At 69.5% G+C, this 115,343-nt stretch carries 94 protein-coding genes and 5 pseudogenes (2 of these 99 only partly in view); 51 read left to right on the top strand and 48 right to left on the bottom strand.

Going from position 1 to position 115,343, the window contains the following annotated elements:
- From CRYAR_RS45300 to CRYAR_RS15585, 13 genes are all read right to left on the bottom strand, one after another.
- On the bottom strand, window positions 1-1,302 hold the 5' portion of the coding sequence (locus tag CRYAR_RS45300; protein WP_084700527.1) for a zinc-ribbon domain-containing protein. Its footprint begins 291 nt before the window's first position; only the first 1,302 of its 1,593 coding nucleotides appear in the window; it begins with the start codon at window positions 1,300-1,302; its stop codon lies off the left edge, out of view.
- A 45-nt stretch (window positions 1,303-1,347) separates the two neighbouring features.
- The gene (locus tag CRYAR_RS15535) at window positions 1,348-2,739 is read right to left on the bottom strand and encodes a ScoMcrA-related endonuclease (RefSeq protein ID WP_157017721.1); all 1,392 of its coding nucleotides are present in this window, start codon (window positions 2,737-2,739) and stop codon (window positions 1,348-1,350) included.
- Window positions 2,740-2,960: 221 nt separating this feature from the next.
- Window positions 2,961-4,121 (bottom strand): hypothetical protein, encoded by a 1,161-nt coding sequence (locus CRYAR_RS15545; RefSeq protein WP_157017723.1) that lies wholly within the window; start codon window positions 4,119-4,121, stop codon window positions 2,961-2,963.
- Between the two features lie 279 nt (window positions 4,122-4,400).
- Entirely contained in the window at window positions 4,401-4,907 is a 507-nt protein-coding gene (locus tag CRYAR_RS47050) for a hypothetical protein (RefSeq protein WP_157017725.1), read from the bottom strand.
- Window positions 4,908-5,709: 802 nt separating this feature from the next.
- Window positions 5,710-6,531: a hypothetical protein gene (locus CRYAR_RS15550; protein ID WP_035851555.1), complete on the bottom strand. Its 822-nt coding sequence runs from the start codon at window positions 6,529-6,531 to the stop codon at window positions 5,710-5,712.
- 1,300 nt (window positions 6,532-7,831) lie between these two features.
- A complete protein-coding gene (locus tag CRYAR_RS45305) occupies window positions 7,832-11,194 on the bottom strand; it encodes a CHAT domain-containing protein (RefSeq protein WP_084701900.1) in 3,363 nt (1,120 codons plus the stop codon).
- Window positions 11,195-12,588: 1,394 nt separating this feature from the next.
- A complete protein-coding gene (locus tag CRYAR_RS15555) occupies window positions 12,589-13,245 on the bottom strand; it encodes a hypothetical protein (protein WP_035851557.1) in 657 nt (218 codons plus the stop codon).
- Window positions 13,246-13,632: 387 nt separating this feature from the next.
- Window positions 13,633-14,382 (bottom strand): nucleotidyltransferase domain-containing protein, encoded by a 750-nt coding sequence (locus CRYAR_RS51270; RefSeq protein ID WP_425389367.1) that lies wholly within the window; start codon window positions 14,380-14,382, stop codon window positions 13,633-13,635.
- Between the two features lie 130 nt (window positions 14,383-14,512).
- A complete protein-coding gene (locus tag CRYAR_RS15565; protein ID WP_157017727.1) occupies window positions 14,513-15,271 on the bottom strand; it encodes an SDR family NAD(P)-dependent oxidoreductase in 759 nt (252 codons plus the stop codon).
- 14 nt (window positions 15,272-15,285) lie between these two features.
- Window positions 15,286-15,873, bottom strand: coding sequence for a class I SAM-dependent methyltransferase (locus tag CRYAR_RS15570; RefSeq protein WP_035851566.1), 588 nt, complete (start codon window positions 15,871-15,873; stop codon window positions 15,286-15,288).
- The gene (locus CRYAR_RS15575) at window positions 15,870-16,811 is read right to left on the bottom strand and encodes an alpha/beta hydrolase (protein ID WP_035851569.1); all 942 of its coding nucleotides are present in this window, start codon (window positions 16,809-16,811) and stop codon (window positions 15,870-15,872) included. The genes CRYAR_RS15570 and CRYAR_RS15575 overlap by 4 nt, the downstream gene beginning before the upstream one ends.
- A complete protein-coding gene (locus CRYAR_RS15580; protein ID WP_051570292.1) occupies window positions 16,808-17,164 on the bottom strand; it encodes a putative quinol monooxygenase in 357 nt (118 codons plus the stop codon). The genes CRYAR_RS15575 and CRYAR_RS15580 overlap by 4 nt, the downstream gene beginning before the upstream one ends.
- A 58-nt stretch (window positions 17,165-17,222) precedes the next feature.
- Window positions 17,223-19,952, bottom strand: a complete 2,730-nt coding sequence (locus tag CRYAR_RS15585; protein ID WP_211247464.1) for an ATP-binding protein — start codon at window positions 19,950-19,952, stop codon at window positions 17,223-17,225.
- 115 nt (window positions 19,953-20,067) lie between these two features.
- Between CRYAR_RS15585 and CRYAR_RS15590 the strand changes: the two genes are divergently transcribed.
- On the top strand, window positions 20,068-20,955 hold the full coding sequence (locus CRYAR_RS15590; RefSeq protein WP_035851572.1) for an AraC family transcriptional regulator: 888 nt from the start codon (window positions 20,068-20,070) through the stop codon (window positions 20,953-20,955).
- A 407-nt stretch (window positions 20,956-21,362) separates the two neighbouring features.
- On the opposite strand, the gene CRYAR_RS15595 is transcribed toward CRYAR_RS15590, so the two are convergent.
- Complete coding sequence (locus tag CRYAR_RS15595) at window positions 21,363-22,124, bottom strand: nuclear transport factor 2 family protein (protein WP_035851574.1); 762 nt, start codon at window positions 22,122-22,124, stop codon at window positions 21,363-21,365.
- A 76-nt stretch (window positions 22,125-22,200) separates the two neighbouring features.
- Between CRYAR_RS15595 and CRYAR_RS15600 the strand changes: the two genes are divergently transcribed.
- Window positions 22,201-23,055: a helix-turn-helix domain-containing protein gene (locus CRYAR_RS15600; protein WP_035851578.1), complete on the top strand. Its 855-nt coding sequence runs from the start codon at window positions 22,201-22,203 to the stop codon at window positions 23,053-23,055.
- A 148-nt stretch (window positions 23,056-23,203) separates the two neighbouring features.
- Here CRYAR_RS15600 and CRYAR_RS15605 read toward each other — a convergent pair whose 3' ends face one another.
- Window positions 23,204-25,420 (bottom strand): recombinase family protein, encoded by a 2,217-nt coding sequence (locus tag CRYAR_RS15605; RefSeq protein ID WP_063725716.1) that lies wholly within the window; start codon window positions 25,418-25,420, stop codon window positions 23,204-23,206.
- Between the two features lie 92 nt (window positions 25,421-25,512).
- On the opposite strand from CRYAR_RS15605, the gene CRYAR_RS50715 reads away from it, so the two are divergent.
- The 7 genes from CRYAR_RS50715 to CRYAR_RS15635 all read left to right on the top strand — a co-directional run bounded on the left by CRYAR_RS50715 (window position 25,513) and on the right by CRYAR_RS15635 (window position 32,472).
- Window positions 25,513-25,749: a universal stress protein gene (locus CRYAR_RS50715; RefSeq protein WP_342673866.1), complete on the top strand. Its 237-nt coding sequence runs from the start codon at window positions 25,513-25,515 to the stop codon at window positions 25,747-25,749.
- A 130-nt stretch (window positions 25,750-25,879) separates the two neighbouring features.
- On the top strand, window positions 25,880-28,693 hold the full coding sequence (locus CRYAR_RS15610; RefSeq protein WP_063725717.1) for an AfsR/SARP family transcriptional regulator: 2,814 nt from the start codon (window positions 25,880-25,882) through the stop codon (window positions 28,691-28,693).
- A gap of 36 nt (window positions 28,694-28,729) precedes the next feature.
- Entirely contained in the window at window positions 28,730-29,680 is a 951-nt protein-coding gene (locus tag CRYAR_RS15615) for an alpha/beta hydrolase (protein ID WP_035851582.1), read from the top strand.
- A gap of 1 nt (window position 29,681) precedes the next feature.
- The gene (locus tag CRYAR_RS15620; RefSeq protein WP_035851586.1) at window positions 29,682-30,392 is read left to right on the top strand and encodes an alpha/beta fold hydrolase; all 711 of its coding nucleotides are present in this window, start codon (window positions 29,682-29,684) and stop codon (window positions 30,390-30,392) included.
- A 51-nt stretch (window positions 30,393-30,443) separates the two neighbouring features.
- Window positions 30,444-30,737, top strand: a complete 294-nt coding sequence (locus CRYAR_RS15625; protein WP_035851589.1) for a sigma factor-like helix-turn-helix DNA-binding protein — start codon at window positions 30,444-30,446, stop codon at window positions 30,735-30,737.
- 10 nt (window positions 30,738-30,747) lie between these two features.
- Entirely contained in the window at window positions 30,748-31,557 is an 810-nt protein-coding gene (locus CRYAR_RS15630; protein ID WP_051570298.1) for a SigB/SigF/SigG family RNA polymerase sigma factor, read from the top strand.
- A 15-nt stretch (window positions 31,558-31,572) separates the two neighbouring features.
- On the top strand, window positions 31,573-32,472 hold the full coding sequence (locus CRYAR_RS15635; RefSeq protein WP_035851592.1) for a DUF4331 family protein: 900 nt from the start codon (window positions 31,573-31,575) through the stop codon (window positions 32,470-32,472).
- A gap of 221 nt (window positions 32,473-32,693) precedes the next feature.
- Here the strand turns inward: CRYAR_RS15635 and CRYAR_RS48590 are convergent, their stop codons facing one another.
- The 3 genes and pseudogenes from CRYAR_RS48590 to CRYAR_RS50720 form a co-directional block, all read right to left on the bottom strand.
- Window positions 32,694-32,849: a hypothetical protein gene (locus CRYAR_RS48590; protein ID WP_211247468.1), complete on the bottom strand. Its 156-nt coding sequence runs from the start codon at window positions 32,847-32,849 to the stop codon at window positions 32,694-32,696.
- A gap of 6 nt (window positions 32,850-32,855) precedes the next feature.
- Window positions 32,856-33,572 carry an NAD(P)/FAD-dependent oxidoreductase gene (locus CRYAR_RS48595; protein WP_211247469.1) on the bottom strand — a complete coding sequence of 239 codons (717 nt, stop codon included), beginning with the start codon at window positions 33,570-33,572 and terminating at the stop codon, window positions 32,856-32,858.
- Window positions 33,573-33,585: 13 nt separating this feature from the next.
- Window positions 33,586-33,903, bottom strand: a pseudogene (locus tag CRYAR_RS50720) (FAD-dependent oxidoreductase); the annotation flags it as partial.
- A 95-nt stretch (window positions 33,904-33,998) separates the two neighbouring features.
- On the opposite strand from CRYAR_RS50720, the gene CRYAR_RS15645 reads away from it, so the two are divergent.
- From CRYAR_RS15645 to CRYAR_RS15660, 5 genes and pseudogenes are all read left to right on the top strand, one after another.
- Complete coding sequence (locus tag CRYAR_RS15645; RefSeq protein WP_035851594.1) at window positions 33,999-34,391, top strand: cupin domain-containing protein; 393 nt, start codon at window positions 33,999-34,001, stop codon at window positions 34,389-34,391.
- A pseudogene (locus CRYAR_RS50725) lies at window positions 34,388-34,483 on the top strand (cupin domain-containing protein); the annotation flags it as partial. The gene CRYAR_RS15645 and the pseudogene CRYAR_RS50725, both read left to right, overlap by 4 nt.
- 33 nt (window positions 34,484-34,516) lie before the next feature.
- The gene (locus CRYAR_RS15650) at window positions 34,517-34,939 is read left to right on the top strand and encodes a MerR family transcriptional regulator (protein ID WP_035851596.1); all 423 of its coding nucleotides are present in this window, start codon (window positions 34,517-34,519) and stop codon (window positions 34,937-34,939) included.
- Between the two features lie 5 nt (window positions 34,940-34,944).
- The gene (locus CRYAR_RS15655) at window positions 34,945-35,910 is read left to right on the top strand and encodes an NAD-dependent epimerase/dehydratase family protein (protein ID WP_035862961.1); all 966 of its coding nucleotides are present in this window, start codon (window positions 34,945-34,947) and stop codon (window positions 35,908-35,910) included.
- 123 nt (window positions 35,911-36,033) lie between these two features.
- Window positions 36,034-38,766, top strand: a complete 2,733-nt coding sequence (locus CRYAR_RS15660) for an ATP-binding protein (RefSeq protein WP_211247470.1) — start codon at window positions 36,034-36,036, stop codon at window positions 38,764-38,766.
- Here CRYAR_RS15660 and CRYAR_RS15665 read toward each other — a convergent pair.
- The 6 genes from CRYAR_RS15665 to CRYAR_RS15690 form a co-directional block, all read right to left on the bottom strand.
- Entirely contained in the window at window positions 38,746-39,744 is a 999-nt protein-coding gene (locus tag CRYAR_RS15665; RefSeq protein WP_169745036.1) for a helix-turn-helix domain-containing protein, read from the bottom strand. The genes CRYAR_RS15660 and CRYAR_RS15665 overlap by 21 nt on opposite strands.
- A gap of 197 nt (window positions 39,745-39,941) precedes the next feature.
- Window positions 39,942-42,467, bottom strand: coding sequence for a helix-turn-helix transcriptional regulator (locus CRYAR_RS15670; RefSeq protein WP_157017731.1), 2,526 nt, complete (start codon window positions 42,465-42,467; stop codon window positions 39,942-39,944).
- Window positions 42,464-44,884: a helix-turn-helix transcriptional regulator gene (locus tag CRYAR_RS47060; RefSeq protein WP_169745037.1), complete on the bottom strand. Its 2,421-nt coding sequence runs from the start codon at window positions 44,882-44,884 to the stop codon at window positions 42,464-42,466. The genes CRYAR_RS15670 and CRYAR_RS47060 overlap by 4 nt, the downstream gene beginning before the upstream one ends.
- Window positions 44,881-45,177: an SDR family NAD(P)-dependent oxidoreductase gene (locus tag CRYAR_RS43120; protein ID WP_051570304.1), complete on the bottom strand. Its 297-nt coding sequence runs from the start codon at window positions 45,175-45,177 to the stop codon at window positions 44,881-44,883. The genes CRYAR_RS47060 and CRYAR_RS43120 overlap by 4 nt, the downstream gene beginning before the upstream one ends.
- 614 nt (window positions 45,178-45,791) lie before the next feature.
- Entirely contained in the window at window positions 45,792-46,247 is a 456-nt protein-coding gene (locus CRYAR_RS15685) for a carboxymuconolactone decarboxylase family protein (protein WP_035851605.1), read from the bottom strand.
- On the bottom strand, window positions 46,244-46,948 hold the full coding sequence (locus CRYAR_RS15690; RefSeq protein ID WP_211247471.1) for an SDR family oxidoreductase: 705 nt from the start codon (window positions 46,946-46,948) through the stop codon (window positions 46,244-46,246). The genes CRYAR_RS15685 and CRYAR_RS15690 overlap by 4 nt, the downstream gene beginning before the upstream one ends.
- Before the next feature lie 129 nt (window positions 46,949-47,077).
- Between CRYAR_RS15690 and CRYAR_RS15695 the strand changes: the two genes are divergently transcribed.
- Window positions 47,078-47,545, top strand: coding sequence for an RrF2 family transcriptional regulator (locus CRYAR_RS15695; protein WP_035862985.1), 468 nt, complete (start codon window positions 47,078-47,080; stop codon window positions 47,543-47,545).
- Window positions 47,546-48,351: 806 nt separating this feature from the next.
- Here CRYAR_RS15695 and CRYAR_RS15705 read toward each other — a convergent pair.
- Entirely contained in the window at window positions 48,352-48,720 is a 369-nt protein-coding gene (locus CRYAR_RS15705) for an ArsR/SmtB family transcription factor (RefSeq protein ID WP_035851609.1), read from the bottom strand.
- A gap of 87 nt (window positions 48,721-48,807) precedes the next feature.
- On the opposite strand from CRYAR_RS15705, the gene CRYAR_RS15710 reads away from it, so the two are divergent.
- Both CRYAR_RS15710 and CRYAR_RS15715 read left to right on the top strand, forming a co-directional pair.
- Window positions 48,808-50,133, top strand: a complete 1,326-nt coding sequence (locus CRYAR_RS15710; RefSeq protein ID WP_035851612.1) for an NAD(P)-binding domain-containing protein — start codon at window positions 48,808-48,810, stop codon at window positions 50,131-50,133.
- A 3-nt stretch (window positions 50,134-50,136) separates the two neighbouring features.
- A complete protein-coding gene (locus CRYAR_RS15715) occupies window positions 50,137-51,375 on the top strand; it encodes an MFS transporter (protein WP_084700533.1) in 1,239 nt (412 codons plus the stop codon).
- Window positions 51,376-51,384: 9 nt separating this feature from the next.
- Here the strand turns inward: CRYAR_RS15715 and CRYAR_RS43125 are convergent, their stop codons facing one another.
- Both CRYAR_RS43125 and CRYAR_RS15725 read right to left on the bottom strand, forming a co-directional pair.
- Complete coding sequence (locus CRYAR_RS43125) at window positions 51,385-51,780, bottom strand: hypothetical protein (protein ID WP_157017737.1); 396 nt, start codon at window positions 51,778-51,780, stop codon at window positions 51,385-51,387.
- Between the two features lie 604 nt (window positions 51,781-52,384).
- Window positions 52,385-53,065: an SDR family NAD(P)-dependent oxidoreductase gene (locus tag CRYAR_RS15725; protein WP_035862999.1), complete on the bottom strand. Its 681-nt coding sequence runs from the start codon at window positions 53,063-53,065 to the stop codon at window positions 52,385-52,387.
- A 184-nt stretch (window positions 53,066-53,249) separates the two neighbouring features.
- Here CRYAR_RS15725 and CRYAR_RS15730 point away from each other — a divergent pair, with 184 nt between their 5' ends.
- Window positions 53,250-53,915, top strand: a complete 666-nt coding sequence (locus CRYAR_RS15730) for a TetR/AcrR family transcriptional regulator (RefSeq protein WP_035851614.1) — start codon at window positions 53,250-53,252, stop codon at window positions 53,913-53,915.
- Window positions 53,916-53,966: 51 nt separating this feature from the next.
- Here the strand turns inward: CRYAR_RS15730 and CRYAR_RS47065 are convergent, their stop codons facing one another.
- Window positions 53,967-54,338: a 2Fe-2S iron-sulfur cluster-binding protein gene (locus CRYAR_RS47065; RefSeq protein WP_051570308.1), complete on the bottom strand. Its 372-nt coding sequence runs from the start codon at window positions 54,336-54,338 to the stop codon at window positions 53,967-53,969.
- Window positions 54,339-54,404: 66 nt separating this feature from the next.
- Between CRYAR_RS47065 and CRYAR_RS51275 the strand changes: the two are divergent.
- From CRYAR_RS51275 to CRYAR_RS51280, 5 genes and pseudogenes are all read left to right on the top strand, one after another.
- Window positions 54,405-54,484, top strand: a pseudogene (locus CRYAR_RS51275) (transcriptional regulator); the annotation flags it as partial.
- Window positions 54,485-54,759: 275 nt separating this feature from the next.
- Window positions 54,760-55,119, top strand: a complete 360-nt coding sequence (locus tag CRYAR_RS43130) for a hypothetical protein (protein ID WP_157017739.1) — start codon at window positions 54,760-54,762, stop codon at window positions 55,117-55,119.
- Window positions 55,120-55,232: 113 nt separating this feature from the next.
- Window positions 55,233-55,922: a hypothetical protein gene (locus CRYAR_RS15745; protein ID WP_157017741.1), complete on the top strand. Its 690-nt coding sequence runs from the start codon at window positions 55,233-55,235 to the stop codon at window positions 55,920-55,922.
- A 92-nt stretch (window positions 55,923-56,014) separates the two neighbouring features.
- Window positions 56,015-56,253, top strand: a pseudogene (locus tag CRYAR_RS45330) (IS3-like element ISAar45 family transposase); the annotation flags it as partial.
- 31 nt (window positions 56,254-56,284) lie between these two features.
- Window positions 56,285-56,410, top strand: a pseudogene (locus CRYAR_RS51280) (DUF2637 domain-containing protein); the annotation flags it as partial.
- Between the two features lie 75 nt (window positions 56,411-56,485).
- On the opposite strand, the gene CRYAR_RS15755 reads toward CRYAR_RS51280, so the two are convergent.
- Window positions 56,486-57,373: a helix-turn-helix transcriptional regulator gene (locus CRYAR_RS15755; RefSeq protein ID WP_051570313.1), complete on the bottom strand. Its 888-nt coding sequence runs from the start codon at window positions 57,371-57,373 to the stop codon at window positions 56,486-56,488.
- A 144-nt stretch (window positions 57,374-57,517) separates the two neighbouring features.
- Between CRYAR_RS15755 and CRYAR_RS15760 the strand changes: the two genes are divergently transcribed.
- Window positions 57,518-58,450, top strand: coding sequence for an NADP-dependent oxidoreductase (locus tag CRYAR_RS15760; protein WP_035851621.1), 933 nt, complete (start codon window positions 57,518-57,520; stop codon window positions 58,448-58,450).
- Window positions 58,451-58,495: 45 nt separating this feature from the next.
- On the opposite strand, the gene CRYAR_RS15765 is transcribed toward CRYAR_RS15760, so the two are convergent.
- A complete protein-coding gene (locus CRYAR_RS15765; protein WP_169745038.1) occupies window positions 58,496-59,272 on the bottom strand; it encodes a hypothetical protein in 777 nt (258 codons plus the stop codon).
- Between CRYAR_RS15765 and CRYAR_RS43135 the strand changes: the two genes are divergently transcribed.
- The 4 genes from CRYAR_RS43135 (at window position 59,271) to CRYAR_RS15785 (ending at window position 63,201) form a co-directional block, all read left to right on the top strand.
- The gene (locus CRYAR_RS43135) at window positions 59,271-61,157 is read left to right on the top strand and encodes a sensor histidine kinase (RefSeq protein ID WP_169745039.1); all 1,887 of its coding nucleotides are present in this window, start codon (window positions 59,271-59,273) and stop codon (window positions 61,155-61,157) included. The genes CRYAR_RS15765 and CRYAR_RS43135 overlap by 2 nt on opposite strands.
- A complete protein-coding gene (locus tag CRYAR_RS15775) occupies window positions 61,145-61,780 on the top strand; it encodes a response regulator transcription factor (protein ID WP_035851628.1) in 636 nt (211 codons plus the stop codon). The genes CRYAR_RS43135 and CRYAR_RS15775 overlap by 13 nt, the downstream gene beginning before the upstream one ends.
- A 167-nt stretch (window positions 61,781-61,947) precedes the next feature.
- Window positions 61,948-62,394 (top strand): FAD-binding oxidoreductase, encoded by a 447-nt coding sequence (locus tag CRYAR_RS15780; RefSeq protein WP_051570317.1) that lies wholly within the window; start codon window positions 61,948-61,950, stop codon window positions 62,392-62,394.
- A 45-nt stretch (window positions 62,395-62,439) separates the two neighbouring features.
- A complete protein-coding gene (locus CRYAR_RS15785; RefSeq protein WP_035851631.1) occupies window positions 62,440-63,201 on the top strand; it encodes an SDR family NAD(P)-dependent oxidoreductase in 762 nt (253 codons plus the stop codon).
- Window positions 63,202-63,206: 5 nt separating this feature from the next.
- On the opposite strand, the gene CRYAR_RS15790 is transcribed toward CRYAR_RS15785, so the two are convergent.
- From CRYAR_RS15790 to CRYAR_RS15815, 6 genes are all read right to left on the bottom strand, one after another.
- Window positions 63,207-63,752 carry a CGNR zinc finger domain-containing protein gene (locus tag CRYAR_RS15790; protein WP_084700543.1) on the bottom strand — a complete coding sequence of 182 codons (546 nt, stop codon included), beginning with the start codon at window positions 63,750-63,752 and terminating at the stop codon, window positions 63,207-63,209.
- Between the two features lie 237 nt (window positions 63,753-63,989).
- Window positions 63,990-65,498: an AMP-binding protein gene (locus CRYAR_RS15795; protein ID WP_035851636.1), complete on the bottom strand. Its 1,509-nt coding sequence runs from the start codon at window positions 65,496-65,498 to the stop codon at window positions 63,990-63,992.
- The gene (locus CRYAR_RS15800) at window positions 65,495-66,391 is read right to left on the bottom strand and encodes a fumarylacetoacetate hydrolase family protein (RefSeq protein ID WP_035851640.1); all 897 of its coding nucleotides are present in this window, start codon (window positions 66,389-66,391) and stop codon (window positions 65,495-65,497) included. Before CRYAR_RS15800 ends, CRYAR_RS15795 begins: the two co-directional genes overlap by 4 nt.
- A 1-nt stretch (window position 66,392) precedes the next feature.
- Window positions 66,393-67,307 carry an MBL fold metallo-hydrolase gene (locus CRYAR_RS15805; RefSeq protein WP_035851644.1) on the bottom strand — a complete coding sequence of 305 codons (915 nt, stop codon included), beginning with the start codon at window positions 67,305-67,307 and terminating at the stop codon, window positions 66,393-66,395.
- On the bottom strand, window positions 67,304-68,737 hold the full coding sequence (locus tag CRYAR_RS15810) for an amidohydrolase family protein (protein WP_035851649.1): 1,434 nt from the start codon (window positions 68,735-68,737) through the stop codon (window positions 67,304-67,306). Before CRYAR_RS15810 ends, CRYAR_RS15805 begins: the two co-directional genes overlap by 4 nt.
- A gap of 79 nt (window positions 68,738-68,816) precedes the next feature.
- Window positions 68,817-69,698 (bottom strand): LysR family transcriptional regulator, encoded by an 882-nt coding sequence (locus tag CRYAR_RS15815; protein ID WP_051570319.1) that lies wholly within the window; start codon window positions 69,696-69,698, stop codon window positions 68,817-68,819.
- A gap of 320 nt (window positions 69,699-70,018) precedes the next feature.
- On the opposite strand from CRYAR_RS15815, the gene CRYAR_RS15820 reads away from it, so the two are divergent.
- From CRYAR_RS15820 to CRYAR_RS15875, 12 genes are all read left to right on the top strand, one after another.
- Entirely contained in the window at window positions 70,019-70,972 is a 954-nt protein-coding gene (locus tag CRYAR_RS15820) for an alpha/beta hydrolase (RefSeq protein WP_051570321.1), read from the top strand.
- A gap of 13 nt (window positions 70,973-70,985) precedes the next feature.
- Window positions 70,986-72,026 (top strand): ABC transporter permease, encoded by a 1,041-nt coding sequence (locus CRYAR_RS15825; protein WP_035851652.1) that lies wholly within the window; start codon window positions 70,986-70,988, stop codon window positions 72,024-72,026.
- 95 nt (window positions 72,027-72,121) lie between these two features.
- The gene (locus CRYAR_RS15830) at window positions 72,122-73,405 is read left to right on the top strand and encodes a substrate-binding domain-containing protein (RefSeq protein WP_035851653.1); all 1,284 of its coding nucleotides are present in this window, start codon (window positions 72,122-72,124) and stop codon (window positions 73,403-73,405) included.
- 30 nt (window positions 73,406-73,435) lie between these two features.
- Window positions 73,436-76,024 (top strand): ATP-binding cassette domain-containing protein, encoded by a 2,589-nt coding sequence (locus tag CRYAR_RS15835; protein WP_157017745.1) that lies wholly within the window; start codon window positions 73,436-73,438, stop codon window positions 76,022-76,024.
- 5 nt (window positions 76,025-76,029) lie between these two features.
- Window positions 76,030-76,890, top strand: a complete 861-nt coding sequence (locus CRYAR_RS15840) for a mycofactocin-coupled SDR family oxidoreductase (RefSeq protein WP_035851658.1) — start codon at window positions 76,030-76,032, stop codon at window positions 76,888-76,890.
- Window positions 76,891-76,897: 7 nt separating this feature from the next.
- A complete protein-coding gene (locus CRYAR_RS15845; protein WP_035851659.1) occupies window positions 76,898-78,439 on the top strand; it encodes an AMP-binding protein in 1,542 nt (513 codons plus the stop codon).
- Window positions 78,440-78,471: 32 nt separating this feature from the next.
- The gene (locus tag CRYAR_RS15850; protein ID WP_084701906.1) at window positions 78,472-80,373 is read left to right on the top strand and encodes a pyruvate dehydrogenase complex E1 component subunit beta; all 1,902 of its coding nucleotides are present in this window, start codon (window positions 78,472-78,474) and stop codon (window positions 80,371-80,373) included.
- A gap of 25 nt (window positions 80,374-80,398) precedes the next feature.
- Window positions 80,399-81,154: an SDR family NAD(P)-dependent oxidoreductase gene (locus CRYAR_RS15855; RefSeq protein ID WP_084700547.1), complete on the top strand. Its 756-nt coding sequence runs from the start codon at window positions 80,399-80,401 to the stop codon at window positions 81,152-81,154.
- 42 nt (window positions 81,155-81,196) lie between these two features.
- Window positions 81,197-81,910 (top strand): helix-turn-helix domain-containing protein, encoded by a 714-nt coding sequence (locus CRYAR_RS15860; protein WP_035851664.1) that lies wholly within the window; start codon window positions 81,197-81,199, stop codon window positions 81,908-81,910.
- Between the two features lie 31 nt (window positions 81,911-81,941).
- Window positions 81,942-82,772, top strand: coding sequence for a mycofactocin-coupled SDR family oxidoreductase (locus tag CRYAR_RS15865; protein ID WP_035851666.1), 831 nt, complete (start codon window positions 81,942-81,944; stop codon window positions 82,770-82,772).
- Window positions 82,769-83,596, top strand: coding sequence for a mycofactocin-coupled SDR family oxidoreductase (locus CRYAR_RS15870; RefSeq protein ID WP_035851669.1), 828 nt, complete (start codon window positions 82,769-82,771; stop codon window positions 83,594-83,596). Before CRYAR_RS15865 ends, CRYAR_RS15870 begins: the two co-directional genes overlap by 4 nt.
- On the top strand, window positions 83,593-84,354 hold the full coding sequence (locus CRYAR_RS15875; protein WP_035851670.1) for an SDR family NAD(P)-dependent oxidoreductase: 762 nt from the start codon (window positions 83,593-83,595) through the stop codon (window positions 84,352-84,354). Before CRYAR_RS15870 ends, CRYAR_RS15875 begins: the two co-directional genes overlap by 4 nt.
- A 133-nt stretch (window positions 84,355-84,487) precedes the next feature.
- On the opposite strand, the gene CRYAR_RS43140 is transcribed toward CRYAR_RS15875, so the two are convergent.
- From CRYAR_RS43140 to CRYAR_RS48045, 3 genes are all read right to left on the bottom strand, one after another.
- Complete coding sequence (locus tag CRYAR_RS43140) at window positions 84,488-85,210, bottom strand: DUF4184 family protein (protein ID WP_084700549.1); 723 nt, start codon at window positions 85,208-85,210, stop codon at window positions 84,488-84,490.
- A 7-nt stretch (window positions 85,211-85,217) separates the two neighbouring features.
- Window positions 85,218-85,874, bottom strand: a complete 657-nt coding sequence (locus CRYAR_RS15885; protein ID WP_035851672.1) for a TetR/AcrR family transcriptional regulator — start codon at window positions 85,872-85,874, stop codon at window positions 85,218-85,220.
- A 68-nt stretch (window positions 85,875-85,942) separates the two neighbouring features.
- Window positions 85,943-86,449 (bottom strand): hypothetical protein, encoded by a 507-nt coding sequence (locus CRYAR_RS48045; protein ID WP_051570327.1) that lies wholly within the window; start codon window positions 86,447-86,449, stop codon window positions 85,943-85,945.
- Window positions 86,450-86,549: 100 nt separating this feature from the next.
- Between CRYAR_RS48045 and CRYAR_RS50170 the strand changes: the two genes are divergently transcribed.
- Window positions 86,550-88,832: an ATP-binding protein gene (locus CRYAR_RS50170; protein WP_169745040.1), complete on the top strand. Its 2,283-nt coding sequence runs from the start codon at window positions 86,550-86,552 to the stop codon at window positions 88,830-88,832.
- An 11-nt stretch (window positions 88,833-88,843) separates the two neighbouring features.
- Here the strand turns inward: CRYAR_RS50170 and CRYAR_RS15900 are convergent, their stop codons facing one another.
- Both CRYAR_RS15900 and CRYAR_RS15905 read right to left on the bottom strand, forming a co-directional pair.
- Window positions 88,844-90,106 carry an ABC transporter substrate-binding protein gene (locus CRYAR_RS15900; RefSeq protein ID WP_157017747.1) on the bottom strand — a complete coding sequence of 421 codons (1,263 nt, stop codon included), beginning with the start codon at window positions 90,104-90,106 and terminating at the stop codon, window positions 88,844-88,846.
- Window positions 90,107-90,163: 57 nt separating this feature from the next.
- Window positions 90,164-91,894, bottom strand: a complete 1,731-nt coding sequence (locus CRYAR_RS15905; RefSeq protein ID WP_035851678.1) for an L-aspartate oxidase — start codon at window positions 91,892-91,894, stop codon at window positions 90,164-90,166.
- Window positions 91,895-92,142: 248 nt separating this feature from the next.
- On the opposite strand from CRYAR_RS15905, the gene CRYAR_RS15910 reads away from it, so the two are divergent.
- From CRYAR_RS15910 to CRYAR_RS15920, 3 genes are all read left to right on the top strand, one after another.
- The gene (locus tag CRYAR_RS15910; RefSeq protein WP_035851680.1) at window positions 92,143-92,985 is read left to right on the top strand and encodes a universal stress protein; all 843 of its coding nucleotides are present in this window, start codon (window positions 92,143-92,145) and stop codon (window positions 92,983-92,985) included.
- A gap of 47 nt (window positions 92,986-93,032) precedes the next feature.
- Entirely contained in the window at window positions 93,033-95,738 is a 2,706-nt protein-coding gene (locus CRYAR_RS15915; RefSeq protein WP_035851682.1) for an ATP-binding protein, read from the top strand.
- Window positions 95,739-95,907: 169 nt separating this feature from the next.
- The gene (locus CRYAR_RS15920) at window positions 95,908-98,703 is read left to right on the top strand and encodes an AfsR/SARP family transcriptional regulator (protein ID WP_051570328.1); all 2,796 of its coding nucleotides are present in this window, start codon (window positions 95,908-95,910) and stop codon (window positions 98,701-98,703) included.
- On the opposite strand, the gene CRYAR_RS15925 is transcribed toward CRYAR_RS15920, so the two are convergent.
- Window positions 98,704-99,573 carry an alpha/beta fold hydrolase gene (locus CRYAR_RS15925; protein WP_035851684.1) on the bottom strand — a complete coding sequence of 290 codons (870 nt, stop codon included), beginning with the start codon at window positions 99,571-99,573 and terminating at the stop codon, window positions 98,704-98,706.
- A gap of 113 nt (window positions 99,574-99,686) precedes the next feature.
- On the opposite strand from CRYAR_RS15925, the gene CRYAR_RS15930 reads away from it, so the two are divergent.
- From CRYAR_RS15930 to CRYAR_RS15950, 6 genes are all read left to right on the top strand, one after another.
- On the top strand, window positions 99,687-100,640 hold the full coding sequence (locus tag CRYAR_RS15930; RefSeq protein ID WP_035851687.1) for an alpha/beta hydrolase: 954 nt from the start codon (window positions 99,687-99,689) through the stop codon (window positions 100,638-100,640).
- On the top strand, window positions 100,637-101,344 hold the full coding sequence (locus tag CRYAR_RS15935; protein ID WP_035851689.1) for an alpha/beta fold hydrolase: 708 nt from the start codon (window positions 100,637-100,639) through the stop codon (window positions 101,342-101,344). Before CRYAR_RS15930 ends, CRYAR_RS15935 begins: the two co-directional genes overlap by 4 nt.
- Before the next feature lie 123 nt (window positions 101,345-101,467).
- On the top strand, window positions 101,468-102,211 hold the full coding sequence (locus CRYAR_RS15940) for an alpha/beta fold hydrolase (protein ID WP_211247969.1): 744 nt from the start codon (window positions 101,468-101,470) through the stop codon (window positions 102,209-102,211).
- A 56-nt stretch (window positions 102,212-102,267) separates the two neighbouring features.
- A complete protein-coding gene (locus tag CRYAR_RS49600) occupies window positions 102,268-102,489 on the top strand; it encodes a hypothetical protein (RefSeq protein ID WP_051570332.1) in 222 nt (73 codons plus the stop codon).
- A 40-nt stretch (window positions 102,490-102,529) separates the two neighbouring features.
- Window positions 102,530-102,958 (top strand): sigma-70 family RNA polymerase sigma factor, encoded by a 429-nt coding sequence (locus tag CRYAR_RS44560; RefSeq protein ID WP_245620698.1) that lies wholly within the window; start codon window positions 102,530-102,532, stop codon window positions 102,956-102,958.
- 23 nt (window positions 102,959-102,981) lie between these two features.
- Window positions 102,982-104,004 (top strand): DUF4331 family protein, encoded by a 1,023-nt coding sequence (locus CRYAR_RS15950; protein WP_035851693.1) that lies wholly within the window; start codon window positions 102,982-102,984, stop codon window positions 104,002-104,004.
- On the opposite strand, the gene CRYAR_RS15955 is transcribed toward CRYAR_RS15950, so the two are convergent.
- Entirely contained in the window at window positions 104,001-106,781 is a 2,781-nt protein-coding gene (locus tag CRYAR_RS15955; RefSeq protein ID WP_342673867.1) for an AAA family ATPase, read from the bottom strand. The two genes, CRYAR_RS15950 and CRYAR_RS15955, sit on opposite strands and share 4 nt — an antisense overlap.
- On the opposite strand from CRYAR_RS15955, the gene CRYAR_RS15960 reads away from it, so the two are divergent.
- Complete coding sequence (locus CRYAR_RS15960; RefSeq protein WP_157017749.1) at window positions 106,667-109,693, top strand: AAA family ATPase; 3,027 nt, start codon at window positions 106,667-106,669, stop codon at window positions 109,691-109,693. The two genes, CRYAR_RS15955 and CRYAR_RS15960, sit on opposite strands and share 115 nt — an antisense overlap.
- On the opposite strand, the gene CRYAR_RS15965 is transcribed toward CRYAR_RS15960, so the two are convergent.
- From CRYAR_RS15965 to CRYAR_RS15985, 5 genes are all read right to left on the bottom strand, one after another.
- Complete coding sequence (locus tag CRYAR_RS15965) at window positions 109,685-110,845, bottom strand: FAD-dependent monooxygenase (protein ID WP_035863117.1); 1,161 nt, start codon at window positions 110,843-110,845, stop codon at window positions 109,685-109,687. The genes CRYAR_RS15960 and CRYAR_RS15965 overlap by 9 nt on opposite strands.
- Complete coding sequence (locus CRYAR_RS15970) at window positions 110,842-111,585, bottom strand: SDR family oxidoreductase (protein WP_035851699.1); 744 nt, start codon at window positions 111,583-111,585, stop codon at window positions 110,842-110,844. The genes CRYAR_RS15965 and CRYAR_RS15970 overlap by 4 nt, the downstream gene beginning before the upstream one ends.
- Window positions 111,582-114,068 (bottom strand): AAA family ATPase, encoded by a 2,487-nt coding sequence (locus CRYAR_RS15975; RefSeq protein ID WP_084700559.1) that lies wholly within the window; start codon window positions 114,066-114,068, stop codon window positions 111,582-111,584. The genes CRYAR_RS15970 and CRYAR_RS15975 overlap by 4 nt, the downstream gene beginning before the upstream one ends.
- Window positions 114,069-114,167: 99 nt before the next feature.
- Window positions 114,168-114,764 carry a sigma-70 family RNA polymerase sigma factor gene (locus tag CRYAR_RS15980; RefSeq protein WP_035863132.1) on the bottom strand — a complete coding sequence of 199 codons (597 nt, stop codon included), beginning with the start codon at window positions 114,762-114,764 and terminating at the stop codon, window positions 114,168-114,170.
- Between the two features lie 38 nt (window positions 114,765-114,802).
- Window positions 114,803-115,343, bottom strand: partial view of an NAD(P)/FAD-dependent oxidoreductase gene (locus CRYAR_RS15985; protein WP_035851700.1) — the 3' portion only. The gene runs 779 nt beyond the window's last position; only the last 541 of its 1,320 coding nucleotides appear in the window; its start codon lies beyond the right edge, outside the window; its stop codon occupies window positions 114,803-114,805.

Raw genomic sequence — 115,343 nt, forward strand, 5'->3', positions numbered from 1 at the left:
CCGATCTCGGGCGACCGTGTCTTGATGCCAGTACCAGCCGTCGTACTCGATGACGATGTTGAGGTCGGGAAGGACTATGTCGGCCCGAACTGGTCGGGCGGTGCCCTCGATCGGTATCGCTACCTGCGTTTGCACAGTCAGTGTTTCCGCGAGTGAGGCTGCGAGTGCCTGTTCGATGCGTGAGATGTTGCCGATTGAGCAGGTTGGGCATCCGGCGCCGCGGGATCGGTGCGCTATGCGCGCTGACCAGACGTGGCCGGCAGTGCAGCGCCAGACAGCGTGAATGTCGGAGAAGGCCGTGACGGTGTGTGGGGTGCGGTCACCGTTGAGTTCGGGGTGCCATTCGGCGGTGAGTGCGGGCATCAGGGTGGCGAGGCAGTTGTCGGCGCCTGCGCGTTTTCCGGCGCACTCGGGACACCCGGTGCCGTCGTTTGCGCGGTCTCGGACTGTCGCGGACCATCGGTGGCCCCGGCGGCAGCGCCAGGCGGCTCGGCGGCCTGAGCCGGCGCTGACCTTGTCGAGGAAGAACTCTTCGTTGATGTCGTTGTCGAATTCCGTGACGAGATGGGGGTGGGTCACGATCACGGTGTCGGTCGGGGTAGGTCGTCGACCGGAGCAATAGGGACAGCCTGATCCGGGCGGATTGACGCGGGTGCGGTTCGCCACCGTCGCCGCATAGGAGTGCCCGATCGGGCACAGCCACCAGCGCTCCTGGCCGGATCGAGGAGCCACCTCAGTGGGGTGGTCGAAGTTTTTCTCGGGGTGCCATTCGACGGCGATGTCGGGTCGCTGGCCGGCGAGAGAGCGGCAGGTCGGGCAGCCGAGCCGCCGCGCGGGAGTCATCCGGTCGGGGCGTGTGTGTCGTCGGACGCGGGCGCCGATCGTCGCGGAGTAGGTGTGCCCCTCCGGGCAAGTCCACCAGGCCAGGAACTCTGACGTTGGCGCCCGGTCGAACGGGGTGAGGTTTCCGTTGAAGTCGGGGTGCCACTCCGCCGCGAGATCAGGATGGTGGACGGCGAGCGACCGCTCGGGCGTTGCCCGTCGACGAGAACACCACGGGCATCCGAGTAAACGGTTGCCTTGCCAGCGAGCGTTGGGTTGCGCGCGCCATTCGTGCGTTGGGTCTGCTTGGCACTGCCACCAGCACTCGTAAGTCGATCCGAAGGACACATCGGTCGGGCCCACGGTGCCGTTGCGCGTGGGATGCCATTCGGCGGCCATCGCCGGATGCGTGTCGGTGATGCTGTGGCCGGGCCGAGGTGCCCTCGGACGAGGAGGGACGCGATTGCGGCCGTCGGTCATATTTGAACCTTCGTTCAAGCGGCTGTAAAAGGCGACGTCGCCCGGTCACTTCGGGTGGTTGAGGACCATCGTCCACAGAGGCCGCATGATCTCGCGGGTGGTGTCTGATGCGGGTTCGCGAGTGAAGGTGGTGTCGCGGTTCCAATACAGGCAGTCGATGCCGTAGCAGTGCAGCAGCTGGATGTCGGCTGACAAGGGCGAGGCCGGGAAGAGCGCGGTAAGCCGGTGGACGGGCTGGTCGGTGTTGACGGCGTAGTCCAGGAGTTGCCCGAGGGCTTGGCGGACGTAGCGGTGATCGGCTCCGCGTTTGGCTTCGATGATGTCGCCGTCGTCGAGGAGGTAGAGGTCGGTGTGGCCGACGGCTGTCCGGAGGCGGTGGTCGCCGCTGTGTCCGGGCAGGGTGTCGCGGAAGAGGTTGACCAGTTCGGCTTCGGCCCGATGGATGGTGATGGTGCGGGCGGGCTGGTTGTAGCTGCTTGTGGTGGTCTGATTGTTTTCGGCTGCTGACAGTTGGGAGGCGGGGGTGCGTGCGGAGTCGAGGGCGGCCAGCAGCTGGGCCTCGGCCTGGGCGTCCTGGGTGTCCTCGTCGGGGTGGATGGTCAGCCCGAGGCCGGTGATGACTGCGGCGGATTTCTCTGGTGATAGTCCGCGGGTGGCTTGGAAGATGTCGTTGTCGCTGGAGCCGACCCAGTCGCGCAGCTGGGGGTAGCCGACGCCGTGGACGAGTTGGAAGCCGACGAGGGTGTAGACGTTCAGCCATCCCTCGTGCCCGGAGGCGGGCGGCCAGAGGAGGTCGGCTAGCTGCCGGTTGCGCAGTTTGCATCCCAGTGCGGCGACGGCGACCACATGGTTTTGGCCGGTGAAGACCACGACGTCGCCTTGGCGGAGGCGGTCGATCGTGGTGTTGAAACGGGGCAGTGCCCCCCAGAATCGGGCGCGACCGTCGGGGTGCAGTCGTTCCAGTGACGCTCGTTCGCTGTCGCTCAGCGCGTTGCGCAGCCGGTCGTCGGTGTAGTCGACGGGTTGGGCGAGGGTGTCGGAAAATCGGCTCCGGGCGGCCTTGTTGCCGGTGGAGGGGGCAATCAGTACCAGTGGTGGCCGGCTGGCGTCGAGGCTCTCGGGGGCTGGGCGGTTAGGCCCGGTGGTGGCATCGGGCTTCGCGTCAACGTCGTCGATGGTGAATCCCAGCTGTTCGAGCCGTCGTACCACGGTGGCTTCGCCTCCGCTGAATTGCGCCGCGGCTAGCGGCGCGCCGGTCGCGTACTGATGGGCGACGCCCAGGATCGCCTTCGAGTCGTAGCGGCGGCCGTCATGCAGCACCTGGTAGCGCAGCGCGGGCCGGAATCCGTGGCGGCGCAGGAATTCCGTCTGTCCGATCTCGTCATGCTCGGCTATCGCCTTCCGGACCGCGGCACCATCCACATCAGCCAGACTCATGGCGGTGACCCTACGAGGCAGGTATGACAATCCGGCAAGGAGGAGGCGGCGGGGGCAGATAGAGTGGGCTTCTGCGGCGATGTCCGATTCCTGCACCACCCCTATCCGCACCGGCAAGGCCTGCTCGAGCGAAGGCTGGCGGCTTCGCCCGGCGAGCAGTGTCGGCGGACTCGCCCTTGGGTGTTACTCGACGTAATCGGACGAACTTGCCGAGGCCCTCTCTACTCACCGTCGATTTCGCCGCCTGGGTGCAGGACGGCGTCGAACGCGGAGAGGAGGCCGTCGATCGCGGCCGACCGTGCCGCTAACGGTCGCAGCGCGACCGTCGGGTATCGGCGGAGCAGGGCTTCATCTGGCTCGCTCAGGGCGGCGTCCAACTCAAGGGTGCGGCGGGCAGTCGTGAGGAATCGGCGTGCGACCTTCTCGTCAACCCAGAGCAGCGAGCCGATGCTGAGCGCGATCGACGGTTTGGCGGGTGTCAGGTATAGCGACCACAGCGACCGGCGCTCTTTGCTGATGTTCGGGTAATGCAGCCCGGCCGACGGGTCGGGGCCGGTGCCACCCTTGAAGCTCGCCCCGTGGGCGTCAGCATGCTCGAGGAGCCGGCGCACGGCCTCGGCCACGGCGGCGTCCCGCGTGGCGAGTTCGGCGACCGCGCTGTCCACGTCATGTCTGGTCCACACCCGTTTCCCCAGCTCCCGGGTCAGGTTGACACCCGGTCGGCGGAGGGCCGGTGCCTCGGGGGTCGGCCCGAGCACGTCCTCCAGCGAGGTGACCACCCGCAATAAGAAGTCGATCACATCGGTCACCTGGTCGGCGCTCATCGGAAGCCGCTGACCAGGGTTGCCCGGATCCCGGTCGGCCTCGTGGGCGATGTGGCTCCGCCGGTCCACGATCGAGCCGAGCCGGGCCTGAAGGTCCTGAGTCGTCGTGCCGAGCAGCTCGGCGACCGGTCCCCAGACCTTCGTAGGCCCGACGTGAGCCAGTGCCTCCTCGATCTTGCGGTAATTTTGAAAGGACTGATATCCGAACTTCCCGAGCAGGAAGTCGGTGAAGCGGTCCGACAGGTAGGCGCCGTTGTGCAGGACGTCCTCGAACAGGTCCATCGGGATCTGTAGCTTGAGGAACGCCTTGGGCCGCTGGGCCTTGGGCGCGACAGCGATCGCCACCGCCCGTTCGTACAGCTCGCGGTGTACCCAGCGGTCGACGGCGGTCATCGCCTGCATCCACGCTGCCCGGTAGAGCGCGGTGACCTCGAAGCCGCCGACCTTTCCTTTCTCCAGCCACTGCCCGCCCTGGACGATCTCGCGAGCGTAGGCGAGGTTCTCTTCGAACTCTCGAAAGGCAGCGGTCTTGGCGGTTTCAGTGGCGTCGTCGACCATGCGACGCATTCTGCCCAGCGCCGCGCCGCGATGAGGCGCCGATGACCGAACGGTTGGCGGGAGCTGACCGGTGCGAACGAAAGGTCATTGCCGGGGCGAGCGTCGCGGTGGGTGTCCTTCGGCGTTCTCGTCGGTGCGGCGCTGGCTAGCTGGGCCATGCGTGCTGAGTCCTCTACCTAATCTGTGGCTGTTCAATCGTCGACCCGATGTGCCAGCGTCCATGGCTGTAAGTTGTCCCAGCGCGAGGGCGGTCAAGGTTGCCTCGACGAACCCATGTGGTCATGGGGAGGGAATCCGGCTGGGCTCATACCGGTCTGGCCGGGGAAATGAAACGACATAAGCGACGTCCCACTCCTCGTCACCGACGAGGCAAGTAAGCCGAATCCGCGTCGACCCAGTCCAGCCGTGCTCATCAACGGCGACATGCCAGATGCGTTCGTCGCCGACCCTCACAGGCCCAGGCACCTCGCCACCAATGTCCGACACCGCTAGAGCACAGTTGGGTTTCGTCGAGCGCGGCACTAACCGAAGACCTTCGCGGCGAAGGATGGTCAGTGTGTACCCGTCAAGCTTCCGGGCGGAATCGAGCCGGACATGTAGGTAGTCAGTGCGCTCATACTCCACCTCTTCGACGAAGACCGTAAAGCGTGGAGTGCGAGCGTCGTAGAGCGCGGCCTGGGCGATGCTTGCCGCATCTCGCGCCGCCCGGTTAGAAGTAAAAGCCACAGCAAGACTCCCGATGGCCGCCGCACCCGAAATTCCTGCAATCACGTCACCCACATCCACGCTCGCAGCGTACGGCCGACTGGACGTATGGGCGGCGACTTCGGCAGCAGCCTTGCAGAGCGCGAGTCTCGCAGCCGGCTGGACCGACGAACGGCAGCCTCTGGGGAGCTCCGGTGGTGCTGCAGCACCACCATTTTCATCTGAGTTGTCGCCCGGCCGAACGGACTTGACTACTCGTCGCCCCGGGGTAAGTCCACGTCCCCGATGAGCGGTAACGCGTAGTGTTGGGGTTGAAGTCGGTCCTCTGAGTTGGAGCCCCACGAACTCTCGTGAGAACTCGCGGGGGAATTCGCCGGATCCTCGGTCTGCGGCCGGCAAGACGGTGCCTCGTTGAGGGTGTCCTTCTCTTCTGCTCACGCTGTTGGGTGTCTCTGGCGCGGGTGGCTCCGGAGCAGCCATCCTCGCACCGATAGAAAGCGTTGACGGGTGGGGCGTCCTCCCCGTCTGCTCCGGAGCGGATGCCAAGGATAGGAAGCCACGGCTCTCCCTCGCGATAGTCTCGCGCGGGGGAGCGTTCGAGCGGTGCTTGGGGCGGACCACCGAGAGTCCTCTGTCCCGGCGGGAGGTGCGGCGGGCAGTCGTGAGGAATCGGCGTGCGAGCGTCTCGTCGACCCAAGCGCGGAGCACAGAGCACGACTGAGTGTGATCGACGGCCTGGGGGTGTCAGGTACATCGACGACAGCGATCGGCATTCTTTGCTGATGTTCGTGTTTGTGCCGCGCCGCGTCCAGGATCACGGGGCAAGGCCCCACGTGGGCATGAGCGAGCGTCTGCATGTCGCTGTCGGGGAGCGACTCGGCGTTCAGCGAGCGATCACGTCGATTCTGATGCTGTCGTCAGGCGCCAGCATTACCACCGCGTCGATACCCCGGCGCCATCCCCAGGGCACGAGCAGAAGGCCATCCGGCCCGCGCACGATCAGTCGCAAGCCCTCATACCGATAGTGGAACGCACTGTTTGCTACCACATCAGCGCTCGCCCCGGCGTCTAGGTTTGTTGCGACCACGCCCGGGCCGCGGATCGACAGTCGCTTCTCGCTCCAGACGGTGACCTCGCTCTTGCCGGAGAGGTCGGCGGCATAGCTGCGGGCCGCGCTCCAGCCGCTCTGCACACCGTATAACGCCAGTGCCCACACCAATCCGGTCACGGCAAGCAGCGCCAGGAGCGACGGCACGATGTCGGCCTCATAAGAGAATCTTTCATCTTCCATCGCAGCAACGGCCCGGCCGTACGCCACGACGCCAGCGGAGGCCGCGAGGGACAGCGGAAGGCCGTACCCGAGCCGTCCGTCGAGCCACGCAGGCGCGATCAGCCAAAGTGCCGACGGGAAGAGTAGAAGTCCTCCGATGCCCCACAGGCCCCAGGACAGTCGAGTTCGCTGCGCGGCTGTCCAGCGGCTCAGCCATGGTGCGGCGAACAGCCGGTGGACTGTAATGCTGCACACCGCCAGGACCGCCGAGACGACGATCGCTGGGACTACGGTGGAGACGCCACGCAGGATGTAGTCCGTGGTGGAGAAACCGAGCGTGCCGACGTCTATGCCGTAGTACTGAAACGCCTGGTTGGCGCGGGCCCAGCCGAAGTAGTACAACAGGGCCGCAATCGCTACCGCCTCTGACGCCAACGCGCCGAGCAGACCCCACGGCTTTGCCGGGCGCCGATCGGTTCGCGCGGAGGGCGCCGGCTGGGATGACGGTCGCTGAACGACCTGGGCCGCGCTCGGGGTACGCCGCCGCACGCGGGTTGCTTGCCGACTCATTCGCTCAGCAACTCGGGCTCGGCGAGGGCGCCTGCTGCGAAGGAGTACACACCGGTGCGGGCTTCGGCTCCGTGACAGGCGACGGGGGCTTCGTTAGCGTCGGGCCTGGTAGCGCATTACGCTCAGTGTTCGAAGGTACGGGACTAATCTTGGGGCCCGGTAGGGCGTCGGTGGGCTCGCGCGGGGTTGTGCGCGCGGAGGCGGAAGTCGTCGCGCTTGGCGCGCGGGAGTTCGTCAAAACCGGTCTCGATCTGCCGGCGCTTGGTTTACCGCTTGGCTTTGTGTCGCCCGATCGTGGCGTCGGTGACCGCTTCTGGCTCGGGTCTCTCGGCGTGCTCTTCGCGCTCGTAGACTGCCCGGGCGACTCAGACGGCGGAGGCAACGAGTCACCACCTATTAGCGGGGCCGGGGTCGCATCAGGTGTGCCCACCGATACGTCGCCGCTACCGCACCCGCTGATTATGACCGCCAACAGGGCAGCCATCCCCCACATCACCCAGCGCCTCATGCCACCCCGGCTTTCGTCCCCACCAGGCCCCACGACAGCGCGAGCCCCCCAATGGCATGCGATTCTTCCGACGCCAGCAGCTCCCGCGACAGCCCTGTTCGGGTGTCGCAGTCGGGCGGAACGCTCTGAATCTCCACACGATCCGGTAGCCGCCGTACGAGTGCAGTATGGACGAACAGGCGAGTTCCGAGTGGTCAGTGGGGCTGCGGCCAACTACAACAAGGCGTTCGGAAGCCGCGCTCGGCGGCATGAGCGGATGTTGCTCAGCGGTGAGCGCGGCGGGCTTCGATGAGGGTTCGGGTGGAGTGGGCGACGAACGGCCCGCGCTCGCGAATGTTGGTATCGAGCGCCTCGGACGACAGCTCGAAATTCCCCGCGCGTCTTCGGGCTGCGCCGGCCTGATCGGCAGAGCATCAACCAGAGCCCGCTGTGACCAGCCGGGGCGCTACTGGGCACCGGGACGGCGTCAATGCGGCAGAAGAGGTCTTTCGCGAGCCGGTGTGAACGCGGTGGCTGGAGCGGTTAGTTTGTGTTCGATATGCAGGCCGAATTCGGTGACGCCGCCGTACACGAGCAGCGTCATAGCAGCAACGGGTGCGGCGATTGCCAATCTCATAGCAGCTCTGCATATTACCTGTGGCCTCATCGGCCGTACAGTCAGGGCTCTGAATCCTCAGCAAGGATGTACTCCAGTATTGATCGTACGCGTGTGACCTGGTCAGAGGCCTGATCTTGTAGTTCGAGTGCGGCTTGCGCCAGATCTCGAGCGTGGGCCACACGTCCTTTACGAAAGAGCGCTATGGCCGCATTTGTGCGAGCAAGGGCCAACGTTCCAAGTTCACCAAGCATCTCAAGAAGTGCGCAAGCCTGAAGAAACCGTGCGGCACCTAGATCGCCCATCTCCAGGTCAAGGTAGATTGTCCCTACGTTATTGTGCGCCGACGCCGCTATATTGGGCACCGCACCCTCGGATGCAAGGTCAAGATAGTAAACCGCCTCTTCGACGCGTTGAGCGTTATTGGCATCAGGCGAAGATTTGATCGACTCCCAGATCGCCGATCCGACACTTAGACAGCAAGAGGAAAGGAGGTCCCCAGCAATATTCCCCATCGGGAGCGCGGCCGCGAGGGCGGATCGCGCATACTTTTCATACAAGACCGAGTTGCGAAGCGCGGGCACATTAAAATATGCGCGAGCGATTCCCAAGTAAGCATCAGCGGACCTCAAAGGGTCTCCTTCAGCCAATTGGAGAGCCTTATGGTACCAAGTTAGACATTCCGGTGAGCCTACACCTCTGAGTTCATCCCCTCTCCTCATATTCGCGGTTATGAAGCGATTATTCCGCATTCTTGGATTATCATCGACGGCTATGGTCTGCCCCTCGGCGGAGAATGTTCGCGCTAGAGCCTTGTTGTTCCATTGAGCCTCTGCAGCGAAGTCCTTACGTCTATGTGCTTCGTCTGCTTGGAGTCGAAAGTACAAGACATGGGGATCTTCAACGCCCGGCCGAAGCGCATCCTCGGGAGTAGACTTGAAGTTCAAATCAGCCTCTTGAAAGGCCGACTCCCACTCGCTCAGACGACTTTGGTCGAGGAGTCGCCTTCTCAGAGCGCGGAGAAGGGGAAAAGCATGCTCCCACCAATACCCCGCAATAGAGATATCGAGCGCGCGCCACACATTCTCTGCAGCACCTAGTACAACTTCTTCGTTCTCCGAGCCAGTCTGTGATCTAACTCTCTCTGCAACAGATATGGTCATGGTAAATGTAGCCCAGTGATTCCTAAGTAGATCCGGAAAGTCTAGAGAAGTGCCCTCGGCTATGAAGTCAAGAACCGCGTCATGCGCGTCTCGAGCAGCAATTGATGCGAGCGGATGTAGAGCAGCACTCCCATCCTCCTGAACGGAAACGAGGCCCAAACTCGAAAAGAGGTCGATCTGCGAAGGAAATAGATTACCTAGATCGTCCGCAAGGCCTGCGAACCCATTCCTTTCTTGCAATTGCCGAAATAGGTCCCACTCGAATTCGGTCAAGTGCGATTGGAACAAAGCCGCCGCAATGGGAACAGCAGCTGAGGTTATAGTCGCCGGCTCGATTCGCTTCAAGCTAAACTGTTTTAGGATGGTCGCCGCGTCGTCGGTAGAGGCTGGCCCGCCGGCGCGGATCTGCGCTAGAGACCGCGTCTCGCTCGAATTTGCGTCCGCCAGCGAGCGCGTGCTGAGGAAGTCAGGTAGTGCATTAATCACGGCAGGCAGCCCGCGACTCCAATCTAGCCATTTCTCAAAATCGGGAACAGACCGATCTATCCATCCAGAACGAACGGCTACGTCTCGCGCAGAAATGGGATCTAGTCCATTCAAGGCGATCACGTTCTCTGCCCTACTGTTGACCGTTGCTCGTCCCGATAATATTACATACACTACGCCGCGTTCAATCCCGAAGAACTCCTCCACATTCTCTACGAAGTTAGTTACCCGTCGGTGGCCTTGCTCGTCATTTATGCCGTCTATGGCAATTAGTACTCGGCTCACTTCTTTCTGGTGGAGATGCGCGCGCATGATGCGCATGGACTCCATTAGGCCTTGTTCTAGTTCTACAACATGAGCCTCTTGTGCCAAATCAGTAGCTACTGCCCAATTTGAGAACTCGCGGACGAAGGACGACTTCCCCGAACCGGCCAATCCGGTAATTCGAGCACGAGCTGTACGAGTTAGTGCTCGATCGACCGATAGGAATTCTCCGTCATATCCAATGAAGTCCAGATCTGCATCGATAGCTCTACTTTGCCCATGCTCGCCGAGATTTTTGATCTGTCTGTTGTTGTGGGTGGTTTCGAGATCCGAAGCGGACTGACCTCCGAGCGTCAACCCCTGATATATGATTGGGACCGCCCAACCCAAGGGTTGCGTCTCATGCGTGGGATTGCGCTGGAATTCTAAACGCCGAGCGATCTGGGTAGCGCCGACTAGGGTTTCGCCCGCGGCAAGTCTGTCGTAAACATCTGCGATTATTCTTGCCGCGGTACTAACATAGATGCTAAGTGACATTGCCATTACGTCGCGAACACCAGCAGTGAGAAGTTCCGCTGCGAAGGAGTCGGCAGTACGATTTTCTAGTGCTGACGAATCTTGTTCCCTATACGCGGATCGGCACGCATTGAGTAGGACCGATTGAATTCCGTATTTGGTGAGCAATTCCCCCATGGTTCGTCCATCGACTCGATCCGCGCCACCTTCGGCGGTTTCCGATTCAAACAGAACATATCCACGCGAGGAACTATCGTCAGATTTGCTTTCATCGAAAAGCCCGTGACCATCGAAATGAACTGCATCATACTTTATACCGTTGCGGGCGGCGGCTTCCAGTTCGCTTTTTAGTGCCGACCAAGTCGGCGGCCTAAGCATTCGGACGTTGACTTCGGTACCAGGTTTTCCGATAGTTCGAACGACTCTGCTAGCGATAGATCGGAATGGAACGTCCTGTCTTCCTTCTGGCCTGGAAACAACCATAAGGACTTCCAATTTGCCGCTTGCAGGATTCGCGTTCTTTGAAACTTGACTTTGTGCCGAGGTGTGAACGAACGAAGCCGCCTGAATAGATAGAGGTATTTCGCTCCCTGGGCCTGGGATTATTTCCCAAGGTACCCAGGGGTCTCGGTCATCGGTTCGAACTTCAACCCGCAAAGCCGCAATACTGGCAGGGTGGCTAATCGCCGCGCGAATCGATGTTAGGCCTGGACCATTAAAAATAGCGCGGCTTAGTTCGATAGCCAGTCGATCTATTCGGGCTTTTTCTCGTTCGGCTATTCGGTCAGCAGATGGTCCACGCAGTTGCAAGTAGTCCTCGGCTAACCATCGAAACGCATCCCTATCCAGATCGGTAATAGGGGAGGGGAATGGATTCTCGACAACTGCGGGGCAGGGGCCCGAGAGTTCAACGCGAATCCTTGTTCCCACCGGGTGGTGGACAAGTGCGAGGGATAGAATCGCCTGGTCCTCAAGACCTTCTTTCATGTTATCCATGTCTCCTTCAATAAATTTTAGGGTGGGCAATCGACGCCGTGCACCGGTCGAAGACCAATGCGGTCGACGTGAGCCAGTTCCAGGGCTTAGAACGCGAATGCCGTATTCGCAGGCGTCTCGACCCGCACGGTGGTCGGTGCGGCGTCAACGACTTCCTGGCTGAGCGTGACCGAGTACAAGGAATACTCCCGTTTAGGCACCGATCCGGTCGAGAATTTGGGCCTCGCTCGATCCGCCCATCAAGGCTGCGTGGTAGCAGAGGCGACCGTGAAGGTCGATGAACGCAACTGCGCCGGCGTCGCGAATCAGGACGTAAGTCCGCGTGATCGGCCAGCACAGCGCCGCTGGACTTGTGGACGATTAGCCCCCGCCACCGCCGTGGGGCCTCGACGTCGACCGCCTGCCGCACCAAGCCCATCGACACCCCCGCTCGCCGCCAACCGCAGGCGCACACGGTAACGGGGCCTTACAGCCGATGCAGTCCCCCAATCAGTGGCCACCTCGAACAAGGCGTGGTCACGATGAAGGCTGCTGCCGTAGGCCGACCGTCTACTCTGCCTTGTGTGGACTCACGAGATCGGATGGCCGGCGACAGGCCGCGGAGACGGTGTCCGCTGTGCAAGGCAGCCTCGGGTGACCGGCACGAGACGGGCGCGGAGTGCTCGCCGGGCTACTGGACCGACACCGCCTCGGAACGCTTGCGAGTGCTGGAAATCATGATGCAGCAGAATCCTGATTCGTCCCCGGCGTGAACCGCTGGCCGTAGAGCCAGCGACTGGCCCAATCGAGGCGCTACCCAGGAACGGTCGGGCCGCGGAGGATAAGCATGTCGAGGCGGACTCCGCCAGCCCTCCGATGCTGGTGAGTGCCGCTGCGAGCCACCGCCAGCTTGCCTCCTGGACGTCGTTCTTGGGAATGGCGGCGACGGCAAGCGAGGCTCACATCAGGAGCACGTCGAGCCTGAAGGCGATCGTGCCCCTGCCAGCCCAGACCCGCTGGCGCTCGGCGTAGATTTCTGGTCCTGGAGAATCGCCACCTCCCGGGCTGGATTGGGATTCGGCCACCACTGGCGGATGTCCGCGGGCGCAACTGCGTTCTGGCGGGCCCACATGCCGCACTGCACTGCGGTCACGAGCATCAGTTTGCGCCGGTCAACGCCAGAAGAGTGACGCCGGGGTTCGCTCGACGAGGTCACCCGCGGCCGTCTCACCGGCGGCGGTCGAGCGTCTACCTGCCGTGCGTGGACTCGGACTCGCGCGGTCGGATGGCCACACCCGGCCCAGGCGACGCTGCCCGCTCAAATCGGGCTGCGCACAGCCACCGCACGAGGCGAACTCTGCCTGCGCCGGGATATCGGCTGGATTCCGTCGCCGGGCGACTTCGTGCGGAGGAAATCATGAAACGTCAGAACCCGGACCCGCCGGCGGCGGAGTGACAGGCTTGCCGTAAAGCCACCGGCTGGCCCAACCCAGGCACTGCCCGGGAACGACCGGGCCGCGAGCGACCAGGGCGATCCAGGCAGCCTCGGCTAGCACGCCGAGTGCAGCGAGCGTTGCGGCGCCCCACCGCCACGCCGGTTCATGGACGTCGCTCTTAGGAGCGACGGCGACGGCCAGCGCTATCCATAGCAGCAAGACCCCGAGGTTGAACGTGAGCGTGACCCGGACGGCCCAAACTCGATGCCGGTGAGCATGGAATTTCTGGTCCCGGAGGATCGCTGCCTTACGGGTTAGGTTGGGATCAGGCCACCACTGTTGGATGTCGGTGGGCGCGACGGCGTACTGGCGTGCCCACATGCCGCACTGCACGGAGGCGACGAGCATTAGTATGGCGCCGACCAAGACCAGCAGGACGACGCCGGGGTAGCGCAGCGCGTCCTCCTGTTGCACCACGACGCCCGCCAGCGCCAACGCGCCGCCGGCAAGGAGCGGCGCCGCGACTCCGGAAGCCGAGGCGCTGCCTTCGGTCTGTCCGTAGGGGTCGGGTATCTCGAATGGCGACCCGCTGGCGGGCTCCGGGCGGCTGCCGCTTTGGTCGTGTCGGTGGGCCATGCGGGCAGCGTAGAGCCGATTATCATGTCGAGTGCATCCTGACCGCCTGGGAAGCGGCCAGGATAATTTCAACCCTCAGCACTCGTCCGTCACTGGGAGGCTTGGGGGCCAGTCAGTGTTGACGCTGCGACTGAACGAGCATCCAATCGGCAACGACTGCTGGCGTGTCGAGGTCGCGCTGGCAGGCGACGGCGCAGGCCAGGCCATGAACATTGAGTTTCACATTCGCTGTGGCAGAACATCCGCTCATCGGCATGACAGTGAGTTCCCGCGCCGGGGGAGTGGCCGTCGTTACCTGGGCCGACTACGAGGCTCTACAGGCTTGACTACTCGGCGTCTACGGGTACGTCGACGTCCCCAAACAGCGTCAGAATGTAGGGTTGGGGTTCAAGTCGGTCCTCGGACACAACTCATAAGCACATGGCCTTCGGGCCTGGCTTCGGCCGTGACGGTTCGCCGGCTGGGATGGTGAGTCAAATCCAGATTCAGGCTCCGGTAGACCTGTGCCCGATCGATCGGGTCGGGGTCGATCAGGATTCGGCGGCTGCCGCCTAGCGCGCTGACCAGCGCGTATATTTCCTCGCTGGTCATCCTCGTTCGGCCGGTCAGCTCACGGACCTGCGCATCGCCTGCACACGCTCGGCCTGGATCTCGGCAGTACCGGGTCGGTGCCGGCCTCCAGCGCGGCGCGGTAGCGCAGGAGGCGCTGTCCACAGGACTGGATGGCCTTCTTTTGCCGCGGCGAGCGCGGCGTCGTCGGTGTTGTCCTCGGCTTCGCTCATCGCAGTGAGCGTCTCGGTTAGCTTGGCCGGCGCGAATGCCTGGGTGAGCCACTCGTCGACCGGACCGGCCAGCACGGTATATGCCGGTTTCCCGCTCTCTGAGCCAGGTCTGGTACGTGTGCTCGAACGCGGGGTCGTCGATCGGCCGGGCGCGTCCGTCGCCGATCGCCTCGAACCGGTACGTGGAACGCATCCCGGACTGCCGGGAACCGTCGGAGGGAACGGCGATCTCCAAGTCCTCGTGTTCGTGCGGCTGGCCGCCGGGGAACAGGTCCACCGCCCAGCCGCCCGCGACGTACCAGGGAACGCCCGGGCGGCCCGACTGTGAGGTCGGCCGCCGACCTCTGGCGCCCATGCCGCTCCTTACCTACGGTGCGACTCCCACGGAGGTGCGGGGTCCGCCGCGCGTCGGGCAGCGCGCGGCGGACCCCTGCCCCCGCTGCCTCACTCGAGGCGTTCGGGGCGGCCGAGTGAAGCAACGTCCCTCAGAGGCTGAATCCCCCCGAGACCTCGATGTCCTGCGCTGTGATCCAGCGGCATTCCTCGCCGAGGAGCATCGCGACGACCATTCCGATGTCGTCGGGCTCACCCAGCCGACCGAGAGCCGTCCTGGCCACGATCGGTGGGATCACCTCCGGAAAACGCTCGAAGGAATCATCGGCGATTCGGGTCCGCGTTGCTCCCGGAGAGACCGAGTTCACCCGGATCCCACGAGCGCTCAGCTCTTTCGCGAGGTAACGCGTCAGAACCATCAGGCCGCCCTTCATCGAGCCGTATGCGGAATATCCCGCCTCCAGGCCGGAACTCCGGGCCGCGTTGCTCGTGGTGTTGATGATCGCCCCACCATCGGTCATCAACGGCAGCAACGTCTGCGTCAAGAAGTAGGGCCCTTTCAACAGGACCCGCATCAGCGAGTCGAACATTTCCTCGGTGGTGTCCTCGAAGAGCGCCATCCGGCCGAATCCGGCGTTGTTGACCAGGAAATCGATCCGGTCGCGCTGCCAGACGACACGGGCGGCCTCCGCCACGGAATCGCGAAAGGCAGCGAAGGTCTCGGACTCGCCGACGTTCAGCGGCAGCGCCACGGCGGTGCCGCCCGCGTCCGAGATCGTCGAGACCGTCTCGCGGGCACCATTTTCATTGCCGTGATAGGTCAGGATCACGCCCGTCCCGCGGCTCGCGATCTGAATGGCGGCGCTCTGCCCGATTCCGGAACTGGCGCCGGTGACGACAGCGATCTGCATGGTGGATCTCCCCATCAGTGTGGCTGGCGGCAGTGGTAGACGAAGGCGGGCGGCAGGTTGGCCCACACCGTCCGGCTGAGCACGACCTCCTCGAACCGGTCACCGAGCAGACGCCGTAGCCGACGGGCAGATGGAGCCCACTGCGCGTGTGTGTACGCGAACGTGGTGAAGGTGCCGTGCGGAGCGAGCACCGCGGTGACGGCGTCGAGCAGGTCGTCCTGCTGGTCCGGCGTGAACGCCGCCCACGGCAGGCCGCTCACGATGACGTCACCGGAGCCTTGGTCTGCGACGTCGGGCAAGCGGCGTGCATCAGCCACCGCCACCTCGATCTGGGGATAGCCGGCCGCCAGCCGCTTGGCGAACCGGGGGTTGATCTCCACGGCGAGGTGCCGTCCGCGTCCGGCGAGCCGGCGTTGGATCGCCGCGGTGAACGAACCTGTGCCGGGGCCGAGTTCCACGATCACCGGATCGCCGGTCGACGGTACGGGCGCGGTCACGACCTCGCTCAGCATCGAGCCGCTGGGCGTCACCGATGCGACCGTGAACGGGGCACGGAGGAACTCGCGCAGGAAGGTCGTGCGCTCGAGGGCGGCGGCGGTCACGGGGCGAGCACCCGCTGCAGCCAGTTGTTGCGGGTGCGACGTGCGGCGGCCGCGATCCGTGCGTGTGGGTAGAGGGCATCGAAGCCGTGGAACCCGCCGGCCCAGACGTGTAGTTCGGCCTGGCCTCCGGCGGCCCAGATACGGGTGGCGTAGGCGACGTCCTCGTCGCGGAAGACCTCGGCCGTCCCGGCGTCGACATACGTCGTCGGTAGGCCGGAGAGGTCCTCGGCGACGGCCGGGGAGACGTAGCCGGGTACGTCGTCGGGGGCGAGGTCACCGAGAACCGATCGCCAGCCGAATTCGTTCATCTCCCGCGTCCAGACGCCCGGATCCCCGGAGAACTGGTGACTCGACGTGGTGCCGTTCCGGTGATCGAGCATGGGACAGATGAGCACCTGAGCTGCGATCGACGGCGTACCGCGGTCGCGTGCCAGTAGCGTGAGACCGGCGGCCAGCCCGCCACCAGCACTGATTCCGGCAACGATGATGCGGGCGGGATCGATGCCGAGCTCGGCGGCGTGCTCCACCGTCCAGGTCAGTGCGCGGTAACAGTCCTCGACCGGCGTCATGCCGGTGGCTTCCGGCGCCAGCCGATAACCCACCGTGGCCACGACTGCGCCGAAACGGTCGAGCCATTCGAGCGGGATGTCGATCTGGGAGTATCGGTCTCCCATGACCATCCCGCCGCCGTGCAGCCACAGCACGCACGGCGCGGCTTCGGACTCCGGAGGGCTGAAGATCGACACGGGGATCGCCGCCCCGTCCGCGGCGGTGACGGTGACGTCGCGCAGGCCCGCGGCCCGGCCCCGCAGATACGTCTCGACCGGCGGCGAGGGGTAGGCACGGAACTGAGCGAGCAACTCCGCGTCGAGCACGGACGAGAGGGGCACGTCGGCGAGGAGCGCGCCCAGCTCCGGGTCGAGGCCGGGCCGGTTCATTTGCCGCTCGTCTCGAACGCGGGCTTGCCACCGACGGGAACCGCGTCGGAATAGGATGATTCGCCGTCCAGCAGCGGCTGGAGCTTCGCGACGAAGGTCTGCGCCGCATCGCCGGCGAAGAAGGCGGCGTGCGCCTGTTCGCTGCTCCAGCCCTCCGCGACGGAAACGACGTCCGGGTTGCCCGCCGAGCGGCTCACCAGGAACACGAGACAGTCCTCGTCAGGGAGAGAGGGTGCGTCGAGCAGCAACGCGACCAACTCGTCGCCCCGTCCGGGCTGTGCGGTCATGACGGCGTGGAAGCCGTGGGTGATGGTCACGGCAACGACTCTCAGGTCTGCGGCGGCTGCGCTCATCAGTCATCCTTCTCCGAGCTCACCGCGTGCCGTGCCGCCTACCGAGGCCGACGACGACTTAGGAAGAGAGGGCGTCCCGGAGCCCGGCACGGGACGCGATGCCGAGCTTGGGATAAACGCGGTAGAGATGTGCGCCGACCGTGCGGTGGGAGAGGCGGAGCCGCTCGGCGATCTGCCGGTTGGTGAGCCCCGTGGCCGCCAACTGCGCGATCTGGAACTCCTGCGGTGTCAGCACCGCCGGGCCGCCCGCCGGGATGTCAGCGACGCGGTATTTCGTGGCCCGTAGCTCACCGTTGGCGCGCTCGACCCATGGCTCGGCGCCCATGGCCGCGAACCCGTCCCGCGCGGCGAGCAGATGGCGGCGGGCGCGAGCCGACGACCGGGTCCGGCGCCACCGTTCACCGAGGGCGAGCCGGAGTCGCGAGGCTTCGAACAGCCACCGGTCAGCGGCCGGGCTCGCCAGCAAATCCTCCAGCCGGGTGGCCGGTCGTTCCTCGTCGACCAGGAACTCGGCACCGGCCTGGAGGAGTTCCATCCGGGGCGACAGCGAACCGATCTTGGCGGTGCGCAGGGCGTCGACGTGTGCTCGGGCTTCGGCCGTGCGTCCGGTCCGCAGGGCAGCCTCGACCAGATCGAGTATCACCCATGTGCAGTGCGGCACGTGCGAGGCGAGCGCGCCGGGTGGGCTCAAAGCACTGGCGTGCAGGAACGCGCCTTCCCAGTCGCCGCGGCCGACGGCGGCGAGCGCCCGCGGATGGTGCGCGAACAGAACCGCGGCCCGCACGCCGCGGGGGAGCGCCCAGTGCGTCATGTCGTCGGCGAGAGCACCCGCCTCGTCGAATCGTCCGCGTCCCGCTGCGACGATCGCCCGGTTGTACTGGAAGTACCACGCGAAGAACGAGAAGCCACCGGCGGCGCAGACCCGCTGCCCCTCGGCCGCGAGCCGTTCGGCCTCGTCCCACCGGCCGACGAGATAGTCGTCCAGGCAGAGGTGCATGAGGGCACCGAGGTGGCGGCGAGCCGGACCACCCTCACGCCCGTGCCGGACGAGCCGCCAGGAGGACTCGCGACAGTCACCGAGCCGGTCGACGTACACCGAGGCCGTACCGATTCTGACGGTGCGACTTAAGTCGGCCTCGTCGGACAGCCCGTCGAGGAACGCATCGACGTCCGGCAGCGCTCGTGCTGCCGTGCGGACCGGATCGGGGAAGGTCCGGCTCGTCAGCGCGAGGAGTTCCGGCGGACCGGGCCGCAACCGTCCCAGCGCCTGGTAGTAAGGCTCCCAGTACTCCGGTGCGCCGCCGTACCAGGACAACAGCAGCAGGGTGTGCATCGCCTCGATCAGCGCGGGATCGTCGGCCCGGTAGCCGTGGCCGCCGGTCTCGATCGCGCCGACCAGCAAACGGTGGGCGGTACTGACGTCGCCGTCGCCGTTGAGTAGTAAGAAGGCGGCGGCGTTGGCCGCGTGGAGTGAACCGGCGGAGTCCGGTGCCGCCCGGCGTGCGTCGAGCAGCAGGCTCTGCGCGTGGTCGACGGTACCGCTCGCTTCGGCTCCGATGTAGGCGGCTTCGGCGAGCCGGCGGCCGCGTTCGGTGCTCGCCGGGCTCAGTTCGGCGGCGCGGACGAGCGCGGCCACGGCACCGAGTGCGTCCCCGCGCACCATGACCCGGCGCGCCACCCGTTCGAGCAGGTCCGAAACCGCCTCGTCCGGCCCGGCCGCAGCCGACGCCAGGTGCCACGCCCGCCGCTCCTCGTCGTCGGGCAGCGCCGCCGCGAGATCGATGTGCGCGCGGCGGCGCTCCTCGTGGGCGGAGACCGCCACGACCGCGGAGCGGATCAGCGGATGCCGGAAGACGACGCGGGCCGTGGAGTCGTCGACCCGGACCAGTCCCGCTTGTTCCGCCGGGGCGAGATCGACCAGACCCTGATCGAGCACCAGACGCAGGACACCGGTGTCGCCGGTTCCTTCGAAGGACGCCAGCAGCAGTACCCGGCGGGTCGGCTCGGGAAGATCACCGATCCGCGTGGTGAACATCGCCTGGAGACGCTCGCTGAGTGGCACCACGTCGACCGGGTAGCGAGCGTCCCCCAGCGTGGACGGCAATTCCACCAGCGCCAGCGGATTGCCGCGGGCGAGGTCGAGCAGCCGCCGCCGGGACCTGGGCGGGAGCTGGGGGAGACGGGCGTCGACCAACTGGCCGGCCGCGGCCAGGTCGAGCGGTGCGACCGTGATCTCGGCCGTTCCCCGCGGATCCAGGAAGGTCGCCGCTCCGGTCCTGGCCGACGCCAGCAGCCCGGCGCGGCACCCGACCAACCGGCGCGCGATGAACCCCAGCGCGACGGCGCTCGCCCGGTCGACCCACTGGACGTCGTCGATGAGGAGGAGCACCGGCGTATCCACGGCGACGGCCGTGACCAGCAACAACGCTGCGTTGCAGACGAGCAATGCGTCCGGTGCCGGGCCGACGCCGAAACCGAGCGCGACCGACAGTGCTTCCCGCGGGCCGGGTGTGAGCCGGTCGAGATCCGCGTGCAGGGGCAGGAGCAGCTGGTTGAGCGCGGAGTAGCTGACGTCCGCTTCGAACTCCGACCCGGATGCCCGCAGCACCCGGACCCCCGCCGGACCGGCGAGCTCCGCCGTGGCGGCCAGCAGTACCGATTTGCCGACGCCGGGCTCGCCCCGGATCAGGCGCGCGCCCCCGCTGGGCCGATCCGGGCCGGTCAGGCCGGTCACGAATTCTGAGAGCCGCTCGAGCTCCGCTTTCCGCCCGAACAGTTCGATATCCACCAGGGCCTCTCCGGTCGCCGTCTGACCCATCGAAACAGGCAGTGAGCGACGTGTGCTTGCCCAAAAATCGCGATCTTCGGCCGGATCCTGCCGAAGTCGCGCTATTAATCGGATCATGGCCCTCGACGAGCTGTCCGTCCTGCTTGCCCGGCACGCCCGGCCGGATTTCACCACCGGTATCGACGACCTCCTGATCGTTCGGGCGGACCGGCCGTACGCGCCGAAGGCCGTCACCTACGGCCGGATCCTCGCGGTGACCGTTCAAGGCACCAAGCGGTTGGCGATCGGCGATCGCGTCTACGACTATCGCGCCGGGCAGTACGTCGTCGCCTCGGCGGAGTTACCGGTCGGCAGTAACTTCACCGAGGCGGGTCCGGAATCCCCCGGTCTAGGCCTGGGCCTGAAGCTCGACCCGGCCGACGTCGCGGACCTCCTGTTGCAGATCTCCCCGCACGATCAGCCTGATCCCGGCGTCGCAGCGGGTCTCGCCGTCAGTGATGCCTCGCCCGAACTGCTCGACGCCCTCCTACGGCTGGTGCGTCTGCTCGACCATCCGGAGGACGTTCCGGTTCTGGCGCCGCTGATCAAGCGGGAGATCCTCTGGCGGCTCCTCACCGGTGAGCAAGGTGCGATGGTGCGCCAGCTCGGCCTGCCCGACAGTAACCTCAGCCACATCGCGCGGGCCGTCCGATGGCTGCGGGCCAACTACACCGAGCGTGTTCTCGTCGAGGACCTGGCCAGGATCGCCAACATGAGCGTCTCGGCGTTCCACCGCAACTTCCACGCGGTCACCGCGATGAGTCCGATCCAGTACCAGAAGCAGATCCGGCTCCAAGAGGCTCGGCTCCAGCTCTCCGCCCGGGCCGGTGACGTCGGGGCCGTCAGCCGGCGCGTCGGCTATGACAGTCCCTCGCAGTTCAGCCGTGAGTACCGTCGGCAGTTCGGCACGCCCCCCAGCCGCGATACCACACACCTGCTCACCGCCGAGCCGTCCGCCCACTGAGGGTCGGCGTCGCGCGGCCGGGACCCGGAGAGCAAGACTCTCAGCCATCCGGTCGCCACTACGGGTCATCCCGTGCCGGGCGACCTGTGGGGATTGCCCCCTACGCACCCTTCGAGCTGCGCAAGGCTGAACTCGTTTGCCGCTCCGCGAGGTGCATGAGCATCGCGACCGACAGGACGCCCATCACGGCGGACGGTAACAACGGCGAGGAGTCGAACAGCAACGGCCGCACTCTGCCGTCCGGTTGCCGAATCATCGCGACGGTGTTCGATGTCCGTAATCGATCCCCACCCAGGAGCCCATCACGGGGCGTGAGCATAGGGCCCACCCGTCATCACGCCGCGCGGGCCCGCCGGTACGGCTGATCGACCGACCTCGATCAGCCGCCGACACTTCGTCGAAGCCGATCAGAACAAGCCGTTCCCGTGGGGCAGGGTGGCCGGGATCTCGGGGGTGACGTCCCAGTGCTCGACGATCCTCCCGGCGTCGACGCGGAAGAGGTCGTAGAACGCGGTCCGGGTCGGACCGAAGGTGCCCTCCGACACCGTGAGCACGAAGTTGCCCTCGGCGATCACCCGGTGGACGGTGTCGTAGACCATCGCGATGCCCTGGTCGGCCAGCGCTTGGAGCGCCGATCCGAGCCCGTCGAGGTCGTCGCCGATGCCGACGTTGTGCTGGGCGTAGCTCTCGGTGCTCAGGTACTCGGTGAGCAGGTCGACCTTGCCGCCCTTGAGCACGTTCTCGACGAAGCCGGCCACCAGTTCCCGGTTGGCGTCGGTCTGGTCCAGGTCGGTGACCTCGGTGGGGCCATCGGTCTGCGAGCGGCCGGACACCGTCTCGGCGACGACCGGAGTGAGCGCGTCCCAGTGCTCGGCGAGCTTGCCGTCGACCACCCGGAAGATGTCGAACGCGACGAGCGGGTCGGGACCGAAACCGTGGTAGGTGCCGTGCAGGGCGACCAGGTCACCGTCGGCGACGACCCGGTGCAGGTCGTAGCGGAAGCCGTCGGGCAGGTTCTCGACGAGCCCGCGGATGCCCGCGGGGCCGTCGGCGGCGAGGCTGCTGTGCTGGACGTAACCGGGGGAGACCCAGCGGTCGACGGCGGTCGCGTCCTTGTCGCCGAACAGCTCTCCGGCGGCGGTCAGAACGACGTTCTTGGTGGTGGTCATGATTTCACTCTCCTGTTCCGTTGGTCCCAACATAGGAGAGGGACAGTGATGTGACCGGGTACGGTGGTGACTTGTGATGGTCAAAAACCGACAGGCTATCCGGGAACTCGGTTTCGCCGCGCCGGCTGGGATCCCCCGTGGCGTCGAGGTCCTGAGCTTGGCGCAGTTCCGGTCCCGGGTCGTGTCCGGTCCGCCGCAGCGGCCGACCTTCCATCACCTGCTGACGATCGAGCGCGGTTCGTTGCGGCACACGGTCGACTTCACCGGCTACACCGTGGCATCGGGAGGCTGGCTGTGGGTGCGGCCGGGGCAGGTGCAGCAGTGGGGCGAGCTCGGTGACGTCGGCGGCACGCTCATCCTGTTCGAACCCGATTTTCTCGACTCCGGCACGGTGACGGCGGCGCGGCTCCGGGACGCCCACGCCCCGGTCGTCTACCAGCCGGCCGAGGACGACCGGCAGCGGCTCACCGACGCGATCGTGCACCTCACTCGGGCGTTCGAGGCGCCGGGCAGTCTGCCGCTCGACATCCGTCAGATCGTCCTGCGGCACCTGCTCGCGGTACTGCTGCTGCGGCTGGCGTTCGTCCCGGGCGACAGCGCGCCGGAGCCGAGCGACACGTTCCTGCGCTTCCGCGACGCGGTCGAGCACGCGTTCGTGCGCACCCGGCGGCTGGAGGACTACGCGCGCCTGCTCGGTTACTCCAGCCGCACGCTGTCCCGCGCCACCCGGGCGGCAGTGGGAATCAACGCGAAGGACTTCATCGACCAGCGCGCGGTGCTGGAAGCCAAGCGTCTGCTCGCGCACAGCGATCAGACCGCCGCGCAGGTCGCGGCTCGGCTCGGCTTCAGCAGTGCCACGAACTTCACCAAGTACTTCCACCAGCGAACGGGGACCACGCCGATCGCCTTCCGTGCCGCGCTGCGCGGCTAGGACCTGGTGGGAAAGCTGGTCGGCATAGGCGTTCGTTCGCCCACGCCACGGTAACCGGCGGTCCCCGTGTCGCCGACCCGAAGGGCGTCGTGGTTCCCGCCCCGGCGACGGGCGCAGTCGGTGAGGTCTCCTGGGTGGCGGCCCGGGGTCAGGAACCGGCCACGTTCGTGGGCGCGGTCCAACCCGTAGCTCGGATCCGCTGGGCCATGTCCAGGGCGGCCGGCTCGATCGGGCGCACCACCGCGAGGTCTGAAGGGTGTTCCGGCAGTGACGCGAACTGGCGGAACATTGCCCGGTCGAGCTCCGGAACGCCTACCGTCGCGCCGTCCCAGACCTGAGCAGCCGGCCCAAGCCGGGAAACGTGTCGAACGGCGTGCCGACGATCTCGCCGCGCGCGAATAGCCCGACGTCGAAGCTGGTAAGGAGTAGACCGTCGCTCAACTCGCTGCCGGAGTAGTACAGCCCGTACGCGTGAGCGGCCCGACGTGATGCCCTCCGCGAGGGTCAGGCCCAACCGTCGAGGTAGCCCGCCGGTTTCCGGGTCGACGCCGAGCGCAGCCTGAACGGCGTCCTGGTGCACGCACGTTTCGAGCAGGGCAGTTCCCCACGTGGTCTCGCGGTCGTGGGCTCTGGCCGACTGGATGCGTACCCGGGGTGACCGCGCGGGACCGAGCGAGAGGTCTCTGGTCAGGAGCAGCGGCGGTGTGCCCATGGTTCGGCTCGGACCTCGGACACAACCCATAAGCACATGGCCTTCGGGCCTGGCTTCGGCCGTGACGGTTCGCCGGCTGGGATGGTAAGTCAAATCCAGATTCAGGCTCCGGTAGACCTGTGCCCGGTCGGCCGGGTCGGAGTCGATCAGGATGCGGCGGATGCCGCCTAGTGCACTGACCAGCGCGTTTATGTCCTCGCTGTTCATCCTCGTTCGGCCGGTCAGCTCTCGGATCCGCGCCTCGGCTCGCACACGCTCGGCCTGGACTTCGGCGGTCCACTGCTGGATGAGTACCGGGTCGGTGCCGGCTTCCAGAGCGGCGCGGTAACGCTGGAGGCGCTGTCCGCACGACTGGATGGCTTCCTTCGCCGCGGCGAGCGCAGCGTCGTCGGTAGTGTCCTCGGCTTCGCTCATCGCGGTGAGCGTCTCGGTTAGCTTGGCCGGTGCGAATGCCTGGCTGAGCCACTCGTCGACCGGGCCGGCGAGGACGTCCTCCCGGAGGTAGACCGTCTTCGGGTGCTCAACGTGGTTGGCGGCGGCGTAGTCGGCCGGGTAGCGACACCGGTAGTGGTTGCGGCCGTTGTTGAAGTTGCCCTGCATCAGCCGGCCGCATAGCCCGCACCGAACTCGGCCGGAGAACAGGTAGTGCCGCTGCATGGTGCGTGTCTTGCGAACGTTGGGCCGGCGGGCTCCCGCGGCCGTAAGCGTTTGGACGCCTTCGAAGTCCTCGGGCGTGACGATCGCGGGATGCGTCGGCTTGGTCGACCAAATCCAGGTGTCCTTGTCATTCCAGCGCATCTTGGTCTCGTGGCCGAGTGCGACGTCTTCGACATCGATGAGGACCTCGTCTTTGCGCTGCTTGTTCCAGACCTCACGGCCTGTATACCGAGGATTCAGCAGGATCGCGCGGACGGCGGATTTGCTCCACGCGACTCCGGTTCGGTGGCTGTTGCGCTTCCGGTCGTGGGCGGAGGGGCACGGGATGCCGTCTCGGGCGAGTCCCTGGGCGATGGCGAAGAACCCGCGGCCGTCGAGGTACTCCGCGAATATGCGGATGACGACGGGCGCGGCGACCGGGTCGATCTCCAGCACGTGTAGACGCTTGCCGTCGGCAGCCTTCGCGGGATTCGGGTGCGGGCCGGCGTCGCCGAGCCGGTAGCCGTAGGGCGGGCGACCCGCGAGATAGCGGCCTTCGGTCGCTGCCTGCGCAGCCATCGTCGAACGAACGCGAATCTTGATCCGGTTGCGCTCGCCTTTGCTCATGCCGCCGTAGATCTGCATGACGAGGTCGTGCGCGTCGCTTCCTGGGTCGATCGCTCCGCCGACCTCGGGCACCCACAGCTCGACGCCGTAGTGCACGAAGAGCGGAAACGTCAGCCCGAACTGGTTGCCGTAGAACGCGCACTGCGGTTCGCCGATGACGACGGCCTCGAAGCCTCGTTTCGGGTCCCGGATCGCCGCCAGCAGCTCGGCGGCACGGGGCCGGCGCGACCATGGCAGCGACCGGGACATCCCGATGTCGAGGAACTCGGCCACGATCTCGCCACCGACCGGAGCGATCAGCGCCTCTGACCGCGACCGCTGCCAGAGTCGAGACGCTTCCGGGTCTTGCTGGTCCTCGGTCGAGACTCGGCCGGCGAATGCGAACCTCACGCGGACTCCTCGGGTCGGCCGCGCCGTGCGGCGGCTGAGCGGATGAGGCGAAGGAGTGCTGCGGCGGCCCGGGGCGACAGCACGGGAGGCTGATCGGGCATCGTCACCCGGATCAGCATCCCCAGGTCGAGGCGAGCTACGTGGCCGATTCACGTTTGCCGGTGGACGCTCTCGTCGCGCAGTCCGGCCACGCCGACCTGCTCGTGCTCGGTACCCACGGGTGGGGAGGGCTGGCCGGCCTGGTTCATGGCTCAGTCACTCAGGACGCGTTCGCACGCGCGAATTGCCCGATTGTGGTCATCCGCGAACCGCACGACAGAGTCGTCTGACGTATTACTGCGGAAATCCGCTGCGGACAGGATCGGTTGCGGGGCACCTGCCCAGCGAACGGAGGCTCCGATGGCGAATGCCGAGAACGAAGACAACCTGTTCAGCTCGCCCCCCGTGTGGTGACAGGCGATGCTGCGATTCACGATTCTTGGACCGGTGAGTATCCGGCACGGGGATGCCGAGGCGGAGATCGGCGGGCGGCAGCCCCGGGTGGTGCTCGCGCTGCTGCTGTCGGCGGCCGGTTCCAGCGTGAGCGTGTCCGAGATCGTCGATACGCTCTGGGAGGAGGATCCGCCCCTCAGTGCGGTGAACGTCGTCCACCGGTTCATCGGGATGTTGCGACGCGTGATCGAGCCGGACCTACCGGTGCGGACGGCCGGCAACTACATCGTGCGCAGTGCGGCGGGATACCGGCTCCGGGCCGATGCACAAACGCTGGATCTGCTTCGCTTCCGGGCGCTGGCCGGCCAAGCGAGACAAACCGTCGAGCCGGATGGGGCGATCCGTCTCTACGCTGAAGCGCTCAGATTGTGGCAGGGACCGTCGGCCGCCGGGCTCGAGACGGTCTCCCGAATCCATCCAGCCTTTCTCGCGATCGATGCCGAATGCTCACTGGTCGCGCGCGAAGCCGCCGACCTCGCGCTGCGCCACGGTCTGCTGACCCCGGTGATCCCGGCGTTGCGCCGGGCCGCGCGGCTCAGCCCGTTGGACGAGGCGCTACAGGCGCGACTCGTCCTCGCGTTGGCGGCCGACGGCAGGCAGTCGGAGGCCATGGCGACGTTTCACGCGGTGCGTCGACGATTGGACGACGAACTGGGCATCGACCCGTCGCCGGAATTGCTGGACGCGTACGAGCGCCTCCTGCACCAACGAGCCCTACCGCCGTCAGCGCCGGCGGACCGCCCGTCCGTCCCCATGCAGCTGCCGGCCGATCATCCGTTTTTCAGCGGCCGGGCAGCGGAACTGGTCCGGGCCAGGGCACTCCTCGGAGAGGATCAGCGACAGGCCCGGCCCATCGTCGCGCTGGCGATCGATGGGATGCCCGGCGTCGGGAAGACCACCTTCGCTGTGCATCTCGGGCACCAATTGACAGCGGACTACCCGGACGGTCAGCTCTATGCCGACCTCCGCGGCTTCAGCGACGAGGGTGCGGCGATGGCGCCGGCCGAGGCGCTCCGGGGCTTCCTGGCTTCGCTCGGTGTCCCCCTGTCGGACCTGCCGCCGGAACTGCACGCGCTGGCAGGGCTCTACCGCAGCATCCTAGCCAATCGGAGAATGCTCATTCTTCTGGACAACTGCCGTGATTACGATCAGGTACGCCATCTGCTGCCGTCCACGCCCGGGAGTTTGGCGATCGTCACCAGTCGGACTCGGCTGACCGGCCTCATCAGCAGTGGAAGCGGTCAGCCGCTGCCGTTGGACCTGCCGGACAGGGACGAGGCCAGGACGTTCCTCGCTCGCCGGCTGGGCGGTGAGCGGGTAACCATCGATCACGTCGCGGTGGACACGATCGTCGATCGCAGCGGTCGGTTGCCGCTCGCCCTGGCGCTCGTGGCGGCGCGGGCCGCGATGGCGCCCGGCACCCCGCTGGCGGAGATCGCGGCCGAGCTCGCCCCGGCCCAGGATTTCGTCGGGTTCGGTCCCGCTTCGGCAACCCATCTGCGGGCCGTCTTCTCGTGGTCGTACCGCGCGCTGACCGCGGAGGCGGCGCGCCTGTTCCGCCTGCTGCCCCTCCATCCCGGACCGGACCTGACCGTGCTCTCGGCCGGTGCCCTCGCCGGCGTCGATACGCGCACCGGGGCCCATCTGCTGGGCGAGTTGACGTCCCACCTGATGGTTCAGGACAGCGACGGGCGATACCAGGTACACGGTCTGCTGCGCGCCTATGCCGAGTACCTGAGCGAACGACACGACGCTCCGGCGCAGCGCCGGGCGGCGACGCTTCGAGTGTTCGCGTATTACCAGCACTCGGCGCACGCCGCTCACCTGCGACTGGACCCGCAACTACCGGAGCCGGTTCCGGCCCCGGCCGACGTGACACCGCTCCAGTTCCGTACTCAGGACGAAGCGATGGCGTGGTTCACTGCTGAGCGGCAGGCGTTGACGGACGTCGTGCGGACGCGAATGGACGACGCCCGCGGGCTCGCCTGGCGAACCGCCTTGACCATGCAGGACTTTCTGCACTCCAGCGGGCGCACGCCGGACTGGGTCGACATCGCCCACGCCGGTCTGGACGCAGCGACCCTCGACGGTGACGTCGGGGGTCAGGCCCGTCTACTGCGCAGCCGGGCGGGGGCGCTGTTCATGCTCCGTGACTTCGGGGGTGCCCTGAGGCACCTTCGCCGGGCCCGTCGTATCGTCGAGTCGGTAGGGGACGACGCCCAGCTGGCCGCCATCGATATCAATGCTGCCTACGTGCGCGGCGCGCAGCGCCGCTACGCCGATGCGGTCGGGCACGGCGAGCACGCGCTGGCCGCCTATCGGCGTCTCGGTGACGTCCGGAATCAGGCTGCCGCGCTGCGTGTCATCGCCGCGAACATCGCCGGCGAGGGGCGGCGGGACGAGGCGGTCCGGCTGCTGCGTGAAGCGCTGACGCTGTCGAACAGTGTCGACGACACCAGAGGCGCCGGCCACTGCTGGGATCTGCTCGGCACGATTCACCGGCAGGTCGGCGACCGTCGGAGCGCCGTCGTTCACTGGCATCGCGCGGCAGCGAACTACCGCCGGGCGGGGGCTCCCGCAGCCCGGGCCGCGGTGCTGCTGGCGATCGGTGACCTGCACGAACAGAGCGGCGATCGTGGGGCCGGCCGGGCGGCCTGGATCGAGGCACGCGCCGCGCTCGGCGATTCGGCTGGCCCTTTGGCCCGCGTCGTGCAGTCGCGGCTCGTCGTCAACGCCCCGCTCACACTGGACCCACACTGGTTCGGCACTGCACCTTCCTAGCGTCGTTCTCGACAGCCACTAGGTCGGGAGGCACCAGTGTCCGAAGTCGTTCTGGAAGCGGCCGCACAGGAGTTCGCGGATGCCACGTCCAAGCCGCCGTTCATCTATCAACTCTCGCCGGTCGAGGCCCGCAAAGTTCTCGACGACGTTCAAGCGGGCCCGGTCGACGCGCCGCCCGTGGACGACGAGTGGGTTCTCGTGCCCGCGTCGGTGGGTGACGTCCGCGTGCGCATCGTGAAGCCGCAGGGCGCCAGCGGTGCACTCCCGGTCGTCCTCTACATCCACGGGGGTGGCTGGGTGCTCGGCAATGCCGGTACCCACGACCGGCTCGTCCGGGAGTTCGCGGTCGGGAGCGACGCCGCCGTCGTCTTCGTCGAGTACACGCCGTCGCCGGACGCGCACTACCCGGTGGCGATCGAACAGGCCTACGCGACGGCCCGCTGGGTGGTCGCCGAGGGCGCCGCCCACGGCCTGGACGCCACCCGGATGGCTGTCGCCGGTGACTCGGTCGGCGGCAACATGACCGCGGCGGTCGCGATCCTCGCGAAGCAGCGGGGCGACGTCACGTTCGTCCACCAGTCGATGTACTACCCGGTCACCGATGCCCGGCAGAACACCGAGAGCTACCGCACGTTCGCCGACGGGCCGTTCCTCACCGCCGCCGGAATGGCGTGGTTCTGGGACAACTACGCCCCTGACCACTCGGTGCGCTCCGAGATCACCGCGTCGCCCAACCTGGCCTCGCCGGAGGACCTCGCCGGTCTGCCCCCGGCGTTCCTTCTCGTCGACGAGGCCGACGTGCTCCGCGACGAGGGAGAGGCGTACGCCGGCAAGCTGCGCGCCGCCGGCGTGCCGGTCACGACGGTCCGCTACGACGGCATCAGCCACGACTTCATGATGCTCAATCCGCTGAAGGACACGCACGCCGCGAAGGGCGCCACCGCCCAGGCGATCGCGGTGTTGCGGCAGGCACTGGGGCGGGCCTGACATGGCTTCGAAGCCCACCGTCGTGCTGGTCCACGGTGCGTTTGCCGACTCCAGCGGATGGGGCGGCACGATCGTGCGGTTGCTGGAGACCGGCTATTCGGTCGTCGCCGCGTCGAACCCGCTGCGTAGCGCCGCTACTGACGCCGCGCAGGTGCGGGCACTCGTCGACAGCATCGACGGACCGGTCGTGCTGGTCGGGCACTCGTACGGCGGTGTCGTCGTCTCGGCTGCCTCGGTCGGGGCACGGAACGTCCGGGCGCTGGTCTTCGTGGCGGCGTTCGCTCCCGCGAACGACGAAAGCGCAGCGACACTGTCGTCGCTGTACCCGGGCAGCACGCTCGGCGACGCGCTACGACCGGTGCAACTTCCGGACGGCGATCAGGATCTGTATATCGACCAGGAGCGCTTCCACGCGCAATTCTGTGCGGACGTCCCAGACGACCTGGCGACACTGATGGCCGCGACCCAGCGTCCGATCACGGCCGGCGCGTTGAACGAGGCCGTCACTGGGCCGCAGGGGTGGGAATCGCTTTCGAGCTACTTCCTGATCGCCGGCGCCGACCGGAACATCCCTGCGCCGGCGCAGCACTTCATGGCCGAGCGCGCGAAAGGCGTCGTCCGTGAGGTGGCGAACGGCTCGCACGCGGTGTTCGTCGCGCACCCCGACGTGACCGCATCGCTCATCGACCGGGCCGCGGGCGAGTCGGCCTAGCGATCCCAGGGGTGGCGGGCGATGCCTCCCGCCACCCCTCGGTGGGTAACTGTGGACGAACTAGATGCATCGCTGCTACCGCTACTCGACCGCCTGACGCCGCACGAGCAGGTCGCGTATGTCCTCCGCGAGGCGTTCGCCTGGCCCTACCAGCACATCGGCGTAGGGCTGGGACTCCCGGAGTGGACCGTCAGGCAGGTCGTTCGCCGCGCGAGGGCGCGGCTCGAGGACCTGCCCTGGGTCCGTCCTCCGGTGACCGCGACGAGCGTGCTCCACGCGGCCCTCGCCGAGGCCGACCGGACCGGCGACCCCTCGGTGCTCATTGCTCTCGCCCATGCGTCGTGAAAGGACGGACATGACCATCGCGCCGATCGCCCCCTCGGAGGGCGACACCGAGGACCCCGACTACTCAGACCATTCCGCGGTCGCACCGCTGTTTCGTCGCTTCGCGGCGCTGACCGACGTTTCATCAGAGAAAGCCCTGCTCCGCGAGCGGCTGATCCTCATCCACCTACCCTTGGCCGAGCACCTCGCGCAGCGATTCTCCCGGCGTGGCGAACCGGTCGACGACCTGGTCCAGGTAGCTCGGCTGGGCCTGCTGAAAGCTGTGGATCGCTTCGATCCTCGCCGCGACGTACCGTTTCTGGGCTTCGCCGTACCGACGATCGCCGGAGAGATCCGGCGCTACTTCCGCGATCACGCGTGGTACGTCCGGCCGCCCAGACGGCTCCAGGAGCTGCACCTTCGCCTCAACACGGCGTCCACGGAAATGTTCCAACGCGATCACCGCGCACCGACAGCTCGCACGCTCGCCGAGCACCTCGGCCTGCCCACCGACGAGGTGCACGAGGGACTACAGCTGACGAATTCCTACGCGCCGCTGCCGCTGGACGCTCCCTCGTCGGCGGGATCCGACGGCCCGTCGGTGATCGAGTCGCTCGGTGCACTCGACGAAGCGCTGGCCCTGGTCGACAACCGTGAGGCGTTGAAGCGGCTCATCGCCGACCTGCCCGAGCGGGAGCGCCGAATCCTCGGCCTGCGGTTCTTCGACGAGCGGACCCAATCCCAGATTGCTTCCGACATTGGCGTCTCCCAGATGCAGGTCTCCCGTCTGCTCTCGGCAACGCTCACCCGCCTCCGCCGGCAAATCCTGGCCGACGCCTGACCACCCGGAGAAGAAATGTCGCACCACCTCGACTCACCCCTGTCCCGGCGCGATCCGCGGCTCAACATCACCGACCAGTACCTTTTCGATGACCGCGACGGGACGGTCTTCGTCCTCAACACCCGCACATCGCTGGCCGGCGACACGGCACCAACGGGATTTCACGAGGAAGGCCGCTACGAGTTCCGAATCCACCTGGACGGTGCCGAAATCGAGAATCTGACCTTCCGCTTCGCCTTCGACGAGGAAGGGAATGGACTGCAACCGTACCGCCTGTGCCGTCTGGAGGGCGATGACGCGGCGGACGACGGTGCGACCGGCACCGAGATCCTCTACGGGCACACGGACCGGACGAGCGACTCGCCCGACGGCATACAGGCCTGGGCCGGGCGTGCACTCGACCCGTTCTACCTCGACCTCGGTCAACTCGACCTGGTCAACCGGTTGATCCTGCGAGGCGCGGATTCGGATCCGACGGAATACAAAGCGGTCAACACCTTCGCCGGGGCGACCGTGCAGAGCATCGTCCTGCGTGTTCCTCACCGGGACCGGGCGCTCTTCGCCGAGCGCGACATCCGGGTGTGGAGCACCACCCGGCTCGCGACCGACGCCGGGGGATGGCGGCAGATCGGTCGGGCCGGTCTGCCGACCCGCCCAGAGGCATACGCGGACCGCGTCGTCGACCGGATCATGCCGGACACGCTGCCCTATCGGGTCGGCAGCCCGGCCACGTTCGGCTTCTCGGTATTCAATGGCCGCCACCTCGCCGACAATGCCCCCGAGGTGATGTTCTCCCTGGCCATGAATTCCGCGATCAGTACCGGCCTGGCACCCGCGTCGGCGGTTGAGACGCGATCCCCGCGCTTCCCCTTCGTGGTGCCGGCGGGGGACGCCAGCCGACGGCGAGATGGGTAACGCGAGCTTGTCGAGCGCCCTCCGGAGCCCACCTCGTCGAGCGGAGCGCGCCAGTCGGCGCGCTCCGCCCAGGACGGTTCGAGTGGCCGGAACACGTCACGCTGACTGGCGTTGTACGGCGGTCGACGGCCAGCAGCCGTCCGCGGACTTCGAGGAAGTCGACGAGACCCGTATCCGTGCTCATGCCGCGGACGCTAGGAAGCGGCAGTGCCGAACGAGTGTCAGTCGCCGGCGGCCCGTTGCCGCAGGGCATTGCGCGCGGTGACCTGCTGTGTGGTTACGACGGCTTCCGAGCGGGTCCGGCCCAGAAAGCTGATAGCCCAGCGCAGCAGGACGGTCACCTTGTTGCGTAAGCCGTACAGGTACCAGATGTGCACGCCCGACTAGATGAACCAGCCAATGGCGCCGCTGAGCCGGACCCGACCGAGATCGGCGATGGCGGAGAATCGCGACACTGCCGCCAGGTTGCCCTTGTCGAAGTAGGAAAACGGTTTGCCCAGACGCTTACCGGCCAGCCGTCGGGCGATGACGCGACCCGCTACCGCCCGCCTTGAATCGCGACCTGAGCCACCCCGGGTAGCCGGTCCAGGCTCATGGCCTCGCCGAGGACGAAGATCTCGGGATGACCCGGCACCGTGAGGTCGGGGTCGACCAGGATCCGCCCGGCCCGGTCGATCGGGGCCGCCAGTAGTTGCGGCGAGGCGGACGTCCACGCCGATCCGGAGCAGCCGTCGTTCCGCTTCGGCGGACAGCCGTGGGTCGAAGGTGGGCAGGACCCGATCGACCGCGTCGAGCAGGACGATGCGCGCCCGGCGCGGGTCGATGTGCCGGTACTGACCGGGGAGCGTGCGGTGGGCGATCTCGGCGATCTGTCCGGCCATCTCCACGCCGGTAGGGCCGCCACCGACGATCGCAGACGTCAGCCGGTGGTCCCGCTCGGCGAGGTCGGTACTGAGCTCGGCCATCTCGAACGCGCTGAACACCCGTCCGCGGATCTCGAGCGCGTCGTCGACCGTCTTCAGGCCCGGGGCGTAGGTTGGCGTACTCGTCGTGCCCGAAGTACGACTGCGTGGCGCCGGCGGCGACGATGAGCGTGTCATAGTCGACCTGGTAAGTGGACGCGCCGTCGGACGCGGGCATCGTGACGTTCCTGGCCGCCGGGTCCACGTCGGTGACGGTGCCGAGCACGAACTCGGTGTTCTTCTGGCGCCGGACGACTTCCCGCACCGGAACGGCGACCTCGCCGGGGGACAGGATGCCGGCGGCCACCTGGTAGATGAGCGGCTCGAAGACATGGGGATTGGTCCCGTTTATCATGGTGACGTCCGCCGGAGCCCGCTTGAGTGTCCGGGCGGCATACAGGCCGCCGAAACCGGCGCCGACGATCACGACGCGGTGCCGTACCTGCTCTGCCATGGTGGTGCTCCGCATCCGTCGGCGCTGGTGACCCTGTGGGTTAGACGCCGAAGGAGTTCCCGATGTGACGCGTCACTGGATTCGCACTGGGCGCTCCTAGCGTTGTCGTCATGACTGATGAGGCAGCCCAGAACCCCCTGACCGTCCTGCAGAAGGTGCAGCCGCCCTTCGTGCCGGCCGACGCGGAAGGCGTCACCTTCACCATCGAGTATCCGCCGGGCCACCCTGGTGCCGCGCCCCACCGCCACCCCGGACCTGCCTTCGGTTACGTACTCGAGGGCGAGATGCGTTTCGAGCTCGAAGGCGAACCCGAGCGCGTGATCCGCGCCGGTGAGGCCTTCTTCGAGCCCGGCGGAGACGTCATCCACTACCAGGACGGCAACCACAGCGACAGCACTCGGCTGCGGTTCCTGGTGACGTTGCTCTGTCCGCCGGGTGCACCGATGCTGACGTTCGTCGAGGAGTCGGAACTCGCGGCCCGCCGGGCACGCCGGATCTTCTAACTGCCGGCGAGTTCGCGGTCATCACCCAGGAGCGGCACGAGCTGGTCGCCCTGGAGGATTCCGTGGTGCTGCTCACCGTGGCCGTGCCTTGACCTGAAGCGCTTCAACTTCTGCAGACTCAGGGCATGGTTCCGATCCAGGAAGTCGCGCGCCGGAGCGGGCTGTCCGAGGCGACCCTCCGTTACTACGAGCGCATCGGGCTGATCGCGCCGGTGCCGCGGGACGAGAGCAGCGGGCATCGCCGCTACGACGAGGACACCGCGCAGGCGATCGAAGCGCTGGCCTGCCTCCGCACTGCCGGTATGGGCATCGCCGACATGCGCGCCTACCTGCGAGGAATGTCGGATGGTCCGGATGCCGCACGGCAGCAGGCCGAGCTGTTCGAGAAACACGCCGCCCAGCTGGCCGAGCAGATCGAGACGCTGCGCAGCCGACAGCGGTACCTCGACGCGAAGGTGCTGCTGTGGCGGGCCCGCGAACACGGTGACCGCGGAGCCGAAGAACAGGCGATCGACGCGGTCACCCGGGCCGCGTCCGAGTTGAGGTGAGATCGATGGCACAAGTATTGGTCACCGGCGGTAGCGGTTTCGTCGGCGCGCACACGGTGGTCCGGCTAATCGACGCCGGGCACAGCGTGCGGACTACGGTGCGGTCGCTGCGCCGGGTCGACGACGTCCGGGCGATGGTGGCCCGGCCTGGCGCTGCGCTGACGTTCGTCGAGGCCGATCTGGCCGCTGATACCGGGTGGGCGAGGGCCGTCGACGGCTGCGAGTACGTGCTGCACGTGGCGTCTCCGTTCCCGGCCGGGGAGCCGTCGGACGCGGACGAGGTCATCGCTCCGGCGCGCGACGGCGCGCTCCGGGTGTTGCGCGCCGCCCACGCGGCCGGTACCCGCCGAACCGTGCTGACCTCGTCGTTCGCCGCGATCGGGTACGGCACCACGCTGACCCGGCCGTACGACGAGTCGGACTGGACGGATCCCACCGACGACTTGCCGGCCTACATCCGCTCGAAGGCAATCGCGGAGCGTGCGGCCTGGGACTACGCGGCTGCGGCCGGCGTCGAACTCGCCGTGATCAATCCGACCGGCATCTTCGGCCCGATCCTCGGACCGGACTACTCCACGTCGATCGGCCTGGTCCAAGCCATGCTGAACGGCGCAATGCCGACCGTGCCCCGCGCGTCGTTCGGCGTCGTCGACGTGCGCGACGTCGCGGATGCGCACATCCGGGCCATGACCGCACCGGACGCCGCGGGAAAACGGTTCCTGTGCACCTCGGAGGCCACCGACGACCCGTTCGCCGGAGCGCAGTGCAGCTACCTCGAAATCGCTCACATCCTCCGTCGTCGATTCCCGGAGCGCGCGGACCGGCTCCCGGCCGGGGAGGCGCCCGGGCCGGAGGCGCCCGCGAAGGCGTACCGCATCGAGCGGATCCGGACCGTGCTCGGCTGGAAGCCGCGGTCGGCGGAGGAAGCGGTCGTGGCGACGGCGAAGAGCCTTCTCGCGCTCGCCGTTTGACCCACACTGCACAGGTCTTTCCCCAGGCTGCGGAGAAATCCGGCTCAAGAGGCAAATCCGGCGCGGCGTGCGGTCGGCTCTGCGAACGTCGTGATCGTGTACGGAAACGCGGTTTCACATCGGGTGGACGCCCCAGCCCGTGGCCATCGGATCTTCGGGCGAGACGCCGAGCTGAACGTCCTGCGCGTCATGCTGTCCGAGGCGGCCGAGGGTCGGGGCGCTGCCCTGCTGATCCGCGGTGCGGCCGGGGTGGGCAAGTCGGAACTGTTGCGGTCCGTCGGTGCGACCGCCGCCGCCGAGCAGAACCTCACCGTCTTGTCGGCCGCCGGCGCCGAGCCCGAACGATGGTTTCCGTTCGCCACGCTGCAACTGCTGCTGCAACCGATGGCCGACCGGATCAACACCGTGCCGGGAACGCACCGGATGGTGCTACGCGGCCTGTTCGGTGGTGCTGAGGCCATGCCCGACGTCTACCGCGTCGGGCTGGCCGTGCTCGAACTGCTCGCCGAGGCCGCCGAGCGTCAGCCCGTTCTGCTGCTGATCGACGACATGCATTGGGTCGACTCGTCCAGCCGGGACGTGCTGGGTTTCGTGGCCCGCCGGGTCAGCGCCCACGCCGTCGTGGTGCTCGCCGCATCGCGATCGACGGAGCCCGCTTTCCCCGAAATGCACCTCGAGCCGCTCGCGCCAACCGCGGCCGCCGACCTCCTCGACGCGAGCGGACGTGACCTGGCCGCACCGCTGCGGACACTCATCTTGGAACGGGCCGCGGGCAATCCGCTCGCACTCGTGGAGCTTCCCAAGGCGGCACCGGATGCGCCGCTCGGACCGGACGACCTGCCGCTGACCCGGCGGCTGGAGACGGCATTCGCTGATCGCACCACCACCATGAGCCCGACCGGCCGGACGTTTCTGCGGGTGCTGGCGGCCGCGCCCACTGCCCCGACCGATCGGCTGCTGGAAGCCACCGGCCAGCTGACCGGTGAGCCCGTGGGTATCGACGCCATTCAAGAGGCCCTCGATGCGGACTTGGTCAGCGTGGACAGGAACACGATCGAATTCCGGCATCCGTTGATGCGCTCGGCAATCTACGAGCAGGCGTCAGCCGCCGAGCGGCACGCCATCCACCGGACTCTCGCCGCTGTGCTGAGTGACGACATCGAGAGTCGACTCGTGCACGAGGCGGCAGCGACCATCGGATGCGACGACGAGCTGGCCGACCGCTTGGTGGACTTCGCGGAGCAGTCGCGATCCCTCGGGCGTCTCGCGGCGTCCGTTCAGGCGCTGCGGCGGGCGGCCGAGCTCATGCGTGACGCGCAGCGCCGGACCACCGCCCTGGTGCTGGCCGCGGAGCTCTCGAGTCAGCTCAGCGACCGGCACCGGACTCAGGCCCTGCTGGCCCGTGCCAATCTGTCCGTGGTCGGTCCGGTGGAGCGCGCCCGCCTGCTGATCATGTCCGACAGCGCGGCGTTCGAGCCGGACGAGCCGCATCGCCGCATCTCCGACATGACGATCGCGGCCGGTGGGGCATTCGACGCCGGGGCTCGGGAAGTCGCGGAGGACCTGCTCTGGAGAGCAGCGGCCCGCTGTTTCTTCCAGGATGCCGATCGGTCCACCCGGGCGAAGATCACCGCGGAACTGGCGAGATGGCGGCCGGACCCGGCGTCGCCGCACGCGGTGATCATTCGTGCGTACGCCGAGCCGTACCTCCACGGCTCGGAAGTGATCCGCGGGTTGAACACGGTCAGCCCGGGCTCGGCCGACGGTCGCCTGACGCATTTCCTCGGGTCCGGCGCGATGGTCATCGGCGAGTTCACCGGCAGCACCCGCTACCTGGCCCGGGCTGCGGCGGCGCTTCGTTCACAAGGCCGGCTCGGATTGCTGGCTCGCACCTTGGCGGGTGCCTGGCCTCGGTTCTACCTCGGTCAGCTCGACCGTGCCCGCGCTGACGCCGAGGAGGGCCTGCAGTTGGCCCGCGAGACCGGGGAAACCATCGCCTCACTGGGCCTGGGGGCGTCCGCCGGGCTGATCGCGGCCATGCGAGGCGACCATGAAACCGCCACCCAGCGGGCTCAGGAGGTCCGCGCGAGCAGCATGTTCGACGGGATGCCGTTCGCGGCGGCGATCGTGCGACAGACCGACGGGCTGCTCGCGCTCCAGGACGGACGCGCTACGGAGGCTTACGCGATTCTCGCCAGCGTGTTCGACCCCACCGATCCGCATCACCACTCGGTGAGTCGTTGGCTGCTCGTCCCCGACTTGGCCGACGCCGCGGTTCTCGCCGGAACCGTGGAGCACGCGCGGGAGTTGCTCGGCGAACTGCCACGCCTGACCGGACTGCTGCCCTCGGAGATGATGCGGACGGCGCACGCTTACGCCACCGCGGTACTCGCCTCGGACGAGTCAGCCGAGCAGGCGTACTCCGACGGAATCGCCGCGCTGCCGTCCGGAGTCGCGCTGATCCGAGCACGACTGCAGCTGCACCACGGCCGGTGGCTTCGCCGCCAACGACGCTATACGGCCGCCCGTGAACCCCTGCGTGCTGCTCGTGACGCGTTCGACCGGCTCGGCGCGCGGCCGTGGGCGGAGACGGCGAGCAGCCAGCTGAGGGCCAGCGGGGAAGTGGGCAACCGCCGCCGCCCGAGCCCCGGTGAGCAGCTCTCACCGCAGGAGCTACAGATCGCGGTGCTGGCCTCGCAGGGGTTGACCAACCGGCAGATCGGCGAACGCCTGTTCATCTCGCATCGCACGGTCGGCGCACACCTGTACCGGATCTTTCCGCGGCTCGGTCTGACCGATCGGCGGCAGCTCGCCGCGGCCTTGGCCGCCGGTGGCCTAGAACTCACTGACGCCTGACGCCGACTGGTTCTCGGCCCGCCAGTGGTTCTCGGCTCGCCACTGGGACGGCGTGACGCCGTATTCGGTCCTAAACCGCCGACTGAAGTGCGCGGGATTGCGGAATCCGAAGGATTGGGCGAGCGCCGCGATCGGCTCCCGGCGCCGCCCCGGGTCGGCCAAGGCCGTCCGCGCGGCGCGCAGCCGCGACCGGATGATCAGTTGCTCGATACTCACCGACTCCCGCGCACACGTCTGATGGAGGTGGCGGACCGAGACGTTGAGCGCGGCCGCGATCCGCGCCGGCCCGATGCCCGGGTCGGTGAAATGGTGCGAGACGTACGCCCGTACCTGCACCACCAGCGAGGAAGGCTCGTCCGCGCGGTCCGCGGCCGACATCAGCAGTGCCCGCGTCAGCGCGATCGTCGACCGTCCGACCGCAGCTGAAACCTCGGCGTCTGCGGCCAGCCTGTGGTCGCGGCCGATCGAGATCACGTGGGTGAGCATCAGGTCGTAGAGCGGGCTCCGCTCGAGCCGCAGCGCGGCCCGCCGGACGATGGCGGGCGGTAGGTCGAGCGCCTCGGTCGGAACGTGCAACGCATGCCCGTTGTTGTCGGGGGCCACCGAGAATCGGTAGGGCTCGGACAGATCCAGGAGCGACAACGTGCTCGGCGACACGGCCCGCTCGACGCCGAACTGCGAGCGCCTACCTCCGGCGTTGCCGCGGAAAGCGAGCGAGATGACCGGGTGAGCGCCGCTGTTGACCTGACGTGGCGTCCGAAGGAATTCATGACGGAACGAGGCGCGGTTGTGGAGCACCTGAACCGCACCCAGGCCCCAGGACTGGATCTTCGCGGAGAAGGGAGATCCCCCGGACGACGAGTCGAGCACGATGGTGGAGGGGGCCGTGGCGTCGACGAGCAGAGCCCGGAAGGCGTCGACGCGATCACGCGGCGTCACCTGATCGGTGTCGAAGGCGAACGCAGTGTCGTCGGTCACCATACGGGCGGCCGCAGCCACAAGACGAGTGCGTCCTCCGCCTCGGCCGGAGGCTTCGTCGGAGCGTTCGTGTCGTCCGGCGACGTCACGGTGTCCGCTGCGCCGCTGTCCGGCGCGGCGGGGGAAAGCTGCTGTACAGAGGGCATACGTCGACGCTAAGCATGTTGTCGCCGCCGCACATCACCTCGACCTCGCGGCTAGTACTCATCCCTGTTTCGCACCAACTCCGCGAGCTCGGCGCGGTTGCGTACACCAGTCTTGGCATAGATCCGACGCAGATGGACCGCCACCGTGTTGGGGGAGAGGAACAGCGCATTCGCGATCGCCCGGTTGGTGCGTCCGGCGAGGACTTCGCGTACGACGCGTTCTTCGCTCGGCGTCAGTCCGAACCCCAGTTCCGGCTCAGCGGCGGTGACGGCGCGTAGGCCAGAGGAGCGGAGCAGCTTGTCGATCCGTGCTGTCTCGCGGTACGCGCCGCACGCGAACCACTGCGCCCGGGCCTCACGCAGCGCCTCGGCGCGCTCGGCCGGGTCGGCCGTCGCGTCTGCGAGGTCCTCGGACGCCTGCGCGGTGAGCATCGGGCGCCCGAGCTCGCGGTAGGCCTCGCGGGCGGCTCGCAACGTTTCGGCTCGCCGCGCCATCACCCCGTCCGCGTGGAGCGCCGCGGCGTTCGGCAGCGGAGCGTCGGTGCGCGAGGCGAGTTCGGTCAGGAAGGTGCCCAACTGGCTCGCGTGCGCCGAGAGGCCGTGCCGCACCAGGATCCGCAGACGCAGGATCTCGTCGGTGACACCCCGCGCGATCGCGTAACGAGAGTGTCCGTCGAGTCCTTCGGCGAGCCGGGCCCACTCCGCGACCTCATCGGCGGACGTCGCCTCGACGGCGACGAGAAGGCCGACCGCCGCTGTCGCGCGTCGCGCGCTGTCGGCGGCCAACCGTTGCTCGAGGATGGGCCGGAACTCGTTCAGATCCGACGTGTTCCCGCGCAGATGGGCGATGCGGACGAGCAAGTTGACGGTGTTGGTCTCGATCCGGCCGGGCGGCCCGATCAGGTGCCCGAGCTGGCGGGCGGCCCGGAGGCCGGCTGCGGCGTCGGTCAGCCTGCCGGCCTCGATCTCGCAGGTCGCCCGCACCATGAGCAGCGGCGGGACAGCGAAGACGTGGCTTCGGCGCTCGGCCTCGTGTGCGCAGGTATCCAGGACATGGATGGCTTCGTCGAGTCGGCCGAGATCGGCGAGCAACTTCGCCCGGAAGATCGATCCGATCCACCACTCCGGTCCGTGGCTTCGGTCCGTGGGGATCTCGCTCGCGGTCGAGGCGTGCCGCAACGCCTCGACGAGATCGCCTTGCGCGCTCACACTCAACGTTCGCGCGAGGTCGACCAGCGCGGTCGTCCGGGCGTCGGCCGCGCCGGCGGCCAGGTCTGTGACCTGTGCGATCTCGTCGGGATCGAACAGGTTTCGGTAAGCCCGGCAGATCATCCGCACGGCCTCCAGCCGTGCGTGCTGGTCCGCGGTCGCAGGTCGGCTCAGTGCCCGCTCCGCCAGATCCTGGGCGGCCTCGGTCCACGAGGAGAAGAACAGCTCGGCGAGCGCGAAGCTCGCCGCCGGCGGGTGGTCTTCACCGAGCCGTGCGACCAGTTCCGCGGCCGCAGCCGGGTCGCCGGACTGCACGGAGTACGACATGGCGCGCGCAGTCGCCTCGTCGATGTCCGCCGGCGATCGGGCCGCCGCGGCCTCGCGCCGGGCGAGGAGCGCGGCCGTCGGCAGGTCGCGCCGTGCGACCAGTGTCGAGAGATCGCGCAGAACGGCCGGAGCGAGGTCGGGGACCCCCTGCTCCCGGAGTACGGCGACGAGCCGGGTGACCGATTCATCCCGGACGAGCGTCGTCACGGCTCGGGAGACGAGATCGTCGTCGGCACCTGGGGCAGCGAACATCCGTTGCACCACCCGATGGCTGAACCGGAGGTCGGGTCCGTCGTCAACGAGCACCCCGATCTCCACTGCGGCGAGCAGCGGTGCCACGATCGCCCCGATCGGCCGGTCGAGGACCGCAGCGAGGTCCTCCGGGGAGAAACTGAGGCCCAGGACAGCGGCTGCGGTCAGTGCCGGGTGGTGTTCGGGCGGCAGGTCGTCCAGCAGCGCTTCCGGCCATCCCCGGCCGGTGTCGCGTTTGGCGGTCTCGATGACGTACCGGGGAAAGCGGGGCACCGTGTCCAGGACTCGGGGTGCGGCGCCGCTGCGGACCCGGAGCGCGAGCGTCTCGGCGTCGCCGCGGGACAGCTCGCCGAGTCGGTACCGCCGGTCGGCCGGGTGCGCCCGGATGCCGGGGCCGATCGAGTCGCCGGCGACGACCCAGAGCACGGCCGTGTCTCCGAGCGACGACGGAGCCAGCTCGGCCACTCGTCGGGTAGTCGCGTCGCAGTGTTCGACGTCGTCGATGCAGACGACGATCGCACCGTGAGGCTCGCTGGACTCCGCGGTCCGGCGGCGTGACCTCGCCAGACCGTAGAGCGAGAGCGGAAGCCCCGGACCGGCGTCGACCCGCGTGATGCCGGCGGCGTCAGCCGCCTCGTCGACGACTCGCAGGAGCGTCGTCCTCCCCGACCCGGCTGGGCCTTCGACGATCACCACGCCCCCGCGCCCGGTCCGGAGCTCCGACAGGGCCTGGGCGAGCGCGGCGAGTGTTTCCGCGCGACCGGACTCCAGAAGCTCTGCTCGGATCATCGGGCGCGCACCCACTCGTTCAGCTCCTTCCGGGATCGAATGTCCAGTTTCGTGTAGACGTGACGGAGGTGAGTCGTCACCGTGTGCGGCGACAAGCCGAGTTCGGACGCGATGCGGCGCACCGAGCCACCCCGCGCGGCGCTGTCGACGATCCGGCGTTCGGTAGGAGTGAGCGTCGGAGCACCGGTTCGCTCCGGCACGATCACATGTCCGTGAAGGCCGAGATGCCATCGGATCCGCCATGCGTCCCGCTGCGCTCCCAGCGCGGTGAGCCGACCGTGGGCCTCTTCCATCAGCGCTGCCCCGGCGGTGTCTCCCGCGCCCAGCAGGACTGCTCCGTGGTCGGACAGCGCAGCCGCTTCGAGGAGCGGTCGCCCGAGCAGGTGCCAGCCGTGGCGTGCGCGTTCGAGCGAGCTCGCGTCCACTCGTACTACTCCGTGGAGATGATCGGCCACGGTCACCGCCAGTACGTGGTTGCCGCTGCCGTCGAGGCGTGCGGCGGCCCGGTCGACGAGATCCTGGCCAGCCCGCTCGTAGCCGTTGATGCGGAGGGCCCGGCCGATCAGCACCTCGTCGGCCGGATCCAGCCAGGGCAGCGGCGACAGCGTGTCAGGGTCGATCGAGCGACGATCGGGCGCGATCGATCCCTGCGCGTCGTCCAGCAGGAAGTACCACCAGGCCCGGCGGCCTTCGGCCTCGCTTCCCGCCTCGACGTGCGAGCGGTCGAGGACCGCGCGCAACTCGTCGAACTCCGCCAGGGCGCCCTGGTGCAGGGCGACTTTGAGCCTCACCGAGAAGGCGATGGCCTGCAGTCGGTCGTGGACACCCCACTCTCGCTGCGACTGGGTCGCCGCGAGAACCGCGGCGTCTTGAGCGTCGTCCAAATGGCCGAGAGCCAGATGCGCGAGCGCCCGCTCGCCGTGCAGGAACTGAGTAGCCAGGGGCTGGTCGGCCGTCGCGAGGTCGTCGAGCAGGCCGTGAACGCGTCGCAGACCCTCGTCGGGATCGCCGAGCACGGTGGTGAGGTGCGGACTCCAGATCATCTCTGGCATCCACTCGGCCGTCGGGGCACCAGAGCGGCGCCAGGTCGCATCGGCGAGCGCGGTCAGCGAAGCCGATCGCGTGTACTCGCCCCGGTAGAAATGCCGAATCGCGTCGCACGTCTGGAGGCGCGACAGCGCTTCGTCGTCACCACTGGCCCGAGCTTCTGCCAGTGCCGCCGGCAGCTGGGCGTCGACATCATGAACTCGGCCGAGGGTCGAGAGACACCGCATTCGGACACCGTGCAAACGCGCGCGGATCGTCAGGGGGACCCCGGGGATGGCTAGCGCGGTCGTGGCCAGCTCCAGGGCTCGCTGGGGTGTTCCTTCGAGGCGGGCCAGCCAGAGCAGCACCTGCGCTTCGACTTCGGCGCGGCCGCTCTCGGCGAACACCCGCTTCGCCAGCAGCCTGGCCTCGTCGACGCGGGAGGTCTGCCACAACAACGGCAGGAGCCGCCAGGCCAGGTCGGTGAGCTGCTCATCGGGATCGGTGAAGAGCGCCACCGCAGCGTTGCCGTAGTCAGCCGCCGCCTCGGGTTCGACGTCGACGAGCTCGTCCATCGCCTCGGTGAGGATGCTGATCGCCACGGAATCGCGGGGCCGAGCAGACGACATCGCGCGCTCGGCGGACAGCGTCGTAGTGCCGGTCCGTCGGCGCGCCAGGCGCAGTGCACCTCGCTCGAGAGCGGATCGTATGGACGGCGGAAGCTCCGCGTTCAACACCTCACGGTGGTAGGCGTTGCGCAGCACGTAGCGGCCGTCGTGGACCGCGGCGATCCGGCATTCGGACAGTGCATCAGCAGCAGACAGGCAGGTCCGGGGGGTCTCGTCGCTCAATTCGGCCAATTCATCGGCGGTAAGCGCGAAATCCGACGCGGCGAGCAGGCGCGCGATGAGCAGTTCCCGGCTGTCGAGCTGCTCGATGTGCCCCGAGGGCAACTCACTGCGTCCCGCGGAGGTCCGCACGATCCACGCCGGGGAGTCGTCCTCGGCGTGCGCCGCGGTATCCAGCCACTGCCGGGTGACCGCATCCAACGACTCTTCGTCATGTGCAACCAGCAGAACCCCGTCCAGCTCGTGGACCTGTCGCCGGATGGCACGAACGAGTCGGCGGGACGTGCGGACGGGAAGCCCGGCGGCGCCCATCAGCGGGACACCGGGCGGGTGACCGACCCGACGGAGCCCGCGGATGAGCGGGCCGAGTGCGAACGCGCGGAGCTGTGGGTCGGGCAGCAGGTCGACAACGAGCAAGCCGGCGTCACGCCCGGCTTGTGCCATGGGGCGCAGATCGTCATCCGGAGGCACGACGAGCACGCGCCCTCGGCCGTCGGTGAGGTCTCGAAGCAGAGCATTGAGGGCGTCGTCCGGGACGCTCATCGGAGCTGGGCGGCGGACAGTCGCCATAGCCGTTGGGCGTTCTCGGGATCCAGTGAATAGGCGGCGACCGACGCGGCCAGGCCGGCGGGTTGCTCAGGCCGGCGATGCCCGACGGTGGTCGCGGCGCCCTGCGCGGGCGGCTTGTCGCTGTTGAACGCGTTCACCGTTATCCCATCGGATTCCCAGCGTGCGGAGGCACGGACCGCGAAGAATTTCACGGTGGTTGTGGACTGCGCGTAGGCCAGCATGGGGTCGTACGGACGGAAGTCGAAGTCTATGTCGTCGAAAACCATCGGCGAGAACAGGTGCGTGCTCGAACCGGCCGCAACGACCCGGGCACCGCGTGCCGCGACCAAGGCGGGGCGCAGTCCGACGGTGAGTACGAAGTGCCCGAGGTAAATGGCTAAGAATCGTGCATCCCACCCGCGAAACGTGTTGGCTGGGGGCTCGCCATCGCCTCGGCGCTGCTGACGAGTAGGTGCAGCGGGCCGGACCGCCCATTGACGAATGCCGTGATCGAGCCGCGGTCAGTGAGTTCCAGTGCCCGTACCTGGATACCTCGATTGTCGGTCTCGGCCGCGATGAGATTCGCGGCGCGGCAGCCGGCGTCGCGGATCGGCCAGCACCACCCGCGCGCCTCGACGGGCGAGCGTCCGGGCCGTCTCGACACCGATCCTGGAGGTGCCGCCGGTGATCAAGGCGCGCTTACCGGTCAGGTCGACACCCTAGCTCCACAGCTTCCTCACGCTCGGCATAACCGCGCGCTCCGAGCTGGCTGCCGCGCTGGCGCCCCCTTCTCGCGTCGATGCGCCTCCTCGCTGACGACTGTCGATGCCGGACTCTCGCCGGACGGAGGCCTGGCCCCGCTGGACCGAGCCGGACCAGGGTTGGCGTCCGTGAGGCCGTCTTACGTCGCGCGGATCTTCGCGGGCATTTGCAGAGGGGCGCCGAAGCGGTTGAACGCGTTGATCAGCGCCACTTGGACGACGAGCGCGCCGAGTTCTTCGTCGGTCATGACGTTGCGGACGCCGGCCCAGATTTCGTCGCTGACGCCGTGGGGGCTGAGGGTCGTGGCGGCCTCGGTGTATTCGAGTGCGGCCCGTTCGACCGGTGTAAACAGGGCCGATTCGCGCCAGGCGACCAGTTGGTAGATGCGGTTCGGGGTCTCGCCGAGTTCGAGCGCTTCGTGGGTGTGCAGGTCGACGCAGTGCACGCAGTGGTTGATCTGTGAGGCGCGCAGCTTGACCAGTTCGCGGATGGTCGGGTCGAGCGGGGAGGTCCGGATGGCTTGTTCGGCGGTGTAGAGGGCTCGGGCTGCCTGGGGTGCTGCTTTCGGCAGGTTGAGGCGGGGCTGGACGTTCACGTTGTCTCCAGAGTTGTGGTGGACCAGTCTTCAAAGGTCGTCCGGCCGAGACGGGCCGGACCGAGGGGGACGAGTGAGTCCGGCACGATCGGGACGCCGAAGTAGCCGGCCGCGGCGTCGGATCTGACGGGCCGGTGATCGCCGTGAGCGGCGAGGACCGGTGCGATTAAGCGGGTGAATGCTCCGCGTTCGGGACCCGCGATCTCGACGACGCTGTTGAGCGGGGCGGACGTGGCGACATCGGCGACCGTGGTGGCGACGTCGGCCGCGGCGATCGGCTGCAGGTCTGCGGTCGGGAGCACGATGACGCCGCCCTGGGCCGCGCCTGTGCCCATGGCGGTGAGGTTCTCGAAGAACTGGGTGGACCGCACGGTCGTAAATGGGACGCCCGAGTCGGCGACGAGCCGCTCCTGCGCCTTCTTGGCGTCTAAATAGCCCGGGTAGGAGAGCCGGTCGACGCCGACGATCGAGAGCACCACGTGGTGACGCACCCCGGCCTGGCGTTCGGCGTCGAGCAAGGTGTGGGTGGACGTGGTGAAGAAATCCATCACGACCTCGGGGTCGAACACCGCGCGGTTGGTCACGTCGATGACAACGTCCGCTCCGGCGACCGCGTCGGCGACACCTTCGCCGGTGGTCGTGTCGACGCCGGTTTCCAGCGCGGCGGTCACCACGTCGTGGTCTCGCAGTAATGCGACCACTTTGGCCCGATGAGTCCGGTTCCACCGACGACGACGATGCGCATCTTCAGCCCCTCAACTCGGATATTTCTTGTCCGTGATCGTACTCGGACAAACTTTGTCCGTGTCAAGTAGGCTGGCGCGGTGAAGATGTCCGGCGGGGTCGAGTGGGGGCTGCACTGCTGCGTCGTGCTCTGCGGGGCGGGCGAGCCGGTGCCGGCGGCGAAGCTGGCGAAGTTGCACGACGTATCGCCCAGCTACCTGGCCAAACAGCTGCAGTTGCTGTCGAAGGCCGGGCTCGTGCGCTCGACGCAGGGGCAGTCCGGCGGCTATCGGCTGACCCGAGACGCGGCCGAGATCACGATGCTGGACGTCGTCGAGGCGATCGACGGGCCGCAGCCGGCGTTCCGGTGCACGGAGGTGCGTCGGCGCGGGCCGATGGCCGTACCACCGGAGCGATGTGCGACCCCGTGCCCGATCGCACGGGTCATGGACTCGGCCGATCGAGCCTGGCGGGAGTCCTTGCGCGTGGTGACGATCGCCGACCTCGCCGCCGAGGTCGACACCACGACACCGCGCGAGTTGCTCGATCGAGCCCGCGCGTGGCTCTCCGCCTGAATCCAGCGATCGCGAGTGTCGGGCCGGACAGGGTGGCCCAGGTCAAGGTCCGGTGATCAGGTCCGGCTGCTGTCGGCGATATTGAACGGCCCACTGAGCAGGCCATCTGGTTGAGCCTCGGTCTCGGACTTAAGGCGGCGGCGCCGTTAGCGCTGTGATCGCGTCACACAAGGCCGTGGTGTCTGCGATCGCTCGCCGGCAGTCGGCTTCGGTGAGAGTGAGTCGCTGGCCGAAACGGGCGGTGCTAGTGGCCCCCAGTGCGTCGAGAGCGACGACCTCGGGCGGAAGTGGTCCGCAGGCCGGGCAGAACCGGTGCTCCCCGAATACCGCGTACCGCACTCGGCAGCCGGCGCACTGCCGGATCCGGACGAGGTTCTCCTCGTTGATGCCAGGCAACGGAGCAGGGAAGAACGGCTTCGGCCGATAGGTCATCCGGACACTGACCATCGACGATCCGCGGGACCGGATCGGTCGCTTGAACGCCTGCCCGAGCGCTTGACTGATCATCTGCGCCCCGACATCCGCGGCGGCGCGCTTGGCCCGGGCGAGCTGCTGCCGGGTCAGGAAATGGCTGTGGCCCTCGTGATGGCCGCAACGTGGTCGTCGCCGGGGATTGCGACGTTCATCCGGACCCGGTCGCTGTCGCTGGAAGTGATGCGGGCACCGTCCGGTAGTCGGAAGCACCCAGCTTCGTTCCGCATGGGCTCGGTTGTGCCCGGTGTAAATCGGAAGTGACATTCAGTTACCGCCGCGAGCGGTCATCTGGTGCATCCGGCTGGACGCCCGGGCAGGACGGCCGGTGATCTTCAGGCCGACGCGGTGGCCTCCACCGGCGCGAGTGCGCGAGCAGCAGCAGCCAGCGCCTCGGGGACGATGCGGTAGTAAGCCCACTTGCCGCGCTGTGTGCGGGTGATCAGGCCGGCCTCGGCGAGCAGTTTCATGTGATGGGAGACGGTCGGCTGCGCGAGCCCGACGGGCGCGGTGAGGTCGCAGATGCAGGCCTCTCCGTCCGGGGACGCGGCGATCAGGGACACGAGCCGCACCCGCGTCGCGTCCCCGAGCGCCTTGAAGACCTTGGCCAGTGCCGCGGCGGCGTCCTCGTCGAGCGCTCCGCCGGTGACCGGCGAGCAGCACGCGGTGAACGCCAGCGGTAGCGGAACTGAGGTAGCGGCCATGTCATCCAGTCTGACATCTCGGATTGACGGATGTCGATACGAGCGGCAGGCTGATCGTATTCAAGTTCGTCGATGTGGTGGAGGTGTGTGGTGTCTGATCTCCCGGTGGTCGTCGTCGGTGGAGGCCCGCAAGGGCTGGCCGCAGGGGCGTACCTGCTCGAGCGTGGTCTGACGCCGCTGGTCCTGGAGGCCGGTCCGTCGCCTGCGCATGCGGTGAGCCAGTGGGCGCACGTCCGGCTGTTCTCCGGGTGGAACGAGCTGGTCGATCCGGCCGCCGCGCGTCTGCTGGAGCCGACCGGCTGGACCGCCCCGACCGAGGGCTACCCGACCGGCGGCGAGTGGATCGAGTCCTACCTCGCTCCCCTGGCCTCCGCGCTGGGCGACGTGGTGCGCGTCGGCGCACGAGTGACCGGCGTGTCCCGTAAGGGCCGCGACCGGCTGGTCGACGCGGGCCGGGACGAGCAGCCCTTCACCGTGCACGTCGCCTACGCCGACGGGCGGGAGGAGAGGATCGACGCCCGCGCGGTGATCGACGCGTCCGGCACCTGGACCGCCCCCAACCCGGCGGGCGCCGATGGTCTCCCGGCGCTGGGCGAACGGGCTGCGGTCGAGGCAGGCCTCGTGACCTACCTTCCGCCGACGCCCGAGCAGGTCGAGCAGTTCGCGGGGAAGCACGTGGCCGTCGTGGGCGCGGGGCACTCGGCGATGACCGCGGTCATCCAGCTCGGTGCGCTCGCCGAAGCCCACCCCGGCACCCGAATTTCCTGGGTCGTGCGGCGTGGCGGCACCGGGATCTCCTTCGGTGGTGGGGCCGCCGATGAGCTTCCGCAGCGCGGCGCCCTCGGGCTGGGCGCGAAGGCAGCGGTCGACAAGGGCTTCGTCGAGCTGGTCACCGGGTTCCGCACCGACCGGATCACCGTCGCCGACGGCCGGTCGGTCCTCACCGACGAGAACGGCGTCGAGCTGGCACCGGCCGACTACGTGGTCGTGCTCACCGGTTTCCGGCCCGACCTGTCGTTCCTCTCCGAGATGCGCCTGGAATTGGACGCCACGTTGCAGGCGCCGGTGCGGATCGCCGCCGAGGTCGACCCGAACCTGCACAGCTGCGGCGACGTCCGGGCCACCGGCGCGGCCGACCTGGCGCACCCGGAGAAGGACCTGTACCTCGTCGGGATGAAGTCCTACGGACGGGCGCCGACGTTCCTCGCGATGACCGGCTACGAGCAGGTCCGCTCGGTGACCGCCGCTTTGGCCGGGGACCACGAGGCCGCCGCACGCGTCGAACTGGTCCTGCCCGACACCGGGGTGTGCGGCGGGAGCGGCGCGTTCGACGATCCCGAGGCGGCCTCCGGTGGCTGCTGCGGCGCACCGGCGAGCCCGCAGATCGTCGAGCTGACCGTCGGCGCCCGCTGACCGATGGCTCAGCGTCCAGCCCTGTCCTCCCGCCGTGAGATCGGCACCGCCTCGCGACGAGAACTGGGCTGGGCGCTGGGCGTCCTGTGCCTCACCGAGATCGTCTCCTGGGGCGTCCTCTACTACGCCTTCCCGGTGCTGGCCGCCGACATCACCGCCGACACCGGCTGGTCCACCGCGGCCATCACGGCCGCGTTCTCCGCCGGCCTCGTCGTCTCGGCCCTCGTCGGCATCCCGGTCGGACGCGTGATCCACCGGCACGGGCCGCGTTGGCTGATGACCGGCGGCTCAGCGCTGGCGGTCACCGCCGTCGTGCTGCTCGCGGTCGCCCCGTCGTTCCCCCTGTTTCTCGCCGGGTGGCTCCTGGCCGGTGTCGCGATGTCGTGCGTCCTCTACGCCCCGGCGTTCGCGGCCGTCACCGTCTGGTTCGGACCTCGACGCGTCCGGGCACTGACCGCGATCACGCTCGTCGCCGGGTTCGCCAGCACCGTCTTCGCGCCGCTGACCGCAGTGCTCGATCAGCACCTATGCTGGCGAGCCACGTATCTGGTGCTCGCGGGAGTGCTCGCCGTGCTGACCGTCCCGACGCACTGGTTCGGGCTCCGGCCGGCCTGGCCGAACACCGAACAGACCGAGAACACGACGTCGACCGACGACACCCGGGCGAACAGTCGACCCGTGCGGCCGCTCGAGTTCTGGGTCCTGGCAGCGGCGTTCACCGTGAACACGGTCTGCCTCTACGCCGCCGTCATCAACCTCGTGCCGCTGCTGCACGGACGTGGTTACTCCCTCACCGCAGCCGCCTGGGTGCTCGGCATCGGCGGCGTCGGCCAGGTCCTCGGACGCCTCGCCTACGCACCGCTGGTCCGCCGCACCGGTCTGACCGCGTGTACCCTCGCGGTCTTCACCACCGGCGCGGTCACCACCGGTGTGTTCGCCGTGCTGCCCGGACCGTATGCGGCCTTGATCGTGGTCGCCCTGATCGCGGGCAACGCCCGCGGCCTGGCCACACTGCTCTCGGCCACCGCCGTGTCCGACCGGTGGGGCACCGCCCGCTTCGCCCGCCTCAACGGCGTGTTCAACGCCCCGATGATGCTCGCGACGGCAGTGTCGCCGTTCATCGGTGCCTGGCTGGCGGGACCACTCGGCGGCTACCCCGAGGCCTTCGCCGCACTCGCCGTACTCGGGCTGGTGGCGGTCATGCTGGCCGCACGGCGTGCCCCCACTGAACCGCGCGGATAGCTCTGGTGGTCACACGCGAACGTCTCGGTGGCCGGGTCGGTGCTGGCGGCTCCAGAGCTGCGCGGCCACTTCGACGGCGTCCCAGGGCGAGCTGAGTGGCGGGGTGTAGGACAGGTCGAGGTCGCTGAGGTCTTCGACGGTCATGCCGTGGGCGGTGACCCAGGGCAGGAAGCGGCCGACACGGTCGAAGATGTGGTCGTAACGCCGCGCGCTGATGGGCCGCCGGTTGCGGTAGCGCAGAAGCTGGGCGTTCGGGTCACCGTCGCCGCGGGTGTCGCGGTGGTGTTCCAGGCCGCGCATGAGCGTGGGCGAGACGGGCTGCTCACGGATCGTTTCGCCCTTTTCGGGGAGCCGCACGGCACACCGTTGGGTATCGAGGTCGGCGGGGCCGTAACGCGAGGGCACCGCCGCGACGGCAGGCGATTTCGAGGTGGATCCGCAGGATCAGCCCGTCGAGTTCGGGATCGTTCCCAGTCGTGGTGGCGGTCCGCACTATCGCGGCGACCTGGGCGTCGGCCAGTGCGTGTCGGGTGCTGGTCGGCCGGCGTGGTTGCTTGGCGCGCGCGGCGGGATTGCGGTCGGCGGCGATGTCTCGGTTGCCCGGGAACCCGGTCGCGGCCCGGTCCGAATCATCCGCGCGGAAGCCCGTTCGGATCGCGGGTCCAGGGCTGGCGTCAACTGCGCAAACGCACCGGCAGCAGGACGGGCCGTTTTGCACATTGCCGCCACCGGCCCACCGAGAGTCCGCTAGTGATCTCTCGGGGGTCAGTAGTCGTTAGCGACGAGATGATCCCGTGCGGCGCCCGGACTGATGAGGCGGCAATGTGGGCTTCGGCCGCGGGCTGCCGTCGCTGCGTTGGTGGGGATGACGGTCAGGGTGCAGGGTCCGCCGCCCCGGTGCGCCTCCGGCCTGGCCCCGCCAGTGGGCCGGGTTGGCCCGGGTGGTGTGGGGGTGGCTGGTGGTGGTCGGGTCAGCTTTTGAGCGCGAAGGCTCCGAGCCGTGCGAGCGTTAGGCGGCAGCGTACGGGTGCTCGGCACCATCTCGCTTCGTGTAGATGTCCCAGTAGTGTTGGGCGATGGCGTCGGCCTGGGTCTCGGGGCCGCCGGCTCCGATCCAGGCGAAGATCGGCACGTGCGCGGCGTAGACGCCGGTGCCGGCGGTTGCCTGGTGCAGCTTCAGCGTCCAGGTGCGGAGAGCGGCGGCGCCGACCGCGACGGTGGCGAACTCGGGTGGCGCGGCGAGCGGATCCACCGAGGATCCGCCGGTCGTGAACAACAGGGTGCCCGAGTCGCGTTCGATCATGTCGGGGAGTACCTGCTGCGCCGCGGCGATGCCGCCGTAGAGGTAGTAGTCGAGTTGGGGCTGGAGGTTGTCGACCGTCACGTCCAACGGCCCGGCCATGGTGATGCCGGGTACGGGGTTGTGCGGGGCGGGCGAGTACTCCAGCACGTCGACGCGGCCGAACCGTTCTTTGATGCGGACGAGCGCGGTGGTGAGGGACGGCCGGTCCATGATGTCGGCGGCGAACCCGGCGGCGTCGATACCGGCTTCGCCGAGTTCCGCGGCCAGGCTGTCAAGCTTCTCCTGGGTCCGCGCGACGAGCGCGACGGAGAAGCCGTTGCGTCCGAACACCTTGGCGATCGACAGCCCCAGTCCGGGGCCGGCACCGATGATGGCGATAGTGGGCATGGCGAACTCCATTCAGATTCAGCCGAACGACGGTGAGGACAGCCCTCGCAGTTCCGCTATGACCTGGCGATAGCCGGCCTGCCGCCGCTGGCCGGTACGCGCAGCCCGCATAAGTGGAGCTTGTCCTTCACTTCACCGTAACACGGAAGTGGTGGCCCGGCTCCACTTATGAGATCGTTGAGGTGTGACCACGTCGAGGCCGCGTGACCGGCCGCTACGCACCGACGCCGCACGTAACCGCACGGCAATCGTCGTTGCCGCTCAGGGTGCTTTCGCCGAGTGCGGCCTACAGGTGCCGTTCGACGAGATCGCCCGGCGCGCGGGAGTCGGCGAGGCCACCGTGCACCGCCGCTTCGGGGACCGGGCCTCGCTGATCGCGGCCGCCTTCAGCGACAAAATGGCTGGCTACGCCGAGGCAGCCGCGCAGGCCCTCGCGGACCCGGACCCGTGGGAAGGATTCTGCGGCTACGTGCGTCGGGTGTGCGCCATGCAATCCGGCGACCGTGGCTTCGCCGACCTGCTCACCCTGACCTTCGCCGCGTCCGATCCGGCCGTCGATGAACTGGAGCACCGGCGTAACCGCGGGTTTCGCGACTGGGTCGCTCTCGTGCGCAGGGCCAAAACGGCGGGACGGCTCCGCCGGGACTTCCACCCCGATGACCTGATCGTGTTGCTCATGGCCAACGCCGGCGTGGTTGCCGCTACCGCCACCACCGCACCCGACGCTTGGCGACGGCACGTCGAGTACATGCTGCAAGCCTTCGCCGCCGACAACCTCCAACCCCTACCGGCGCCACCCGCCCGAACCGCTCTCGTCGATGCCATGCGACGCACGCAGGGCAGTCCATGAGCCCGTCCGGCGAGTCGCCCCGGTGCGACTTCTTCTGCGGAGGACGAGCGGTCAGAGGTCCAACACCAGTCGGCCACTCCGCGATCGGCTGACGCAGATCATCATCGTCTGGTTCTTCTCCCGCTCAGCCTCGGAAAGGACGGTGTCGAGGTGCTCGGGCTCGCCCGCGAGAACGACCGCCTCGCATGACCCGCAGGAGCCTTCCTCGCAGGAGTACAACACGTCCGGCACGACGTCGCGCGCGGCCTGGAGCACGGTGCGGTCGGCCGGCACCGTCAGGATGGTTCCGGTACGCCGCAACTCCACCTCGAAAGCGTCCTCGGCCGAGCCCTCTCCCGGGCCGGCGACGCCTTTCACCAGTATTGCAACAGTCCTCTTGGAGCGGTGGGGAAGTGCCCGGGCATCCCTGAGGGCGAGCAGCATGGTTCCCGTTCGGGTTCGGTCGACCGGACCCGAACGGGCGACCGCGTCGGGGATGTGCCCTCCCCGCGGGACTGTGGTCTGGTGACCGGCCGTCCGGAGGGCCGGCAGGTGTATTGCTCGCTGGCCGGCCGGAACTGCTGGACCTCGAGCGGCTACGCGACTGTGAGCCGGGCTTGCCATGCGGCTGCGTGTGCGTACGGTGCGACTTGATCCTCGGACACAGTTTCGTCGCAAATGCGCGACTCCAGACGTACTCGTTCTCAAGCGCACTTGACCACGCTGATCCAGTAGTGGTGCGCCCCTCGGCAGGCCGGGGGTGCTTGAGGTGACTACTCGTACCGTTCCGGCGCTGATTCCCGGCGGTGTGGTTGGACCAGAATCCGCGGTGGTGGGCCAGCGGCCGAGCCGGGCTCCGCTGCCCATGCCGGCCCTGGTTCCCGATCGTGCTCGCTCGGGGTTGGCCTTCGGTTTGGCGGCGTTGGATTGTCACGGCCGGGTCAACGACCGCCTCATCCTGGCCATGCTCGGCTGGGTGGGCGGGCAGCGGCTGGCGGTTCGTGAGGAGTCGGGCCTGATCGTGGTGGCCGCGGACTCGGGTGGCGCGTTCCGCGTGACCCGGCAGGGCCAAGACGTCAACACCGCGCCTGCCCGCCTCCGCGGCCCCGGCGAACGAGCCAACGCCGAGCTGAAGAGCTGGAAAGTCCACCGCATGATCCGCTCCAGCCCCAACCAAGCCGGACCGCTGATCAACGCCGTTCAGACCCTCATCCTGGCCAACTGAAATCAGCTCACTGTCCACAGTGTCAATTAGACGACGCTTCCTGGGAATGCGCGGGAAGGCTCGACATCCTCGGCCGAGTCACCGGAGAGACCGGTGAGAATCGGGGTAAACAAGTGATTCGTGTGCGCGCGCGCATCTTCGCGCTGCTGGCCACTGCGGTCGGCATGCTAGCGGTTCTTGCGCCGTCGGCGGCCGCCGCGGCCGAGGACGAGCCGCCGCTGTCCGCGACCCGCCAGCCCAGCCAGTTCAACTGGGCCGACGCGACGATCGACCTGCCGTGGACCGCGGCCGTGCTGAAGGACGGCACCACGTGCCCGGGAGGTCGGATCAACTTCACGCCCAGCGAGGAGAACCCTGCCTACGGACAGGCCACCGCGAACGGCATGACCTACCACATCACGCTGCGGGAGTTCGGCAACGTCTCGGGCACCACCGGGTTGTCCTCCCCAGAGGCGATCGTCTCGATCGGCTGTGGCTACACCTCGGGGACGAGCACGATCGCAGCCTCGTATGAGTACCTCTTCTACTTCAAGTGGAGCGGTTCGGGAAACAGCTCGAAGGGCGCCTTCTACCCGAAGGTGCGTGACTTCATTACCTCCAGCGATTCGTCGGGGAGCTCCCGCTACCTCGTGCAGCTGATCGACGGCACCGGCCCGGTCGACGGGCAACCCGGCAAGGTCACCGTCCGGCACTTCCTTTACCAGGTCGGCACCCACACCCGGACGTTCACCTGGACGGACGAGGGCTTCGTCGCGAATACGCCGCTGATCCGGTACCCCGAGGCGGACACAGCCCCGGTGTGACCGTGAGGTCGACCTGATCGACCTCCGTGCGCGGAGACCGGCCGCTGGCCGGTCACAAGGGCTCGCTCTCCGAGAGCGAGCCCTTGTGCACGTCCGCGGGCGACAACGCCGCGATGGAAAGCCTCGTCAGCCTGCTCCACACAACGTCCTCGACCGCCGCATCTGGACCACCCGCGAGGAACTGCGGATCGCGATCGTCACCTGGCTCGAACGCACCTACCACCGCCGACGCCGACAAGACCGCCTCGGCCGGTTGACCCCCCTCGAATACGAAATCATCCAGAGCCAGGCCGTCGAACAGGCCGCTAAAAGACCACGAGACATCCTTTAGACCGGATGCCCGCTACGGCGGATCGGTCGCTGTGGCGCTGATCGCCGCGGTGATGTCGTATCGGCACATGGCCGGGTTGCTGACCGCGTATGGGGAAGACCGGTTCAACGCGCATTTCGATCCGCTGGCCGTGGACGGGTCGATGGTGGTCAGCGGGTTCGCTTGCTGGCACTCGCTTCCGGGCAGCGCAGAGCTCTCGCCAGGCTCCCGGATCGCCGATCAGCTGCCGGCATCAACCTCTCCCGGTCGAGGACCGACCAGGTGCCGTCGTCGACCCCCGACCGGGCTGGCTCGGCTGCTCGGCGACCCAGCTCAGAAGCACTGCGAGGGCTTCGGCGGTGGGGGTGGCAGGGCGGGGCAGATAGGTGATCAGTGACCGATCCGGGCGCGCGGGCACGGTCAGCACCTGGTAGTCGAATTCCAACGCGCCCGCCACCGGGTGAAGGAGCTGGGCTGTGCCGAGCCGCTTCTCCCCGACGTCGCCGGTGGCCCACAGGTGCCGGAACGGGTCGCTGCGGATGGACAGCTCGCCGATCAGGGCGGCGAGTCGGGGGTCGTGGGGCCGGCGTCCAGTGGCGAGGCGCAGCTGGGCCACGGTCTCGGCCGCGACGGCGTCCCAGTTCACGTACAGCGATCGGGCCTCGGGGTGCAGGAACAGCTGGCGCGCGGTGTTGCGGGGCCGCGGCATGCCATCGACGTCGAAGACGGCCTCGGCCGCGGGGTTGGCGGCCAGGATGTCGAGGCGGTCGTTCATCAGCAGCGCCGGGACATCCGTGATCGCGCGCAGCAGCCGCACCAGCGGTTCGTCCGGCATTGCTGCCGCCGTGCGGGGCAGCGTGGTGGCGCGAGCGGGGCGGGCCAGGTTGCGCAGATGCTCGGTCTCGACGTCGGACAGCCCGAGGGCCTGCGCGACGGCGTGCAGGATCCGGTCGGAGACGTGCGCGGTGCGGCCCTGCTCCAGGCGTGTGTAGTAGTCCGGGCTGACTCCGGCGAGCAGCGCGACTTCCTCGCGGCGCAGGCCCGGCACGCGGCGGCGGGTCACGCCGGCAGGCAGGCCCACCGCACCGGGCTGGATGCGTTCGCGTCGCGTACGCAGGAATTCACCGATCGTCGCCTCCACCTGAGCGACGCTACGCCGCGTCCGGAGGCCCAGCGTGGTCCTGCGGGAACCAGGTAACGGCGCCCCTTCCTGGCCGCCGGTCGATCGGCCACCGTCAGGGACGCGTACCCACCATGGGGGCGCAGGACGAAAGGGGCGCAACGGATGCGCGCAGCAGTGGTGAGAGAGTTCGGCGGACCCGAGGTGCTCGAGGTCGTCGAGGTGCCGACGCCGGCGCCGGGCCCCGGTGAGGTGCTGGTGGCGGTGGCTGGTGCGTCGGTGAACTTCGCCGACGTCATGGTCCGTGCGGGCATGAACGTCCAGTACGGCGCCACCGGCGCCCGGGAGCAGTTCGGTCTGGGTTCGGACGTCGCCGGCACCGTCGCTGCCGTCGGTACGGGAGTCACCCGATTTGCCGCCGGACACACGGTCGTCGGCACCCAGGAGCGGTTGGACAGGTCGCTGGGCACCCAGGCGCAGTACGTTGTGCTCCAGGACTGGGAACTCGCGCCCGCCCCGGCCGGCATCGATCTCGTGGAGCTGGCCACCCTGGGGTTGAACGCGACCACCGCCGATCAGGCGCTGGACGCGCTGGCGCTCACGCACGGGCAGTGGCTGCTGGTCACCGGCGCCGCCGGGGCCGTGGGCCTGTTCGCCATCGAGCTGGCCCGGCTGCGAGGGTTGCGGGTGGTCGCCCAGGCCGGGCCAGGCGACGAGAAACTGGTCCGTACGGCGGGCGCGGACCTGTTCGTCTCCCGCCACGAGGACCTGGTGCCGGCCGTGCGCCGGCTGGTTCCCGGCGGTGTCCACGGCGCCATCGACGCGGCCAACCTGGCGGCCGGGGCGGCGGACGCCGTACGGCACGGCGGCGCCTTCGTTTCGTTGCTCAACTCCGCCCCGATGGCTCGCCGCCAGGTGCGGATGATCAATCTGGCCTGGCACACCGACGCGGAACGGCTGGCGAAGCTCGCCGCGTACGCGGGCACCGGCCTGATCAGCCTGCGAGTCGCGAAGACCTACCCGCTGGAGCAGATCCGCGACGCCCACGAAACCCTCGCCGCGGGCGGACACCGTGGACGAATCGTACTGATCCCGTGACCACTGCAGAAAAACCCGCGGCGGCCCGACCGAAGTGGTCCAGCCTCATCCCAGCCCCGGAGGATGGAAGGTGCCGTGAGTAGCACGAGCCACGTGTTCATCGACGGTGCCGACACCAGGCCCTTTCGGAGAACGAGCATGGCGTGCGGGCCGCACGAGCGCGGAGACGGCGATCGTCTCCCACAGTGCATCCCAGGCGACGAGCGCCCAGAGCGCCGCCGGCGCCGGCGGACCGCCGGATCCGATCAGGACCGGGGTCATCACCGCGACGATGTAGATCCCCAGTGCCAACGGGGCGAACCTTTGCCACGCCGGGCGCTGCCAGCGTCGCGCGATCACCACACCGGCACCGATCAAGCCGACTGCGGTCAAGATCGGGCCGACACCGAACAGAACCTCGCCGAGCCCCGGGCTGTCGACCCAGATCACCTCTGCGGCCGCTAGCACGGCCTGCCCCAGCGCCGCCGCGCCGAGGCCGGCCCGCGCGGTCCGGCTCCCGCCGGCCGCACCGGCCCGGCCCAGAGCGACCACCGCGAGCATCTCCCCGAGGTGGATGGCTGACTGGATCACCCAGCCGAACGACAGTACCGCGCCGGTCAGCGCCATGGCGGCGGTGTACAGCACGCCGATCGCGCAGATCGCGACGGCGACGAGTGCGGTGGTGCGAGGTCTGGTCATGGTGCGCTCCGGGCTACTCGGTGGATCGGATGCCGTCACGGTGCCGCCGCGCCCGGTTCCCGGGCATCCAGGCTGGTACGCGTTCGTGAACGAGTGCTGGCACGGTTGTCGCTCCGCTGCCGCCGCTGTCACGATCCGGGGCATGCCACGAATCGGCCCCGCGTCGTTCCTCGGGCTCAACGTCGTGATGTCCGTGGTCGCGTTGCTGCTCTCGATCGGCCGCGAGGAGATTTCCGACCTGATCGCCTACCCGCTCAACGCGGTTGCGCTGGGCCTGGCCGGCGCGCTGGTCGTCGGCTATCAGAGGTCGAATCCGATCGGCTGGGTGCTGAGCGGGATGGGCTTCGTAGCGGTGTTCGCGGAGGTCACCGAGGGGTACGGGTATCACGCCGCCTGGCCGGCCGCGGCTACCCTCGAGTGGCTGGCGAACTGGACGAACCAGCTGGGCATCGTCTGCACCGCGCTCGTGGTGCTGCTGTTCCCGACCGGGCGAGGGCTGAGCCGCGCCCGCCGCGCCGGGGTCTGGGCCGGCGCGATCGGATTGGTTCTGTCGGCGTTCGGCGCGGCGTTCAGCCACGCATCGGATCAGCTCTTCGAATCCGCGGTCAACCCGCACGCGATCGAGGGGCTCGAACCGGTGTTCGTGGTCGGCCAGGGACTGTTCCTGGTCAGCCTGCTGGGCGCGATCGGGTCGGTGATCCTCCGGTTCCGGCGCTCGACCGGCGTGGAGCACCAGCAGTTGAAGTGGGTCGCATACTCGCTCAGCTTGTTCGCGGTCGTCGGCCCGCTGGCGATCATCTACTTCAACGACAGTGCGTTGGTGCGGTTCGCGATCGCACTGGTCGTCCCGACGCTGCCGGCGGCGATCTGCATCGCGATCCTGCGCTACCGGCTTTACGACATCGACCTGATCGTCAGCCGAACGCTGGCCTACGGCGCGCTGACCACACTGCTGGCCGTGGCCTACCTGGGAATGGTGTGGGTGCTCGGCGCGGTGGCCGGTGGCCGGTCGTCGTGGACGACCGCCGGCGCGACCGCGGCGGTCGCACTCGCGTTCCGCCCGCTGCGCGGCCGGCTGCAGGGCCTCGTCGACCGTCGCTTCCGCCGCGCTCGCTACGAGGCGCTCGCCCGCGTCGACACCTATTTGGACGATCTGCGGGCGGGCCGAGCGGAACCGGAGGCACTGGAAGCGCTGCTGCGAGACGTGCTCGAACAACCCTCGATCGAACTGCGGTACCTGCCGCCGGGTGCGACGGAGCGGGCGGTGAACGACGACGAATTCCTGGTCGAGCGGGCCGGAGTGCCGGTGGCGATCGTCGCCGGTGGGTCGGGACCCTTGCTGAGGGAGGTGGTCGCCCGCGCGGGGCTGGCGATCGAGATCGTCCGGCTGCGCGCAGAGGTGACGCTGCGGCTGGCCGAGGTCGAAGCGTCCCGGGCCCGGATCGTCGCGGCCGGGTACGAGGAGCGACGGCGTCTGGAGCGGGACCTGCACGACGGGGCGCAGCAGCGGCTGGTCAGCATCGGGCTGGCGCTTCGCAACGCCCAGTTCGCACTCGGCGACCAGGCGCCCGTCGTTCGCATCATCGACGCGGTGGTGGACGAGCTGGGCGTCGCCATCGACGAATTACGCGAGCTGGCCAACGGGATCCGCCCCGCGTACCTCGACGACGGCTTGGCCGTCGCGCTCCGCGATCTGGCCGAGCGCACGCCGTTGCCGGTCGAGGTGCACACCACCGGCGAGCGCTACCCCGCCGACGTCGAGGCGACCGCGTATTTCGTCGCCTGTGAGGCGCTGGCGAACGCGGTCAAACACGCGGACGCGATCGGTGTCACGCTCAGTGCGGAACACGCGGACGGAGAATTGGTGATGACGATTCGAGACGACGGGGTGGGAGGCGCCCGGCCGGCGGACGGCACCGGCCTTCGCGGGCTCCACGACCGGGTCGCTGCCCAGGGTGGCCGGATGCGGGTCGACAGCGAGCCCGGAGCGGGCACGACGGTGGTCGCGGAGTTGCCGTGCGCGTCCTGATCGCCGAAGACCAAGTCCTGCTCCGCGAGGGCCTGGTGCAGCTGTTCACCGCCCGCGGACACGACGTTGTCGCCGCGGTCGGGGACGCGGCGGGGGTGCTTTCCACCGTCGAGGCGCACCAGCCCGATCTGCTGCTGATCGACGTCCGGATGCCCCCGACGTTCACCGACGAGGGCACCCGTGCCGCGCTCGACGTCAAGCACGCCCACCCCGGGATCGGTGTACTGGTGTTGTCACAGCACGTCGACACCACGCACGCGCCGAGCCTCGTCGGACTCGGCGGGTTCGGTTATCTTCTGAAGGATCGGGTCCTGGCCGTCCAGGAGTTTCTCGCGGCGGCCCAGCGAGTGGCCGACGGTGGCTCGGCGCTGGACCCGACGGTGGTTGGGGCGCTGATGGCGGCGCATCCGCTCTCGTCGCTGTCGGCACGGGAACGGGAAGTGCTGGAATTGATGGCCGAGGGCCTGAACAACCCCGCCATCGCCCGACGGCTGACGGTCAGCGAACGCACGATTGAGAGCCATGTGCGGCACGTGATGCTCAAACTCGACCTGTCCGAATCCGACGACGGACACCGTCGGGTCCTGGCCGTACTCGCCTATCTCCGCGCCCACCCCGCCTGACGAGAGCGCCGACGACCTGGCCCGGCTCACCGCACTGGCGCTCAGCCGCGGCGGACGGCTGCTCCGCGATCCCTACGACACCACGTACGGCTCGCGCCAGGTGGTGCTCGCCGGGATCCGGCGGCACCGGCTCGATCCATAACGGGCTGCTGCACCACGGCGGCTGCGTGCGCGCCCCGGACGTCGTCCACGGCACCGCGGACGCGACGCTGGTGCACGTCGAGGGGGACACCGCACAGGCTTACGTGCACAACTACGGGACCACGGGCATTCTCGCCCGGGTCACGCTGCGACTGGAACCGGCGCAGGACTGGTCCGCGTTCTACGCGAGCTTCGCCGGCCTCGAGCCGGTGCTGCCGCTGCTGGCCGCGTTCGCCGCGCTGGAGCCGACGCCTCGGTTGGTCTCCGTCGACCCGGCCGGGCTCGTCGCGTCGCTCCCGCCCGACCCGGCGTTGCCCGACGGCCGGGCGAGCCTGCGGGTGATCCTCGACCGCAGCACGGTGGAGGTGGCGAGCGCGCTGGTGCTCGCGGCCGGCGGTCGGGTGGAGGACGTGCGGCCGGGAGCGTCGGCGGCGATGCGGCTGAGCACGCTCAGCTCCGGCCGGGCGGAGTGATCTCAGTGCGCGCACGGGATCCTAACCGAACACTCGGAGCACACGATGAGCACTACCCTGACCGGCACCACCGCCCTGGTCACCGGCGCCAGCGGCGGCATCGGAGCCGCCACCGCCCTCTCACTCGCCGCCCAGGGCGCGAACGTCGCCCTGGTCGCCCGCCGCAAAGACCGTCTCGACGAGCTGGCCGAACGCATCCGCACCGCGGGCGGCACCGCACTGGTCATCGAAGCCGACCTCACCGACCAGACTCGGGCCGCTGCCGCGGTCGAGCAGACCGTGCAAGCCTTCGGGGGGCTGAACATCCTGATCAACAACGCCGGCGTCATGCTGCTCGGCCCGGCCGAGAGCGCGCCGCTGGACGAATGGGACCGGATGCTGGCCATCAACATCCAGGGCCTGCTCTACACCACCCACGCCGCCCTTCCGCACCTTCTGGACGCGGCCGCGAGTGAGCGCGCCAGCGCGGACATCGTCAATGTCGGCTCACTCGCCGGCCGGGTCCCGATCGCCGGGTCGGCCGTCTACAGCCTCACCAAAACCGGGCTCAACGCGTTCACCGAGGCGCTGCGCCAAGAGGTCACCGGCCGGCACGTCCGGGTGTCGCTGATCGAGCCGGGCCCGGTCGCCACGGAGCTGTTCACGCACATCCGTCCGGAGATCCTCGCGGCCGGCCAGCAGGCGTTCGCCAACGCCACCCTGCTGCACGCCGAGGACATCGCCGACACGATCACGTACGTCGTCACCCGCCCGGCGCGCGTCGTCATGAGCGAGATCCTCGTCCGTCCCGACGGCAGCCAGTGGTGAGGCGATCACGCGGTCGAGGACTGCCTCCGGCGGGCTCGGGACGCTCGCAGGTTCAGCGTGTTGCCGCAGGTCTTCATGTCGTGCCAGACACGGGTGCCGCTGCGCGACCGGTCGTAGAACGCCGCTCCGCAAGCCGGGTTCTGGCAGGTCTTGAGCCGGCCCAGCTCGCCGGTGCGCGAGGCGAGCAGCGCCTCGAGCGCGACCAGCGAGGTGATGGCGGCAGCGCCACGGCCGCGCGGCCCGTACACCAGGTCGCCGTCGCGGACGGAGACGTCGGCCGCCATCGCCAGCGACCCGTCGTTCTCGGATTCGCCGGTGACCCAGCCGCGGACGCGGCCGCGGAGAGTGCGCAGAGCGGCGAGGTCTTTTTCGGTGAGCGAGATCGACGGGGTCGTGCGGCCGGTTTGCCGGGCCCAGGCCCGGAGCGTCCCGTCCAGCCAGCGCTGGGCCGTGCTCGTCTCGTCGAGCAGATCGGGGAGCGAGGCGACCGGCATGCCGGCCGTGTTCAGCAGATCCTGAACCAGGCGCAGGCCCCCGGGGGCTTCGGTCAAGCCCAGGCGTCCGGTGCTTCCGGCGGTGTGGTCGTCCGTCGCGGCCGCAAACCTACCTCGGCCGACATCACCCTGGGCTGTACGCCTATGTCACATGACGCTCGACTCGCTGATCCGGGAAGCGCTGTGCACGCCAGTGACGTCTGCTCGTCACCCACGGGTTCGGGGAGACTGAGCCTCCGGTTTCGAGTCGTCCCCACCGAGCGTCCCAGCCGCCTGGTCGTACAAGCGGCACGCTCACGCGGATCTCGTCCCTCGGCGCAGCACGAAGCGCTGGATCTTTCCGCTGGCTGTCTTCGGCAGCGACTCCACGACGTGGACCTGCCGCGGATAGGCGTGGGCGGAGTACCTGGTGCGGACCAGGTCCTGCAGCTGGGCCAGGAACGTCGGGCCCGGCGATTCTCCGTCGGCGAGGACGACGTAGGCGACGACGATCTCGCCGCGGAGCTCATCCGGTGCTCCCACGACCGCGACGTCCGCGACCGCGGGATGCGTGACGAGCACGGACTCGACGTCGAACGGGCCGATGCGGTACCCGGCGGCGAGGATGACGTCGTCGTCGCGGGCCGTGAAGTAGAAGGCCCCGTTCTCGTCGACCCGTCCGGTGTCACCGGTGAGGTAGTACCGGCCGTCGGCGGTGAAACGCTCCCGGGTGCGCTCCGGAGCGTCGACGTAGCCCTCGAACCACATCAGCGGGCTGGCTTCGACGTCCAGTGCGATCTGACCGTCCAGCACCGTTGCCGTGAATCCCGGTAGAGGCCGGCCCATGGAACCGGATTCCACGACAGAGCGAACAGAGGCGTGCCAGCCGTTGAGGATCACCATGCCCTGCTCGGTTTGCCCGTAGTGGTCGCGCACCTCGGTGCCCAGCGCGTCCGGCGCCCAGGCGGTCACGTCCGGAGTGAGTGGTTCACCCGCCGAAGACGCCCGGCGGAGTCTCGCCGTCCCGACACCACGCAGCGCGCGGTACATCGTGGGGGCGCCGGCGAAGTTGGTGACGCCGCAGCGGTTCATGACCTCGAGCGTCCGCCGCGGATCGAAGCCGCCCTCGACCAGCAGGTTCGCGCGCCCGTGCGCGAGCGGCCCGAGGATCGCGTAGTAGAGGCCGTAGGCCCAACCGGGGTCGGCGGCGTTCCAGTAGACGTCGTCCTCGGTGACGTCGAGGCCGTAGTGCAGGTAGGAGCGGAAGGCCGCGAGGGCGCGGACGGGGACGGGGACCGCTTTCGGGGCGCCGGTCGTGCCGCTGGTGTACAGCTCGACCAACTGGCCGCCGCCACCGATCGGACGGCGGTCCCGGAGCGGCTCGGCGGCACGGATTCGCGCGTCCAGCTCGTCATTGACCGAAACGACGGCGACACCCTCCAGCTTGGCGGCCTGCCCCGGCTCGCTGATCGCCAGCCGGACCCCGCTCGCGGTCAGCCGAGCGCTGATGGCATCCGGTGCGAACGCGGTGAACAGGGGCACGTGGATCGCGCCGAGCCGCCAGATCGCCAGGAGCGCGACCGGTAGCTCGAGCCGCTTACCCATGAGCACCGCCACCCGGTGCCCGGCCTCGACCCCGGCCGACCGCAGCACGGTCGCCAGGCGCCGCGACCGGTCGGCCAACTCCCCGTAACTCAAGGAGCGGATCGAGAGGTCCGCCGCGACGACGCGGAACGCTACGGCGTCGGGGTCGTGCCGGTCGCAGAGCAGCCAGGCGGCGTCGGCGTCGGCCGTGGCCGCTTCGTGGAGCCAGTCGTTCATCATGCCTCCAGCGGAAGGACGGCGGGTGCGGGCGTGATGCGGGCACGGACCGTGCCGAGTCGTTCGATCTCCACCGTGACCTCGTCGCCGGGGCGGAGCCACGGGTAGGTGTCCGGGCCGTGCAGCGACGAGAGCTCCAGTAGGCAACCCGTGCCCACCGTGCCGCTGCCGACGACGTCGCCTGGGCACAGCTGTGTGCCGCGCGAGGCGTAGGCGAGCATCTGGCCGAACGACCACCGGATGTCGGCCCAGGTGCCGCCGCCGTGGGGCCGGCCGTTGACCGCGGCCGACATGCGCAGCGCGTAACCCTGGCCGTCGCGGCGGTCGGCGAGTTCGTCCGGCGTCACCAGGAACGGCCCGAGCGACGTGGCGCCGTCCTTGCCCTTCGCTGGGCCGAGCCCGACCCGCGACTCCTCCTGCTGCACGTCCCGGGCGCTCCAGTCGACCAGAACGGTGTAGCCGGCGATGCACTCCTCGGCCTCCGCCGGCGTCAGGTCCGCGCCGGGGCGCCCGACGACGGCGGCGACTTCGATCTCGTAGTCGAACCGCTCGCTGCCGGGTGAGATCGGTACGTCGTCCTCCGGCCCGCGGATCGCCGCCGGGTTCGTGAAGTAGAAGACGGGCTGGCGGTACCAGACCGGGTCGACCGACCGGCCGAACGCCGCAGTGGCGTTGCGGGCGTGCTCCTCGAACGACAGGAAGTCCCGTACCGACGGCGGTCGCGTGATCGGCGCGTGCAACCGCGTGCCGGCGAGCGGCACGATTTCCGCCGGTGTCCGCGCGGCGGCCGCGGTGAGGTCGCCCAGGACGTCGATCAACGGGACGTCGAAACCGTGGACGAGTTCACCGACGACCAGCCCCGCCCGGCGGTGCCGGCCGTACGTCACCCACCGCATGTCAGGCACGGCTCCGGATCGGGCCACCGTGGAAAGCGGTCATGTCCGGCCAGATCGTGGTCAGGTCGAGGCGGGTGCCCAGCGGCTGCCCGTCCAGCTCGCTGTAGGCGCGGTGCAGGTTCCCGACCATGCGCTCGGCGTCCTTCCAGCCGGCGAACGGGTTGTCGGTGTGCCGCAGAGCGGTCTCCAGCGGTGTCCACCCGGCCGTGTGCCCGGTGCGCGCGATCTCGTCGACAAAAGCCGCGTAGGACCCCAACGCGTCCAGCAGCCGGGGAATGTCGGAACCGCGGCAGACCGGGCCGTGCCCGGGCACGAGCACCTCCGGGTCGAGGGCCCGGATCGCCGCGAGTGCCTTCGGGTAGCCGGCGAGGCTGCCTTCGGCCAGGAACGGCTGTCCCCCCGCGAACGCGATGTCCCCGGCGAAGAGCACGCGCGTCTCCGGTAACCAGACGATCAGGTCACCCCGGGTGTGCGCCGGCCCGACCTCGTGCAGCTCCACCACCTGCGAGCCCAGGTGCAGGGTCATCGACCCGGTGAACGTGACGTCGGGGGCGCGTACCTCCAGGTGACCGTAGTCGGGGTCGGTGAGCACGGCCGCCGCGACCAGCCCGGCCGCGACGACGTCCTCCCGGCACAGCGCGTGCCCCACGATCGGGGTCGACGACGGCAGCAGCCAGTTGCCGTAGGTGTGGTCGCCGTGGTGGTGGGTGTTGACCGCGGCCCAGGTGCCGCCGGGCGCCACGCTGGCGGCGGACGCGAGCAGCGCCCGGTTGCGGACTTCGGTGGAGGTGGTGTCGATCAGCAGCGCACGGCCGGCGGGACCGACGATCACGCCGGTGTTGTTGATCATCCACGTGCCGTCGGGCTGGACGTAGGCGTGCACACCCGGCGCGACCTCGAGCAACTCGGGTGTCATCGGGTGCTCCGGCGCGCGTCGGCCAGGAACTCCTGGGCCATCGGCTCGATGGCGGCCCAGGCCCCGGGCGGTGTGCCCGGCAGCGTCGCACCGGCGTCGGTGACCCGCGCGAGGATGCCGGCCGCGGCGGCGTCGGCCTTCGTGGCCAGACCCGCCAGGTCGTGGTCGACGAGCTCCCCGTCCTGCTTGACCACCCGGCCGTCGACAAGCACCGTCCGGACGTCCGCCACGGTCGTCTGGAAAACCAGCGTGCCGTACACGTCGGTCCGGGGATGCTGCTCGAACGAACCGCCACCGACGATGACGACGTCGGCCCGCTTGCCCGGTGTGAGCGAACCGATCCGGTCGCCGAGGCCCAGCGCATCGGCGCCGTTGACGGTTCCCCAGGTCAGGGCGTCCTTCGCCGTGCTGATCACCGCGTCGGGCATCTCGCCGGCGAGATTCTGCTGGTGGGTGGCGTCCCAGCGGGCGAAGCCGAGACCGAATCGCATCTGGTGCCACAGGTCACCGCTGTTGAGCGAGATGACGTCGGCCGAGAGCGTCGGCGCGAGCCCGTACTGCCGGCAGGCGGCGAACACCGGGCGGCCCATCCCCATGTTCAGCTCGGTCTCCACCGAGATCGACACCTTGCCGCCGGTGCGGGCCAGTGCCTTCCACTCGGGGTCGGAGAGCGCGTTGCAGTGCACGTGCACGATGTCCGGGCCGAGCATTCCCAACGCGTCGAGCTCGGTGACGCCGAAGGTCAGCGCGCTGCCCCAGACGCAACCGGTGTGGTTGACGATCAGCGCACCGCGCTCCCGGGCGATGGCCAGCTCGTCCAGGGTCTGCTGCCACGGCACACCGAACGGCTCGCTCAGGGAGACACCGAGGGTCAGCAGACCGTCGTTCGTCGGGAAGTACGTGTCGGCGATGCGGTGGTAGTCACGGAGGCGGTCGGCGTGGGTGCCGAACTTCGGGGCCATCGGTGAGCTCTCGAAGAAGCCGTGGCAGTGCGCGGCTCGGATGCCGGCCTCCTGCAGACCCTGCACGGCGGCGTCGGAGTGATCCGGGGTGTTGTTGCAGTGCGAGAAGTCCAGCAGCGTGGTCACGCCGGCGTTGAGCGCATCGACGGCCCCGAGCAGTTGGCCCAGGCGGACGTCGTCGGGCGTGTAGGCAGGCGAGATCGCCAGTCGGATGCCGAAGTAGTAATCGCCGAGCGTCCAGTCGCCGCAGATTCCGCGGATGAGGGACTGCCAGGTGTGGCGGTGGGTGTCGACCAAGCCCGGAAGCACGATCTGGCCGGTCGCGTCGATGATCTCGGCGTCGGTGACGTCCAGCTTCGGGGCGACGGCGACGATCTCGCCGTCGTGGATGAGGACGTCGCCGACGGGGAGGTCCCCGAGCGCCGGGTCCATGGTGACGACGTGGCCGCCGGTGACGAGGGTGCGCATGATGGCCTCCGCAACAGTGGGGATGAACCGACCACCGCAGCGCACCACGGCCGAGCGCCGGGATCATGTACCTAGTCGGTCATGATCCCCGGGCGGCGACCGCGGCGACCGCGGCGGCCGCGCGGCGGAACGCCTGCACGATCGGCCGATCGTCGGAGTCGCGGAGGACGGCGGCCACTTCCACCGGCGCCCCATCGAACGGGACGAACCGGACGTCGGGTCGGGCGTAGTAGCGAGCCGCCGCACCGCCGTGCAGGCCCAGCAGGCCGCTGGTGGCCACCGCCGACGGGATGCCGCCCGGCGTACGCACCGCGGGCGCGCGCCGCGGGCCGTGGCTCGCGGGACCAGCCCAGTCGGCCATGCGGGGATGCGCACCTGACAGCGTGATCCAGCCGGCGTCCGCGACGTCGTCACGGGTGAGTCGCGGAGCGTCGGCCAGCGCGGACGCCACCGGCACCACGACCACACTCGGGCTGGTGAGGACCGGCTCGAAGACGAGCCCGTCCAAGTCTCCGAGGTAGTGCACCAGCCCCACGTCGATGTCGCCCCGGCGAACCGCGTCGTACTGGTTCCACAGGTCGAGTTCCTCGTGCACCAGACGCACGCCCGGGACCACCGCGCGGAGCAGAGCCCGCAACGCCGGCCAGCGGTCGGCCATGCCGAAGCCGAGGACACCCACGCGCAGGACGCTTTCGTCGGTGTCCCGGACGATCTCGGCGGCGGACCGTAGCTCCGCGACCTCGGCGAGCACCGTCCGGGCGTGCGCGACGACCCGTGCGCCCTCGGGCGTGAGCGTGACCCGCCGGCTCGTCCGCTCGAACAACCGGACACCCAGCTCCCGTTCCAGCCGTTGCACGCGTCGCCCGAAATGGCCGGCTGCCACGAAATGCTCCGCTGCGGCCCGGCCGAAGTGAAGTTCTTCGGCGAGCGTGACGACGTAGCGCAACGCATCGAGGTCCATCGCAGCCTCCCGCCAGCACTGTAAACGGGTCGGCGCCACTTGCTAGTTGTGAAGCTCTACTACACATCCGCCATGACGCTAACGCAGCCCGGTCAACCTGCATAGATCTATGACATCTCTTGATCGTTTTTGAATCTCGAACAGCCGCGGTTTACAGATGTGAACTAATGCTTGACACCTCGTTGTGACACGGGCTACTTTTCGGCCACCGAGGCAGCACCCGGACCCAGCGGTCGAGCTGCCCCATCCACCGACGCGACGATGCGGCCGGTCCGGTCGGACCGACAGTCGCTCGTGCGTGAGCTGACTGGAGGTCCGCTGTGCCTTCCCGTGAGATCGAGTTCCTCAGTGGCGGCGAAACCGTGCGGGGAGACCTGCTCCTGCCCGAGGGTGAAGGGCCGTTTCCCGTCGTCGTCATGGCCGGTGGCTGGTGCTACGTCAAGGAATTACGCCAGCCGCAGTACGCCGCGGACTTCGTCCGCCGGGGGTTCGCCGCGCTGATCTTCGACTACCGCCGGATGGGCGCCAGCGAGGGCACCCCCCGCCAGCACATCAACCCGTGGGACCAGATCGAGGACTACAAGAACGCGATCACGTTCGCGGCCGGCCAGCCCGAACTGGACGCCGACCGGATCGGGATCTGGGGCATCTCCTACAGCGGCGGCCACGTGCTGATCGTCGGGGCCATCGATCCGCGCGTGAAGTGCGTCGTGTCCAACGTCCCGGTGATCGACGGTTACCAGACCATGTGGCGGATGCACGGCACCGACCGGTTCCGCAAGCTCAAGGCGTTCGTCGCCGAGGACAGGGCCAAGCGCACCGAGACCGGTGAGCCCGGCTACATGGCGATGTCGGGCGTGCCGGCCAACCCCGACGACGCGTTCTCGGTCTGGCCCGACAACGACGTGCTGGCCGTGTTCAACGAGTTGAAGGCCACCCAGGCGCCTCGGCACGAGCACCGCAACACGGTCGAGTCGCTCGAGTTGCTGATGGAGTACAACGCCGCGCCTTATGCTCCGCGCCTGCTCGACAAGCCGGTGATGATGATCGTCGCCGACCAGGACGACATCACGATGTGGGACCAGGAGATCGGCGCGTTCACGGCGATCCCGAGCTCCAAGAAGGAGCTGGTGGTGCTGCCCGCCACCGACCACATGACGCTCTACAGCAACGTCACCGCGCTCGACTACGCCGCCAAGGCCGCGGGTTCCTGGTTCGACCGGCACCTCAAGGAGCTGCCGACGGTCGCCAACCAGATCGTCAAGTACGCCTGAGCGGGAGCACACGATGTCGGGTCAGTTGAGCGAACGGACGGCCGTGCCACCGGGCTCGTCCCGGCAGTTCTGGGCCGACCTGCGGTGGCGCGGGGCGCCGGTGGGCGTGCCCTGGCTGGTGGCGCTGCTCATGCTGGTGGTCAGCGTGATCCTGTACCCCAGCAGCATCGGCTTCGGTGGCCTGGCCACGATGACGCCGCTGCTGGGCGTACTGATCATCGCCTCGCTGGGGCAGTCCCTCGTGATCGGCACCGGCGGCATCGACCTGAGCGTGTCGTCCGTCGTGACCGTCGTGGGCGTCATCTTCGTGCTGGAGGCGGGGACGCCGGGCGGCTCGATCCCGCTGGCGCTGGTCTACTCGCTGGCCGCCGGCCTGGTCTGCGGTGTGGTCAACGGTGTTCTGGTCGAGTACCTGGCGCTCAGCCCGCTGGTTTCGACGCTGGCCACCGGCCAGATCATGGCCGGGCTGGCCAACATCTGGTACGGCGGGGGCGCGAACCGGCTCGCGGTTCCGCCGGACTGGCGCAGCTTCACCGGCAGCACGTTCGGCCGAGGCATCAGCTACCTCCTGCTCGCCGCGACCGTGCTCGTCGTGTTGGCCGGCGTCGTACTGAGCTACACGGCGGTCGGCCGGCGGCTGACCGCGGCGAGCACCAGCCCGAAGGCCGGGCGCTACCAAGGCATCGCGGTCCGGCGCTACCGCGCCGCGACGTACGTCCTCGCGTCGCTGCTCTACAGCGTCGCGGGCGTCTTCCTGGTCGGCAGCATCGGCACCCCGACGCTGTCACTGGGAGACGTCTACCAACTGTCCACGATCGTCGTCGTCGTGCTCGGCGGCGCGGCGCTGTCCGGTGGCCGCCTGCACCCCGGCGCCACGATGGCGGGCGCTCTGTTCCTCTCGCTCATCAACCAGGACGTGGCCGCGACCGGGGCCGCCGCCGGTACGCAGGGCGTCATCCAGGGCGCCGTCCTGGTGCTCGCGATGCTCGCCACGTCGATTGGTGCACTGCGGATGCTGCTCCGGCGGCGCCGCGGAAGCACCGCACCCTCCTAATCCCACCCCTTCGAAACCCCCGTGGTTCCGCGCTGCCCGAATTTCGCCGGAACCGCCCAGATCCGCACTGACTCATCTGGAGAGAAGAGGACATCGTGGGCGCACTGTCGAGACCCCGCCGGCCCCGCTTACGGGCGCTGATCGGCCTCACCGCACTCGTCGCCGCCACCGCGCTGGGCGGCTGCACGTCATCGACGACCAGCAGCAGCGACGCCAAGGGCGACGCGTCCGAGTACGCCGCCGCGCCGCTGGAGCTCAGTGACGCGCAGCGCGACGAGATCCTGAAGAAAGCGTTCCTGACCGACGAGATCAAGGCCGCCGACCTCGACCCGACCATCGTGCAGGGCCTCGAGGAGGCCGGACGCGACTACTCGGACGAGCAGGTCAAGGCAGCCGCGGCGTGCCTGGACAAACCGACCTGCACGATCGGCAAGGGCGAGCAGACGCTGGCGATCCTCGACGGCGCGGGCTCCGACCTGTGGCGGCGCATCACCCGGGCCCAGATCACGGTGCAGGCGACGTCGTACCCGAACATCGGGACGGTCATCTACCTGCAGGCCGACGGCAACCTGCAGACCATGCAGGCGAACCTCCAGACGCTGATCGCCCGCAAGGTCACCGGCATCGTCACCTACGACGACTTCGGACCGGCCATGACCGCCGCCTACCAGCAGGCCACCAACAAGGGCATTCCGGTCGTGGCCTACGGCGGCATCCCCGGCAAGGACGCCACGAAGGCAGTGGTCTCCCAGGTGGCGTCGGACTTCTGCGACGACGGCAACCAGATGGCGCAGACCACGGCCAAGATGCTGAACAACACCGGCAACGTCGCGTTCTTCACCGGAACGCCGGGCAACCCGCAGGGGGCCGGCTGGCAGGCCTGCGCGGAGACCTGGTTCAAGCAGAACGCGCCGAACATCGCGGTGGTCAACCGGTCCAACACCAGCTGGACCGAGGGCGGCGCCGTCTCCGCGACGACCGCGCTGATCTCCACCGGCAAGAAGGTCGACGCGGTCCTCTACGACTACGCGAAGCAGACCGTCAACATCGTCCAGACCTACCAGCAGGCCAAGCAGAAGGTTCCGGCCCAGGTGACCTGGACCTCGGACAACTCCCTGCTGCAGATGTGGGAGAAGGACCTCGGCACGCCCAACGAGTGGCAGCTCGCCTACTCCAGCAGCATCAACTTCGAGGGTGCGATCGCGCTGTCGGCGCTGATGAATCACCTGCAGGGCAAGGACGTCCCGTCGATGTTGATGTTCCCGCTGCCGTTCGTGCCGGCCAAGAAGGGCGACTACGTGGCCGACCAGCCGGCCAACGCCCCCGGCCCGACGCTGATGCCCGACGCGCTGCTGAGCCAGGTTCTCGGCGCGGCCTGATCCGGCCGGAATCCAGAGGAGGGAGTGGCGATGAGGTCGGTGGAGAGTACGAGCACGTCCACGCTCCTCGGCGGTGCTACCGGCACCGGTCTGACCGCCGAGGGCCTCACCAAGACGTTCGGGTCGACGACCGCGCTGAACGACATGTCGGCGACGTTCGCCCGCGGGGTCGTGCACGGGCTGATCGGCGAGAACGGCTCCGGCAAGTCGACGTTCGTCAAGCTGGTGGCCGGTATGCACCGCGCCGACGCGGGCCGGGTGGTGCTCGACGGCGTGCCCGTCGCCGACACCTCCGGCACCCACCGGTCGGCCGCCCGGATCGCGTGCGTCTACCAGGACGGCTCACTGATCGACGAGCTCACCGTCGCACAGAACCTCGACGTGATCGTCGAGCCGGCGCTCCGGCCGTCCGCTCCCGACGGTTCCTGGCACCGGCAGGTCCTGGACGCGGCGCGGCTCACCGACGTCGAGGAGAACACCCGCGCCGGCGACCTGCCGAACAACGAGAAGCGGCTGGTCGAGATCGCCGCGGTGCTGGCGCGTCGGCCGGACGTCGTGCTCTTCGACGAGTCGACCTCGACGCTCGACGAGCGCGGCGTGGAGTGGGTGCTCGCCCGGATGCGCGAGCTGGCCGACGGTGGCGCGTGCGTCGTCTTCGTGACCCACCGCCTGCACGAGGTACTGGCCATCACGTCGCACGTCACGGTGCTGCGTGACGGGGTGCTGGTCGCCGAGGTGCCCACCGAGGGCGCCACCACCGAGCAGCTGGTGCGGCACATGGCGGGACGGGAGGTGGCCGCGTTCACCCGCCGGACGGGCGCGGCCCCGGCCGACGCGGAGGTGGCGCTACGGGCCGCCGGGCTGCGTGCGGCGCGGTGCGGCCCGATCGACCTCACCGTGCGCCGCGGGGAGATCGTCGGCATCGGTGGTGCGGCCGGGAACGGCCAGGCCGAGCTGATCCGGGCCCTGGCCGGCGACGGTGTCGACGCGGGGGAGGTGATCGTCGACGGTGCTCCGCTGCGCGGTGCCGGGTCCGCCGTCGACGCCGGCACCGTGTTCGTGAGCTCGGACCGGCGGTCGGAGTCGCTGTCCAGCCTGTTGTCGATCCGCGAGAACTACACGCTGGCGCTGACCGCGACGTCCGGCCGGTGGTGGCGCTGGCTGCGTCGCCGCCCGGAGGTGGCCGAGGCCGACGCGCTGGCCGACCGGTACGACCTCGCACGCTCCTCGATCGAACAGCCGGTCGGCACGCTCTCCGGCGGCAACCAGCAGAAAGTCGCGATCGGGCGGATGGTGGCCCGGGACCCGAAGGTGCTGCTGATCGAGGAGCCCACCGAAGGCGTCGACGTCCGCGCCCGCTTCGACATCTACCGCTCGCTGGTCGAGGTCGCCGATCGGGGCACCGCTGTCGTCTTCACCTCGAGCGACGCCGGCGAACTGCGGCTGCTGGCCGATCGGGTGCTCGTCCTCGCCCGCGGGCGGCAGGTCGCCGAGCTGTCCGGCGACGAGGTGACCGAGGAAGCGATCGTGCACGCGTTCACCACGGCCAAGGAGCAGCAGGACGCCCGCTCGGCCGCGGCGGTCGCCGACGAGGCCCGGGAACTCGACGAGAAACCCGAGGTCGTCGCCCGCCGCCGGGCCGGTCTCCGGCCCCGCCGGCAGCTCACGTTCACGCCGGCGACGTTCGGCCTGCTGGCGGTGCTTCTGGTCGCGCTCGCGGCCTACGGCACCGCCCGGGACGCCCGGTTCGGCACGATCGACAACCTCGGTTCGATCATGCAGCTCAGCGTGCCGCTCGCCCTCGCCGCGCTGGCCCAGTTGCCGGTGCTGCTGGTGGGGGAGATCGACGCGTCGATCGGGTCGATGATGGGGCTGATCGTCGTCCTTCTCTCGTTCCGGCCGGACGGGTCGCCAGCGGTGTTGTTCGTGCTGGCGGTGCTGGCCGGGGCGGTCCTCGGTGCGGTCAACGCGCTGCTCGTCGTGGGGCTGCGGATCACCGCGGTCATCGCGACGATCGCCACGCTCGGCGTTTATCTCGGGGTTGCGCGAATACTGCGGCCCGAACCCGGTGGGTTGATCAACAACGACCTGGCCGTGCTGATGGGTCAGGGCGTCGCGTACATCCCGCTGATGTTCCTCGTCGTGGTCGTCCTCGCGATCGCGGTCGACGTCTACGTGAACACCACCCGGGGCGGTCTCCGGTCGCGCGCGGTCGGCTACTCGGCGCTGCGGGCCTCCCAGCTCGGCGTGCCGTCGTCTCGCCTCCGTGCCGCGGCGTACGTGCTCGGCGGTGCGATCGCCGGCCTCGGCGCCGTGACGCTCGCGGCCCAGACCGGGGTCGGCGACCCCAGCTCCGGCTCGGGCTACACGCTGCTCTCGATCGCGGTCCCGGTGATCGGCGGCGCGCTGCTCGCCGGTGGGCGCGGCTCGGCGATCGGCTGCGTCCTGGGCGCGCTGTTCGTCGCCGAAGTGCAGACGTTCATCCCGTTCGTGAACTTCCCGACCGGCGGCTACCTGATTGCCGTCGGTGTCCTCACCGTGCTCGCGCTGATCGTCGGCTCGGCCCGGCTCTCGGCGTGGACGCTCCCGATCCGCAACATCCGGCGACTCGGAAAGTAGGAGACATGGCTGATTTGACCGGACAGGTCGCACTGGTGACCGGAGCCGCGCGCGGACAGGGCCGCGCGCACGCGCTCGCGCTGGCCGAGGCCGGCGCCGACATCATCGCGGTGGACGCCTGCGCGGACGTCGAGACCGCGCCGTACCCGCTGGCCACGGCGGAGGACCTCGCGGCGACGGTGAAGGAGATCGAAAAGCTCGACCGGCGGGTCGTCGCGGCGGAGTGCGACGTGCGCGACAGCGCGGGCCTGGACGACGTGGTCGCCCGGGGCCTGGCGGAGTTCGGGCGGATCGACGTGCTGGTGGCCAACGCGGGCATCTGGGCGCTGGGCCGGCTCTGGGAGATCACCGAGGCGCAGTGGCAGGAGATGCTCGACATCAACCTGACCGGCGTGTGGCGCACGGTGAAGGCGGTCGTGCCGCACATGATCGAGCAGAAGCGCGGCGCGATCGTGCTGACCTCGTCGGTCAACGGGTTCGAGGCCGGCGGCGGCATGACGCACTACGTCGCGGCCAAGCACGGCGTGCTCGGGTTGATGCGTAACGCCGCGATCGAACTCGGCCCGTACAACATCCGCTGCAACGCGGTGTGCCCCGGCATCGTCGACACGAAGATGAACGACTGGCCGGGTGCGTACGACATGATGGCCGGCCACGAGGGCGGCACGCCGGAGGACCGCAGGCACAACGCGTACGGCTGGTCGGCGCTGGCCGGCCGGGGCCTGCTCGACCCGCGGACGGTCAGCCGCTCGGTGGTGTTCCTCGTCTCCGACGACGCCCGGGACATCACCGGCGTCGCCCTGCCGGTCGACGGTGGACACGCGGTGCTGCCCGGCTCCAACCCCGACCCGATCCGCTCGCTGTGAGCTCGTGATGATCTCTCCCACCTGGGTCTCGCCGGTGCGCTGGGACGAGGCCGAGGCGTTGGTCGAGCCGACCCCGGCGGAGTTGGGCCGCATCGCTCCCGATCGGCTGCACGTCGTCGACGGCGACGTGCGGCTGGACGGCGCGGCGCTGCTGGCCGCGGTGGCCGGGGCCCAGCACCGGCTGCGCGCGGTCGGCGTCGGCCGGGGTGACGTGGTCGGCGTCCAGTTGCCGAACTGGTGGGAAGCGGTCGTCGTCGCGCACGCGGTCTGGGGGATGGGCGCGGTGCTCTGCCCGGTGCCGGTGAACTACCGGGGCGCGGAGCTGGACCGGATCCTGGCCGCCACACCGGTGGCGGCGTTCGTGGTGCCGGCCCGGTACCGGGGCGTGAACCATCCGGCGCTGGTCGGGGACGTGCTGGAGCGCCGGGGAATCTCGGCTCCGGTGGTCGAGGTGCGTGGCGCCTCGCCGTTCCCGGGAACCGGCGCCGCGCCGGAGCTGGACGCCGCGCTGGACGACGTCTGCGTCCTGATGTTCACCTCCGGCACCACCGGCACGCCGAAAGGCGTGCTGCACAGCCACCGCACGCTGCTGGCCGACGCCTGGTCGATCGCCCGGTTGTTCGCGCTCGACGGCGACCTCGTCTACATGCCCTCGCCGGTCGGGCACGTCACCGGGCTGGTCTACGGCGTGATGATGCCGCTGCTGGTCGGCGGGGCGGTGCTGCTCCAGGCCGAGTGGGAGGCAGCCGTCGGGGCCGACCTGATCGAGGAGCACGGGGCCACGTTCTGCGTCGGCGCGACGCCGTTCCTGCGCGGCCTGACCGACGAGTACGCCCGGCGCGGCACCGCGTCGGCGCTCACCGGGTTCGCCTGCGGTGGCGCGGACATCCCGGCGGCGCTGGTCCGGCGGGCCACCGACGTGCTCGGCGCGGCCGTCACCCGGGCCTACGGGCTGACCGAGATGCCGACCGTCACCTGCGGCGGGCCGGACGACCCGGAGCGTGTCCGGTTCGAAACGGACGGACGGCTGACCGGGTCGTCGCAGGCCCGGCTGAACGACGACGGCGAACTGGAGGTCCGGGGCCCGGAGCTGTGCCTCGGATACCTCGACCCGGAGCACACCCGGGCGTCGTTCACCGACGACGGCTGGTTCCGGACCGGTGACCTGGCCCGGCTCGGCGCCGACGGCAGCGTGACGATCACCGGGCGGGCGAAGGACATCATCGTGCGCGGCGGCGAGAACATCGGCGTCAAGGAGATCGAGGACTACCTGCTCGACCACCCGGCGATCCGGGACGTCGCCGTGGTCGGTGTGCCGGACGACGTGCTCGGTGAGCGCGCCTGCGCGTTCCTGGTCACCGCGGCGCCGCTGACGCTGGCCGAGATCGCTGAGTTCCTGCTCGCACGGCGGATCGCCAAGCACAAACTGCCGGAGTACGTGCTGGTCGTCGACGGGCTGCCGCGCACGCCGAGCGGCAAGATCCAGAAGTTCCGGCTGCGGGAACAGGCCGTGGCCGAGCTGGCCGCCGGGCGGGGTGAGCGCCGGTGAACCGCGCCGAGCTGCTGAGCGCCTACCGCCGGATGCGGCTGATCCGGGTCACCGAGGAACGGGTCGCGGTCCTCTACGCGCAGGGCCAGGTGCCCGGGTTCGTGCACACGTCGGTCGGGCAGGAGGCGGTCGCGGTGGGCGCGCTGTTCCGCGTCCGCCCCACCGACGTCATCACGTCGACCCACCGCGGCCACGGGCACGTGCTGGCCAAAGGCCTGCCCCCGGAGCGGATGTTCGCGGAGCTGATGGGTAAGGACGCCGGCGCCAACCGCGGCCGGGGCGGGTCGATGCACGTCGCCGACCCGGAGCTGGGGATCTTCGGTGCCAACGGCATCGTGGGGGCCGGGCTGCCGATCGCGACCGGGGCGGCGTACGCGCTCCGCCCCCGCGGCGACGTCGCGATCGCGTTCTTCGGGGACGGCGCCGTGTCCACGGGTGCGTTCCACGAGTCGCTCAACCTCGCCGCGCTGTGGCAGCTGCCGGTCGTGTACGTGTGCGAGAACAACGGGTTCTCGGAGTTCTCGCGCACCGGTGACCAGCATCCGGTGCCGGTCGCGCAGCGAGCCGTCGCGTACGGGATGCCGTTCCAGCAGGTCGACGGCAACGACGTCGAAGCGGTGGACGCGGTGATGGACGCCGCGCTGGCCGCGGTGCGGTCCGGAGGCGGTCCGCGGCTGGTCGAAGCGGTGACGCTGCGGGTGCGGGGCCACTACGAGGGGGATCCCCAGCGGTACCGGGGCGCGGCGGATCTGCCCGCTGACCCACTGGTGGTGGCCCGCGAGCGGCTGCTGGCGTCCGGCGTTCCCCGGCCGGAGATCGACGAGATCGACGACGAGATCGCGAGGGTGGTCGCGTCGGCGGAGAAGTTCGCGGTCGACGCGCCGGAGCCGGACCCGGCGACGGCGCGGGAGTTCGTGACCGCCCCGCGGAGGTTCGTCGCCGTGACCGATCCCGGAGCGGGCACCCCGGTCTCCACCTCCCGGATCATCCGGCAGGCGCTCTCCGACGCGCTCACCGACGACCCCACGGTGTTCCTGGCCGGTATCGACGTCGCCGGCGGCAACGTGTTCGGGCTGACCCGCGGGCTGGCCGAGCAGTGGCCGGACCGCGTGCTGGACACACCGATCGCCGAGACCGCGATCATGGGCCTCGGCGTCGGCGCGGCGATGGCCGGGCTGCGCCCGGTGGTCGAGCTGATGTACCTGGACTTCCTCGGTGTCTGCCTCGACCAGCTGATGAACCAGGCTGCCAAGCTGCGGTTCATGACCGGCGGCGCCGTCACCGTGCCGATGGTCGTGCGGACGCAGTTCGGGTCCGGCCGCTCGTCGGGCAGCCAGCACTCGCAGAGCCTCGAGGCGCTGCTGGCCCACCTGCCGGGCCTGACCGTCGTGATGCCCAGCGACCCGGCCGACCACTACGGCCTGCTGCGCAGCGCGATCGACGACGACAACCCGGTCGTGTTCATCGAGAACCGGCTGATCTACGAGCGCAAAGGCCCGCTGCCCGCTCGCGGGTACCGGGTGCCGCTGGGTTCGGCGCGGGTCGTGCGCCCCGGGACCGACCTCACGATCGTGTCCTGGTCACGCATGGTGCACCTCTCGCTGGCGGCCGCCGCGCAACTGGCTTCGGAAGGCGTCGACGCCGAAGTGGTCGACCTGCGCACGATCACACCGCTCGACCGCGACGCGGTGCTGCGCTCGCTCGCCCGCACCAACCGCCTGTTGATCGTCCACGAGGCGGTCACCGACTTCGGCGTCGGCGCCGAACTCGCCGCGCTGGCCGTGAACGAGGGCTTCTGGTCGCTGGACGCGCCGGTGCGGCGGGTCGGTGCGCCGGCCACGCCCGCGCCCTACGCCCCCGCGCTCGAACGCACCTGGATCCCCACCGAGAACGACATCATCCGCGCCGCCCGCGAGCTGACCGCGGACCGCTAGGTCCCGACGACAGAGGAGCAGAAACATGAAACTGGACGGACGTATCGCGATCATCACCGGCGCCGGGTCGGGCATGGGCCGGGCGATGGCGCAGGAGTTCGTGGCGAACGGCGCCACGGTCGTCGCGGTCGACGTGCGCACCGACCCGGTCGCCGAGACCGTGAAGCTGCTCGACGACGGCCGCAGCGTCGCCCAGACCGCGGACGTGTCGAGCCGGGCCGACGTCGAGCGGGTGGTCACCGAGGCCGTCGAGCGCTTCGGCCGGGTCGACATCCTCTGCAACAACGCCGGTGTGCTCGACGACTACACTCCCGCGCACGAGACCACCGACGAGCTGTGGAACCGGGTGATCGGGGTCAACATCAACGGTCCGTTCCTGTTCTCACGCGCGGCGCTGACTCCGATGCTCGAGCAGGGCAAGGGCGTGATCATCAACACCGCGTCGATCTCCTCGTTCGTCGCCGGTGGCGGCGGTGCGGCCTACACGTCGTCGAAGCACGCGGTTCTCGGCCTGACCAAGCAGCTGGCGTTCGACTACGGCAAGCGCGGGGTGCGGGTCAACGCGATCTGCCCCGGTGCGATCCACACCGGGATGACCGGGCACCTGATGACGGCCGACGGACGCAACCCGCACGTCGACGCGGCCATCGCCGCGACCCCCGCGGGCCGGTGGGGTAAACCCGAGGAGATCGCGCACATGGCGCTGTTCCTCGCGAGCGACGAAGCCGATTTCATCCACGGCGCCGCGTTTACTGTGGATGGTGGCTGGCTCCTGCCGTAGGGAATTACGACGGCGGGTCGGTTATCGGGAAAGGACAACGGGGTGACAAGCGATTCAGCGGCCGAGCAGGCCGGAGCATCTCCGCTGACCGGCGTGGGTGAGCAACTGCGGCGGGCGCGTCAGGCGGCGGGCATCTCGGTGCGCGAGATGGCCCGCCGGGTCGACGTGTCGCCGAGCTTCATCTCGCAGGTCGAGCTGGGTCGCACGAAGCCGTCGGTCGGCACGCTCTACGCGATCGCCAGCGAGTTGGGCGTCCCGCTGGACGATCTGATGCCGATCGGCCAGGCCCTACCGGAGCCGGCGGCCCCGCCGGCGCGTCCGGTGCCGGAGGGGGACGACCGCCTGCAGCTGATCCGCCGCGGCGTGTTGCGGCCGTTCGACGCCGAGCCGGAGAACACCGGCTCGGAGGCGCCGGTGCAGCGGGCCGACCGGCGCCACGAACTGCGGATGGGATCCGCGGTGTGGGGGCGGCTGACCGCCGACCACGACCCCGACAACGACTTCCTGCACGTCGTCTACGCACCGGGCGGCGAGTCGTGCCCGGCCGACAACATGATCCACCACCGGGGCCACGAGTACGGCTACGTGATCGCCGGCCTCCTCGACGTCCAGGTCGGGTTCACGCACTACACGCTGCACGCCGGCGACTCGATCAGCTTCGCGTCGACCACGCCGCACCGGCTGTCCAACCCCGGTGGGGTCGACTCCGTGTCGTTGTGGATGGTCGTCGGCCGGGGCGGGACGCCTGTTCTGTAGTACCTCTTCTCGTTTTCGCAAGGAGGTTGCCATGACGCGTGCCCGGAACAAGGTCGCGCTGGTCACCGGAGCCGCCCGCGGGCAGGGCCGGAGCCATGCGCTCCGGCTCGCCCGGGAGGGCGCCGACATCATCGCCGTCGACATCTGCCGACAGATCGCCACCGTGCCCTATCCGATGCCGACCGAGGAGGACCTGGCCGAGACCGCACGGCTGGTCGAGGAGACCGACCGGCGGATCGTGACCGCCGTCGCCGACGTCCGCGACCTCGACGAGCTGACCGGCGTGGTGGACGACGCGGTCGAACGGCTCGGGCGGCTCGACATCGTCGCGGCCAACGCCGGTATCCACAGCGGGGGAGTGCCCACCTGGGAGATGGACGACCAGATGTGGCAGGACCTCGTCGACGTCAACCTGACCGGCGTCTGGATCACCTGCAAGGTCGCCGTCCCGCACCTGATCGCGGCCGGCGGCGGCAGCATCGTGATCACGAGCTCGGTCGCCGGGATGCGGCCGTTCGGCGGTATCGCGCACTACGTCAGCGCGAAGCACGCGCTGATGGGGCTCACCAAGACGCTGGCGCAGGAGCTGGGGCAGCACAACATCCGGGTCAACGCGGTGAACCCGACCCAGGTCGACACGCCGATGATCATGAACCCGCTGATCTACCAGCTCTTCCTCCCTGACGTCCCGGAGCCGACGAAGGAGCAGTTCGCGGTGGCGTCGCAGGAGGGCATGCTGCTGCCGACGCCGTGGGTCGAGCCGAGCGACGTCAGTGACGCTCTCGTCTTCCTCTCCTCGGACGAGGCCCGGTTCATCACCGGCATCGGGCTGCCGGTGGACGCGGGGGTGCTGGCGAAATGAAGCTGGCCGGGAAAGTCGCGTTCATCACCGGGGCGGCCCGGGGGCAGGGCCGCAGCCATGCGGTGACGCTCGCCGCCGAGGGCGCCGACATCATCGCGGTCGACCTGTGCGCCCCGCTCGACACGGTCGGCTACCCGCTGGCGACCGAGGAGGACCTCGCCGAGACCGTGCGCCAGGTGGAGGCGCTCGACCGGCGCATCGTCGCCCGGGTCGCCGACGTCCGGGACACCGCCGGCCTGCGCGCGGCCGTGGACGAGGGCGTCGCCGAGCTGGGGCGGCTGGACATCGTCGCGGCCAACGCCGGCATCCTCTCCAGTGGCTCGACGCAGGAGCTGACCGAGGCGGCGTGGCGCGAGATGATCGACGTCAACCTCTCCGGCGTCTGGCGGACCTGCAAGGTGGCGATTCCGCACGTCATCGCCGGTGGCCGTGGTGGTTCGCTGATCCTCACCAGCTCGGTGGCCGGGCTGAAGTCGTACCCGAACGTGGGGCACTACGTGGCGGCGAAGCACGGCGTCGTGGGGTTGGCGCGCACGCTCGCCACCGAGCTCGGGCCGTACGGCATCCGCGTCAACACGGTCAACCCGACCCAGGTCGACACGGACATGATCCAGAATGACGTGATGTATCACCTGTTCGTGCCGGACGAGGACAATCCCACGAAGGAGCAGTTCGCCGCCGCGTCCCGCGCGACCGGCCTGCTACCCGTCGACTGGATCGAGTCGCGTGACGTCAGCGAGGTCGTGTTGTTCCTCGCGTCCGACGCGGCCCGCTACCTCACCGGGATCGCGCTCCCGATCGACGCCGGGGCGACGCTGCGGTGAGTCTGCTCGACCGGTTCCGGCTCGACGGCCGGGTGGCGATCGTGACCGGGGCGTCGTCCGGTCTCGGGGTGGCGTTCGCGGCCGGCTTCGCCGAGGCCGGCGCGGACGTCGTGCTGGCGGCCCGGCGCGCCGACCGGCTGGCCGGCACCGCCGATCTGGTGTGCGCCGCCGGCCCTCGCGCGCTGGCCGTGACCACGGACGTGACCGACCCCGACCAGTGCGCCGCGCTGGTGGACGCCGCAATGGCCGAGTTCGGCCGCGTTGACGTGCTGATCAACAACGCCGGCGTCGGCACCGCGGTCCCGGCGCTGCGCGAGACGCCCGACCAGTTCTCGGCCGTCGTCGACCTGAACCTTAACGCGAGCTACTGGGTCGCCCAGGCCTGCGGGCGCGTGATGCGACCGGGCAGCGCGATCGTCAACGTGTCCAGCGTTCTGGCGATCACGACGGCGGGCTTGCCACAGGCCGCGTACACCGCGAGCAAGGCCGGCGTGATCGGCCTGACCCGTGATCTGGCGCAGCAGTGGGGGAGCCGCCGGGGAATCCGGGTGAACGCGATCGCGCCGGGTTTCTTCAAGTCGGAGATGACCGACCAGTACCCGCCGGGGTACCTGGAGAGCCTGCGAGGCCGCATGCTGCTCGGCCGGATGGGCGACCCGCAGGAGCTGGCCGCGACGGCGGTGTGGCTGGCGTCGGACGCCGCGGGCTACGTCACCGGGCAAACGGTGGTCGTCGACGGCGGCGTCACGATCACCTAGCGCGGTGCGGACGGGCGCAGCGTACGGAGACACGTCGAGCCCTCGCGGCACGAGCGGGCACTCGCTGCCGGTACCGAACCGGCCCCGCCGAGGCCGGCCACCCAACCCGGCCAGCCTCCCGGTACGCCGGGGGTCACGTCGCCCCGTCGTCCGGTCCTGCTCCGGTCGCGCCACGCCGACCGGTGGCGAACCGTCTCACCGCGAGCTCCGCCATGTCGATCCCGGTGAAGGTCGGCGGCACGATGTGCGGCGGGAGATCGGAGTGGTCGACCTGATTGGCCGCGACGAGTTCGCGGACACCACCCACCGCGGCAATGGTGCCCAACACCAGCGGCGCTGCTACCAACGCAGCCCGGACCACCGTGCGCAGCCGGGCCGGGAGCCGCAGCGCGGCCGGGATCGGTTGCGCCGGCGTGATCCGCCACCAGCGCCACAGCCAGACGAGGAGCACGGCCAGGCCGAGTACTCCGCTGGCCAGGTCCACCTTCGTCGACTGATTCTCGCCCAACGCCGAATCCAGGCGGTCCCACGCGAGGTGAGTCGCTGCTCCGATCATCAGCGAGACGGCGATCCACCACACCGCGGTCGCCCGGCGCCAGACGAACCGTTCGGCGGGCGGCCACGCGCGCCCCGCGGCGGCCGGCGGCATGAGCGCGACGGCGGGCCGTTTGAGCAGCACGTGGAACACCACGAGCAGGGCCAGGGCGAGCAACGGGTCGAGCCAGAACACCGACGACGTGTGGTGGGCGGCGGTGAGCAGAGTAGTGCCGGGAGGTTGAGCCAGGGCAGCGCGACGTAGTACGTGCGCGTCTCGGCCGGCGTCGTCGTCCTCGGCCGTCGCGCGTTCGTGCCTCACGACGTCACTACCCGGTCAGGCCTTTCAAAAGGATGTCCAGAACGGCGTCGATGCCGGCCTGACGTTCGTCCGATGACATGGCGGTGGACAGGTTGGGTAGCAGTGTCGACAGCCCGTGCGCGGTGGCCCAGCAGGCCAGGGCCGCCCCGGGGACGCTCTCCGGGCTGAGTGCTTCCACCTCGACGAGGCGATCGAGGGCCGCCATCAGGTAGTGGTCGGGCTTCGGGCGGCCGTCCCAGTCCGGTCCGTGGTCGGCGTCCGGCGCGGGGAGGGCGAGGGCGGAGGGCTCGCTCATCGCCATCCGGAACAGGCCGGGCTCCTCCAGCGCGAACAGCACGTAGCCACGGCCGACCTCCCGTAGGTGGGCGATCGCCGCCGCACGTGGATCGTTCGGCTCCGCCACCACCACCCGGTCGAGATGCGCGGCGATCGCCGCGCCCATCTCCGTGAGCGCCTTCAGGGCGACCGCCCGCTTGAACTCCGACAGAGTGTCGAAATGCCGGTAGGCGGCGTTCGCGGTCACACCGACCGACCGGGCGACCTCACGCAAGACGACAGCCTCCGGACCGCCCGTGGATGCCAGCCCCATCCCGGCGTCGATCAGCGCCAGCCGCAGGTTGCCGTGATGGTAGGTCGACCTGCGTTCGCCGGTGGGTCGTGCCATCTATCGTGCCTACCTGTCCGCTGCTCGCCGGCTCCCCACGATAGAGGCAGCGGGAGAAGCGCCGGGCGTCAGACACCGGCATGCGGGGCGGGCTTCGCCTTCGCTTTGCGGACGATGTCGCGAGCGAAGCCCACGGTCTCGATCCGGGTGTGCCGGCGGATGGCCGGACTGAGCCCCGACATGCCGCCCAGCACGCGGAGCAGCGGGCTCAGGATGAGCTCGACCGTGCAGAGGAACTCCGAGGTCTCGGCGGTCTGCTCGGTGGCCGACATCGTCCAACGAACCTGGAGGTGCGCGGGAACCAGGTGGAACAGGTAGACGCGGCTGCGGCGAGAGTGCATCTCGACGTGGGTCGGCGAGGCGGTGACCTCCCGGTAGTGCTGGATGATGAGGTGACCGCCGATGGCCTCGACGTTGACCGTGCCGCGGACGCCGTCCTGGACGGTGATGCCCGCCGCGCGGTGCGCGGTCGGAGCGGCGGCCTGGTATTCGGCGTCGGACAGGGTGAAGAGCCAGTCGCTCAGGTCGACCCGGTCGAGGGGAACGTCGAGCGTCGTCCGTCCGGTGTGCTTCATGGGGGCAAGGAAAGTGCTTGCGCGCGCGTGGCACATCACTCGATCGAGTAATGTTCACAGCGTATACTTTGCTTTCTCCGTGGCCCGAGAGGTGAAACGGATGAGTGATCCCGCCCTGCGCGGCCGGGAATCGCAGCTTTCCGTTCTGCGCGGCCGACTGGATGCCCTCGTGTCGGGCCAGGGCGGCGTCGCGGTGATCCACGGTGCGGCCGGCATGGGGAAGACCAGGCTGATCCGCGACCTCGTCGCGCTCGGCGACCAGCGTGGTGTCGTCGTGCGATACGGAAGGTGCGACGTGCTGGCCCGGTCGGTGCCGCTCGGCACGCTGCTCGCGGCACTCCTCGATGGTTCCGATCTCGATCCGGAGCCGCTCCGCTCGGTCAGCCACCAACCTTTCTGGCTCATCCGTGCGATGCAGGACGCCCTGAAGAGAGCTACTGCCGACGGCCCGGTGTTGATCGCGCTCGACGACCTGCAGTGGGCGGATCCCGACACTCTCTCCGCGCTGATCGCCCTGACGGAGAGCTCGAGCGGGTATCGCGTCCTGTGGTTGATCACGGTGCGCGCCGGGAGCACGACCCCGCTGGTGGCGGCGGCGCTGGAGCGGTTGGCGGCGAACGGGGCGATCCGGGTCGAGATCGGCCCGCTCGACCTGCCTGCCGTCACGGACATCACTCGCGACCTGCTGACTGCCGAACCGGGGCGCGGCCTGCCGGCCGCGGTGGCCGGCGCCGAGGCGCAGCCGCTGTTTCTGGTCGAGTTGTTGCGCGGGCTACGCGAGGACGGCTCGATCGCCGTGGCCGGCGGCGTCGCTGAACTGACGACCGTCTCCCTTCCCCGCCGGGTCCGCGTGCTGGTCGACGGACAACTCCGACAGCTGACCGAGAGCGCTCGGCACACGGTTCAGCTGGGGGCGGCGCTGGGCCGCCGATTCACCGGTGCTGAACTCGCCGAGCTCGCCGAGCGCACACCGGCGGCCATGCTGACCACGATCGAGGAAGCCATTTCCGCGGGCCTGTTCGTGGCCGCCGGTGACGACCTCGGCTTCCGCCACGAGCTGGTGCGGGAGGCCGTCGAGGCGAGCGTGCCGGCAACGGTGTTCTCCGCGCTGCGGCGCGACGCGATCGGCGCGCCGCCGGCCGAGGCTCCCGCGATGGCTGCTCGCCGCGGCCGCCGTGCCTCACGGCCCGGCCGGGCGGAACGGGACCTGCTCCTGGTCCCGAGGGCGTTACGAGCGATGGAGCGTCTCGAGTGGCGACATTCCCTCGAGCTGATCGGCGACGCGGTGGCGGTCGTCCACGCTCAGGGGCCCGGTGCACCCCACCTCTGGCGTGCGGACGTCTGGCAGGCGCACTTGTACCTGGCGTGCGCGCGGCCGAGCGACGCCCTCGCGCTCGCCGATTCAGGTCTGGCCGCCGCCCAGCACCAGGGACTGTCCGGGCTCGCGCCGGCCTGGTCGTCCGTCCGCGCTCGCGCGTTGCTCGACGTCGGCCGGCTCGCCGATGCACGGATCGCGGCCGAGGATCTGCTCGCCGTGTCAGCGGACGCGGGCCATCTCCACGACGTCGCTCTCTACGTCATCGGCTGCATCGGCCTGCACACGGGTGGACCGGCCGACATCGAGCGCACCCGCGCGGCAGCCGAACGTCTCCGCACGGCGGCGCAGCCCTCGACCCGTCGGCTGGGGGCCTCGCTGACCGCACGACTCGACGGCGTACTCGATCCGCTCGGCGAACTGGTCGATGCCCCGCTCCTGGCGGTGACCACGCCCTGGTCGTATTCCGACGCCGTGTGGCAGGTTCGGTTGCTGCTCGCCGCCGGCGAGGCGGATGCCGCGCAGACCGTCGCGGCCCGGCTCACCGGGATCGCCGTCGATCGTCCCGACTTCCCCTACCTCCGCGCCTCCGCGGCCCACGCCCGAGCGCTCGTGCACGACGACGCGGCCCTGGCCGCCGAGGCCGCCGCCGGCCATTCCGACGATCCTCGGCTGCTCGTCCGCGCGGCGGCCATCGAGGACGCCGGCCGGCTCCTGCCGTCCACAGCGCGCGACCAGGCGATCGCGCGCCTCGCCGAGGCGCTGTCGCTGTACTCCACCGCCGGGGCCGACCTCGACGTCGCCAGGGTCCGCGCGCTGCTGCGGCAGCGGGGCGTCCGGCGCACGGTCGGCTCGTCGGTCACGTCCTGGCCGGAGCTCACCGACGCGGAGTCCACGGTGGCCCAGTTCGCCGCGGCCGGCTCGACGAACCAGGCGATCGCCGCGCGCATGCACATCTCCCCGCACACGGTGAACTCACACCTGCGGCACATCTACGACAAGCTCGGAGTCCGCTCGCGCGTCGAGCTGACCCGGCTCGTGACCGAGCGGGCGCACCGGGCGCCGTAGCCAGGTAGCAGTCACTTCACGTAGAGGTTGTTCAGTCCCGTGTTGCCATTGGGTGCGCTGAGGTAGATGCCGCCGATCTTCGACCCGTACACGGTGGTCTGCCGGTCGTAGAGCATCGGAACGATCGGAACGACCCTTGTCATGATGTCCCGGTCGAGCGCCCCCCACCGTTGGTTCGCCCGGTTGAGATCGACCATCGAGTGGATCTCGTCGATCGCCGTGTTCGTCTCGGCGTCGTCCATGTAGGCGACGTTCAGATTGCCGGTCGGAGTGATGGCCCGGCCATCGAATATCGGCGACAGGATCGTCGTCGCCGGCTCGCTGACGCCCGCGCCCCAGATCTTCTGCAATCCTTCCCGGTCGAGGGCGAAGTTCATTGCCTTGCGGACGTTGACGTCGGTCACCCGTCGGGTGTTGAAGATCAGCATCCAGACGAATTGTGTGTAGCCAGTGAGGAGTCGTTCTCGCGCGTGGCCGTCTGCGACCACCGTCGGGTAGAGGTCTGCCGGGATCGACGCGTCCCGGAACGTCAGCGCGGACCGTGCTGAGCCCTGATCGGCCAGCAGGAGCTCGGTCGCCTGCGCGGCGGTATTGGTGAACTCCACGACGTAGGAGTCCGGGTAGTCGTGCCGGATCGGATCCGTCTCGGCGTTCCAGTGGGTGTTCCGGACCAGCGTCAGCTTCGCCGAGTGGTCATAGGACAGGACCTTGCACGGCCCGGACGAGAACGGCCGGTTGTCGTACTGCGTTCCGGTGTCCTTCGCCGCGGGAACCGGCGACGACGTCGGTAGCGCCATGACGAAGGGCGTGTCCGCGTGCGGCAGCGGGAACGTGAAGACGATCGTCTTCGCGTCCACGACCTCGACATTGAGTGGGATCCGTGCTCCACCGTCGTAGGGGCCTTTGTAGACGGCGTCGTAGTCTCGAGGGTGCCGTCGTCGTTCTCCCGGTACTGGGTCAGCGTCCGGTGGATCAGGTTCGAACCGGTGTCGTCTGCGCAGGCACCGTGTAGGCCCGCTGCGGGTCCAGATGGTGCTTGCGGCCGGTTGGTCCAGGGGCGGCGGCGGGAGCAACCGACGTCGATGAACTCCGCAGAGATTCGTCCGTGGCCGGTGACCAGATCGATGGCGACCTGGCGCTGCCAACCGGTCGAAGACTCCGGGTCTTGAAACTCCCGTGTGGATACGCGTGCGTAGAACGCGAACCGCAACCCGGCGCTGCCCTCGGATGGACGCGGTTGCTTCGGGTTCTGTTGAAGCCAGGCGCCGGGCCACCGAAAGGCATGCGGCGGCGCAGCCAACGCATTCGGTCTCTTGACACTCCGGGGTGATTCACTCCACAAGTTTGCCCGTCGTCGAAACCTCACGGATGAGCGCCGCGATTTCCACGGGCGTCTCGGCGATCGGCTCCTGATCGATCTCGCCGGGCCCGGACCACACCATGTTGACGCGCAGCGACTCGTCCGGCTCGGGGAAGTCGGAGCGATTGTGGCAACCACGCGTCTCGCGGCGCTCGATCGCGGCCTCGATCGTCGCCCTGGCCGAGAGCAGCGAGGACCGAAGATCGAACGCGTGCGCGAGGTCCTGGAAGCCGGCGAGGTCGGGGTGGACGCCGATGCTCTTCGTCGCGCTCTCGATGTCGTCGAGTTGGACGAGGCCCGCTCGCAGGCCGTTGTCGTCGCGTACCACACCGGCGTGCTCGGTCATCGTGTCCCGGATCGCGCGCTGGAGAGCCCGGACGTTCTCCGGTCCGTCCGCGGCGAGCAGTTCGCTCACTTCGTCACGGGCCAGCGCGACGGCGGCTGCGCTGCGCGGTTGGGCCTCGATGTCGGCGGAGTAGTCCGCGGCGGCGTCGCCGACGATCCGGCCGTAGACGAGCAGTTCGGTCAGGGAGTTGCCGCCGAGCCGGTTCGCGCCGTGCAACCCGCTCGCGGCCTCGCCGATCGCGTAGAGCCCCGCCACGCCGGTGCCGTGGTCCTCGGGCCGTACCCAGACCCCGCCCATCGAGTAGTGCGCGGTCGGCGCGATCTCGATCGGCGTCGTCGTGATGTCGAGCATCTGCAGCTCGATCAGAGTCTGGTAGACGCGGGGGAGCCGCTGCATGATCGTTTCCCGCGGTAGGTGGGAGACGTCGAGCCATACACCACCGTGCGGGGTGCCCCGGCCTTCCTTGATCTCCGTGTAGGCGGCAAGGGCGATCCGGTCGCGGGTGGAGAGCTCCATCCGGGCCGGGTCGTAGCGCTCCATGAATCGTTCACCGAGCGCATTGCGGAGGATGCCGCCCTCACCGCGGGCAGCCTCCGACACGAGAGTTCCGGCGGCGCTTTCCGGCTCGATCAGGCCCGACGGGTGGAATTGGACCAGCTCGGGGTCGCGGATGCGCGCGCCCGCGGTGAGCGCGAGCCGGAACGCGTCGCCCGTGTTCTCGTCGCGCCGGGACGAGGTTCGCCGCCAGATGCGGGTGTGGCCGCCGGCGGCGAGAATCACCGCGTCGGCGTGCACCAGGTAGCGGGCGCCGTCGTCGATGTCGAAGCCGTAGGCGCCGAACACCACCCCGTCCCGGGTGAGGAGGCGGGTGACGTACAGGGTGTCGATGATCGGCACGCCGAGTTGCCGGACCCGGTTGACCAGGGTTCGCTGGATCTCCAGCCCGGTGTAGTCGCCGGCGAACGCCGTGCGCCGGTAGGTGTGCGCGCCGAAGAAGCGCTGCGAGATACGGCCGTCGGCTTCGCGAGCCAAGGGCATGCCCCATCGTTCGAGGTCCGCGATGCCCCTGGCGGCGTTCTCGGCGACGATCCGGACGGTGTGCGGGTCGGCGAGGAAGTAGCTCTCCTTGAGCGTGTCGGCGGCATGCTGCTGCCAGGTGTCCGCCGGGTCCATCGTGCCGAGCGCCGCGTTGATGCCGCCTGCGGCAAGCGTCGTGTGCGCGTCGGCGACCGGGCGTTTTCCCACCAGCAGAACGTCGGTGCCGCGCTCGGCCAACTGGATCGCGGCACGCAATCCGGCGCCACCGGACCCGATCACCAGCACCGACGTCGCGAGCCGGCGCTCGGACGGGCTCATCGGAGGCACCGGCTGACGCGGAGGGAACCCGGAAGGTGGGGGATTGTCGCCATGTGTGTCCAATCGCGATGTGCGCCGCTGGTGCCGGATGACACGGCGAGCGGCTCGGGGCGGCCCGACGCTAGCGGCGCTCAGTGACGAATCAGTGCGCTCGCGGGCGCACTGATCACGCATCCGGCCTTCCTAGCGTCCGGCCGAACGTCTCCCGCCGGTGTGCATCCCGGTGACCCCGCCGAAAGGTGCCTCGCATGGCAACGAAGTACGCCCACGTTCTGGTCGGCACTGATGGATCGGAGAAGGCCGACCGTGCCGTGCGGTGGGCTGCCAGGGAAGCGGTGCTGCGCGGCGAACCGCTCCGCATCGTCCACGCGTTTCTCTGGCCGTATCTGCGCGTGTCGACCGCTCCGGTGCCCGGTCTGCCGGGCACCGGCCTCCGGCAGGCGGCCGAGGATTTGCTCGCGGCGGCCGTGACGACAGCCCGTGGGGCCGCCCCCGGAGTCGACGTGACGACGAGTCTGCCGGTGGGCGCACCGGTCGGAGTGCTGCGGGCGGCCGCCGAAAACGCGGAGCTGGTCGTGGTCGGTAGCGACGGACTCGGGCGCGTTGCCGGGCTGATCGTCGGGTCTGTGAGTACGGATCTGGTTGCGCGTTCCCGTTGCCCGCTCGTCGTGGTTACCGGTCATGCCGGCGAACGCATCGGCGAGCCCCGGGTCGTTGCGGGTATCGACGGATCGGACCACCACGAGGTGAAGGCGGTGCTGGATTTCACGTTCCGGGAAGCGGCCTGGCGCACAGCTTCGGTGACCGTCGTGCACGCCACCCGCGGCCGGCGCGCGGACAGCGAGGGCGATACCGCGGTCCCGACTGCGATGGCCGCGTGGTCCGACCGGTATCCCGACGTTGCCGTCCGCTACGTGGACGACTCGCGATCGCCCGCTACTGCCCTCGCCGCTCAGGCTGATGACGCTGATCTGCTGGTGCTCGGTACCCGCGGTCGGGGCGGGCTGGCCGGTCTGGTGCGCGGCTCCGTCGGTCAGGTCCTTCTTCAACACGCACGCTGTCCGGTCGCCGTGGTCCACGGCGACACCTGACGCTCCGGCCGGTGGTGACTCCTCTCCGAAACAGGTTGAATGTCCGTATGACGTCACCGCCCATCGTGATCGGCCGCGCCGCCGAACTCGGTGAGCTCGACCGTTTGATCCGGGAGTTACCTCGGGGCGGAGGTGTGCTGACGCTGGAGGGCGAAGCGGGAATCGGTAAGACGGCCCTCGTCCTCGCCGCGGCAAGGCTCGCCGGGCGCGCCGGTTATCGGGTATTGAGCTGTGGCGCCGTCGGCGTCGAGGCCGCTGTCGGCTTCGACGGGCTCCGACGACTGTTGGAGCCGGTGCTCGGCCGCGCCGAGGCTCTGCCCGAGCGACAGCGCGTCGCACTGTTGACAGCGTTGGGTCGCTGCGAGGGCCCGGCGCCTGACCTGCTGTTACTCGGCCTCGCGACGCTGAGGCTCCTCGAGGAGGTCGCCGCCGAGCGGCCCTTGCTCCTGGTGGTGGAGGACATCCGCCAGATCGACCCCTCCAGCCTCGACGTGGTCGGTTTCGTCAGCCGCCGATTGACCAATACGCCGATTCTTCTGCTGGCCACCCAGCGTCCGGCTGCTGGAGCGGATGCCCCACCGCTCGCCGGGCCGGTGCTCCGGATCGCGCGATTGAGCGAGGCCGCAGCCGGCGAGGTCGCCGACCAGTTGGGTGTCACGCCGGACACGCGGCGGATGCTGCTCGACAGGGCTGCCGGAAATCCGCTCGCACTCCGCGAACTGGCCACCGCAGTGCACCAGCATGGCCTGACGAGCGTTACCGGCGTGCCCGAGCACCTGCCGATGACCGACCTCCTGGAACGGACGTTCGTCGGTCAGATCTCCGAGTTCCCGGAATCCACCCGTCGGATGCTCTTGGTGCTCGCGGCCGCGGAAGATCTCCCACTCATCGACGTGCTCGCCGCCGCCCGCCGCTTCGCTGTCGAACCGGAAGACCTGGACGTCGCAGAGACCGCCGGACTGATCCGGATCAGCGGTGACCGGGCGGTCTTCCGGCATCCGCTAGTCGCGTCCGCGGTCTATCGTGCCGGAGACGCCGCGGAACGCGACGCGGTCCACCGGGCATTGTCCGAGACGACGGTGGACGCGGACCGCGCCGCCTGGCACCGCGCGCTGGCCACTCATGCCGAAGACGAGTCGGTCGCCGCCGCGCTGGCCTCGGCCGGGCAGCGTGCCCGCCGCCGGGGAGCCCTGGCCGACGCCGGCCGGGCGTTGTGTCGTGCTGCCGCGCTCACCGCGTCCGGCGAGGTTCGCGCGGCCCGTCTGGTCGAAGCGTCCGAGGCGTTCCGGGGTGCAGGGAGATGGTACGACGCCGTCCGAGCCGGACAGGAAGCCATCCCGCTGACCACGGATCCCGCGCTGCTGGTTCCACTCGCGCAGACCTACGCGATGATGAGCGACCTCGGCGTACCGGGCGACGTCGACCAGGCGGTTTTCGACGAGATCCTGGGCCGGTTACCCAGCGATCAGGGGCGCGTCGGCGTCCTGAGCGCCGCGGCGATGGCGGCGGTCTCGCGGTTCGAACCGCGGGCCTCGATCCGCGAGGCTCTGGAACCGGTCGGCCGGTCGATCGACGATCCGCTGCTGATCGCGGTGCTCACCGTTCTCGATCCCGTGCGCTACGCGACGAGGTTCCGGCAGCAATTCTCCGGTGCGATACGCAGTACGGACGACCCGGTCCACTTGATGGTGCTCGGTCGGGCGGCGGAGGCCGTGCACGACGTGCCCGGCTCGGTCCAGGCTCTGGATCGAGCCGTCGATGGTTTCCGCCGGGCCGGTTCACCGCGTGACGTCTGCCTCGCGCTGGCCCGCCGGGGGAGGGTTCGGCTGGCCGCCGGGCTGTTGACCGCCGCGGACGGCGATCTGCGCGCGTCGCTCCGGGTCGCCGAGGATCTCGAGCTGACGACGATCGTCGCGTCCGCCGTCGTCGCGCTCGCCCGGCTGCGGCTGCGGCGCGGTGATTCCACCGCGGCCACCGACGCGCTGTCCAGGGAGGCAGAGCTGGTGGGTGTACACCCGCGCCGTCCGCTGGCGGCGGATTTCGCGTGGACTCGCGGCCTGCTCGCTCTGGCCGAAGGACGCGCCGGCGACGCGTGGGAGCGCTTTCGCGCGGTGTCCGTCGACCGCGAGACGTCACGCTGGGCCCTGGCCGATCTGGTCGAGGCCGGGATCGCTTCCGGACGTGGCGACGAGGTGCAGGACTTCGTCGAGGACGCCGCTCGGGAGGCCGCCGTTTTCCGGTCGCCACACCTGACGTCGAGCGTCCACCGTAGCCAGGCGCTGCTAGGGAGCGGCGTGGCCACCGACGCCCTCTACCAGGAGGCGATCCGGATCGGCCGGGAAGGCGTGGGTGGTCTCGAGTTGGCACGCACCCATCTGTTGTACGGCGCGTGGCTCCGTCAGCAGCGTCGGGTCGTGGAGGCCCGCGAACCGCTCACCGACGCCCTCCAGGAGTTCGACCGGTTACGCGTCGCTCCCTTGGCCGAACGCGCTGCGGCCGAACTGCGCGCCGCCGGTGTCAGCCCGGCTCGAGACGGCCGGGCGGCGACCGTTGACGCGGCAGCCGTGTTGACGCCGCAGGAGCTGCAGATCGCGCGTCTCGCTGCGGCCGGACTGACCAATCGGGAAATCGCAGACCAGGTCTTCCTGTCGCACCGCACGGTCGGAGCGCACCTGTACCGCATCTATCCGAAGCTGGGCATATCAACCCGCAACGAGCTGGCGGGCTTGCTCGGGCGATCGGGCGTGGCCTGAAGCCCGCCGTCGTCAGAGTCGTCCGACGTATTACCCCGCGCCTGCGCTGCGGACAGGATCAGTTCCCAGGGCAAGTGCAGACGGGACGGCCCGGCGGACGGAGGTTCCACAGTGACGAGCCAAGTCGAAGACGACGCTTTCATCTCGCCGCCGGTGTGGTGACAGGGCTGTGCTGCGATTCACGATTCTCGGGCCGGTAGGCGTTCGGCGCGGCGACCTCGAATTGGAGGCGGGCGGGCGGCAGCAGCGGGTGGTGCTCGCGTTGCTGCTGGCCAGGGCGGGTTCGAACGTGAGCGTGTCCGAGCTGATCGACGCTCTCTGGGAGGAAGACCCGCCTACGAGCGCGGTGAACGTCGTCCACCGCCACATCGGCATGCTGCGTCGAGTGATCGAGCCGGACCTGCCGGTGCGCATGGTGGGCAACTACATCATTCGCACCGCGGCCGGGTACCGGCTCCGGGCGGACATCGAGTCGCTGGACCTGCTCCGCTTCCGGGCACTGGCCGACCAGGCGCGGGACGCCACCGCACCCGGCCGGGCGATCCGCCTCTACACCGAGGCGCTCACGCTCTGGCAGGGTCCGTCCGCCGCGGGACTCGAATCGATGTCTGGCGTCCACCCGGTGTGCGTCGCGATCGACGCCGAGTGCTCGCTGGTCGTCCGCGAGGCGGCCGACGTCGCGCTGCGCGACGGGCCGGTGGGCCTGGTGATCCCCGCACTGCGGCGGGCCGCACAGCTCAGCCCGTTGGACGAGGCCCTGCAGGCGCGGCTCATCCTTTTGCTGGCGGCCGACGGCAGGCAGTCCGAGGCCGTCGACCTGTTCCGGACGGTCCGGCGGCGTCTGGACGAGGAGCTCGGCGTCGAACCGTCGCGGGAGCTGTTCGACGCGTACGAACGTCTGCTGCACCAGCGGACCACACCGTCCACGCGACCGGCACGCCCCGTGCCGATGCCGGCCGGGCCGCAGCCGGTTCCGGCGCAGCTCCCGGCGGACCACCCGTTCTTCAGCGGCCGGGGCGAGGTGCTGGCGCGGGCCGAAGCTCTCCTCGCGGAGGACCGGCGGCACAACCGGCCGACGGTCGCGCTGGCGATCGACGGGATGCCCGGCGTCGGCAAGACGACGGTCGCCGTGCACCTCGGCCACCGGTTGGCCCTGGATTATCCGGACGGCCAGCTCTACGCCGACCTCCGGGGCTTTGCCGACGAGGGCGCGGCGATGGCCCCGGCCGAGGCGTTGCAAGGCTTCCTAAGTTCCCTCGGCGTTCCACTGTCCGACATCCCGACGGAGCTGCACGCGTTGGCCGGGCTGTACCGCAGCATGCTCGCCGGTCGGAGCGTGCTGATCGTTCTCGACAACTGCCGCGACTACGAGCAACTGCGCCACCTCCTGCCGGCGGCGCCCAAGAGCCTGGTGATCGTCACCAGCCGCACCCGCCTGACGGGCCTGATCGCCGGTGGCGGCGGTCAACCGCTGCCCTTGGACCTGCCGAGCCGAGCCGAGGCCCAGGCGTTCGTGGCGCGGCGGCTAGGCCACGAGCGGGTGGCCGCGGAACCCGCTGCGGTGGACGAGATCGTCGACCGCAGCGGCCGGTTGCCGCTGGCGCTGGCGCTGGTGACCGCACGGGCCGCGGTGTTGCCCGGCACCACGCTCACGGCGATCGCCGCCGAACTGGCCACGACCCGGGAACTGGTCGGCTTCGGGCCGGACGCGGCGACCGATCTGCGGGTGGTCTTCTCCTGGTCGTACCGTGCTCTGACGCCGGACGCGGCCCGCCTGTTCCGGTTGTTGCCGCTTCACCCCGGACCGGATCTGACTCCGGTCTCGGCCGCCGCCCTCGCCGGCATCGACACCCGCACCGGCGTCGCCCTGCTGGGTGAATTGACGTCCCACATGATGTTGCACGGCCGAGACGGACGGCACCAGCTGCACGGTCTGCTACGCGCCTACGCCGAGTACCTGAGCGAGAAGCTCGATGACCCGGCGTTGCGCAGGGCCGCGACGCTCCGCGTGTTCGAGCACTACCGGCGGGCGGCGCACGCCGCCCACCGGTGGCTGGAGCCGCAGCTGCCGGCGCCGCAACCGCCTCCGGCCCCGGACGGCGTGATGCCGCGACGATTCCTCGGGCAGGACGACGCCATGGCGTGGTTCACCGCCGAGCGGCAGGTGCTGGCCGCGATCGTCACCCAGGCCCAGGACGCTCCTGCGCTCGCCTGGCACACCGCGCTGGCTATGCAGGACTTCCTGCACTTCAGCGGCCGGACACCGGAATGGGCCGCGATCGCCCGCGCGGGTCTGGACGCCGCGATGGCTGACGGTGACGTAGAGGGACAGGCCCGGCTGCTTCGCAGCCTGTCCGGCGCGCTGTTCATGCTCCGCGACCTCGACGAGGCGATGACGCACCTGCGGGAGGCCCGCCGCATCGTCGAATCGATCGGCGACGACACCCAGCTGGCCGCCGTCGATCTCAACTCGGCCTACGTGCAGGGTGCCCAGCGACGCCATGCCGACGCCATCCGGCACGGCGAGCACGCACTGGACACCTACCGCCGGACCGGCGACGTACGCAATCAGGCCGCTGCGCTCCGCGTCATCGCGGCGAACGTCGCCGCACTGGGGCGGCGGGACGAGGCGGTGGATCTGTTGCGGGATGCGCTGGCGCTGTCGAACGCCGACGATGACGTGCGAGGTGCCGGCCATGGCTTGGACCTGCTCGGTAAGACGTACCGGCAGGTCGGTGACCGCCGGAACGCGGTCGTCCATTGGCACCGCGCGGCCGAGAGTTACCGCCGGGCTGGCACCCCCGCGGCCCGGGCCGCGGTGCTGCTGGCGATCGGCGACCTGCACCATCAGACCGGCGACCGCAACGCCGGACGCGCTGCCTGGATCGAGGCGCGCGACGCCCTCGGTGACGCGGCGGGACCGCTGGTCCGCGCGCTGCAGTCCCGCCTCGTCGAGCCGGCGTGATCAGGGTGTCCCGTGAAACCGGCGTAGCGCCGCCAGCGTGGCCGCAGGGTTCTGCTCGGGGATGAAGTGCCCGCTCTCGATCGCTTCGCCGGTCACGTCGTCGGCCCAGTTCCGCCAGACGGCCAGCGGGTCGTACCAGGTACCCACGGCCCCGCTGCCTGCCCAGAGCACCTGCACGGGGCAGGAGATCCGGTTTCCGGCCGCGCGGTCCGCGTCGTCGTCGGCGCGGTCGCACGTCGCGCCGGCCCGGTAGTCCTCGCAGATCGCGTGGACGACCCGCGGATCTCGGACGTGTCGGGCGTATTCGCCGACGGCCGGGAACGTCCGCATCGCGCCGCCGAACTGGGCGTCGAAGAAGAACCACTCGGGGTCGGCGGCGATCAGCGTCTCGGGCAGCGGGTAGGGCTGGGCGAGCACGGCCCAGTGCCAGTAGCCCAGGGCGAACCGGTCGTCGGCGCGAGCCCACACCTCACCGGTCGGCACGATGTCCAGCACGGTCAGCCGACGGACGGCGGCGGGACGGTCCAGCGCCAGGCGATATCCGACCCGGCCGCCGCGGTCGTGCCCGGCCACGTCGAACGTCTCGAATCCCAGGTGACGCATGAGTGCGATCGCGTCCCGGGCCATCGCGCGCTTGCCGTAGGTCGAGTGGTCGGCGACCGTGGCGGGCGCGCTGCTCTCGCCGTAACCGCGAAGATCCGGGGCGACGACGGTGAAGCCTTCGGCGAGTGCGTCCGCGATCGGATTCCACAGCTCGTGGGTCTCGGGGTAGCCGTGCAGGAGCAGCAGCGGCGGGCCGTCGCCGCCGTACCGCACTCGTAGCTCCACGTCGCCGACGTCGATCCGGGTGGTGGTGAATCGGTCTGCCATGCCGCGAAGTTAGGCCCTCGCAGTGACGCCTCAGTGCGGTTCGGTGCGCACTGGTTCGGCACTCGGTCTTCCTAGCGTCAGCGCCGAAAGCCACACCGCTCAGGGAGGCATCAGTGTCCGAAGTAGTTCTGGAACCGGCCGCACAGGATTTCGCGGACGCCACGTCCAAGCCGCCGTTCATCTATCAGCTCTCGCCCGTCGAGGCCCGCAAGGTTCTGGACGACGTCCAGGCCGCTCCGGTCGACGCACCCGCCGTCGACGAGCACTGGGTCCTCGTGGCCGCCGCGGTCGGCGACGTCCGGGCGCGCATCGTGAAGCCCCAGGGCGCCACCGGCACGTTGCCGGTCGTCCTCTACGTCCACGGGGGTGGATGGGTACTGGGCAACGCCGGTACCCACGACCGGCTCGTCCGCGAATTCGCCGTCGGGATCAGCGCCGCGGTGGTCTTCGTCGAATACACGCCGTCACCGGACGCGCACTACCCGGTTGCCATCGAGCAGGCCTACGCGACCGCGCGCTGGGTGGTCGCCGAGGGCGCCGCCCACGGCCTGGACGCCTCCCGGATGGCCGTGGCGGGTGACTCGGTCGGCGGCAACATGACCGCGGCGCTGGCGATCCTGGCCAAGCAGCGGGGCGACGTCACGTTCGTGCAGCAGTCGATGTACTACCCGGTCACCGATGCCCGGCAGAACACCGAGAGCTACCGCACGTTCGCCGACGGGCCGTTCCTCACCGCCGCCGGGATGGCCTGGTTCTGGGACCAGTACGCCCCCGACCACTCGGTGCGCTCGGAGATCACGGCGTCGCCGAATCTGGCCACGCCGGAGGACCTCGCCGGGCTCCCGCCCGCGTTCCTGCTCGTGGACGAGGCCGACGTCCTCCGCGACGAGGGCGAGGCGTACGCGGCCAAGCTCCGCGCGGCCGGCGTGCCGGTCACAACGGTCCGCTACGACGGCATCTGCCACGACTTCATGATGCTCAACCCGCTGAAGGACACGCACGCCGCGCAGGGTGCCACCGCCCAGGCGATCGCGGTGCTGCGCGAGGCCCTCGGGGTGACCCGATGACGCGGCCGACGGTGGTCCTGGTCCACGGCGCGTTCGCCGACTCCAGCGGCTGGGGAGGCACGATCACCCACCTGCTCGACGCCGGCTACCCGGTCGTCGCCGCGTCGAACCCGCTGCGCAGCGTGGCCGCGGACGCCGCCCAGGTGCGTGCACTGGTCGACAGCATCGACGGCCCGGTCGTCCTGGTCGGGCACTCGTACGGCGGCGTCGTCGTCTCGACGGCCTCGGCCGGAGCCACGAACGTCCGGGCGCTGGTCTACGTCGCGGCGTTCGCCCCGGCGGAGGGCGAGAGCGCCGCGTCACTCGCCGCGCTCTACCCGGGCAGCACCCTCGGCGAAGCGCTCCGTCCGGTACCGCTGCCGGACGGCGGTCAGGACCTCTACCTCGACCGAGGGCTCTTCCACCAGCAGTTCTGCGCGGACGTACCCGAGGACCTGTCGACGCTGATGGCCGCCACCCAGCGTCCGATCACGGCGGCCGCCTTGAACGAGGCCGTCGCCGGGCCGCAGGGATGGCAGTCGATCCCGAGCTACTTCCTGATCGCCGGGGCCGACCGGAACATCCCGGCGCAGGCGCAGCACTTCGTCGCCGAACGGGCGAAGGGCGTCGTCCGCGAGATCGCGGACGGATCGCACGCGACCTTCATCGCGCACCCCGACGTGGTCGCGGCGCTCATCGACCAGGCCGCGAGCGAATCGGCCTGATCCGTCCGTGGGTGGCGGGGACACCCCCGCCACCCACACGACAAGAAAGGCACCCCTGTGTTCGGACGTACCACTCGACGGCTGGCGGCCCTCGCCACCGCATTGCTGGCCGTCGTCTCGGTCGTGACGCTCGGGCCGAGCGCCGCCACGGCGACAGCTTCCGCCCCGAAGCCGACGATCGTGCTGGTCCACGGCGCGTTCGCGGACTCCAGCGGATGGAACGGCGTGACAGCCCGGTTGTTGCGGGCCGGCTACCCGGTCGTGGCCGCCGCCAACCCTCTGCGTGGCGTCGCCTCTGACGCCGCGCAGGTGAAGGCGCTGCTCGACCGCATCAGCGGCCCGATCGTCCTGGTCGGACATTCGTACGGCGGCGCGGTGATCTCCCGAGCCGCAGTCGGCGACAAAGACGTGAAGGCACTCGTGTACGTGGCCGCCTTCGCGCCGGCCGCGGGGGAGAGCGGCGCCGACCTGTCCGCCAAGTTCCCCGGCAGCACGCTCGCCGACACCCTGCGGCCGGTGCCGCTCCCGGGCGGCGGAGAGGATCTCTACGTCGACCGGAAGCTGTTCCACCGGCAGTTCGCCGCCGATGTCCCGGCGCGCGATGCCGCGCTGATGGCCGCCGCACAGCGTCCGATCACGTCGGCGGCACTCGCGGAGGACGCGGCGGGGCCGCAGGCCTGGCAGTCGATCCGCAGCTACTTCCTGATCGCCGGCGCCGACCGGAACATCCCGCCGCGCGTCCAGCAGTTCATGGCCCAGCGCGCGAAGGGCGTCGTTCGGACGGTTCCCCGCGCGTCACACGCGGTGTTCGTCTCGCAGCCCGGCACCACCGCATCGTTCATCATTCGGGCCGCGTCGAGGGCCTAACCGATCACCGCGCCGGCGTGCCGGGCCCACGCCGGCGCGGTCAGGGAAGGACAGAAATGACTCTCGCGTCCCTCGCTCCCGCCGACCACGCCACCGAAAACATCGACTATTCCGACTACCCCACGGTCGCGCCCCTGTTCCGACGCTTCGCGGAACTGACCGATGACGCCCCCGAAAGAGCGGTGCTCCGCGAGCAACTGGTTTTCATCCACCTCCCGCTGGCCGAGCACCTCGCGCGGCGGTTCGCCCGCCGGGGCGAACCGACGGTACTTCCGTGACCACGCGTGGTATGTCCGGCCGCCCCGGCGGCTGCAGGACCTGCACCTCCGGCTCAATGCCGCGTCCGCGGAGATGTTCCAGCGTGATCAGCGGGCGCCGACGGCGAGTGCGCTCGCCTCGCACCTCGGAGTATCGGCCGCCGATGTGCACGAAGGGCTGCAGCTGACGAACGCCTACGCACCGCTTCCGTTGGACGCGCCCGTCCCGCAGCATTCGGACGGTCCGTCGCTGGTCGAGTCGATCGGTGACTACGACGAGGCGCTGGCCCTGGTCGACAACCGCGAAGCGCTGAAAAGGCTGCTCGCCGATCTGCCCGAGCGGGAGCGCCGGATCCTCGGCCTGCGGTTCTTCGACGGGTGGACCCAGACCCAAATCGCACTCCACGTGGGCGTCTCCCAGATGCAGGTCTCCCGCCTGCTCGCCGCGACGCTCGCCCGCCTCCGCCGGCAAATGCTGGCCGATGCCTGACCCGACTTCCGAACGGACGGTTCATGTCACATCACCTCGACTCACCCCTCGCCCGCCAGGACCCGCGGCTCAACATCACCGACCAGTACGTTTTCGACGACCGCGACGGCACGGTCTTCGTCCTCAACACCCGCACGTCCTTAGCCGGTGACACGACACCGCACGGCTTCCACGAAGAGGGTCGCTATGAGGTCCGGATCCAGCTGGACCAGGCGGACGTCGAAGATCTGACGTTCCGCTTCGCGTTCGACGAGGAGGACGAGGACGCACAGCGGTACCGGCTGTGGCGCCTGGAAGGCGACGCCGCCGGAGACGACACCGCGATAGGGGCCGAGATCGTCTACGGGCGCACGGGGCAGGTGATCGACTCCCCGGACGGTATCCGCGTCTGGACCGGGCGGGCACTCGACCCGTTCTTCCTCGACCTCGACCAGCTCGCCGCCGTCGACCGGCTGTTCCTGCACGGCGAGGACGCTGAGCTGACCGGCTATCTGCCGGGCAAAGCCGCCAACACCTTTGCGGACGCGACCGTGCAGAGCATCGTCCTGCGGGTTCCCCATTCGGATCGTGCGCTGTTCGCCGAACGCGACATCCGGGTGTGGAGCACGACCCGGCTCGCGACCGACGCCGGCGGCTGGCGTCCGATCGGCCGGGCGGGCCTGCCGATGATCTGGCCGATCTTCCGCGACGCGAACAGCGACGCCGCGAGTACCGCCAACGAGACGCATCCGAGCCGGGACGCGGCGAACTACGGCTCGGCGATCCGGGAGCTGGTCGCCGCGGCGGTCCGGCGCCTGGGCACGTCGTCCCGCCCGGAGGCGTACGCCGCCCGCGTCGCCGACCGCATCGTGCCGGATTCGTTGCCGTACCGGGTCGGCACGGCGGCGACGTTCGGCTTCGCGGCGTTCAACGGTCGCCACCTCGTCGACAACGCACCCGAGGTGATGTTCTCCCTGGCCACGAACTCGGCGGTCAGCACCGGCCTGCCACCGGAGCTGTCCGCCGGGACACGATCGTCGTCGTTCCCCTTCGTGGTGCCCGTCTAGCCCGTGACCTCGGAGCGCAGCGCTTCCGCCAGGTCACGCCGCGATTGGACGCCGCGTTTCAGGAAGACCTTGCGGAGGTGATACTCGACCGTCCGGACGCTGAGGAACAAGCGTGCGGCGATCTCGCGGTTCGTCAGACCGTCGACGACCAAGTGCGCCACGTTCGCTTCCTGCACCGTCAGCGCATCGCCGGGATCGACCAGGCGGCTCCGGGCCGTTTCTCCGGTGGCTTCGAGTTCGCGCTGTGCCCGGGCGGCGAACGCGGCCGCTCCACGGCTCGACAGCAGGTCGTGCGCAACGCGGAGCTCGCTCCGGGCATCGACGCGGCGGCGCTGCCGGCGTAGCCACTCTCCGTAAGCTAGCCGCGCACGCCCCTCGTAGACGGCGAGCCCGCCGCGTCGGTACCGGTCGATTGCTTCGGAGTAGTACTTCTCGGCCTCGTCGCCGGCCAACTGGGCCCGGGCCGCTGCGAGCATGCCCAAAGCCCAGTCTCCGCCGATCGGCGCGGTGAGATCGGTGAGATCGGCGAGGGCGCGATCGGCGGTCGCCCGATCACCTACCCGTACGGCGGCCTCGATCACTTCGGCCAGGATCCGTGACGTGTAGGTGACCTGACGGATGTGTCCCATCTCTTCGCGCCCGGCCCGGAGCGCCCCGGCGGCGTCGCCGGTGCCGTTCGCGAGGATCGCTTCGGCGAAGTTGGCGATGCTCAACGCGGAACCGTCACCGTGCGCGATCGCGGTCCGTCGTAGCTCCGCCGCGAGCGCCTCGACGGCCGCCTGGTCGCCGCGCCAAGCGGCTATCAGGAGTCGTTGATGCCGTGGGAACGGATGACCGATCGCCTCCTTGATCACGTCGATCTCGTCCACGATCAGCTGGGCGTCGTCCAGCCTTCCTTGGACGAGCAGAGCGGAGCCGGCCAAGGACAGGACCATCGGCAGAACGGTCAGCAGCCCGTCGGCTCGCGCGAGCTCGATGTGCCGCTCGTTCAGGGCCAGTAACGCGTCCGCGTCCCAGACGTCGATGGCGGCGACGCCGTCCAGACCCGCGGTCTGAGGTGGGATCAGGGCTTCCGGCGCGTCGAGAAGTCCGGCGATGGCCGACCGGAGCACCGGAATCGCTTCCACCCGTGCCCCGAGCCCGATCAGCGCCTGTCCGCGGAGCAGGAGGTCGACGGGGTTGGTGGAGTCGGGATCGGTCGCGTCGTACACCACGCGGCAGACGTCGCTCCACGGGTAGACGTCACCGTCCGCGTCGAGGTCGGTGAGGCCGCCGGCGAAGATCGCCGCGAACAGCGCGTCGTAGTAGGCGCTGCGGGCGAGGGCCGGGTCCAGCGGGCTCAACCGCCTGGCGACGGCGAGGATGTCGCGAGCGATGTCCGGGCTGCCCCGACGGGCCCAGTCGACCTGTGCTCGGAGGAGATCGACGCGGGCCGCCCCGAGCGGGTCGAGCGCATCGGTCGGCAGGACGCTCAGCAACGTTTCAGCCGCGTCGGGAGCCCCGGCGTCGAGCTTCGCCTGCGCCGCGGCCAGCAGGCGGCGGGCCCGGTCGCCCGGTAGGGGACTGAGTGCGGCCGCACGCTCCAGGAACGCCGCCGCAGCAGCGACTCCGCCCCGGCCGCGAGCCCGCACCGCCGACCGGTCGAGCGCGTCGGCGATGTCCTCGTCGGGCTCGACGGCGGCGTGACCGCGGTGCCACGCGCGCCGGTCCGGATCGTTCTCGACGGGCGTCGCCTCGGCGAGCGCGGCGTGTGCCTGGCGACGGTCGGGCGGTGGTGCATCGCGATAGATCGCCGACCGGACCAGCGGGTGCCGGAATTCGACGCGCGCGCCAACGGTGAGTGCGCCGGAGTGTTCCGCCACGTCGATCGCGTCCGAGCTGAGCGACAGCGCGCGGACCGCCAGCCGGAGCAGATGAGGATCACCGGTCGGGTCCGCCGCGGCGACCAGGAGCACTCGCCGGGCGGCCGGCGGTAGATCGCTGAGTTGATCCAGCAGGCTCTTCTCGATCCGGGAGGCCAGTGGCGCGGTTGCCGCCACCGTGTAACCCCCGGCCATCTCGGTCGGGCCCAGCGCCGACGGCAGCTCGCGGAGCGCGAGCGGGTTACCGCGCGCCTCGGCGACCAGACGGTCACGGACCCGGGTGTCGATCTGCCCGGGCAGGAGCTGCTTCAGTAACCGCCGAGCGTCGTCGTCGTTCAGGCCGGTCACCGCGAGCCCGGGAAGTCCTCGGAACGACGCGTCGACCGTCCGCATCACGAAGACCAGAGCGATGCCCTCGGAGCCCAGCCGCCTCGCGCTGAAGGCCAGCGCCTGGCGAGATGCCTCGTCGAGCCACTGCGTGTCGTCGATCAGGCAGCAGACCGGTCCGTCGGCGGCTACCTCGGTGAGCAGCCCGAGTACGGCAAGACCGATCAGGAAGGAGCTCGGCGCGGCGCCGGTACGGAAGCCGAGGGCCGTCTCCAACGCGTCACGCTGGGGTGCGGGCAGGCTTTCGGCCCGGTCGAGCATGCCCGCGAGCAGTTGGTGCAGGCCGGCGTACGGCAGCTCCATCTCCGATTCGACGCCGACCGTGCGCTCGACCCGGATCTCGTCGGTGAACCGGGCGAGCGCGGCCTGGGCAAGCGCGGTCTTCCCGATGCCCGGGTCGCCCTGCACGACGAGTGCCGAGCTGGTACCGGCACGGGCGTCGTCGAACAGAGTGCGGAAAACCCCCAGCTCCGCGGCGCGGCCCGGCAGGTCCGACTCGTTGTGCGCGCCGACCGTGGCACGCCGGATGCGCTCAACCACGGATGCGAACGCAGTGTGTCGGCTGTGGGACCACGGATGCGAACACGAACGAACCCTATCGACGCCGGGGTCTTCCTGTGACGCGGGGGCGGTGCGGTGTGCGACATCGTCGGAACCGTTGGCGACAGCGGTCAGGAGGGAACGTGCACGATGAGCTGGTAGGCCGCGAGGCCGAGTTGGCAGTCATCGACGAGGTGCTGAACCGCACCCGGCCGGGGCTGTTCTTTCGAGGTGAGAGTGGGATCGGCAAGACGGCGCTGCTACGCGAGAGCACACACCGGGCGGGACAGCAGGGCTACACGGTGCTGTGGTGCCGCGGCGTCCAGCACGAGCAGGCCCTGCGCTACAGCGGGCTTCATCAGGCGCTCCATCCACTCTTGTCCGGGACCCCAGAGCTGCCGCCGAGCGAGCGGCAGGCCATGGAGACGCTTTTCGGGATCTCGGACGGACCGTCACCGTGCCACTCGCTGGTCCGCCGAGCCGCACTCGGCCTGCTCGTTCGGGCGGCCTCCCGGACGCCCGTGCTGCTCGTGCTCGACGATTTCGATGCGCTCGACCCCGACAGCGTCGATGTCGTCGAGCACGTACTGGAGCACCGGGGAGAGGCGCCGCTGGTCGTGCTGGCGGCGGCAGGCACCGGCACTGCCGGCCCGCTGGGGGTGGCCCGGTGGGACCTCGCCGGGCTGTCGGACGCCGCCGCGTCCGCACTCGTCGAGGCCGTGGCCCCTCGGCTCGCCGCGGTCGATCGCGACGTCGTGCGGGACCTCGCGCAGGGCAATCCGCTGGCACTGGCCGAATGGTCCCGGAACCTGATGGATCACAACGTACCCCTGGGTACGTGCCGGTACGACCTGATCGATTTCCCGGTCCGGCTGACGCAGGCTTTCGGGGTCTCCCGGCACAAGTTTCCTCGCCGGACGTCGCGCCTGTTGCTGCTCGTCGCGGCGTTTGACGGCGACATCGCTGATCTTCCGGGTGAGGAGGGCGAGCTCTGGCGCGCCGCCGCCGTGCTCGGGCTGACGCGTTCCGACCTGTGCCCCGCCGAGCAGGCGGGCGTGGTGACCGTGGAGCGCGGCGAGGTTCTTTTCTGTCACCCGCTGACCCGGGCAGTGCACTACGGCACGGCGTCGCCGGCGGCGCGGGTGGAGGTGCACAGGGCGTTCGCCGATACCCTGACTCCCGATTCGGACCGGGTGGTGTGGCATCGCGCCGCGGCGACCGAGGGCCGCGACGATCTGCTGGCTGCGCGCCTGCACGCCATCGGCGAAAAGGCTAGGAGGAGCGGGACCGTCGCCAGGGCCGCGACTGCCTACGAGTGGGCGGCCCGGCTCTCCACCGCGAGTGACGCCGCCGCATACCGTCTCGGCCTGGCGGCCGACGCGGCGCTGCGTTCCGGGCATCGGCGGCTCGGCGCCCAGCTGATCTCGGAGGCCCGATCGCTCGCCGACGGCCCGGCCGCCGTTCCTGATCTGATCCTTCCGGAGTATTACGCGCGGCTCATGAACGACGTCCCCGGTCTGAGCGCCGACGACCTGCTGGACGGCCTTCCCGAGCTACCGTCCACCCACCGGGGGCTCGCCACGATGATCGCCGCGATGGACGTCTACAACTCCGGTGACCCGGGCGGGAAAGCGGAGCGGATCGAGGGAGCGACGCTTCGGCTCGGTTCGGCGGCGGACGATCCGCTGCGCGTCATCACGTTGTCCGTGGTCGCACCCCAGCGACACGCACGCGAACTGATCCCGATCGTTCGACGGCTCAGCGGACCGGCCGCGGAGCTCGAGTCCACGTATCTGATGGTCGGCATGGGGGGTGCCGCCGAGGCGCTGCGGTTGATCCCCGAAGCGGAGCGGTGCTACCGGGCCGCAGTCGCGGCGTCAGTCACCGACAGTTCGTTGCTCGAACGATGCATGTCGATGGTCCGCCACGCATCGCTGCTGACCCTGACCGGCGCGTTCGCCGAGGCGCTGGCGGAGGCGGAGGATGTCCACCGACTCGCCGTCCGACTCGACCTGACCGAGGTCGCGGCCTCGTCGGCCGCGACCGCCGCCCGGGTGTACGCCTGGCAGGGCAACGTTCCCGCTGCTGCGGAGGCCCTCACCCGCAGCACTCGCCTGGCCCATCTGGCACATCCCCATCCGGCGACCCTCACCGAGGTGGCGTCGGCGCGTGCCGCCGTCGCCCTGGTCCAGGGTCGACCGGCGGACGCCGTACACGCGCTGCTCGGGGTGGCCGAGCACCGCATCTGGGCCGGAGCCACGATCGGTGACCTGGCCGAGGCCGCGAGCAAGCTGGACAGGGGATTCGCCGTGGTGGACACGGTGAAGAGTGTCGCCGAGGACGCGGATGTCTTCGCCTCGGATCTGCTGCGCCACCTGACGCTGCGAGCCCGCGCACTCGGCGGGGAGAGCGCGCTGTTCGACGCCGCTCTCGCTGTTCCCGGCGAAGAGCGATTTCCGGTGGAGTGGGCTCGGACGCGCCTGGCCTACGGCGAATGGCTGCGTCGAGGCCGTCACAAGATCCGGGCCCGCTCGCATCTCGCAGCGGCGATGGCGGTGTTCGCCCGGGTGGAAGCGGTCCCCTGGCGTGACCGCGCGGCGGCGGAGATGCGTGCGGCCGGCGGCGCCGTGGAATCGTCCGGCATGGATTCGGACGGCCACCCCGGCCGGGTTGTCCTGACACCGCAGGAGCGACAAGTCGCCCGGCTGGCGGGCGGCGGCCTGTCGAACCGGGACATCGCGGGCCGCCTCGCGCTGTCGCCACGCACTGTCGGAACCCACCTGTCGAACGCCTACGCGAAGCTCGGAATCCGTGGGCGGGCCGAGTTGGCAGCGCTCGTTCGGGATCGCCCGGAGCCGGAGACAACGGGTGTTGCCGCGCAGACCCGCAGCTCACGCTGACTGCCGCTGGGCGGCGGTCAGGCGCCTGGCGACCACCGCGACGACCTTTCCTCGCACCCAGGCCAGAAACGGGTTGGACGGCACGAAGAACTGCGCCTTCAGATGGGCGAGAAGCTGATGCTTGCGGACCAGCGGTCGCATCCGCTTCTCCCAGGCGGTGAACGCTGCGGGGAGGTCGTCCGGATGCGCGGCCAGCGCGTCGCCGAGCGCGACCCCGCCGATCATTCCCGCGCTGGCGCCCATGCCGGAGTAGAGCGTGAGGCACCAGGCCGAGTCACCCAGTAGCACGACCCGCCCGTCGTGCCAGCGCGGCATCCGTACCTGGTGTACGGAGTCGAACAAGCGGTCGGGTTGACGCCGCAGCTGATCGAGCGCGTAGGCGACCATGCCCCCACCGTCCAGCCCGGCGAAACGGGAAGTGAGCGTGGTGATCGCGTCGTTCCGGAACTCCGCGTCGACGTCTCGCGTCCGGTAGGCGAACAGCGCGGTGGGAGTGCGATCGCGGAACGGGAAGATCCACAGGGAGCGTCCCGGTTGGGCGAGGATCACCTGGTCGCTGTCGGGGTAACCAGGCACCTGATGGCCGAGGGAGAACGCGCAGACGATGGCGTGCATGGACCGCATGAACTTCTCGTCCGGGCCGAAGACCAGCCGGCGTACGGTCGAGCGCAGACCGTCCGCTCCGACCACGAGGTCGTAGTCCTCCTCGTAGGTCCGGTCACCCCCGGTGTCGAGCAGCGTCACCCGGGCCGCTTCCGCCGTCTGCTGCACCGCGACCGGCACCGTGGCGAAACGCACCTCGATCCGGCCCTCGATCCGTTTCCGCAGTGCCTCCTCGATGTCGCCGCGCATCACCCCCTCCGGATTGCCCGGCTGGTCCAGGAACCCGGCGCTGTGGTGGCGTCTGCCGGCCCGGTCCACCGTCCAGGTGTGGTGTTCGGGCGGCGTGCGTAGATGCATGTGCGCGAGCACGCCGAGCCGCGCCGCTGCCGCCTTGCCGACCGGGAAGAGCCCGACGAAGTAGCCGCCGGTCCGGCGTTCCGGGGAGCGCTCCACGACGACCGGCGTCCATCCCGCCTCGTGGAGCCTGATCGCGGTGGCCATCCCCGAGATCCCGAGGCCGACCACCAGGACTCGGCGCTGCCCGGTCATCGGGCCGACCACTCCGCCAGACCGGTGTTGCCCAGCTTGGCTCCGGCCCCGGGAAGCAGGAGCCGCTCGCCGAGGGGCACGCCGAAGAACGGTGTCGCCGACGGGTCGGTGACGACCGTGCGCTCGTCGCCTCGGACCGCGCTCAGCCGGCGGGCGAACTCGTCGAACGCCATCGCCTCGGGCCCGGCGACCTCCACGATGCCCTGGGCGGCCGGACCCGTCACGGTCGTCGCCAGCGCGTTCACCAGGTCGGGCACGGCGATCGGCTGCACCAGCGTGCCCGGCAGCCGTACGGTGCCTCCCTCGACGCTGTTGTCGACCAGCATCGCGAGGAAGTCGAAGAACTGCGTGGATCGCACGATGGTGTACGGCACGTCGCCCTCGTGCACGGCCTGTTCCTGCGCCAGCTTGGCCCGGTAGTAGCCCAACTCGTGGGGGCGGTCGACCCCGACGATGGACAACGTGACGTGGTGCCCGACCCCGGCTTTGCTTTCGGCGGTCAGCAGGTTGCGGGTGGAGGTCCGGAAGAAGTCGGTGGCCGGGCCCTCCGACATGTCGGGCGAATTGGTGACGTCCAGGGTCGCCGCCGCGCCCTCCAGAGCGGCGTCCAGACCGGTGCCGGTAATGGTGTCGAACCCGGTCGTGATGTCCGCGGCGACCACCTCGTGCCCCTGGTCCCGCAAGTTGGCGACGACGCTACGGCCGACCCGGCCGGCTCCTCCGACGACGACGATCTTCATGACTGTGTTCCTCCCGCGTGGACGACCGTTCGATGCGCCCACACGCTAGGAACACTCAGTGCGGATTGAGTGACGTTCGCCTCCTGCGAAGTCAGCACGTTCTCGGGGTCGGCTTTGCGGCTGTGGACCGTCCCGCCGGTCGCCTCCAGCGCACTCTTCGCGCGGGCCGCGAATCCGGCCGCGCCGCGACTCGACAGGACGCTGTGAGCGGCCTGAAGCTGCTCGCGGGCGTCGACTCGACGGCGCTGCCGACGCAGCCATTCCCCGTACGCCAGGCGGGCGCGGCCCTGGTGAGCGGCGAGGCCACCGCGTCCGAGCCGTTCGATTGCCTCACAGTGGTGGTGGTCCTCGGCGCCGGTCTGCGTCGCGGCCTCGACCAGCTCGGACGCGATTCGCGACGTGAACGTCACCTGGCGGATGTGGGCCAGCTCGACGGAACCCGCCCGCACGGCGTCCTCGTACCGTCCGAGTCCGTTGGCCAGAGTCGCTTCCGCGTAATGCGCGGTGCTGAGCGGCGCGCCGTCTCCGGTCGCGGCTGCGCCCCGCCGGAGCTCCGCCGTGTGCCGCGCGACCTCCGCGGAGTCTCCCCGCCAGGCCGCGAGCTGCACCCTGGTGTGCGGCGGGAACGTGTACCCGATGGCCTCGCCGATCACGTCGACCTCATCCACGAGCAGCTCGGCCTTGTCGAGCCGGCCCAGGTTCAGGCAGGCCGTCCCGGCGTACGACAGGATGATCGGCAATGCGGTCAGTAGCCCCTCGGACCGTGCGCTCACGATCTGGCGCTGGCACAGGGCCAACAGCGTTTGCACGTCCCAGACGTCGGCGGCCGCGATCGCCTCGAGACCGATCGACTGCGGCGGGATCAGGTCCACCGGCGAGTCGAGCAGCCCGGCGAGTGCAGTGCGCAGCACCGGTACGGCCTCCGCCCGCGCGCCGATCTCAATCAGCGCCTGGCCCCGGATCAGGACGTCGACCGGATGGGTCGAGTCCGGGTCGGTCTCGTCGAACACCTCCTGGCAGATGTCCCGCCAGGGATAGCCGTCGACGCCCGGCCCGTGGTCCGCGTCGTCGTCAGGGCGACCACCCTGGGCTATCGCCACCCGCAGCGCGCCGTACTGGGCGCTGCGGGTCAGTTCCGCGTCCACGCCCGCGAGCTGCCGTGCGGCGGCAAGGATGTCGTGGGCGATCTCGGGGGTGCGGCTTCGGGCGAAGTCGGCCTGTGCCAGCAGCAGACCGGCCAGCCCTGACCCGCGGCGGTCGAGAGCAGCGACCGGCAGGTTCTCCAGCAGTATCCGAGCGGCCTCCGGCGCACCGGCATCGAGCTTGGCCTGCGCCGCGGCGAGCATGCGGCGAGCCCGGTCCGACGGTGCCGGGCTCAGCGCCGCGGCGCGTTCGAGGAAGGCGGCGGCTGCCGAGACACCACCGCGGCGGCGCGCGCGGACCGACGATCCGTCGAGTTCGGCGGCGACGCTCTCGTCCGGTTCGACGGTGGCATAGCCGCGATGCCAGGCACGGCGGTCCGGATCGTCCTCGGCGATAGTCGCCTCGGCCAGTACCGCGTGCGACCGACGGCGCTCGGGGGGTGACACGGCCCGGTAGATGCCCGATCTGATCAGCGGATGGCGGAACTCCACGCGGGAGTCGATCGTGAGGTCGCCGGTACGCTCGGCTTCCTCGACCGCCTCCCCGTCGATCGACAGCGCGCGGACCGCCCGCCGGAGCAGCGACGGGTCGCCCGTCGGGTCCGCCGCAGCGAGCAGCATTACCTGGCGGGCGTCCGCCCGGAGGCCGCTGATCCGGTCGAGCAGGCTGTTCTCGATGCGGGTGGCCAGCGGCATCGCGTCGTTCACCGTGAAGCCACCGGCCAGGTCGGCCGGGGACCGTCCGAGCGGGAGTTCGCGGAGCGCCAGGGGATTGCCCTTGGCCTCCGCGAGAATCTGGTCCCGGATCCGGCCGTCGATGGGTGCGACCACCAGTTGGGCGAGCAGCCGCTTGGCGTCCGCTTCGGCGAGACCGGTGAGCGCCAGTTCGGGAAGTCGTGAGAACACGGCGCCGATCGTCCGCATCACGAAAACCAGCACGGACAGCCCGATCAGGAACGGGCCCGGCACCGGGCCGGCGCGGAGCCCGAGGGCCACCTCCAGCGCGTCCCGCCGGGGCTCCGGCAGACTCCCGACCCGGTCGAGCAGGCCGAACAACAGCATGTGAAGCCCGGCGTACGGCAGTTCCATCTCCGACTCGACGCCGACGGTGCATTCGACGCGGAGGCCTTCGCCGAACCGGGCGAGCGCCGTGTGTGTCAGCGCGGTCTTCCCGATGCCCGCCTCTCCGTGTACTACAAGAGTCGCGCTGGCGCCCTCACGCCCTCCGTCGAAGAGCCTTCGTAAGGCCTCGAGCTCAGCGGTTCGTCCACGAAGGTCCGAACGGGTGCGGACACGATCGAACTCTAGCGGGCCGTACCCGCAGGTAGCGTGAGCCGGCACCGACTCGGGACGAGTTCAGGCGGGCCGGGCCGGTCGGTCATGCGGGCAACGCTAGGAACGCCCGGTGCGGGACGAGTGACGATCGAGTGCCAGGGCCGTTCAGGCCGACGCGAGGGCGACGAGCGCGGCGGCGTCGCCCGTCCGTGAGGCTCGGAGAAAGGCGCTCAGCAGCACCAGGTGCGCCCCCGGCGCAGCGGGAGCCCGGGTCCGCTCGGACACGCTGAGCCTCAGCCGGGCACGTCGGGCGAGCTGCCGGGCATTCGTTTCGCTGAGGCCGAGAGCGGAACCGATCTGGTGATACGGCCACCCGAACGCCTCCCGCAGGAGGTAGATGACCCGTTCCCGGGGCAGGAGGACGTCCGTGAGCAGCCGAACCACCGACCGTAAGTCGTCGGCCTGTTCGGCGGTCCGGGCGGGATCGGCGTCCGGCCCCTCGACGCGTTCCAACCACGATCCGGCCGGGATCGCCGGTCGGCGGCGCGCCGATCGGATCGCACTCACCGATAGCCGGGCCGTGGTCCGGCACAGGAAAGCCGAGGGGTCCACGACGACGGAGCGGTCCGTGCGCTGCCAGCGCATCCAGGCGTCCTGCACGATGTCGTCCGCCTCGGCGATTCCGCCGGCGACGTGATGCGCGATGGCCAGTAGCCGATCGCGGACGTCCAGGAACTCGCCGAGACCCAGGTCTGTGCTCATGGCCCGGGACGCTAGGGAGCGGCAGTGCCGAACGAGTGTCAGGTGCCGCTCGCCCGTTGCCGGAGAGCATTGCGGGCGGTGACCTGCTGCGTGGTGACCACGGCTTCCGAGCGTGTCCGGCCCAGGAAGCTGATCGTCCAGCGCAGCAGTACCGTCGCCTTGTTCCGCAGGCCGTACAGATACCAGACGTGCACGCCCAGCCAGATCAGCCAGCCGACGGTGCCGCTGAGCCGGATCCGGCCGAGATCGGCGATCGCGAAGAAGCGCGACACCGCAGCAAGGTTGCCCTTGTCGAAGTAGGAGAACGGTTTGCTCGCCCGCCCACCCTTCAGCCGCCGGGCAATGGCGCGACCCGCGTAGCGGCCGCCTTGGATCGCGACCTGGGCGACGCCGGGGAGCCGGTCCAGGCTCATGGCCTCGCCGAGCACGAAGATCTCGGGGTGTCCGGGCACCGTGAGGTCGGGCTCGACGAGGATCCGTCCGGCCCGATCGGTGGGCGCGCCCGTGGCCTCGGCGAGGCGCGCGGCGAGGCCGGTGCCGGAGACACCCGCGGACCAGATCTTGGTCATCGCCTCGACG

It is taken from the genome of Cryptosporangium arvum DSM 44712, assembly GCF_000585375.1.
In the GTDB taxonomy this organism is placed as follows: domain Bacteria; phylum Actinomycetota; class Actinomycetes; order Mycobacteriales; family Cryptosporangiaceae; genus Cryptosporangium; species Cryptosporangium arvum.

Excerpts from the sequence above, each read along its gene's own strand:
- CRYAR_RS15535 (WP_157017721.1), bottom strand. The coding sequence starts at position 2,739 with ATGAGTCTGGCTGATGTGGATGGTGCCGCGGTCCGGAAGGCGATAGCC.
- CRYAR_RS15650 (WP_035851596.1), top strand. The coding sequence starts at position 34,517 with ATGGTTCCGATCCAGGAAGTCGCGCGCCGGAGCGGGCTGTCCGAGGCG.
- CRYAR_RS15800 (WP_035851640.1), bottom strand. The coding sequence starts at position 66,391 with ATGCGGTGGGTGACGTACGGCCGGCACCGCCGGGCGGGGCTGGTCGTC.
- CRYAR_RS15850 (WP_084701906.1), top strand. The coding sequence starts at position 78,472 with ATGCGGCTGATCCGGGTCACCGAGGAACGGGTCGCGGTCCTCTACGCG.
- CRYAR_RS15885 (WP_035851672.1), bottom strand. The coding sequence starts at position 85,874 with ATGGCACGACCCACCGGCGAACGCAGGTCGACCTACCATCACGGCAAC.
- CRYAR_RS15910 (WP_035851680.1), top strand. The coding sequence starts at position 92,143 with ATGGCAACGAAGTACGCCCACGTTCTGGTCGGCACTGATGGATCGGAG.
- CRYAR_RS15695 (WP_035862985.1), top strand. The coding sequence starts at position 47,078 with ATGTCCGGCGGGGTCGAGTGGGGGCTGCACTGCTGCGTCGTGCTCTGC.
- CRYAR_RS15610 (WP_063725717.1), top strand. The coding sequence starts at position 25,880 with ATGCTGCGATTCACGATTCTTGGACCGGTGAGTATCCGGCACGGGGAT.
- CRYAR_RS15970 (WP_035851699.1), bottom strand. The coding sequence starts at position 111,585 with ATGAAGATCGTCGTCGTCGGAGGAGCCGGCCGGGTCGGCCGTAGCGTC.
- CRYAR_RS15645 (WP_035851594.1), top strand. The coding sequence starts at position 33,999 with ATGACTGATGAGGCAGCCCAGAACCCCCTGACCGTCCTGCAGAAGGTG.
- CRYAR_RS15980 (WP_035863132.1), bottom strand. The coding sequence starts at position 114,764 with ATGAGCACAGACCTGGGTCTCGGCGAGTTCCTGGACGTCCGCGATCGG.
- CRYAR_RS15590 (WP_035851572.1), top strand. The coding sequence starts at position 20,068 with ATGGCCCTCGACGAGCTGTCCGTCCTGCTTGCCCGGCACGCCCGGCCG.
- CRYAR_RS49600 (WP_051570332.1), top strand. The coding sequence starts at position 102,268 with ATGACTCTCGCGTCCCTCGCTCCCGCCGACCACGCCACCGAAAACATC.
- CRYAR_RS15725 (WP_035862999.1), bottom strand. The coding sequence starts at position 53,065 with ATGCCCACTATCGCCATCATCGGTGCCGGCCCCGGACTGGGGCTGTCG.
- CRYAR_RS47065 (WP_051570308.1), bottom strand. The coding sequence starts at position 54,338 with ATGCTGCTCGCCCTCAGGGATGCCCGGGCACTTCCCCACCGCTCCAAG.
- CRYAR_RS15545 (WP_157017723.1), bottom strand. The coding sequence starts at position 4,121 with ATGGTCGACGACGCCACTGAAACCGCCAAGACCGCTGCCTTTCGAGAG.
- CRYAR_RS15670 (WP_157017731.1), bottom strand. The coding sequence starts at position 42,467 with ATGATCCGAGCAGAGCTTCTGGAGTCCGGTCGCGCGGAAACACTCGCC.
- CRYAR_RS15765 (WP_169745038.1), bottom strand. The coding sequence starts at position 59,272 with ATGCCCCGGATCGTGACAGCGGCGGCAGCGGAGCGACAACCGTGCCAG.
- CRYAR_RS15805 (WP_035851644.1), bottom strand. The coding sequence starts at position 67,307 with ATGACACCCGAGTTGCTCGAGGTCGCGCCGGGTGTGCACGCCTACGTC.
- CRYAR_RS43130 (WP_157017739.1), top strand. The coding sequence starts at position 54,760 with ATGCCGGCCCTGGTTCCCGATCGTGCTCGCTCGGGGTTGGCCTTCGGT.
- CRYAR_RS15965 (WP_035863117.1), bottom strand. The coding sequence starts at position 110,845 with ATGACCGGGCAGCGCCGAGTCCTGGTGGTCGGCCTCGGGATCTCGGGG.
- CRYAR_RS15655 (WP_035862961.1), top strand. The coding sequence starts at position 34,945 with ATGGCACAAGTATTGGTCACCGGCGGTAGCGGTTTCGTCGGCGCGCAC.
- CRYAR_RS15715 (WP_084700533.1), top strand. The coding sequence starts at position 50,137 with ATGGCTCAGCGTCCAGCCCTGTCCTCCCGCCGTGAGATCGGCACCGCC.
- CRYAR_RS15870 (WP_035851669.1), top strand. The coding sequence starts at position 82,769 with ATGAAGCTGGCCGGGAAAGTCGCGTTCATCACCGGGGCGGCCCGGGGG.
- CRYAR_RS15565 (WP_157017727.1), bottom strand. The coding sequence starts at position 15,271 with ATGCAGATCGCTGTCGTCACCGGCGCCAGTTCCGGAATCGGGCAGAGC.
- CRYAR_RS15815 (WP_051570319.1), bottom strand. The coding sequence starts at position 69,698 with ATGGACCTCGATGCGTTGCGCTACGTCGTCACGCTCGCCGAAGAACTT.
- CRYAR_RS15705 (WP_035851609.1), bottom strand. The coding sequence starts at position 48,720 with ATGGCCGCTACCTCAGTTCCGCTACCGCTGGCGTTCACCGCGTGCTGC.
- CRYAR_RS15925 (WP_035851684.1), bottom strand. The coding sequence starts at position 99,573 with ATGGCAGACCGATTCACCACCACCCGGATCGACGTCGGCGACGTGGAG.
- CRYAR_RS15575 (WP_035851569.1), bottom strand. The coding sequence starts at position 16,811 with ATGAACCGGCCCGGCCTCGACCCGGAGCTGGGCGCGCTCCTCGCCGAC.
- CRYAR_RS15760 (WP_035851621.1), top strand. The coding sequence starts at position 57,518 with ATGCGCGCAGCAGTGGTGAGAGAGTTCGGCGGACCCGAGGTGCTCGAG.
- CRYAR_RS15915 (WP_035851682.1), top strand. The coding sequence starts at position 93,033 with ATGACGTCACCGCCCATCGTGATCGGCCGCGCCGCCGAACTCGGTGAG.
- CRYAR_RS15785 (WP_035851631.1), top strand. The coding sequence starts at position 62,440 with ATGAGCACTACCCTGACCGGCACCACCGCCCTGGTCACCGGCGCCAGC.
- CRYAR_RS51270 (WP_425389367.1), bottom strand. The coding sequence starts at position 14,382 with ATGGGCGCCAGAGGTCGGCGGCCGACCTCACAGTCGGGCCGCCCGGGC.
- CRYAR_RS50170 (WP_169745040.1), top strand. The coding sequence starts at position 86,550 with ATGAGTGATCCCGCCCTGCGCGGCCGGGAATCGCAGCTTTCCGTTCTG.
- CRYAR_RS15580 (WP_051570292.1), bottom strand. The coding sequence starts at position 17,164 with ATGAGCGCAGCCGCCGCAGACCTGAGAGTCGTTGCCGTGACCATCACC.
- CRYAR_RS15635 (WP_035851592.1), top strand. The coding sequence starts at position 31,573 with ATGTCGCACCACCTCGACTCACCCCTGTCCCGGCGCGATCCGCGGCTC.
- CRYAR_RS47060 (WP_169745037.1), bottom strand. The coding sequence starts at position 44,884 with ATGAGCGTCCCGGACGACGCCCTCAATGCTCTGCTTCGAGACCTCACC.
- CRYAR_RS15935 (WP_035851689.1), top strand. The coding sequence starts at position 100,637 with ATGACGCGGCCGACGGTGGTCCTGGTCCACGGCGCGTTCGCCGACTCC.
- CRYAR_RS15555 (WP_035851557.1), bottom strand. The coding sequence starts at position 13,245 with ATGGCCCACCGACACGACCAAAGCGGCAGCCGCCCGGAGCCCGCCAGC.
- CRYAR_RS48595 (WP_211247469.1), bottom strand. The coding sequence starts at position 33,572 with ATGACACGCTCATCGTCGCCGCCGGCGCCACGCAGTCGTACTTCGGGC.
- CRYAR_RS15630 (WP_051570298.1), top strand. The coding sequence starts at position 30,748 with ATGACCATCGCGCCGATCGCCCCCTCGGAGGGCGACACCGAGGACCCC.
- CRYAR_RS15825 (WP_035851652.1), top strand. The coding sequence starts at position 70,986 with ATGTCGGGTCAGTTGAGCGAACGGACGGCCGTGCCACCGGGCTCGTCC.
- CRYAR_RS15855 (WP_084700547.1), top strand. The coding sequence starts at position 80,399 with ATGAAACTGGACGGACGTATCGCGATCATCACCGGCGCCGGGTCGGGC.
- CRYAR_RS15950 (WP_035851693.1), top strand. The coding sequence starts at position 102,982 with ATGTCACATCACCTCGACTCACCCCTCGCCCGCCAGGACCCGCGGCTC.
- CRYAR_RS15595 (WP_035851574.1), bottom strand. The coding sequence starts at position 22,124 with ATGACCACCACCAAGAACGTCGTTCTGACCGCCGCCGGAGAGCTGTTC.
- CRYAR_RS43135 (WP_169745039.1), top strand. The coding sequence starts at position 59,271 with ATGCCACGAATCGGCCCCGCGTCGTTCCTCGGGCTCAACGTCGTGATG.
- CRYAR_RS43120 (WP_051570304.1), bottom strand. The coding sequence starts at position 45,177 with ATGGTTTTCGACGACATAGACTTCGACTTCCGTCCGTACGACCCCATG.
- CRYAR_RS15835 (WP_157017745.1), top strand. The coding sequence starts at position 73,436 with ATGAGGTCGGTGGAGAGTACGAGCACGTCCACGCTCCTCGGCGGTGCT.
- CRYAR_RS15905 (WP_035851678.1), bottom strand. The coding sequence starts at position 91,894 with ATGAGCCCGTCCGAGCGCCGGCTCGCGACGTCGGTGCTGGTGATCGGG.
- CRYAR_RS15865 (WP_035851666.1), top strand. The coding sequence starts at position 81,942 with ATGACGCGTGCCCGGAACAAGGTCGCGCTGGTCACCGGAGCCGCCCGC.
- CRYAR_RS15840 (WP_035851658.1), top strand. The coding sequence starts at position 76,030 with ATGGCTGATTTGACCGGACAGGTCGCACTGGTGACCGGAGCCGCGCGC.
- CRYAR_RS15810 (WP_035851649.1), bottom strand. The coding sequence starts at position 68,737 with ATGCGCACCCTCGTCACCGGCGGCCACGTCGTCACCATGGACCCGGCG.
- CRYAR_RS45305 (WP_084701900.1), bottom strand. The coding sequence starts at position 11,194 with ATGGATAACATGAAAGAAGGTCTTGAGGACCAGGCGATTCTATCCCTC.
- CRYAR_RS48045 (WP_051570327.1), bottom strand. The coding sequence starts at position 86,449 with ATGAAGCACACCGGACGGACGACGCTCGACGTTCCCCTCGACCGGGTC.
- CRYAR_RS15845 (WP_035851659.1), top strand. The coding sequence starts at position 76,898 with ATGATCTCTCCCACCTGGGTCTCGCCGGTGCGCTGGGACGAGGCCGAG.
- CRYAR_RS15620 (WP_035851586.1), top strand. The coding sequence starts at position 29,682 with ATGGCTTCGAAGCCCACCGTCGTGCTGGTCCACGGTGCGTTTGCCGAC.
- CRYAR_RS15795 (WP_035851636.1), bottom strand. The coding sequence starts at position 65,498 with ATGATGAACGACTGGCTCCACGAAGCGGCCACGGCCGACGCCGACGCC.
- CRYAR_RS15600 (WP_035851578.1), top strand. The coding sequence starts at position 22,201 with ATGGTCAAAAACCGACAGGCTATCCGGGAACTCGGTTTCGCCGCGCCG.